This window comes from Flavobacterium taihuense, from assembly GCF_019351435.1.
In the GTDB taxonomy this organism is placed as follows: Bacteria; Bacteroidota; Bacteroidia; order Flavobacteriales; family Flavobacteriaceae; genus Flavobacterium; species Flavobacterium taihuense.
This window is the reverse complement of the sequence record NZ_JAHWYN010000006.1, coordinates 1-115343: the sequence shown is the minus strand read 5'-3', so window position 1 is coordinate 115343 and position 115343 is coordinate 1. Positions and strand designations below refer to the sequence as shown.

Sequence of the window (115343 nt, the reverse complement as noted above, 5' to 3'; positions counted from 1 at the left end):
AACAGGAAGAAATGGATAATAACCAGTAATTGGAAATAAGATGAAAAATAAAATTAAAAATATATTCAAAAAAGAAAACGATCCACTATCTCCTGAAGATAAGTTGAAGCTTATAGAAAGCTCTTCAAAATTAGTTGGTCCAGGTGTTTTCTACTCAACAATAATTGTAATTACATCCTTTTTGCCTGTATTTCTTCTCACAGGAATGGAAGGCAAATTATTCGGACCATTAGCTTGGACGAAATCGTTTATACTGATAGTTGATGCCTTTTTAGCCATTACACTTGTACCAGTGCTAATTAGTTTTTTACTAAAAGGAAAACTTCGCCCAGAAGACAAAAACCCAATTAACAAAAAAATAGAAAGCATTTATACACCCATTTTGATTTTTTGTTTAAAATGGAGGAAAACGGTATTGGGCATCAACATCATTGCATTGCTGATTGGCGTATTGATGTTTACAAGGCTTGGTTCCGAATTTATGCCCCCTTTAGATGAAGGATCTGTATTGTTTATGCCAGTCACTTTGCCTGATGTATCCAACTCCGAAGTAAAAAGAATTCTTCAAGTTCAGGACAAATTGATAAAATCAATTCCCGAAGTGGCTCACGTGCTTGGAAAAGCAGGCAGGGCAAATACGGCAACGGATAACAGTCCAATAAGTATGGTGGAAACAATTATTTTGTTAAAACCTCAAGCAGAATGGCGAGAAGACAAAACCAAAAATGATATTATCACCGAAATAAACAACAAACTGCAAATCCCTGGCGTGACCAATGGTTTTACGCAACCTATCATCAACCGCATCAATATGCTTTCGACAGGAATTAGAACCGATGTGGGAATAAAAATCTACGGAGCAAGTTTAGATACTATCAATGTTTTGGCTCAAAAAATTAAAAAAACATTGGAAGGAACTTCTGGTGTAAAAGATTTGTATGCCGAACCGATTACGGGCGGAAAATATATTGATATTGAAGCAAAAAGAGACGTTATTGGCAGATACGGACTAACCATAGATGATATAAATAACGTAGTTGAAGCTTCAATTGGAGGTATGAAACTCACCACGACTATCGAAGGAAGACAGCGTTTTTCAGTCAATGCACGATATGCACAAGAATACAGAAATAGCATTGAAGCCTTAAAAAAACTACAAGTGCAAACAATGGATTTTGGTCCAATACCATTAGAAACTGTAGCTAATGTAAAAATAAGTGATGGCCCTCCAATGATAAACAGCGAAAATGCAATGCTTCGTGGCACTGTGTTGTTCAACGTTCGGGAACGTGATTTAGGAAGTACGGTAAAAGAAGCGCAGAAGAAACTCAATGCAATGATGACTAAAATGCCAAAAGGATATTATGTGGAATGGAGCGGACAATGGGAAAATCAAATTCGAGCCAACAAAACATTAAGTTTAATACTGCCTATTGTTGTGGTCATTATATTTCTAGTTTTATATTTTACTTACCATTCTATGAAAGAGGCGTTAATCACAATGATTACAGTACCCTTTGCTCTAATTGGAGGAATATTTATGGTTTATTTTTATGGAATCAATTTATCCGTTGCTGTTGCCGTCGGATTTATTGCTCTGTTTGGAATGGCTATCGAAACGGCGATGTTAATGACCATCTATTTGAATGAAGCAATGAATAAAATGGTAGAAAAGTACGGAAATAGTAAGGAAACCATAACTGAAGAAATATTGAAACAATATATTATTGATGGTTCTGCCAAAAGGTTAAGACCAAAATTGATGACTGTTTCGGTTTCCATATTTGGATTAATTCCCATTCTTTGGGCAACAGGAACAGGATCCGATATAATGCTTCCCATTACTGTCCCACTAATTGGAGGTACCATTACTTCCACGATTTATGTATTATTAGTAACACCAATTGTTTTCGAGATTGTAAAGCTTCGTGAATTGAAAACAAAAGGTAAAATAGATCTTATAGATGTTAAAGAATAAATTTTATATAGCCATCATAAGTTGTTTGATTTTAAGCGCCACTAATCTGGCAGCCCAAACACTTTCTTTGGATAATATCTTGAGTACAATCAAGACAAACAATCCTCAACTAAAAATGTATGATGCCGATATTCAAAGTATGGATGCAGCGGCAAAAGGAGCTAAAAGCTGGATGCCTCCTCAGGTGGAAACCGGTTTTTTTATGACACCCTACAATACCAAAATGTGGAAAGCAGATGAAATGAACCCTGGTATGGGAAGTTATATGTTGGGAGTTACGCAAATGATACCGAATGCTTCCAAGTTAAAAGCGGATTCTAATCTTATGAATGCAATGTCTTCTGTTGAAAAAGAAAACAAAAACTATACAATTAATCAATTGAAAGCATTGGCAAAAACAAATTATTATCAATGGTTGGTTTTAAATAAAAAAATAAAAATAGCCAATGATAATTTGTCACTTTTAGAGTATATGATTAAAAGTATGGAGATACGCTATCAGTATAATATGGACAAATTGCCAACCTATTACAAAGCAAAATCACAATACAGCGCATTAGAAAGTATGATTCTGATGTTGCAAAATGATATTTCCCAAAAGCGAATTATGCTAAACACCTTGATGGCAAGAGATAAAAACACCGCATTTGAAATTGATGAAACATACGAAATAAAAGATTTCAATTCGGCAGTATCAGATACAACTTCCCTTTCTAAAAACAGAAGCGATGTGAAAGCCATAGAAAAAACGATGGAAATAAATCAACTCAAAATTGTAGCCGAAAAAACAAAATTATTGCCCGAGTTTGGGATAAAATACGACCATATGTTTGCTTTTGGAACACAACCTCAACAGTTCTCCTTATTGGGTATGATTACCATTCCTATGCCTTGGTCAACTAAAATGAATAAAGCAAATATCAATAGTTTTCAAATTAAAAATGAAAGTCTAAGTTGGCAAAAACAAATGATTTTGAATGAAGCCACAGGAATGATTTCGGGAATGAATACAGAACTGACTTCCTTAAAAAAACAGTACGAAATCACCCAAAAAAGTATCATACCTGCTTTACGAAAAAATTATGAAACCGCAATCTTGGCTTGGCAAAATAATACGGGTGATTTATTTGTCACTCTCGATGCTTGGGAAGCGTTAAATATGGCTCAAATTGATGCGTTAGATAAATTACAAAATATTTTGGCAGCACAAGTAGAAATTGAAAAACAATTAGAAACCAAATAATTATGAACAAGTATATAAAATATGGTTTGGCTCTTATTGTAATTTCCATTATCGGAATTGCAATCTATTTCTTTGCCAAAAAATCAGACAATCATTCAGAAATGGAACATCAAAACGAGGTTTACACTTGTTCGATGCACCCTGAAATCATTAGAGATAAACCCGGAAATTGTCCCATTTGCGGAATGACTTTGGTAAAAAAAGTAACAGAAAACAATTCCGTTGACGACAATTCCATCGACAATCTTATAAAACCTACCGACAATTTTATAGTAGGTAATTATCAAACGACAACGGCAATAGACACCACCTTAAGCAGTGAAATAAATCTACCGGGAATTGTGGGATATGATCCCAATTCATCTGTAAACATTGCAGCTCGAATGAGCGGAAGAATCGAACGAATGTATGTCAATTATAAATACCAAAAAGTTAATAAAGGACAAAAGCTATTTGATTTATACAGCCCGGAATTACTGACAGAGCAACAAAACTTCATTTATATGATTACTGATGATGTTGAAAATCCTTCGATTATTAATGCATCCAAACAAAAATTGTTGCTTTATGGAATGACCCAGAATCAAATAAATGCTTTGACCACTTCCAAAAAAGTAAATCCTAAAATTTCAATTTACAGTCCCGCTTACGGAATTATTGAAGGAACAGAAACGATGGATAACACAACTAATGATGTTATGCAAAGTACAAGTAACAACACTGAAGTTTTGAATGTTAAGGAAGGAGATTATATAAAAAAGGGAGAAGTCATTTTTAAACTATTAAATACGGATAAAGTCTGGGGAATATTCAATGTTATCCAAGGGTATAATAGTGTAATTAAAAAAAATCAATCTATCAAAATTACTACCGAACTAGACAAAGATGAATTCATAGATGCAAAAATAAATTTTGTCGAAACACAATTAAATGCTGCTGATAAAACCAATAGAATTCGAGTTTATTTAAATAACAATAAATTGAAATTACCCATTGGTTTGCGATTGCAAGGCGTTGTGAAAACAAATCCAGTAAAAGGAATTTGGATTCAAAAACAGTCAATGGTAAGCATTGGAAACAAGAAAATAGTTTTCTTGAAAATGGAAAATGGCTTTAGGGCATCCTCCATAAAAACAGGAATTGAAATGGATGATTTTATTCAAATTATTGAAGGTATTTCCGTAAAAGACACCATTGCCAAAAATGCACAATATTTAATTGACAGCGAAAGCTTTATTAAAACCGAATAATGATGAAGACAATAAAAAAAATAAGTTTAGTATCCATACTATTTATGGTAATGATAGCTTGTAATACTAAAGAAAAAGAAGACCATAGCAAACACAATAAGAGTGCAGCAACAACATTTTACACTTGTTCTATGGATCCACAAGTTAAGGAAGACAAACCAGGTAAATGCCCTATTTGCCATATGGAGTTAACCCCGATAAAACAAGATGACACAGAGGCTAACGAAATAAGTTTGAGTAAACAGCAAATACAGCTGGGAAATATCACTACCCAAACCATTTCAGAAACTCAAAGCAGTTTAGAGCAAAATTATACGGGAGTCTTGACCATTAATCAAGAGAAAATCAAAACCATTTCTGCAAGAGCAATGGGACGAATTGAAAAGTTATATTTCAAAACCGTTGGTGATTATGTGGCTAAAAACCAAGCCGTATATCAATTGTATAGTGAAGATATTGCCATTGCCAAACAGGATTATTTCACGGCACACAAACAACTGGCAATGCCTGGCGATTTTGGAAAGAATGCCCGAAATATGCTCAATGCAGCAAAACAAAAACTGTTGTTCTTTGGTCTATCCAATGCCCAAATTGAAAGTTTAAAAACCCTCAAAGATGTTTCTCCATATACAATTTTTCACAGTACAGTCAGTGGAACAATATCGGAAATAAGTACCACAGAAGGCAGTTATGCAATGGAAGGTTCTAGCATCATTAAATTGGCTGATTTAAACAGTCTTTGGTTAGAAACACAGGTCAACGTAAACTATGCTAAAAATCTAAAAATAGGACAAAAAGCCAAAATTACATTTACCGATTTTCCTGATAAAACCATAAATGCACAAGTCTCTTTTATCAATCCAGAAATAAATCCAGATACTCGTCTGCTTTTAATTCGATTAGAAATACCAAATCCAAATTTGCAATTAAAACCTGGGATGCAAGCGATGGCAAAATTAACACAATCTAATCTGAAAGGATTGTATATCCCTGTTGATGCAGTTATCAGGGAAGAAAACGCTTCCTATATTTGGGTTGAAAAAAGACCGGGAGTATTTGAAAACGTAATGGTTGAAACAGGAATAGAAACCAATGGAATGATAGAAATCAAATCTGAAATAGACAGTACAAAAAAAGTCGTGATTACGGGTGCCTATGCCATAAACAGTGAATATAAATTCCGAAAAGGCAGTGACCCAATGGAAGGAATGAAAATGTAATATTTAAAAACTAAAAAATTATGACACATACCTATACCATTACCGGAATGACTTGCAATGGCTGTCGTTCTAAAGTCGAAAAAACATTGAATGCTATTGATGGCGTTGAAGCAAAAGTTTCCTTAAACCCATCCATAGCTACTATAACAATGGAAAAACACATTCCAATAACACAGTTGCAAGAAGCATTATCTGCCGTTGGAAAATACACCATAGAAATAGCCAATGATAAAATGTTACAACAAGCAACCTCAAATGAAAATACTGTAAAATCTTGTTGCTCTACGCATTCCCACAGCGATAAAAAAGAAATCAAAATCGCTGTTAATGCTAATGGCAAATATTATTGTCCAATGCATTGTGAAGGCGAAAAAGTGTATGACAAAGCAGGCGACTGTCCTGTATGCGGAATGGATTTAGTCAAAGCTCCGGATTTAACTCTTAGCAAATCCCTATATACTTGTCCAATGCATCCAGAAGTAATTAGTGAAACACCAGGTTCTTGTCCTATTTGCGGAATGGATTTAGTGCCTATGAATCCAACTGACACAGAAGATCAAAAGACCTATAAAGATTTGGTCAAAAAAATGAAAATAGCGGTCGTATTTACAGTTCCCATTTTTGCAATCGCAATGATAGAAATGATGCCAAACAATCCGTTACTTAAAATAATGGATGCTACAAAATGGAATTGGGTACAATTTATACTTACACTTCCTGTTGTTTTTTATGCCTGTTGGATGTTCTTTGTTCGTGCCTTCAAATCTATTATTACTTGGAATTTGAATATGTTTACCCTTATCGGTATAGGAACCGGAGTTGCCTTTTTGTTTAGTTTAGTGGGTATGTTTTTTCCAAACATTTTTCCAAACGAATTCAAAACAGAACACGGAACAGTCTTGCTTTATTTTGAAGCCACAACAGTAATTCTAACATTGGTTCTATTAGGACAATTAATGGAAGCCAAAGCACACAGCCAAACTAGTGGAGCAATTAAGGAATTACTAAAACTCGCTCCTACCGAAGCTATTTTAGTAATTGATGGAAGTGATAAAGTAATTTCGATTCACGACATCAAAAAAGGAGATTTATTACGGGTAAAACCCGGAGACAAAATTCCTGTTGATGGGAAAATTACCGATGGTGAAAGCAGTATCGATGAAGCCATGATTACAGGCGAACCAATACCCGTTGACAAAAAGAAAGGCGACAATGTAATTGCCGGAACAATCAATGGGAACAAGTCATTTATAATGGTTGCAGAAAAAGTGGGTTCAGAAACACTACTCTCTCAAATCGTTCAAATGGTCAACGATGCTTCCCGTTCGAGAGCGCCAATCCAAAAATTAGCCGATAGCATTTCCAAATATTTTGTTCCTATTGTAGTAATTATATCAGCAATTACATTTATCATTTGGGCAAAGTTTGGTCCCGAACCGGCATTAGTATATGGTTTTATAAATGCTATTGCCGTTTTAATTATTGCTTGTCCGTGTGCGTTAGGATTAGCAACACCCATGTCAGTAATGGTAGGTGTTGGTAAAGGTGCACAATCCGGCGTTTTGATAAAAAATGCCGAAGCTCTGGAAAACATGAATAAAGTAAATGTGCTTATAACGGATAAAACAGGAACAATAACCGAAGGAAAACCATCAGTCGAAAAAATTTATGCGACCAATAACAACGATTACGATTTATTGCAAAGCATAGCTTCATTAAACCAATATAGTGAGCATCCATTAGCACAAGCAGTAGTCAATTATGCTAAATCAAAAACAGTTTCATTAATCGAGGTAAAGGATTTTGAAGCCGTTGCAGGAAAAGGAGTTACAGGAACAGTTACCAATAAAAAAGTAGCATTGGGCAACAAAAAACTAATGGAACAAGTCAAAGCAACTATTGCTGACGATTTAGAAAGCAGAATTATTGCCGAGCAGAAACTAGGAAAAACCGTTTCATATATTGCTGTTGATGGCGTTGCAGTTGGTTTTGTATCAATTACCGATGCTATAAAAACTTCAAGTGCAGCAGCTATAAAAGAATTAATGCGTCAAGGAGTTGAAGTAATTATGCTTACTGGCGACAATATAAATACAGCCAAAGCAGTTGCCGATGAATTAAACTTATCATCCTACAAAGCAAGTTGTTTACCCGAAGACAAATTGAACGAAATAAAACGCTTACAATCCGAAGGGAAAATTGTAGCAATGGCAGGCGATGGTATAAATGATGCACCCGCACTAGCACAAGCAGACATTGGAATTGCGATGGGAACAGGAACTGATGTAGCTATTGAAAGTGCAAAAATCACTCTCGTAAAAGGCGATTTACAAGGCATCGTAAAAGCCAAGAATTTGAGCCACGCTGTAATGCGAAACATCAAGCAAAACTTATTCTTTGCTTTCTTCTACAATGTTTTAGGAGTTCCAATTGCAGCAGGAGTTTTATATCCATATTTCGGAATTTTGCTCTCGCCAATGATTGCGGCTTTGGCAATGAGTTTTAGTTCGGTTTCTGTAATTGTAAATGCGTTACGATTGCGACGTTTGAAACTATAAATAAAATAAATCGGGCAACAGCGAGACTGAAGACCGGGCAACAGCGGAACTGACGAATAATTAAATACAATTCATTACGAAAATTAAAAGGTTAATTTCGACAAAAAGAGTTACATTATTGACAATGTTTTTAATGGTAATCTCGTTAAGTGTCAATGCCCAAACTAAAGCAAAGACTAGTTCTAATGAAGAAATTCATATCAATAAGAAAGGCGAAATCGACGATCACGGTTGGAACAAATTAGGATTTATTACCAAAGAGGACATTGTGAAAAATAATGAAGGTAAGACAATCTATTTTATTGATGCAAACGGTAATGTTATTGATTCTAATGGAAAAAAGATGGGTACGGCTAAAAAGAATGGTTCGTACTACAACATAAAAGGTGAAAACGTGGTTAATATTGGAAAAACACAAGAAGAAAAATGGGAAATACTGGATGCAAAAGGTCATAATGTAGGTAGCGTACATAAAAATTACAAACTTCACGCGTGTGCCGCCCATTGCTTATTGTTGGAGCAAAAGATGAATGAGGAAAAATCAAAAAAATAATTTTTTAATAAATGGTTCGTCCTAAAACGAACCATTTATTTTATTACTATAATAATGACTATCAGTTAATTGTAAAAATGAAAAAAAATAAGTTATAGCTGTATTAAAAATGAACAACCTTACTCAAATAATCCAACAATATAAAGCTGATACCGAAAGTGTGTACAACACTTGGTTTGTAGATAACGATGAATATTTAGGCGATGAAGAACGCAATAAATTTAAAAAGAACATCTTAAAACGTCAAAAAGAAATCCAAGAAGAAAAATTGGCAGAGAATCTTCTTAACTAAATGCAATACAATTTATTGAAAATTGGGATTTTATTAGGTTTTGATGTAACACCAGCAAGCAATGATAAAAGTAAATCGTTTGGTAATCAAAGTTTTTCATTTACTAAACTCCCAGAACTTCCAACAGATAAAGACACACAAAACACCATAATCAATGTGTTATGGTTTCAAAAAGGAACTAACAACATTATTAAGTTAATTAACACTTTTTAATACATTTTATAAATAAAATTCATTTTAGTACAACAAATTATAATATTAAAACTTGAAAGGACTTCGTAGGCTTTTAAAATTCAGTTGTTGATTTTTTTTTTAAATTATAATTAATTAATATTATTTAGCTAATTTTGGCCAATTATGCAGAGCAAATGAAAAAGTTTCACATTTTATTAATTGTTGTCCTTGGTTTCTTTTTGATACCAACGGGGGCTTTTGCGTGTGAAAATGATTCAGGAAATCACTCTTGTAAAAAAGAAATCTCTTCTAAAACTGAAAAAAAAGATTGTTGTGATAAAAATGATAATTCAAAAAAAGAATGTGCCAGTAAGTGTGGACATTCTAAATGTGGTTGTCCATCATCAAGTATTAGCTTTACAGTAATTTCGGAGGTAAATTTTATAAATAATACTTTTGATTTTTCTTCAGAAAAACAAAAATTTTCTAATTCAGAAACCTTTATATCTTCTGGTTTCTATTCTATTTGGCTTATACCAAAAATAAGCTAAATCTACTTTTGACAGCCATAAGTGTTTCAAATCGAAAGCAATTTTTGCTTTAAATCATTCATTTCAGTTTATTTCAATTTCAAAAAGATAGCTTGTGTTGCTGTTATTTTGTTATTGGTTTACTAAATCAATTCAAAAATATTATACAATGAAATTATTAAAAAAAACAATGATGGCAATACTTCTATTGTTATCAATCGTGGTATCCAACGCACAAATAAAAAATGCTAAAACAGAAACCGTTAAAATATTTGGTAACTGTGGAATGTGCAAAGCCACAATAGAAAAAGCAGGAAATCTTAAAAATAGCGCAAGCGTTGATTGGAATGCAGACACAAAAATGGCTGTCCTTACTTATGACTCTAAAATAACCAACCAAGACGAAATACTCAAACGTATTGCATTGTCAGGCTATGACAGTGATAAATTTCTTGCTCCAGAGGCAGTTTATTCAAAATTATCAGGTTGTTGTCAATATGACAGAATTGCAAAAGTTCCCGTAAAAGTGGATGCAATATCTGGAGCGGATAAATCAGAACATTCAGAAATGAATATGTCTAATCATTCTAAAACAACTGAAAGTCAGTTGAAATCAGTTTTCGATAATTATTTTTTATTGAAAGATGCTTTGGTAAAAACAGATGGAAACACTGCTTCATTAAAAGCAAATGATTTGCTTTCAGCAATTAATGCTGTAAAAATGGAAACACTAAATGTAGACGAACATTTGGTTTGGATGAAAGTTTTGAAAGATTTAACCGCTGATGCAAAAAATATTTCTGAAACACAAGACATCAAAAAGCAAAGAGAACTTTTCAAATCATTATCTAAAAATACGTATGAGCTGATAAAAGCTTCAAAACTTTCTGAAGCCATTTATTATCAATATTGTCCTATGCAAGATGCTAATTGGTTAAGCAAAGAAAACGCAGTCAAAAACCCTTACTATGGCTCACAAATGTTAAGTTGTGGCAAGATAGTAGAAACAATAAAACAATAAAATTAAAACTTTAAAAAGGAAGAATATATTTTTTACCGCTTCAATCATTGGAGTAATACTTTTATCATCTTGCAATAAAGACGACAATATGGATATGACAAATCCACAATTAAACGGTAATTATATAAAATAATCTAATAACTCAAAATTAAAATAAAATGAAAAATGTAATTCTTTCTGCCGTAGCAATGGTATTCGTACTAGTTTCTTGTAACCAAAAAAACAAACAAGGAGAAACTTCGGCTACCGAAACAGCAGAAACGACATCACAATTGTATGCGTGTTCAATGCACCCAGAAGTAACAGGTAAAAAAGGTGATGAATGTTCTAAATGTGGTATGGAATTAAGCGAGCCAGTAGTTTCAAAAAAAGAAAACCACGAACACGAAGCAGAAGTAATTAATAGAACTAATGCCTTTTCGCTTACTGAAATTCAAAATGAATTTTCAAATGTAAAAAATGCTTTGGAAAAAGATGATACAAAAGCTGCTGCAACTGCTGGTAAATCTTTGTATGTAATTTTCAATGAAATTGACATCAATTCTATTGATGCCAAAACAAAAAAAGACTATTTGGATATTACCGAAAGTGCCAAAGAAAATGCAGAACATATTGGTGATAATGAGGGTAAGTTAGATCATCAAAAAGAACATTTTGAAATATTAAGCAAGGATATAAAAGATTTAACTCAACTATTTAACTCTGCTAAAAAATAACATATTCCAACTCATTAAAATCAATAAATAATTTAAACTTAAATAAAATGAAAAATATAATTCTTTCAATTCTATTAGTAACATTTACAATAGGATTTACTAATGCTCAAAGCAAAAAAGTTCAAACCAAATTTTCAATCGATAAAATCGTAACCAATTATTTAGCTTTAAAAAATGCTTTGACCAAAGATGAAACAAAAGCAGTGGCGAGTGCAGGAAAAACTTTGTATGCTACATTCAATGCTGTAAAAACGAATGCGATAGATGCTAAACTAAAAAAAGACTATCTTGATATTGCCGAAAGTGCCAAAGAAAATGCCGAACATATAGGCGATAATGCGGGGAAATTAGACCACCAAAGAGAGCATTTTGTTTTATTAAGTAAAGATATTAACGATTTGATTAAACTTTTTGGAACGAAACAAAAACTCTATCAAGACTATTGCCCAATGGCCGATGAGGGAAAAGGTGCTATTTGGATTAGTGAAGTAAAAGAAATCAAAAACCCTTATTATGGGTCTAATATGCTTACCTGTGGTTCAATAAAAAAGACCTTATAAAATGAAAATTATCATCAAAAAATAGCCGTCATAGGTTTAATTCTTTTTTTGCTGATGCAGTTATATCAGCCTGCTCGTAACGTTGCGTTGGAGCAGGATATAACCGCTAATTTTACAAAAGTATATAACGTGCCTAAAAATGTAGCCACAATTTTAAAAACCTCTTGTTATGATTGCCATAGCAATAATACCAATTACCCTTGGTATTCAAACATTCAACCCACTCGGTTTTTAATGGAGAACCATATCAAAGAAGGTAAAGAAAATTTGAATTTTAGCGAATGGAGAAATTATAGTAGCCGTAAGCAAAATAATAAATTAGATAGAATTGTAAAAGAAATAAAATCTAACGAAATGCCTTTGAAGTCCTATACTTTAATTCATAAAAATGCAATACTAACACCTACTCAAAAAGAGGAAGTTATTAATTGGATAAACACACTTAATGAAGATGAGTAACCTAACGCAAATCATTCAGCAATACAAAAATGACAACGAAAGTGTTTATAATACTTGGTTTGTTGACAATGACCAACGATTAAAAGCATTTCGCACTATTCGCAGAGGCGTTTTACAAGTTATTGACGATATTAAAAACAAATCTTTTCCTAACGATTTTAAAGGCAGTAGTTTAGAATTTGTGTTGAGTTGTATAGCAGAGCAAAAACAAGTCTTTGTAGGCGTAGCACATCCTTTTTATTGGAAACCAAAATTAAGAATTCCAGATATTTACGAAAACCAAAACAATAAAATTGCTTTTGGTCAATTTCTTGAAAACTGCATTAATGCCAAAACAGAAGAACAAGTAGTAAAAGAAATTGTAAAACTAGACGAACTCAAAGTAAAAGGTCTTGGACCAGCAGTCGCCAGTATTTTATATTTCTTGCATCCAACTTGGTTTCCACCATTCAATACAGCAATTCTTAACGGATTTAATTTTCTGTTCAAGGACAAAAAGAGACTAGGAAGTTGGACAGAATATTTAAAAATAAGAGAAACTTTAATCGAAACTAACAATAAACATAAATCGGAATTATCAAATGATTTAGGAGCGATTGCGGGATTATGTTTTGAAATTGGAACACAAAAAATGCTCATTGGTAATGATGAATATTTAAGCGAAGAAGAACGCAACAAATTTGAAAAAAACATCTTAAAACGCCAAAACGAAATCCAAGAAGAAAAATTAGCAGAAAACCTCCATAACGAAATGCAATACCATTTATTAAAAATTGGAGTTTCATTAGGTTTTGATGTAACACCGGCAAGCAACGATAAAAGCAAATCGTTTGGCGGTCAAAGTTTTTCATTTATTTCACTTACTAAATTTCCAGAACTTCCAACAGATAAAGACACACAAAACACCATAAAATTAATCGATGTGCTATGGTTTCAAAAAGGAACTGACAAGATCATTGGAGCATTTGAAGTTGAAAAAAGTACCAGTATCTATTCAGGAATATTACGATTATCCGATTTGTATTTTAGTATTTCTAATGGCGAAGAAGTCTTTTATATAATCATTCCAGACAGTCGGGAGAAAGACGTTATTCAACAACTCAACCGACCCGTTATAAAAAACTCAAAAATGAATATCAAATACATACTATTTTCAGAATTAAGAGCCAATTGCGATGCGATTTGCAAATTTGGAACAGACCATTCTATTATGGAAAGAATCTCAAAATCAATTTAAATCTAAAAAAATGAAAAAAACACTCTTAACATTGTTAATTATTTTGCAATCCTTATTAATATCTGCACAGAATAAAATTCAGATAAGAGCTACATCAGCCAGTCCTTCAGCATCTTTTGAGCAAGAAGTCGGTAGTGCAAAAATTAAAATGGCATACAGCAGACCACTAGTAAGAGGTAGAAAAATATTCGGTGAGCTTGTCCCTTTTGATAAACTTTGGCGAACTGGTGCAAGTGATTGTACTGTCATATCCACTTCCGAAGATATTTCATTTGGTAACAATGTATTAAAAGCAGGTAGTTATTCAATATTTTCAATTCCTTCAGTAAATAATTGGACAATAATTGTTAACTCTGACACTACCTTACATGGCGAAACAGGCTATGATGAGAAAAAAGATATTATGCGCTTCAAAGTACCTTCAGAAAGAAACACTAGTTTTTATGAAACATTTACAATTGAATTAAATGACATCAATAGTAAAGGAGGAGCATTTCTAAAAATAATTTGGGAAAATACAATGGTCAAAATACCTATAAAGAGTAAAGAGGACGATACTATATTAGCATTGATCGATAAACATCTCATTACCGCCAAAACTCAAGATCCCGCTTTGTTATTTCAGGCAGCTAATTATTATTACAGCACAAATAGAGATTATAGACAAGCGATAATGTGGCTTGAAGAGGCTGAAAAATTAAATCCTGAAAATTTCTACTATCCTAATTTGCGACAAAAAATAGCTTCAGAATCAAAAGATTATATAAATGCAATTGATGCTGCGAAGAAAGCACTTGCCCTGGCCGAAAAGGAAAAAATGAAGAGTACAATTGAGATGCTAAAAGAAAAAATAAATAATTGGGAAACCTTACTAAAAAAATAAAACAATGAAAATAAAATTATCAATTTTAGTCTTATTTGTCGCTTTGAGTGCATCAGCTCAAAAAGTAGTACGTTACGATTTATATGTTCGAGATACAATTGTAAACTTCACAGGCAAGCCCAAAAGAGCTATTGCCGTAAACGGACAAATACCAATGCCAACACTAACATTTACCGAAGGCGACATTGCTGAAATTTATGTACATAATGAGTTAAAAGAAGAAACATCTTTACATTGGCACGGTTTGTTTTTGCCTAATAAAGAAGACGGTGTTCCTAATTTGACACAAATGCCAATCAAGCCCGGTACAACTCACAAATACAGCTTTCCAATTATACAAAACGGTACACATTGGTATCATAGTCATTCAGGTCTACAAGAACAAATCGGAATGTATGGAAATTTTGTTATGCTCAAAAAAACAACCGATCCAACTTTTAGAAAAGGAATTGACGATTTGCCAACTGTTCCAATGGTTTTAAGCGAATGGACAGATATAAAACCCGAAAATATACACCGAATGTTGCATAACGCAAATGATTATCCGGCAATCAAAAAAGGGACAACTCAAAGTTATACAGAAGCTATAAAACAAGGGTATTTTGGTATAAAAGTAAAAAACGAGTGGAAGCGGATGAACGCAATGGATGTAAGCGATGTATTTTACGACAAAATTCTCATGAATGGTAAGCCAAGTACAGATGTTAAAAGTATTGATGGCAAACCTTTAAAAGGAGGAGATAAAGTTCGTTTGCGTATTGCCAACGGTGGGGCTTCTTCCTATTTTTGGCTTACCTATGCAGGTGGTAAAATTACTGTTGTTGCCAACGATGGTAACGATGTTGAACCAGTAGAAGTCGATAGATTAATTGTTGGAGTTTCTGAAACTTACGATGTTGTTGTTACTATTCCTGCTGATAAAACTGCTTATGAATTTTTGGCGACCACCGAAGATAGATTATATTCAGCCTCTTATTTTATTGGCGATGGTATCAAACAACTTATTGAACCCCTTCCCAAGCTTAAATATTTTGAAGGAATGAAAATGATGAACGATATGATGAAAATGAACGGTGACCTTGACGATATGGGAATGCAAATGAGTCTCAATCAAATGGATATGAACGTAGTAATGTATCCAGAAATTACAGGCGAACAAAAAAAGAAAGCCGATAAAAAAATGAAGGATATGAAAATGACCGAAGCCGATTATAACAGTAATGCCCTTTCGGACATTACAACCTTAAATTATGCAATGCTGAAATCACCAACTAAAACCACACTCCCAAAAGATGTACCTGTAAAAGAATTAAAATTTGAACTAACAGGAAATATGAATCGTTACGTTTGGAGTCTTGATAATAAAGTAGTTTCAGAAGCCGACAAAATTTTAATTAAAGAAGGTGAAAATGTACGTATTACTATTCACAACAATTCTATGATGCGTCATCCAATGCACTTACACGGGCACGATTTCAGATTATTGAATGGTCAAGGCGATCATGCACCATTAAAAAATATTGTGGACATTATGCCAATGGAAACCGATACCTTGGAATTTAATGCAAATGTAAAAGGTGATTGGTTTTTTCATTGTCATATCTTGTACCATATGATGAGCGGAATGGGCAGAGTTTTCAGCTATGAGAACCAAACGCCAAATCCCGAAATCCCAAACCCAAAACTCGCACAACGTAAATTGTTTGCCGATGATAGAAAATTTCATTTTATGGCAGAAAATGATTTTGCAACCAACGGTAACGATGGAGAAGCAATGTACCAAAGTACTCGTTGGAGCATTGGAACAGAATGGCGTTTAGGTTACAAGGAACACCACGGTTATGAAACCGAAACCCATATTGGAAGATACATTGGGAAAATGCAATGGCTAATGCCGTTTATAGGTTTTGATTGGAGATATAGAAAAATGGGAATAGACGTGCAAGAACATAATCTTTTTGGACAAACTAATACTAAAGACAATCGAGCTGTTTTTAGTGCAGGGGTTAATTATACTTTGCCAATGCTTATAATGGCACAAGTCGAAGTATTCACCGATGGAAATGTTCGTTTACAGTTTGAACGAAAAGATATTCCAGTTTCTAAAAGACTACGAATGAGTTTAATGGGGAATACCGACAAAGAGTATATGGCAGGTTTACGTTATATTATCAAAAGAAACTTTGGAATAACTACGCACTATGATAGTGATATGGGATTTGGATTTGGTGCTACTTTGAATTATTAATTCAAAAGAGGCTGACCTAATTTTCGGAAGGCCTCTTTTTTTATTATCCCTTTTTAATAAGGTATTCTAAATCAGGATCATTTTTAATACGCTCCAATTCAGTTTGAATAACCTGGATAATATCCAGTTTTATCTGTCTGTAATTAGCTTCGATTTCCTGCTTCATCATATCTTCTCCAGCCTTGTTTACGAAAGATAGTATTTCCGGTATTTTTTGATAAGCTTTGGTTTCGGTTGCTATTTTTCCATTATCAACTACAATTTCTGCGTGGAATATTTTCTGTTCGATACGTTCGTCAAAATTATCCGAAACTGCTCCCACAAACATACCTTGCGTGAGGGTGGAAATTTTGGAAGCGGGGATAAGACTGTCCAGCTGTGTAGATATAGAAGTAGATTTGTCGTTTCTGTTAATAGTTAGGCTTTGACGTTTCTGCAACACTTTTCCAAAGCGTTCAGATAAACTTTTTGCTGTTTCGCCAACCACTTGGCCACTGAATATATTACCTACAGTATTTTGTATAACCTTACTTTCTTTGTCTCCGTAATCGCGGGTTAACTGCGAATAATCCTGAAAGCCCAAACATACTGCCACTTTATTACTTCTGGCTGTTGCAATGAGATTGTCCAGTCCTCTAAAGTAGATTGTGGGCAGCTCATCTATAATAACCGAACTTTTCAACTGACCTTTCTTATTAATGAGTTTTACAATACGTGAATTGTACAATCCCAGCGCAGCAGAGTAAATATTTTGTCGATCTGGATTGTTTCCTACGCATAATATCTTTGGTTCTTTGGGATTATTGATGTCTAATGAAAAATCATCTCCTGTCATAACCCAATAAAGCTGAGGTGAAATCATTCTTGACAAGGGGATTTTAGCCGATGCAATCTGTCCCTGCAACTGGTCTTGTGCACCGCCTTGCCATGCATCCATAAAGGGTGATAGATAATTTTCCAGATCAGAGTAGGAAGTCAGAATAGTAAATACGTCCGAATACTTTTTGTTCAATAATTCAATGGCGTGAGGGAACGTACAGTATTTTCCGTTTTCATAGATTTTCAGATACCAAATAATAGCAGCCAATAAAATAATTGGAGACTCGACGAAGAAATCCCCCTGCTTCTGTATCCAAGAACGGTTCAGATTCAGCATAATGGTATATGCTGACTCATAGGCGTCGGATATATCGGTCATAAAATCTGGATTTATGGGGTTGCACCGGTGGCTTTTTCTTGGGTCATCAAAGTTAATGACGTAGAATTTCGGTTTTACTTTGTACTTATCCGTGTGTTTTAACAAATGGTTGTAAGCAATTGTAGATAGGTCGTCGAATTTAAAATCATAGATATACATTGAAAAACCTTTTTCAATATGCTGCTTGATATAGTTGTTTACTACAGCATACGATTTACCCGAACCGGGTGTGCCTAATACAATGGTTGCCCTAAAAGGGTTTACAATATTGATCCAACCATTATGCTGTTTTTTGTTGTACCAGAATTTGGTTGGTAAGTTCACGGAAAACTCATTTTCCATCAGCTTGGTTTCCTGCATAAAACTTTCATTCTCGTTGTTGAAAACATCGTCCATCAGGTTGGTACGGAGCAAACGGCTAATCCAAACTCCTGCAACCATAAGGGAGATATAGCCCAAACCTGTGGTAAGAATATAAAGAAATGTAGCGATGTTTAATGACAGTTTTAACAATGATGTGTTCAGAAAGAACAGTACAAAGCCAATTCCCAAAGCCACATAAATTTTTGTCCAGGTTATCTTTTCATTCTTTACGCCTTTTGTTCCAAGACAGCTCAAAGCCAGCAATATTAATGCAAATACTTTGGTATATAAGGTATGCGAAAACAGCCCGGCGGTATGTTGAAAATTGCCTAATATTTTGTTGATTACTTCTAAAGTCCAGCCACGTTCAATAAAGAAACCGTAGCAAAACCAATAAAGGTGGATTAGTACCAAAAGGATGCTTACTGCCCTCATAAATGCCATGATTTTGGCAAGCCCTCTTAAATCGTCTTCTCCCTGCATTTTAAAATGTTTTATGTTAGGGTATGAATTTAAATGCTGTGTAACATGGCTATAAAAATGAGGCAGGCATTGGCGGTATGTGGCAGTCTTTGGCGTTAGGAGGTTACAATAAGAATCAGGTTTTACATCCTTTTTTTTTATTAAATTTATAATCCTGAAAATTATTTTGGGTATCTAATCAATTTACATATCAACATTAAAGAAAAATAATATGAATTACTATAATCCTGATATTGATCCAGATGAAAGTGAACAAGAATATGAAGCCCGGAAAAATGAAGAAAGTAAATCTGCAATAGAATTAATGTTTGGTATCGTTGAGGTTTTAATTTTCTTCTTAAAAATAGCAGCTATTTTCGGTATGTTTTTTTATGCCGGATTTTTATTGTCTCAAAAGTTCTGGGGAGAAGAAACAGACAAATTTAAAATTTGGAGTCTCTCTCTATTCTTTACCTACCTTATTTTCTGCATTATTTATTTCTTTAAAGGAACTATCATTGGTTTGCAGGCAAAGAATAGGAAGTTATGGATATTACCTTGGGTAATATGTGTGTTAATATGCTGTATTATTCCCGCACTCATAGTAAAATCATTCGTTGCAGGTATGTTCAATCTGACAGAACGACAAAGTATATTGTGTATTGGACTGAGTTGGGGAGCATTTATACTTTTTTCATTATATGTCTATGGTATTTATCAGTTCAAAACGCCAACTGTTCCGAAGATTTTGTACTGGAGCTATGCATTGGGATTGAAAGTGTCTTTATAATCAGGAGTTCATAATAAGCAACAAAGTCTACTTACCTCTTTTACGGTTTCTTTTTTTCTTCATTTTGTTAGCAAAATCTTGTTCCTCGTAATCTTCGCCCTGTGCTTCGGGCAGTAATCCACCCAAACCTTCTATGATTCCAGTCTCATCTGTATGGTAAGTCTGAACTTCTTTATTTAAAAAGTTAAATAATTCGTGTGGTTTTTCAGCAGGCAGATCTTCGTAGGTGGTTGATTGCATCACCTTGGGTTCACGTTCTTCATGCTCTTTTATCTCTGGTTTAATAGTATGGTTCCAATAGTCGTTAAACGTATTAGCTGCAAATTCTTTTCCCAATTGGGAACCGTTCCAAATTGTTTTGGAATTATGGTCAATAAAAGTGATACCGTAAATACGTCCTGTATCATTTCTACGCACTACTAAGTTAATGCCCTGTTCGGCTAATTGTTTTTTAAAGTTCTTTTCATCATTTGTCGATTGGAAGGCAATCTCAATAGAAGCTTTGATTGTTAGTTTAGCTGTATGGTTTTTTAAGACTTTTTTGGATTTTTCAAAATGTAATTCCAAAGCAGGAAGCCCTGCATTTTTGCCAAATAGAGATGCCTTGAATGGATGCCCAACTCTTTCTCCTTTTTCATTTAAAGGAATGTATAATAAACCTTGACGCATTTTTCCCTGCAGTTCACTCTCTACTTTTTCAGTAGTAATATTGAACAGGGAAAGTAACGCATTGTATTCCCCCAAAGTTTGGTATTGATAATAGTTTGGCAGATGTCGTATTACTGAAGCTATCTGACTTTTAACATCGCCAGACCGATAATTTACCGGACGGAAAATCTTGTCACTTTGCGAATGCCCTTTTTCCATTGCAAGTGTTAATCCATACTTTCTTTCCATTTCCCGGCATACATTCATTGACCTTCTTTTCTCGAACTTATCCGAAATTTTTTTGCCTTCTTCATCCACGCAAACAGATACAATATGGATATGGGTTCGGTCAATATCTGTGTGTTTGAACACTACAAAAGGCTGTTCTCCGTAACCCATTTCTTGCATATACTTTTGAGCCATCAATTTGAATTTTTCATTACTAACATTATCCTTCGGATCGGGATTGAGCGAAATATGCAAAGTTGACTTTTCGGTATTGCGGTTGACTATCAAATAAGGTTCAAAAGATCGAGCTAGTTGAGCAACGGAATACTGCCCATTAGGTGTCTCTATGATTCTATTGGTAAAAAGAATCTGTCCGTTTTCCTTCTCCACTTTGAGCTGATTGTATGCTAAAGCTCCGTATAAATTGCTTCCTCTTCCGATTTTCGCTATCATTTCAATACTATTTTTTCAAATGATTTGCTTCAAATTCTTCTGTGATCTGAATGATTTTTTGACACAGTACAGCCAATTCAGCCGTTTGCTTTTCCAATTTGTAGAGATAAGCAGCTGCTTTTTTCTCTGAAAAATGGCTGTATAATAGCTTTACGACCTGATTATAATTAACGCCAATTGAGCGAAACTGACTGTGAAAAGTGGTTAATCTCATATAAAAATCTACCTCAGATTTGTCTATTTTAACTGTTTTAATTTCTCTTCCAAAGAATACGGAAATGATAAATTTAGCTTTATTAATCATTCCAGATGCTTCAAAAAGAGCTAATAATTTAGCATTTTCTTCGTCCGTAAGGCGAAAAACGTGGCGGTGAATACTCGGATCGTTCTTCGGAGTTCGTCCGCCTTTATTCTGTTTTCTGTTACTGTTTTCGTTCATCACTTATCCATTTTTAACTTAAGCAAAAAAGTCTGACTTCGGAAGGTTTTTTCAGCTCCCGGCAGGGCAAGTTGTTTTGAGGCACGAACTCGGTTTCGAGTGCCTCAAAACACAACTTGCCGTGTTCTGTCGAACACAAAAATCCGCCCTGCGGGACGGATTAAATAAAGCAGGGAAAAACGGCTTCGGGCCGTTCACTTTATAATCTGATTTATCGAAGTTCTTTTGCATAAAGCCATTAATAAAAATCACATTACAAAGTAAACTCGTCTTCATAAGAGCATTACACTATGGCGCAGTGCCAAATAGTGCCAATAAGCGCCAATGTATTCCTCCTTTGGGTAAGGACGTTTATATCTGCATTTCTTTGTACCTGCAAGCGGATGTAAACATGTAATTATGTTGGTACGTAGTTCGTCAATTATGTATTTAGGTGCTTTTGTATATACAAGCGTAAGGGGGTGGATAGATATAGATTAGAATATAAAATCACATAGTTGCATATGTGCAGATTTAGAGACTTGGGTTTATAGGTCTGAAGATACAAACCTATTTGTATAACTACCTAAAGACAGATGTATCTATGTCAGTATTCAAGCAGAGCAATATCTACTTAAATGACTATACAGCTTTCTACAAAATTACATCCGTATGGGCGATAGTAGATAAGTATCTATCTGTGCAGCGATATAAGTAAATAATTAAATACAGTAAAAATGAAAACAGAACACAAAACAGTATTCATTGCTTTTTCTTCCCAAAAGGGAGGTGTAGGCAAAACCACCTTTACGGCACTTGCGGCCAGTACGCTGCATTATCGCTTGGGCTACAATGTAGCTGTATTTGATGCCGATTTTCCACAGCATAGTTTAGTGAAAATGAAGACCCGTGATTTGGCTATGGTGATGGAAAATGAGTTTCTAAAAAGATTGGCATTCAAACAATTTACAACCATTAACAAAAAAGCTTATCCGATCATCCAACATAAAGCTGAAGGTGTATTGGAGGCTGCACATGATTTTTTAGAATCCGCTTCCGTTCCGGTTGATTTTATCTTTTTTGATCTTCCAGGAACAGTAAATACTCCCGGCATTTTGAAAGCTCTCGCAGGGATGCATCATATTTTTACGCCTATCACAGCAGATCGTGTGGTTATGGAAAGTACACTCATTTTCACCCAGCTGATGAAGGATGTTATTATGAAAAAAGGAAAAACCTCCATTGAAACTATTAACCTGTTTTGGAATCAGGTAGATGGCCGTGAACGCTCACCCTTGTACAATGTTTATAATAAACTTATTGATGAGTTAGGATTGAGCCTCATGCAATGCCAGATCATGAACAGCACACGTTTCCGCAAGGAGAGTGAAGCGGGTGCCAAGACGGTTTTTCGGTCAACTTTAATGCCGCCTGATGAGCGTTTGATGAAAGCTTGCCGCTTAGATCAGTTTATGATGGAGTTTTTAAGAATCGTTCAATTGTAATAGTATGGAAAAAGGCAATAACAAAAAAAACATTCCTGAAATTAACGAAGAGTTGATGATGAATTTGATGGTAGATGGAATAAAGAAAGAGGGATTGCAACTTCCGCAGGAAGAACCCGAAACTCCGATAAAACCATTACAAGAAAAGCCTTTAGGGAAGGAACGGAACAAAGGCAAAAAAGTAAATGATCAAGATTATGAAAGTATTTTTTTTAAGAAGCCAGGTACCAATGCCCGTGATGGCAAAACGGTATATATCCGACCGGATTTTCATGAGAAACTGTCCCGTATAGTACATGTTATTGGCGAAGATAAGATAACCATTTATGCCTACTTAGACAATCTTCTCGAATATCATTTTCAGGAGTTTGGTGAGCAGATTACCATAAGTTTCAACGATAAATACAAACCTATTTTATGATCATGGAAACAGTAATCGTTATATGCCTGCTTATTGTTATTGCGCTGTTAGTGGAGGATAAGATCGTTATCAGGAAAAAGACGGAGCAAAACCTAACCCAGGAAAAACCCAGTCCGAATCTAGCCGATATTATGGGGCAGCCTAAACCGATGAGAAGTCTTTCAGTGCCAAAGAGTGCCACTGAAAGGCAAAATAAAGAGCAGGAACAGGAAAATGATAATTTTGATTTTGAAATCGACGATGAAGATGGTGATATACAAATTCCGCAGGAAGAACTGGATGAAGTTTTTGGAAATGTACCTGATTTTGAGGAAGAGGAAGAAGAATGGAACAGGTATGGAATATCTGGTAGGGATAACGGTTTTGCCCAAGGGGTTACCTTTGAAGAACTAAGCACGGTGGGGATGCTGCTGCAAAAAGAAAAATTGGAGCCATCTCAAAAGGAAACAGCAGTTGCTATAGTTCAGAAAATACAAGGAACCGAATTATTCAGCCTACTGGAAAATTCTATGGAAAGTGCTTCCCGTAAAATAGCTGAGCTGTTGGACGGAAGTCTTTCTTCAGAATCGGATGCCGGTTCTTCTTCTTTGCGGAAAAATGATTTGGAGGAGTTTGATATTGGGGAGTTTGTCTGAAAAGGCAGCTTCCCTTTGTTATTTAAAAACAGAATATTATGGAAAGAGAATTACCGACAGTAAACATCGAAGGAACGGATTTTTTTGTAGATGTTATAAAAAATGAATTAAAGGAAAAAGGCAACGCTCAAAACAGGATGAGCATTAAAAATATGCTGTATGTTGGTGATGGTTATCGTTTTCAGTATGATATGACCATCAATAACTTTCTTCCTTTTGGAGCATCGATGGCTCTGTGCAATAGCAATCATTCAAAGGAAATAAAAATTCCCAATCTTGTAGAGCTCGATCCTATAGGGATGGCAAAAAAACACAACCTAACAATAGCAGAAATTACAGGAAAGACAGATTTTGAATTGACGATAAAACCGGGAAGTCCGCTTGATTTGCGATGGAACAAAAAAATATTGCCAACATTGGATATTGCAGGACACACCTTTTATGTTGATTTAGTAATGTACAAGCTTCGACCAAAAGATGACTTTAAGTCCAAAGGGATAGATTTATTGGAAATAAACGAATATTATGATCGTTATTATCAGGCATATATTATTCCATATAATCCAAAAACTCGTGAATTTCAGGAAGTCGGTATTCGTACTATTACCGAACTTCCTAAGGAAATTATAGTGATAAAGTTTCCACATCTCAGAGATTTGGATCATGTTGGCTGGAACATAAAATATGGTTTTGGACCAGGATACCTTATAAAAGAAAATACTCTTCAACTACACTTTAAAGCCAGGACGCTGCCATGGAAGGAAACTAATATTCCAAAAAATATTAAGTTAAACATTGAAGAGCAAAAACTGGAACAAAAAGAGAAAATAGAAGCCAAGAAATTATCAGATATATTCCCTGAACAAAAAAAAGGTAGAAAAATGTAAAACATTCATTTTATGGGATAAAAAAAAGAAGCGTCAGAGCCAAAAGCTCTGGCGTTTTTTTATGCCCAAACATTAATCATAATGCCATTCACTACCAAGTAATTCCACAAACTGCCGCTTTGTTATAGCTCTTCGTTTTCCATGAGATATTTGTCTGGAAAACCTGCAAGGAGCAGGAAAAACATAACAATTTAAAGTGTTAAAATCATGGAAAAACAAAGTAAAAAAATCCTGCTGGCAACAATGGCAATACTGTCAGGCTTCAGTGTGTTGGCACAGGGAGACGGTTCAGCTGGTATCACCGAGGCCACTCAAATGGTTACGTCCTATTTCGATCCAGCCACACAGCTCATCTATGCTATTGGAGCCGTGGTAGGCCTCATCGGAGGTGTTAAAGTGTACGGCAAGTTTAGCAGCGGAGACCCCGACACGAGCAAGACTGCAGCAAGCTGGTTTGGTGCGTGTATCTTCTTAATTGTTGCGGCTACCATTCTACGTTCATTCTTTCTTTAATCCCTTGCCTTATGAATTACAATATCAACAAAGGCATCGGAAGAACAGTAGAATTTAAGGGACTCAAAGCACAATATCTGTTCATTTTCGCAGGCGGACTGCTTGGTACGCTTATCCTAGTGATGATAATGTATATGGCTGGCGTAAATTCTTATATCTGCCTGCTGATTGGAGCCTGCGGTGCTTCGCTGATTGTATGGCAGACTTTTTCATTGAACAGAAAGTATGGAGAACACGGGCTGATGAAAATTGGTGCAGGAAAGCGGCATCCCCAATACATTATCTGCCGCAAGCCCGTACACCGCTATTTAAAGTTCACCTTTAAATCGAATGCCCTATGAGAAATGTAGCTAAGATCACTACGCTGGAAAATAAGTTTCCCTTACTGGCAGTGGAAAACAATTGTATTATCTCAAAGGATGCAGACATTACCGCCTGTTTTGAAGTGCGTTTGCCAGAACTGTTTACGGTGGCTTCTGCGGAATATGAAGCCATTCATTCCGCCTGGCACAAAGCCATCAAGACGTTGCCCGATTATACGGTTATTCATAAACAGGACTGGTACATCAAGGAAAATTATGCGCCTGATATTGCGGATGATGATTTGAGCTTTTTAGGTAAATCCTACCAGCAGCATTTTAACGAACGTCCTTTTCTCAACCATTACTGCTATCTGTTCCTGACCAAGACCACTAAGGAAAGAATGCGTATGCAGAGCAATTTTTCATCGCTTTGCAAAGGTGCTCTTATACCAAAAGAAATCAGGGACAAGGAAGTGATCCATCGTTTCATGGAAGCAGTTGGACAATTTGAGCGTATTGCAAATGACAGCGGATTTATCGGGTTGCGACGTCTAATGGAAGAAGAGATCATTGGTACGGATGAAAAACAGGGACTACTGGAACAGTATCTAACACTGTCAAGGGAAGCTGGAACACCAATGCAGGACATCGCAATCGGAGCAGAAGAAGTCCGTATTGGCAACAAGAGATTGTGCCTGCACACGTTATCCGATACCGATGACCTGCCTTCGGCAGTATCAGCAGATACCCGTTATGAAAAACTTTCTACCGACCGCAGCGACTGCCGTTTGTCGTTCGCTGCTCCAGTGGGCTTGCTGCTAAACTGCAATCACATCTACAACCAATATCTGTTTTTGGATAACAGTGAAGACAACCTGCAAAAGTTTGAGAAGTCCGCAAGGAATATGCACTCATTGGCTCGTTACAGCCGTGCCAATCAAATCAATAAAGAATGGATAGAACGCTATCTGAACGAAGCGCACAGTTTCGGACTGTCGTCCATCAGGGCACACTTTAACATTATGGCTTGGTCGGATGACCCTGGTGAGCTTAAACAGCTAAAGAACGACAGCGGTAGTGCTTTGGCACTGATGGAATGCAAACCCCGTCATAATACCACCGATGCAGCTACGCTCTACTGGGCGGGTATGCCGGGAAATTCCGGCGATTTTCCAAGTGAAGAAAGCTTTTATACGTTCATTGAACCGGCTTTGTGCTTCTTTACTGAAGAAACGAACTATCATAATTCGCCATCGCCGTTCGGTATCAAGATGGCTGACCGTCTGACCGGAAAACCAATCCATCTGGATATATCGGATTTGCCGATGAAACGTGGTATCATCACGAACCGGAACAAGTTTATATTGGGTCCTTCGGGAAGTGGTAAATCTTTCTTTACTAACCATATGGTCAGGCAATACTATGAGCAAGGTGCACACGTCCTGCTTGTGGATACGGGTAATTCGTATCAGGGGTTGTGTGAACTCATTAAGGGAAAGACTAAAGGTGAAGACGGAGTGTACTTCACTTACACAGAAGACAATCCCATTGCCTTTAATCCTTTCTATACCGATGATGGCGTGTTCGACATAGAGAAAAGAGAAAGTGTCAAAACCCTGATACTTACGCTTTGGAAACGTGATGATGAACCGCCGACCCGTTCCGAAGAAGTAGCATTATCCAATGCGGTAAGTGGCTATATCGAACGTATCAAACAGGATGATGTATATCCTTCTTTCAATGGTTTCTATGAGTATGTGCAGGGGGATTATTGTAAGGTACTAAAAGAAAAACAGGTCAGGGAAAAAGATTTTGACATCGCCAATTTCCTTAACGTACTGGAACCTTACTACAAAGGTGGTGAATACGATTACCTGCTCAATTCCGATAAACAGTTAGACCTGCTTTCCAAACGCTTCATAGTGTTTGAAATTGATGCAATCAAAGACCACAAAATCCTCTTTCCAATCGTGACCATCATTATCATGGAGGTATTCATCAACAAGATGCGGCGATTGAAAGGTATCCGCAAGCTTATCCTAATTGAAGAGGCTTGGAAAGCTATCGCCAAAGAGGGAATGGCAGAATATATAAAGTATCTCTTCAAAACAGTTAGGAAGTTTTTCGGGGAAGCTATCGTGGTAACACAGGAAGTCGATGACATCATTCAATCACCCATCGTCAAGGAAAGTATCATCAATAACTCCGATTGTAAAATCCTGCTCGACCAGCGCAAGTACATGAACAAGTTTGATGACATACAGGCTATGCTAGGACTTACAGACAAGGAGAAGGGACAGGTACTTTCCATCAACATGAACAATGATCCGTCACGGCTCTATAAGGAAGTATGGATTGGTTTGGGTGGAACCCATTCGGCTGTATATGCTACAGAAGTGTCGGCTGAAGAATATCTGGCCTATACGACCGAAGAAACGGAGAAAATGGAAGTGATGCGGCTTGCCGGTGAACTGGGCGGAAATGTAGAGCAGGCCATCAAGCGGATAGCCCTGCAAAGAAGAGAAAAGTAAAACAATTATTAATCATTTAAAAATCTAAGAACAATGAAAAAACTATTTATGGTGTGTACAGTACTGATGTTGGCTGTAGCACCCTCCGTAAAAGCCCAATGGGTGGTTACAGACCCCACAAATCTGGCTTCAGGTATTCTTAACAGTGCCAATGAAATTGTACAGACTTCATCCACGGTATCCAATGTTATTAAAAATTTCAAGGAAGTGGAAAAAGTATATAAGCAGGGCAAAGAATACTATGATAAGCTGCAGGCTGTCAATAATCTTGTAAAAGATGCCCGCAAGGTACAGCAGACAGTACTGCTGGTTGGCGATGTGTCAGAAATGTATGTGCAGAATTTTGGCAAAATGATGAACGACCCCAACTTTTCTGCTCAGGAATTAACAGCCATCGCCAATGGTTATGCAGCACTGCTTAACGAAAGTACCGAACTTGTAAAAGAACTCAAACAGATCGTAAGTTCTTCCAGCTTGTCATTGAATGACAAAGAACGTATGGATATTATTGACCGTGTGTACAAAGAAGTGAAGGAATATCACAGCCTTGTACGCTATTACACGAATAAAAATATTTCTGTAAGCTTTCTTAGGGCAAAAAAGCAGAACAATACCAAAAGAGTACTTGAACTCTACGGAACCGCTAACCAAAAATACTGGTAAGCTATGGAATTTGATAATCTTCATGAGGTTCTGCGCTCCTTGTATGATGAGATGCTGCCATTGTCTGCCGATATGGCGGCAGTGGCTAAAGGAGTGGCGGGTTTAGGAGCCTTATTCTATGTAGCTATTAAAGTATGGCAGGCACTAAGCCGGGCAGAGCCGATTGACATGTACCCTTTACTGCGTCCTTTTGCCTTGGGCCTTTGCATCATGTTTTTTCCGACAATGGTTTTGGGAACCATAAATGCTGTGTTAAGCCCAGTGGTACAAGGGACACATGCCATCCTCGAAAATCAGGTGCTTGATCTGAACGACCTTCAGACAAAAAAAGACCTATTGGAACGGGAAGCAATGCTTCGAAATCCTGAAAACGCTTATTTGGTATCGGACGAAGAGTTCGATAAAAAACTGGAAGAACTGGGCTGGACGCCAACTGATCTAGCCACGATGTCGGGGATGTATATGGAAAGGGGGATGTACAGCATTGAGCAGTCGGTAAAAAACTGGTTCAGGGAATTACTGGAAATTTTATTTCAGGCAGCTGCTCTGGTGATTGACACTATACGTACTTTCTTCCTGATTGTATTGTCTATACTCGGACCAATTGCCTTTGCCATATCGGTTTGGGATGGTTTTCAGTCCACGCTTACGCAATGGCTTACCCGGTACGTTAGTGTATATCTATGGTTACCCGTAGCAGATCTGTTCAGCTCCATGCTTGCCAAGATACAATCCCTGATTATAGAAAGGGATATCGAAATGCTTGCGGATCCAACTTTCATTCCAGACACCTCAAACACCGTGTATGTGATTTTTATGATTATCGGCATTGTGGGTTATTTCACCATTCCAACGGTAGCAGGCTGGATCATTCAATCTGGCGGCGCAGGACACTTTCCGCGTAATATCCACCAAACAGCCATGAAAGCAGGAAATATTGCTGGAGCCGGAGCCGGTTCGGCAGCAGGGAATATCGGCGGACAGTTACTCAAATAATGTAAAACTATTAATCAGTAAAAAATGGAATTTAAAACGCTAAGAAATATCGAAAACAGCTTTCGCCAAATAAGACTCTACGCCCTTGCATTTGCCGTTCTCTGCATAAGCGTTGCGGGATATGCCGTATGGCAATCCTACCGCTTTGCAGAAGAACAACGCCAAAAAATCTATGTACTGGACAATGGGAAATCACTAATGCTGGCACTTGCACAGGATGCATCCATCAACCGTCCGGTCGAAGGGAGGGAACACGTAAGACATTTTCATGAATTGTTCTTTACGCTGGCTCCCGATAAGAATGCTATCGAAAGTAATATGAGCCGAGCGTTTAATCTTGCCGATAAAAGTGCCTTTGATTATTACAAAGACCTATCGGAAAAGGGATATTACAACCGTATTATATCAGGTAATGTGCAGCAGCGTATCGAAGTGGATAGTGTGGTCTGCAATTTTGACACTTATCCTTATGCGGTCCGCACCTATGCCAAACAATTCATCATCCGTTCCAGCAATGTAACCAAACGTAATCTGGTTACTTCCTGCTATCTGGTCAATTCCGTCCGTTCTGACAATAACCCGCAGGGCTTCAATATAGAAAAATTTTCGGTGGTCGAAAACAAGGACATTGAAGTTATTGAACGCTAAAAATAAGCGTATGAAAACATTTTCAGATTTAAACACCTTCGCTATAACCCTTACCGAAAAAGGATATAGCGGTTATTTCCACACTCAGGGCGCGTATCCCGGAAAGCTGAAAGACAGTATCTGTGAATACCTCGAAAGCTGCCAAAAGGGTGCCGACAATTTGCCTAAACAGGAATTGTTGCTGACAAGCTATCTGCAATGGTCGGGAGAAGACAAGCCTCGTATAGAATGCAGTATGTGGGTAAAATACCTGAACGGCAAATTCTCTCTCAACACAATGGAGGTAGCAAAAAAAGACGGCTTCGGACAACTGCTGAAAAAAACAGCTTTGACAGATCTTTCTATAATATCCGTACCCAAAGCAATTGCTTCAATCGCTTTGGTTAGTGAAGAGCCAAAGCAAGAGGCAGAAAAAAGTTCAAAGCGTTTCAAACTATAACAAAAGAAATTAGAAGGCTATGAAAAAATTAAGAGTAACTATGGACAGGTACTTTGACAAGCTGGATGAACGTTGGCGGGTATTGCCAATACAAAAACAGCATCAATGTATGCTGTACTTCTTTGTGGGGTATCTGCTGCTTACTGCGGGGGTCATTGGTAAAGTATGGTATGAAACTTCAAGGTCCCGTAATGATATAGCCATAGAGCACATCAAGAACCCCATCCACAAAAAAAATGAAAGTCCTACAAAATTGCAGGATACAGTAACAACAATTTATAAAAATAAGATTTATGAAAGAAATTGAGAACAAAAAGACGGTTGTTCGGGTAACGGAAGGTAACACGAAAGAAACCGATGATGTACTGCAAGACAGCACCCAGAGCAAATTTCAAAAGCTTAAAAAGCCGCTCATCTTTGGTTTGATGGGGGTTGTGTTCCTCGGCTGTATATACCTGATTTTTAAACCGTCTTCCGAGAAAAAAGGAATCGAGAAAATTGGACTAAACGAGGTTGTACCTCAGGCTACGGGTGAAGGAATGCCTGCAGATAAGGGTAAGGCATACGAGGAGGAAATGCTCGAACGTAAGAACGAGGAAAAACGGAAAGACCTGCTATCACTTTCGGATTACTGGAATACAGACGAAAAAAGAGAACTGGAAGAAGAGCTGCCTGAAGAGGAAGAAAGCTACAGTAGTGCCAACGGATCTGGAAAACACAGTAATCCCGCTTTGAACAGCTATCGCAACGTGCAGAGTACATTAGGCTCTTTCTATAAGGACGATAATTCTGAAACGCAGAAACTCCGCAAGCAAGTGGAGGAATTAAAGGAAAAGCTGGCTGAGAAAGATGTTCCTGCGGGAGTAACGGTAGATAACCAATTGGCATTGATGGAGAAATCCTATCAGATGGCTGCCAAATATCTTCCTTTAGGCACAAATAGGGGAGAAGCTGCACCTGCCAATGGTACTGTTCCCACGTCTTCTTCCTCTACACAAAAAGAGCAGTTTGCAGGATTCACTTCTACTAGAAAGAACACTGTATCCGCCTTGTATCGTGAGCCCAGTGACAGCATCTTTTTAGCAGATTGGAGTCAAGAAAAGAACAGCCGTTTTTATACAGCCGGTGTTTTAGAGCGAGTGGTACAACCCAAGAACAGTATCAAAGCCTGTGTACAGGAAACGCAGACCATTATAGGGGAAAGCGTTGTACGCTTACGGTTACTGGAACCTGCCCAAACCCCTAATCGTACCATTCCCAAAGGAACAATTTTAACGGCTAATGCCAAACTTGAGGGAGGACGTTTACAGCTCAAAGTTACTTCCATAGAACTGGAAGGAAACATCATCCCGGTTGATATTACGATTTATGATCTGGATGGCCAGCAGGGTTTGTACGTGCCATATTCGCCCGAAATGAATGCCCTTTCCGAGATGGCTGGTAATATGAGCCAGCAATCCGGTACGAGTCTGATGCTTACCCAATCAGCAGGACAACAGGTTGCCGCTGATTTGAGTCGTGGCGTGGTTCAGGGAATTTCGGGCTATTTCTCCAAAAAAGTAAAGACACCGAAAGTTACCTTAAAGGGAGGGCATCAACTGTTCCTTGTTTCCAAAAAATAATGTTAAACACAAATAGAATTAAACAATGAAAAATCATTTTAGAACCTATTGGGCATTTGCCCTGATGATCGGCTTTGCCGTATCCTCATTTGCACAAGACAGTGCAAAAACGCCTCTTGCTTTAGGCAAGATAGAGCCCTACGTTATGGAAGTTACTTATGACAAGACTTCGCATCTGATTTTCCCAACCGCTATCCGCTATGTGGATTTGGGCAGTGAATACCTGATGGCAGGAAAAGCAGAAGATGCCGAAAATGTACTTCGTGTAAAAGCGTCAGTAAAAACGTTTGAACCGGAAACCAATTTTTCGGTGATTACCAATGACGGCCGCTTTTACAGCTTCAATGTGCATTACAGTTCATGCCCGCAGGTGTTGAGTTATGACCTAATGACGATGCAAAAGGCAGTGGATAAAGCAGGCGGAAACGATGTGCTTTTTGAAGAGCTGGGAAACAACTCACCGTCTTTGGCAGGTTTGTTACTGGAAACCATTTACAAAAACGATAACCGTATTGTAAAGCATATCGGGGCGAAAAGTTTCGGCATACAGTTTATTCTGAAGGGAATTTATATCCATAATGGTAAATACTATTTCCATACGGAACTCGCAAACCGTACCAATGTTCCTTTCCAGACTGATTTTATCAATTTCAAAGTAGTAGACAAAAAAATTGCAAAGCGAACCGCGGTACAGGAAAGACCAATGATACCTCTACGCACTTACAAGCCACTGGGCGAGATTGGCGGAAAGACAACCGAGCAGAATGTGTTCCTGTTGGATCAGTTTACCATTGCCGATGACAAGATGTTGCTAATTGAGATTTTTGAGAAGAACGGTGGCAGACATCAAACGCTGCAGGTAGAAAATTCCGATTTGATTAAGGCTCGTTTGATTAACGATATGCATCTGAAATTTTAATAATCCATTAAAAGTAATAATAGAAAAATGAAAAAGTATATCTATATGATGGTGCTTGCACTTTTGGGCATCACTATTGCGCAGGCACAACGCATGCTGCCTAAACAGAAAGGACTAGAAATAAATGCAGGAACCTTATCCGATGACCATTCCGGGAGAAACTACTATCTTAATATTGGTATGACCATAAACGGTAAGAATGGCAATTATCAGCTTTGGGCTTTGGAATATACACATCAGTATGATAAGTATAAAGATATCCGCTTACCACAGGAAACCTACACAGCTGAAAGCGGTTACAGTTTCTTTCTGATGGGGGATGCCTGTAAGAACATCACCTTGAATGCAGCAATAACTGGTGTACTGGGTTATGAAAGCATTAACCGCGGTGAAACTTTGCTGTATGACGGTGCAAAAATATTGAGTGAGGATAATTTCATTTACGGAACACGAGGACGACTGTCTTTTGAAATATACTTGTCCGACCGTTTTGTACTGATTCTTCAAGGGGGGACAAAAGTTTTGTGGGGTACGGATCTGGAACAGTTCCGACCTTCAGCGGGTGTGGGATTGAGGTTTAACTTTTAAAATATAAAAAATGATAGCATTTTTCAATAAATTCAGAATAAGATTACTGCCAATATTTGTATTACTGGCGATCCTGATAAGTTCCGTTACGTCCTGCAGTAAAGACGAACTTGAAATACAAAATGATTTCCCTTTTGAAGTGAAGGTGATGCCCATTCCTAAAGAAATTTCTAATGGCAATACATTGGAGATCAGGATGAAGATAGAGACAACCTATAGTTATACTAACACGAAATACTATCTTCGCTACTTTCAGTTTGATGGACAAGGAACTTTGCAGTATTATGATGAGCTACCGTATCTGCCCAACGATTTGTACCAATTACCAACGAAACAATTCAGGCTGTATTATACTTCGAACTCCACCGTCTCCCAATCCTTTGAAGTATGGATTTCAGATAATTTCGGGAACGAAAAGCAACTAAGTTTTCAGTTAAACAGCAGTGATTAATATAAATTAAATTGGCCTGCTGAAATACTGCAGGTCAATTTTTTACGATTAGTTTTTAAATCATTACTTTAATTTTTCTCAATACAATAATATTAATTTAAAAATAGCATTATTAAAATTCTAATAAATGTGCAGTGTACAACTTACAACAGTAGACGAGAAATTAATAATAAAATTATAATTGATATATTTTAAGAATTTAGATTCATAAATTTGAAAGAAATTTAATTATGACTTTGCTTTTTCAATACTTTAGTAAATACAATCCACTTTCAAAAGAAGCTGAAAATGCTATTACTGAAATATGTTCAATTGTAAAAATCAAAAAAAATCAAGAATTACAAACCTTTGGACATACTTGCAAGACTATTTATTATATAAACAAAGGAACTGCAAGAATTTATTATTACAAAGATGGAATTGACATTACAGAAAGCTTCGCTTTTGAAAACAATATTATAGCAAGAGTGGAGAGTTTATTTACAGGAAATCCATCCCGAAAAGCAATCCAAATTCTAGAAGACAGTGAAATAGTAGCTATAAATGCCACTCAACTTTTTAAATTGTATGACACCTATCCTGAAATTGAACGATTATTTCGAAAAATATTTGAAGTTGCTTATGTAGATACTGTAAATAGAATCGAAGGAATTCAATTTCATTCAGCCGAAGAAAGATATAATGCTTTAATATCTGAAGAACCAAATATTTTAAAAAAAGTTCCTCTAAAACATATTGCATCTTATTTAGGAATTACCCAAGTTAGTTTGAGTAGAATAAGAGCGATTAAGTAATTATTTATCATATGTTAAAGGATTAGTGTTTTTAAGTGTTGAATTTTGTAAAATAAAATAAATCAAAATGACACATATAAAAACAATTAATACAGAAACACTTCGGGATTGGTTAGAAACAGAAAAAGAGGTTTCTATAATTGATATTCGCCCCATCCAAGAACGAGCAGAATGGTATATTCCACAAAGCATCCATATTAATGCTTACGATAAATTAAAAGCAAATGATAAATCAGCTTTTCAAGGACTACATCTTCAAAAAAACATTCCTGTAGTTGTAATTTGTGCAGGGGGTAAAACTAGTTTAATTGGAGCTGAAATATTGCAAAACCAAGGTTTTGATGCCTATTCTTTAGAAGGTGGAATGAAAGCTTGGAGTTTATCCTGGAATACTGCTAAAATTACTTTTCCTAATTTTAAAATCATACAATTAAGACGAACAGGAAAAGGATGTCTTTCTTATATCATAGTTTCCAATAATGAAGCAATTATTGTTGATGCTTCGCTATCAGTTGAAGTTTACCAGCAAATTTTAGAACAACAAAATCTTACTCTAAAATACGTTATTGAAACGCATATCCACGCAGATCATATTTCAAGATCAAAACAATTAGCAGAAAATAATACAGTTCCCTTATTTCTTCCATATCCAAATAAGGTAACTTTTGAGTTTGAACCAATAACCAATAATACAATTTTCGAATTAGGAGACATCAAAATCAAAGCGATAAAAACTCCCGGACACACCTTGGAAAGCACTGTATTTCTAATTGATGAAAAAGTGTTATTGTCCGGCGACACTCTATTTACAAATGGTGTAGGAAGACCCGATTTAAAAGCCAATAACGACGAAGCATTAGAAAAAGCAAAAAAGCTTTATCAATCATTGCAAACCCTTTTATCGCTTGAAGATAGTGTTATTGTTTTGCCATCTCATACCAGTCAACCCGTTGATTTTGATAATCAACCCATTCAAACCACTATTGGTTTTGTGAAAAACAATGTAGCGATGTTACAATTGGATGAAAAGGATTTTACTGATACCATTTTGCAACGTATTCCGCCAACGCCAACCAATTATTTATCAATTGTTGAATTGAATCTAAAAGGAGACTTTAGCGATGTTAATTCTATTGATTTAGAAGCAGGAGCAAATAGATGTGCCATTTCTTAACTATAAAACATTTATAAAGATGAAAATTCTAATAATACTAAATGAAGGCCCATATTCAAACGAAAAGTCATATAATGGATTGCGTACAGGGATTCAATTACTGAATCAAGTAAAAGATGTTCAGGTAAGTTATTTTCTATTTGCTGATGCAATTGGTTCAATAATTCAAAATCAAAAACCTTCAGCCACAAAATACAATGCAGGAGAACTTATAGAAGAATTAATTAATAAAAAAGCATCTATAAAAGTTTGCAAAAGCTGTATGGAAGCAAGAGGAAACATAAGTCATATTGAAGGTGTTGAGATTAGCAATATGGCGGAATATGCAGACTTAATTATTAATGCAGATAAAATTATCACTTTTTAAGAATGAGAAAAATATTTACGTTTATATTGATGGCGCTATTTGCCTTCAATAGCTATTCACAATGTACAGAAAATACGGCTAAAGCCTATACTCCCACAACTATTGGAATTGTTATTTATTCTAATGATGTTGAAACAGTTTGGAATGCAATTCGTTTTGCAAATTTTTCTAAAAACCAAGGAGATACAGTAAGTGTTTTTCTCTTGGGTAAAGGAGTTGAATTAGATAATCTAATAAAGACAGAAAAAGATTTAAAAGAACAGGCTAATACTTTTTTAGACAATGGTGGTATTATCTTGGGGTGTGGCACTTGTTTAGAAAGCAGAAATAATAAAGACCCAAAAGTATGCAAGTTTTCTTCAATGGGAGACCTATATGAACTAGTTAGAAAAAATAAAATAGTGATGACGTTTTAAAGCGTTCTTTTAAAAATAACCTATGTACACAGAAAACATTAAATTAGGATTAAAAGAAAATTGGAAACAGTTTTGGTTATTGGTTATCATCAATGCACTTGTTGGAGGAATGATAGGTTTAGAAAGAACATTATTACCTGAAATTGCAGAAAAAGAGTTTAATCTTTCTTCAACTTCTATCATTTTATCATTCATCATATTATTTGGATTATTTAAAGCAATAACCAATTATTTTGCAGGAGCATTAGCCAATAAATTTAGCAGAAAAAAACTGCTTTTGTATGGTTGGATAATTGGAATTCCTGTCCCTTTTATTCTTATTTATGCCAATAATTGGAACTGGATTTTATTTGCAAATATTTTATTAGGTATCAATCAAGGATTAACGTGGTCTAGTACAGTGGTAATGAAAATGGATTTAGTTGGCGAAAAACAGCGTGGTTTTGCAATGGGATTGAATGAATTTGCAGGCTACGGAACTTTAGGACTTGTTGCCTTCACGACAAGTATAATAGCTGATAATTATGGAGTAAGACCATATCCTTTTTATTTAGGAATTATAATTGTAATCCTAGGAACGTTATTAACGTGGTTTTTTGTAAAAGATACTGCCGGACACGTTAAAAAAGAAACAGAAATAAACAATACAATTCCTCTATTAAAAAACACTTTTACAGAAACAAGTTGGTTAAACAAAAATTTGGGCTCTGTAACTCAAGCAGGATTAATAAATAATTTAAATGATGCAATGATTTGGGGTATAATTCCAATTTTATTAGCACAACGAGGATTTGGTATTGCTAATATTGGAATAATTACAGCCACTTATCCAATTGTTTGGGGTTTAGGACAACTAATAACAGGAAAACTTTCGGATATCTATTGCAAAAGGGATTTGCTGTTTTGGGGAATGTTGTTACAAGGTTTAGCCATAGTATGTTTGGTTTTCTCAACATCAATTTTTCATTTTGTAACTATTTCAGTCTTATTAGGAATTGGAACAGCAATTTTATATCCAACATTTTTATCGAGTATTGCCGAAAACACAAATCCAGAACAAAGAGCAAAAAGTATTGGCGTATTTCGCTTTTGGAGAGATTTCGGTTATGTTATTGGTGCTATATTGACTGGTGTTTTAACAAACATATTCAACATTGAGTTTTCAATTGGTTTTATTGGTGTATTAACTATTATTTCTGCAACAATTATTATTTATAGAATGTCTTGTAAAATAACTTCTAAAAGACTTTTAAAAAAATATTTCTAAACTCACATCTTTGTTTACTTCATATCAATTGGGATAATGTGTCATTGAGATTTAATGATACATTAAAAATGATCAGATAGTATTACAAATTACAGAAGGTTTATTTGCTGCTTTATTTTCTTGTGAACTCATGAAAGAAAGCAGTAAGGATGAGTAAGTCCAAAGCGGCGTTCTTTTGCTTCTTTTCTTTGGCCGCTTATGTGGAAAGAAAAGAAGTTCCCTAAAACAACGAAAGGGATAATGAATATCCCTTAGAAATCTGATTACAGCCTGTTTGATAAAATGTGAAGTGAGGACGTTTGCGTGGGGGCATTTTGGCAAACTGGCTGTACCGATTTGACGCAAAAAGACTGTCCCGACCATAGGAGGGAATGTCTTTTTGCCGCCCGATTTGGGCTATAAGGCGACTTTTATGGGATGGGTACGAAAGTCCTTCAGATTGTGAAAAAATCCCCTGTACGGTGTCATACCATGTCGAAACAAGCTCCATAAAAGCGAACATCCCATCTGGGTTAAAGAGGAATTGATAAACAAATCCTGTTTCTCCAATGCTTCCGCTAAACTACAACTTGGTGTGTCATCCTCTTGTTCGGACTGCTTCAATAATTCTCCAAATTCTTCCGTAATCATTGGCAGGTTTGCCACCGTTTCGTATTTCTCCGAATTGGGCTGGTGAATGTTTCCTATGGTGGATAGTAACACTTGTCCTGTATGCTGGCTGTTGCCAAAATCCAACCAATATTTTGGTTCGTCCCTGTGGTGTCTGCGGTTGCTTACTTCTTTCAATATTTCGGCGACGCCAAACCTCGCCTGTACATTGTCAACGCAGGTAATGTAAATAGTTGCCTGTGCTTCTTCGGGTATTCTGCCCAAACTGTCCTTTTCAAACTTTGCGGTTTCGGCTTTCCAATTTGTCCCTGAAAAGCGGTTTGCACGGTTGATGAGTGCAACGGATTTGTATAACCCTGTTTCACTTTCAGCAAAACGCTGTCTCCCTAAATTCGCATTGGTCACAATATCATCATCCCATAGACGGACACGTAGCCCTGCGTGTTCCAATTCGATTAAGCTATGGTTTATTTCCATTAAAGCGGTCAAAACTTTTGAGCCTGTGCCACCTGCACCGATTAAGTTTACCGCAATGGGATTGGTTGGGCTTATCAGATAGTTATCTGTAAAATGTACTTTTAGTTTCTCGGTATTCATCACAAAAGGTTTTTAAGGGTTTTGTTATTCTTTTTTAACGTCTCTTTAGGAAATATTTCGCGTGTTTCAATCAGTTTTTTCCAAAGGTTTACGCAATTCCCTTTTATGGGATTTTGTTTTCCTAATAAATGGCTGAAATAGCTGTTAAAAAAGTAGTTTTCCCAAGCTGTTGTAAATTCCTCTACGGAAGCGGAATTTTTAATATCTATACTTACAGTTCCCATACATACTTTACCGTCTTCATAAATATTGAAGAAAGGAGCATAATACAATAATGTCTTTTCTGTTGGTCTTCTGTCAGTTGCAAGAGCAAATACCGCAAGGCTATTTTTACTGGCATACCAAAGCATTGGCGGTACATACGCTTTGCCGTTGGGTATGCCCAAACCGTTTACAAAATATAATTGCTGTTCCTGTGCTTTGGTGTACCAAAGCACCGTGCCTTTTTCGCTCGGATTAATGTGCAGTATATTGGTCAGCAAAATTCCTTTTGGCTTTAAAAAGGTTTTGTCCTTTTCTTTATCGGTGTGTAAAGCCTTTGCCAATACTTTAGCTTCATTTACGCTTAATGGATGTGCATTGATAGGATTTCCATTTTTGTCCATATCAAAATGCTCCACGTACATATTGGTATTCGTTCCTTTGGTTTGGTAAAAAACCAATGCCGATTTTGGGTGGTAAAGCGTTCCAAAATTCTCGGTTATGTCGTTTATATTGTTCATTTTCTTGTCGTTTTATAATCATACAGTAATGTGCAGAGTTCGTCCAAAAGGGCAAACAGGCGGTTCTCAAAATCAAGATTGGTTTGTGTAATGTTGCTTCCGTCAAAGCGTTTGCAAATGGTCGGTTCTTCCATTGCTCCATACTCGTTAAACTCATTGTTAATACTGTCTGCAAGTCTCTCATACAACCAGCCTGTAGTATCAGCTATAAAGGAGATGTATTTTTCCATTCCAACGGTTTCGGAGTCGTTTTCATCATTGTAGGGGTCTTCTTCGGGTCTTGGTGCGTTTCGGAAAATGCTCTCGTGCGGATATTGGGCATAAAGGGCAAAGGCATTGCAAGCCACTTTTTGGCATTCTTGGTCGAATGTGTCACGGGTTTTGAAGTTGTTTAAACGCTGTTCAAATACCTGTAAATTAATGCGGTTGAAAAGTTTTTGTTCTATTCGTTCGCCTATCCATTCGGCTTTTACAATCTCAGCAATATAGCTTTCCGTTTCTTCGGTATAATCATCCTGTTCAACCCAATCGTTCATCATTTCGTACAGCCAATATAAATAGCTGTTTTCCTGTCTGTAATACGGTATATCGGCAATATGGTACAGATAACTGCAAACTGAAACAAGCAATTGAGCCGTCTTTTTACGCTTTGGGTCATTGAGCATTTGAAAGAGTGGCGCAATTGGAATATAGTACAGGGTTGTACCTGTGCTGTATCGTTCTTCGCTCGTAAAAAATGTTTTCTTACTATTCTGTACCAAACGTAAATTATCCCAATTGACATTGTTTATTTTTAACTTGGTTTCAGCATCCCACATAGCCAAAGTCATATTATAGGGATAGCCATAACCTTTCGTTTGTAACGGTTCAATGCCGTAATGTTCTGCAAGTTGGGAAAGGGACTTGTAAAAATCCCTCTCCGTTTTTGCTGTTTTCTTACAAGCCTGTGCGGATTGCACTGTTTTCAGTTTAGGCAGAAACACACACTTTAAAAAACCATCGGAAGCATTGCTATCGGTACAGATTTCTGTTTGTCTTTCCGTACCTCGTCTGCATCTTTGGCTCTTTGCATCCATTGTGCGAACTCGCCTAATTGTTGGTGCAGTTGCCGTTGTGTTTTCTGCTGGGGTATGCTGATAGTTCCCGATACTATATTGCGTTGCATAGTTCATCATTTTTGATTTTTAGTTTAACCTTTCGTTCCCATTACGCTCTCCAATTTGTATTCTATCCTATCATCACGGATAATGGGGGCAGATATTTTTGCGGTGGTTAGTATGGGATACGTATTGGCATAAAAATTCAATACCGTTTCCACACTCCAACGTGGTTCGGGGTCGGTGAGTATGATGTCCTGTCCTTTATCTTTCAGTATAAATACTCGTTCTAACTGTGTTGCTAATAACATAACTCTTGGATTTTGTGTTAAACGGTAGATTGTTCAGTCGCAAACAGACCTGTTGAAGAAAATTGGTTTGATAGTTGCGATTTACGTTTGCGTATCTCATCTGCCTTTTCGGGGTAATCGGTAATTTCGGGTACTTTCATCCATGCTTCACGGAACTTACCCTCTTTTTCCAATTCGTCCGCTTTTGCCATTCCCTCTTTAAATTTCTTGTCTTTGGCTTCCTGTTCCTTTTTCTCTTTTTCTCCTTTTTCCTTTTCCATTGCCGATTGCTTTTTAGCTTCTTCCAATTGTTTCATAAAGGCTTCCATATTTACCATTAAACCTGAAGCGGTTTGCAAAGGAGCTGTTATCTGCTGAAAAAATCCCTCGTCCAATTCTTCTGCCGTTCCCCTTAGATTAAGTGGTGGTATCAGTTGTTTTGCGTCATCGCCACATTGCTCATTTTGAAGCATAATGGAAACAATAAGATTGTTTTCTATGCCCTTTGAAATAGTGAGTTGTAAATCTCCTGTAATGCCCATTTGCGCTATCTGATTGAAAAAATTTGTGTTCATCGTTCTAAAAATTTAATTGTTGTTTAATGGTTCTTTTTTAAGACTATCTACGGTCAACGAACGACTCAATTTTCAAAGTTGCCCTTCTGTTTGCCCAATAAACATACTCAAGGGCTCCTTTCTTCGTTCTGAACCTTCTACCGTTTACGTTCCAACGTACTTTTATCCTGCGGATAGTTGATGGTGTTCTGAATGCATCATACGTAATTCCTGTAATTTCTTTCTCTTTTTTAATATTGACAATTTCGATATATACCCCCTTTTGTTCAACATTAGGATAGTATGTTGACAGTAATAGGATATTATTTCTGTCATAGATTTCAAAGCGGACAAAATCTTTGTCATTCAATATAATATTGAACAGTTCTGATAAGTTGAAATTCCAATTTAGCAGTATTCTTTCATCGTATCTCCTATAGGTTATAATTCCGATATTCATAGTTGTTGCTTTTAGAGGCTATCACCATTCAAGGCGATAGCCCATGGTTATTTAATTAAAATTTAAGATTTCCGCTCCGTCTGTTGCAAAAGAGGTGCATAGTTCAAAAGCCTTTTGAGACTTTAGCTGTGCCGTTCCCCCCATTACAATACTTTGTAACTTGGCTTCATCATCTTTGTAACTGCGAACATTTTGGTAGTAGCCAGTCACAGCATTGTACGCCCCGAACAATGTGCCTTTGGTGGTGTCCATTTGTTGAGTGTCGCTTGTCATAGCGTAAGCAAAGGCATCCTGCACCACATTTTTGAACACGGTGGAAACTTCATCTTCCGCACCCTTTTTAAGCAAATCCAATGTTTCCTTATTCGGACAAAGAGCTAATTGGATTAGTTTTTTTACTTCTTGGTCAGTAACTTTTACTTTAGCCCAATGGTTGAATATTCCCTCTAACTGTGTGCTTAAGGTATCTGCCAAGCCCATAAGTTTGTGGGCATTTTCCAAATGCTGTTTTGCTCCCGAAGTATGTTTGATGCGTACCACGTTGCTCATATTACGAAGCGAGGCGTTAAGGGTATTTTGACAGACAATACGGATAGGAGTGAAGGCTGCTGTGATGCTTCCACTGCCATCGTGCGAAGTAGTTAGAAAAATGTATTTTTCTGTAACATCATCGCCATTGCCCACTCGGATATAGTCGGGCAGTTTGGCGGTGATAAATATGCGTTCGCCTTGTCCCAATGCCCCTGCGGTTTCATACAATATTCCCTCGCCACCGCCTACAATAGCATCAAAGAAATTGAATGCCTCACGGTTTTGTACGATGTGATAGTCTTTGCCCACCACACCCAATACGGCATTGTTATCAGTGCGGATATTGGCAAAATAGTTAGGTACTTCCAATTCGTTGTTGCCTATCTCTATACCATTTGAAGTTTCGATAATGCCCGAGCCTTTGGTATATAAAGGTGTTTTAATGACTTCATAGTCTAACCCTGCGTGTTTTATGGCTTCCGAACTTGTTGGATAGTCCTCTACAATTTGACCTAAATTATGCCACGCTTTTTGCTGAACGCTGAAAAATGAATAACGCCCTGTACTCTCATTGAAATTGATATTATGTGCCATGATAAAATGATTTAAAAAGTTTAAAAATTGTTTAAAAACCTACAGTTAAAATGGGAGGTCGTTCTCCGCTTTGTTATTATTGATTTCCGTGGCAGTTTGTACCGTTTCGGATTTTTTACCTCCTGCGTGCAATTTAATTTGCGAGGTATTGAAGTTCAGACCTGCATACACTTCTCCGTTATTGCCTGTCCACGCTCTTGCGCTTACTCTGCCTGTGAGTTCCACAAGAGTGCCTTTCGCGAGTATATTTACTACTTTTGAGCTAAGCCAGTAAGCACAATCAAAGTAGGTTGTCTGCTCTATACGTTCGCCCGCTTTATTTCGGTAGCTGTCGTTGATGGCTACTGAAAAATTTACTACCTGTTTGCTGTTTGACAATGTGCGTACCTGCGCATCTTTTGTCACTCTTCCAATGATGTTCATGATTTCTACTTTTTTAATGAATTATTTTTTTTGAAAATTTATTTATTTGGCAATGAGTGGAGGTGCTGTTTTGTTTCATCATTACCATTGTTAATATTTTATTTCTCATTGCTGACATTTTTTTTATTCGTTTAAAGAGCCGGAGTATGCTATGTTTTGTTTCATGAGCATAAAAAGGTGAGCGTTTAGCAATAGCAAGGCTTTGATAAAAAATACAACCCGCATGGGTGGAGATTTTTTATCAAATCTGAAGGACTAGGCCTTGCTATTGCGTTAAGAACACGGAGTTACCTTTGCTCGTGAAATAAGACAAAAGCATACTGGTTTTTGAATACAAAAAAGGATAGGGAAGCACTATGATTATACGGTACAAATGCAATAGAGATCAAATAATGTACTGAGCTATAAGAGTAAAGAACTACCATGATATAAAACTAACGCCGCTGCCAAATACTATTTACAAATCGTCTTTTGAGACTTTTGATTCACTTTTATTAAAAAAATTAAATCGTTATTCTTGTTAAAAAACATATTTTACTTACATTCACCAAAGCGGAAATTAATTTTAAATTGAAGGTTTATGTACAAAGAATTTGTTGATACTATACATGAAGAAAAAGCCAAAAATGACAGCAATTCAAGGGATCTCGCCCGTACACTAAATGTATTATCCAAAACAGTTTTTGGTGAAGTAAATCGGTTCATTTTTGAACTCCTGCAAAATGCTGATGATTCTTCCTCAGACGAAAGCCCAATTAGTGTTCGCTTTCAACTGCTGGATAATTACCTTGTGTTTTCGCACAACGGTAAACATTTCACTAAAGAAGATGTTCAAGGTATATCAGGTATTGGTAACCGTGCAAGCGATAAGGATAAAAATGTAGAAAAAACAGGTTATAAGGGTATTGGTTTTAAATCTGTCTTTGGTTCATCGGACTATGCGCACATAGTCTCGGGAGGCTTCTCATTTCGTTTTGATAAAAATTTTGAGGGTTATGCTAACCCTGAAGAATATCCATGGCAGGTTGTGCCAATCTGGACGGATCAGGTTGCCAGTGAAGTTGCCGGCTTTTATGACGAAGACTGGGTAAATACAATCATTGGTATCAGTGACCGTGAAAATATCAAACGAGAAATTATTAAAGTTTTTGAAGACTGTCAAATTATACTTTTTCTACGGAAGGTTAAAACTGTTACACTCTTTGACAGGGATAAAAAAATATTTGAAGTAACCAAAGAAGCCTCGCAGGATGTTGTAGATCTTTACAATAATGGTAAGTTACAGAGTTCTTGGATATTTAAAATAATGGATCTGCCAATTAGTGAGGAACTGTCAGTAAAACTTAATCAGCTTTCCGATACAGAATGCCCTCAGAAATTAAAAGAAGCCAAGGCGACCAAACTAACATTTGCAGCACAGGTTAAAGATCAGCATTTGATACCAATTAAGAGGGCCGTAATTTATTCGTACCTGCCGACGAAAGCAAATAAGGAATTCCCATTTCTGATCAATGGAGATTTCCTCACTAATGCAGAGCGTACTGAATTGATGCCAAATATTTGGAATGAATTTCTGTTTATCGAAATTGCAAGACGGCAGTTAGAATGGTTTAGCGATTTACAAGAAACTCAATATCGTTTCGATGTTCTTAAATTATTTAATGGCAAGTATCCGGCATATTCAGATTTAAAAGTCGATATCGCATATAACAAAAGCCTTGAGGCAGCAGCTGGGGATATTGATTTCTTGCCGGAGCAGTCTGGTAAGGATACCATTGTAATCTCACAAAGTGTAGTGGACAATACCGGCTTTTCGGAGTACTTCCCTCCAGCCTTAATAACAGATTATCTCGGCATAACCGATTCGCATGGAATAGTAGATCTGCGGATGGAAAGTCAATCCTGCTTAATACCGTTAGGAGCTAGGCAGTTTGCTTTTTCGCAGGTGCTGAAACTTGTAGAATCTGAAGCTATTGATGATGCCAATGGAGCAATTAATTTGATACGGTTTTTTTATAACAAGACAATCAACGGTAATAATCCAACCTGGCTGCCGCAATTGGAATCGGCACCTTTTATTATGGATGAGTCTGGTCAATACAAAAGTCCTCAGGAAATTTTCATGCCGGCAGAGACAGTAACTCCGGACATCAATTTTGAAAACCTCAATTATGTTCATGAGGATATTTTAGCTTTTTACGGCGATAAAAAACATGTAATTAAATGGCTCCAGGTATTGGGGGTGCGGGAACCCACTGATCTGGAAGTTGTGCGAAAAGCTATCCTTCCGATGATTAAGAACGATGATATCAATGAGCAAAACAGATTAGTCATCACTCGCTTTATTTTTAAAGTATATCAGGCAAAATTACTCTCTGATAGTGATTATCTGGATTTGAAGTTGTTGAAGGTTTTAACTACCAATGGTCTAAAGATGCCAAGTCATTGTTATCTTTCAGATCAGTACAACCCTGAAAAGAAACTCTCAACGATTTTGCCAAACGCAAATTTTTTGACACAAGACTATATAGAAACTGAAGAAGATTCCACAGACTGGAAAGTTTTTTTCAAAAAGATTGGTATAAGAGAAAATATTTCTATTGATCTTATCGATGAGAAAATAGAAAGACAAAAATTTGCAAGAACCTATCCTGAGGCAACTGATTATCTAAACTGGCTGGATAGTACAGAAGCTTATCCTTCGTTGTATCGTCCATATCGAAAAAGTGGACAACATTACATACAGAATTATACTGCAATTGAATTCAGATCAAGTCTATTGGAAGCATCTTTTTCTAAGTTCTTTTGGACAAAAATGCTTGATAGTTGGGATCTGTTCAAATATAAATGCGACACTACACACTACTATTATTATGGAGGCAGTAATATTGTTCCGAGCTATATTGAATATTACGTTAAAAATTTTGAATGTATTCCCTGCACAGATGGTAAATGTTATAAGTCGACTGATGTTTTTGCACCGTCTTTAAAATCAATTATCGGTCAGCATCTTCCCGTTGCAGATTTACCCGCATCGATGACTGTAGGACAAATAGATTTTTTTAAATTCAAGAAAATTTTTAGTCCAGAAGAGTGCCTGCATCTACTTAATCTGATCGGCTCCCAGCCACTTGACAGTGATACTAACAAACAGTTATTTTCGATTTATGACCAGCTTATCGGTCAGCCTACAGATGTAGTACGTTCTTTAAGACCGAAAATTGAGCAGTGGAAGGCCAGTAGTTATATGCTTACTATCGACAACACTTTCGAACCAGCAGCGGACCTGTATATATTTGCTGTACATAACGCTCAGGCGCCAATGGGAAGCAATAGATTTCTTAAAGTGCCACCAAGGTCAAAAGGCGAAATAAAAGCGTTGTCCGAGTTTTTAGATATTCCAATGATCACTTATGATTTGCTGGAATTTGTTCCTTCGAATGTAAGGGAGGATGTTGAACTTCAACAAGCGCTTATGAAACGCGCGTCATTTCTTGCATTCATTTATTCCAAAAAAAGTACTGATAACTATCAGAAAACGCTTTCTAAGATTACATCAACTTTTGGGAATACAAAATTTATAAATGCAGAATCACTAAGCTTGGTTTACAAAGATCAGGAGCAAGTGATTGTAGATTCTAAGATCGACTGCTGGCCAGGACAATACGGCGAGTTTTATTTTACAGGCAAATGGAATTCGCCTGTAACTTTATACAGTCTTAGCAACAGTCTGTGCGATCTTTTAAAATTGGAAGGTATGGAACGGGAATTCGGATTAGCGATGCAGCTTCAGCCTGAAGACATCTATTTATGGCTTCAAGAACAGGGTTATCCTGTGGGTGAAATCCCTGAAGATGACGGCTTTTATCCAGGTACCAGCTCTGAATATTCGGAGGAAACAGGAGATCCAGAAAGCCCTTATACAGGTGTAGATATCGATTTTGAAAATGTTTTTGTACCCGAGGTACAAGTCGAAGATATTAATTTTGAAAGCGTTACTGCTGTGGTAAATAACCTGTCCCAAGTGACAGTTACTACTTCCAAAATTTACAAACCAATTGAAAATTCGCAAGTTAAAGTTGATATAGGACGATGGTCTGAGGAATATGTCAATAAATATCTTCAGGAGAACAAGGATAGCTTTACTGAAATCATCTGGCATAACGAGACGGCTGAAAGTTACCTCCCTTATGATTTTACGGTTATGGAAAACGGGATTGAAAAATGTATTGAGGTAAAAGGCACACCATCGGCGACAAAGGAGATGATCAAATTGTCTTTGGAAGAATGGAAACAAATGTTCGCCTATGGTGATAATTATTCAATATTCAGGGTCTATTGTGCTGGTACCACTAAAAGCAGATTGGAAAGAAATGATAATATTAGGAGTGAAATAGAAACTGGAAAGCTATTAGATTTTCCTGTGGAGATTTTTCTTCCATAGTATAATTGGGGGTAGGCTTTGAAGAATTAAGCTATGCCTCAAAAAAAAAAGAAGCCGTCACATACCTTATTGTGAGACGGCCTCTTAAATAGTAGCAATTCATTTCCATACAATCTATGGTGTTTTAAATTTTGAATAGTTTGCAATCTTGTGTTTCTCAACGAAAGCATAAAGTTCTTTTCTTAACTGAGTTTCTGTTGTCATCCTCTTATGTTCTTTTTCAATCGTAAAATTAAGCGAAATCTGTAGCTCTGCATCACTTGATCTTTTTGCAATATAGTCAGGGAATGCGATAACAAGATTAGCGCTACCTTTAACACCCCTGATATCAAAACTAAACTTAAACGAGATTGATGCAACGATCAGTTTGTCATGATATAAGTTGTTTTTCAGTAATGGGTTATTCTGGAGGCCACGTCCGTTTATCTTTAATGAATCTATTTCGTCAACCAAGGCTTTAATATCTGCATGTGACTCCTGTTCTTCATCAAGATAGAGATCGATATCGGTGATGGATTGAAATTTTAAATAGATGCAGAAATCTTTTGTAAAGGAGTAGAAAAACTGAATCCTTTGTGCGTTCGTAAAATCCTTAAATTTAATGCGGATAAAATCATCCCCCGGTTTGATGAAGCTTTGGTCTTTAAGAAGTTTTTTTACCTCGCCAACAATTAGCTCGTTTATCAAAATAGTTTCTTTTGAAGTTGAATTCTGTTCGACTGACAATTCGAGATTTCCGTCCTTTGACTTTTTGACGAAAACCTTCCCTGAATGTTCTGTCTTATTGCTGGTCCAGTTTTCAAGAAAATTATCACGTTCGATCTTGTAGTCAAAAATGGCCGTCTCGTCCTCGATGTAGAATGTCGGTGTCCCCAGAAGCTTAAAATTTGGCTCATACTTGTGTGCCTCTTTGATTTTTCCAGCAAGATCCATTGGGGCAGAAAAAACATTTGTTAAATCGACATCAGAAGTACATTTAATAGTTGCAGTCCTAAATTTAATAGTATCCTCCTTCTTTTTTTGTGCCTCATGTAAATCGTGAAAATCTGCAGGACTTACAAGAGTTTTCATCAATAGTGGGATTGAATTATTCTTCTCTATGTGACCTAGAAAAACTCCTTTGTCCCGGAGCAATCCGTTAATATTGGTCGTTGAAATGCTCGCGTTAACTAGGAGCTGTCTTATATGGTCACCTTGTGGTAAAAAATCTTTTTCCATTTTTAACTATTTCTAAAATCTGATGGATACTTGCGAACTAAAAGGTTTTGATTAAAGCTGTATTTAGGAAATTTAGATAATTCCCCTTCAATAGCACCTTTGTGGTGTAATTCATTGTAATCTGGGAAAGATAAAATTGTTTTCTTCGCCGAGGCTAAATGATCAAAACTTTTTGCAAAAGAAAGAAGTTTAGAAAGATTATCTTTTGAAAAACTGTCTTTACAGAAAATAAGAAATTCCACATCGCTTCCTTTTTCGATTCTCAGTGGAATAATATCTGAGAAAATGTATTGTACTGGCATGATGTCGCCATAGCTTATAGAGTTTAAGCCGATGATATTCAAGCTAGTATTGTGATATACAAATTTAACATTGTCGACGCCATATACTTCCTTTGCTCTAAAAACCGTTTGATACAGAAAATTCATACGATTATTATCTAGGACAATAATCTTGTCAAAAATAAGGTCCGCATCAATTTGCATATTGGCAATTTTAGGAATAAGTTCATAGTCTTCGGGGCTCTTGTCCGATAGCCATACTAGGATACCTGCAATTTCTGTTCTGGTTATTCCGCTGAATTTATAATTCGTTTCGGAATACAGTTTAGAATTCTTGAAGCATTCAAGTGTAAAGGCCAAATCTTCAAAATGGTCTTTGAACTTTGCCTTTGGGTTTTTAGGGTATTCGTCTGCAGTATATTTTGAAGATATAACTATAATATCTAATAATTGATCTTCAAGAGGGCTTTTGCTGCTAATTAAAGCATCAATACCATGTGTCGTTTTATCACCTTTTGCTGACTTAGATTTATGTTTCGTACCCTTAATACAGTTTATTGTTTCATTGGAAGTAACGGAATTATATCCGAGTATTTCCTTAAAGAAAAAGTCGACTACCTTTTCGCCTTTTTCGCCGACTGTTTTAGACCATTCACCCATACTTTTTTGTTTTTATCTTGCTAAGATAAAGAGATTAGTGTAGTATTCTTCCTTGAAATGTTTTTTAAACAGGAAAGTTATCAACCGAATTGCTAAGGTTGGTTTTTAGTTTATTTAATCCCAAATTGTTCTTTTAGTTTTTGTAATTCTTTTTCCAGTTTCAATATCATTGACATTGTTTCATCAGGAATGTTAGAGTTGGCTTTGCTCAGCTCGCTGCCCAAGTTCTTCATCTCCCTGCCAATTGTTTGTTCTGTAGTGCTACCAAAAGTACATCTGATTTAATGTATTTTCAATTCGCAAGTAACCCACATAGATCGGCTATTTCCTTAAAGATCTCTTTGAATTGAATGCATCAAAAATAAAATCCACTTTCAACTTTAAAGTGGCTGAGAAAGTTACCTTAAAGCAAAAGTCAAGTACTATTTTTTCTTTTATAACAAATTAAAAAAAAACTTTATTTAAATGAAATTTTATTAGTTGTTTCCCTTTTTTTCTCGTCGATGATTTTTGTATATATCTGCGTTGTCTTTATGTTTTTGTGACCTAACATTTTCGATACCGTAAAAATGTCGGTACCTGCCGCCATTTGCAATGTTGCATATGTATGACGAAAGCAGTGAAACGTAATATGTTTTTCAATTGATGCGTCTTTAACCCAAATAGGCAACAAACGGTCTACGTCCCATTTTTTTAAATTATAAAAGACTCTCTTATATTGTTCCACTTTTTCTCCTAAACACTCGAACGCTTCCTGAGAAATAGGAAGAGTTACCGGTCTGTCAGTTTTTTGTTGTTTAAATCTAATGTAATATCCTTCACTTTTACTATGCTGCACTTCGTCCCATGTAAGTTTTGCAATGTCAGAATAGCGTATTCCTGTTAGCAGAGAAAACATGGAGACACGTTTGACAATTTCTTTTTTGCAAGGTGTTCTAAACAGTCTGGAAGCTTCTTCCATAGTAAGGAAATTCCTTTGTGACTCTTTTTCCTTGATGCTTTCGACCGCAGCATTAACATCAGTTTGCAGTAATCCTTTTTTGTAAGCTTTTCGTAGGGTGGCCTTGATCTTGTTAAAATAGGATAGGGCAGTATTTTGAGCCAAAAACTGGTCTTTTTTCTTTAAACATTTTGCCTTCAAAATGAATTCCCTGAAATCCTCAATAATTGTTACATCAATTTCCTGCATTAATATGTCTTCGTTCTTAAGAAACTTTTCAAAGTGGATAATTGCATATTTCCAAATTTCCGCGTTAATGCCTGTTCTGGTTTCTGCTGTCTGTTTTAAATACTGTAGAAATGATTTTTCTCCTATTTCCTGTAGACGAAGCCGCTCTTGTTCAAATGGTGTATAGATTTGTAGCTTGTTCAGTTCATTAAGCCTATTTGCACAAATCATCTCGGCTTTGTGTAAATTTTCTGAATTCAGTGTTTTATCAATATTGTTTTTTGGTTTTGAAACCAGATATAAACCTAAATATTCTCTGCGCGAAAATTCACGAGTTTTAGCGTTATAGATTGGAGGAAAAAAATCAAGGTATAATGTAATCTTTCCACTTGGCAGCGTCCTTTTTCTTAGCGTAACATTTATATTTTTCATCTTCCCGCAGCATTAAAAATTATATCAATATCCTGTTTGGCTACACAGGTAAATTTTCCAACGGAATATTTTACTATACCCTGCCGTTGAATCAATAGATAGAGTGCTCCTGAAGAAATATTGTACTTCTGCTGAATTTGCGTGATAGTATAGCAATTGTCAAAACCAGGAAATTGCTGTCCAGTCTTCAAAGTAACATCCTGTATGGGAATAGCAAAAAAAGCTTCAAGGTCACATCTGCGGATAACAGTTCGTTTGCCAAACTTTGCAATGTCTAGCTGTCCATTGTTAACTAACCTGTAAAGCGTACTTCTGCTAATTCCAAAAAGCAGGGTTGCCTGAGTAATTTTTAAAAACTCAAGCGGCTTTATTTTTTCCAAATCTGTGTTTAAAAGCTGGAGAGTCTCGTTATTGCTTTTTTCTACTTTTCCGTTCCGTACCAATGCTTTATAACCCCGACTGTTGCAAATGGGTGAACAATATCGCGTTCGCGTTGTTCTGGCTGTGAACTGTTTTTTGCAGTGTTCACAAATTCTGATGACCTCAATGTTAGAACTCATAATGTGACTAATTTTGTGTCCCATTGTGTCTATGTGTCTCTCTATGTGTCATAATCTCACCAAAAAAAATCCACATCGGGATTTTTTTTTTCGTGGTACAATAATGGTACAAAAAAGAACAAACTATCTGTAAATAAAAATATTTAAACAGAAAGAAGAATCCCAGTTAAAATGCCGTTTTATGACATTTTAACTGGGATTCTTTGTTTTATTTTGTGATGTTTTGTGAAACCTATTTTCCGATGCAGAAATTAGCAAAGATATTACCCAGCAACTCGTCATTCGTGACTTGGCCAGTAATCATTCCAAATTGATACAATGCTTCTTTAATGTCAAGCGCCATAAGGTCACTGGAAAGATTGGTTTCCAATCCGAATTTCACTTTCTGAATTTCGTCCAGTGCTTTGAGTAGTGAATCGTAATGTCTGGTGTTGGTAACAATGGTTTCGTTGTTTCGTAAAGCGCCTGTATTTACAAAAGATAGGAGTTGATTTTTAAGTTCATCAACGCCTAGTTTTTCTTTGGCAGAAATAAGCAAAATTTCTGGAATTTCCGCTTTGATATTTTTAATTTCAATTTCAGTTAGTTTATCAGCTTTATTGCCAATAATGATTAATGGTTTCAGCGGAAACTGATTTTTTATTTTCTCTAATTCCACTTTAAGTTTCAGTCCTGAAACTTTAAACTCGGAACTATCAAAAAGAAAAACAACAACCTGAGCTTGTTCTATTTTTTCGAACGTTTTTTTAATCCCAATACTTTCAACCACATCAGCCGTTTCGCGTATTCCAGCTGTATCAATGAACCTAAAACCGATACCGCCTATTACCAATTCATCTTCAATCGTATCACGAGTTGTCCCTGCAATTTCAGAAACAATTGCACGCTCTTCATTTAGTAAAGCATTCAAGAGCGTTGATTTTCCAACATTAGGCTCGCCGACAATTGCTACAGGAATTCCGTTTTTAATAACATTACCAACAGCAAACGAATCGATTAAGCGCTTGAGGACAAACTCAATTCGGTTCAATAATTCGTGAAATTGGGTTCTGTCTGCAAATTCTACATCTTCTTCTGCAAAGTCTAGCTCGAGTTCAATTAGCGAGGCAAAATTCAAGAGTTCCTCACGCAGTTTGGCAATTTCATTGGAGAAACCACCACGCATTTGCTGCATCGCAATTTGGTGCGAAGCTTCATTATCGGAGGAAATCAAATCAGCTACGGCTTCGGCTTGTGATAAATCTAGTTTTCCGTTCAGGAAAGCTCTCAGGGTAAATTCTCCAGCATCCGCCATTCGGCAGCCTTTTCGCAACAATAACTGAATAATTTGCTGCTGAATATAAGTAGAGCCGTGACACGAAATCTCAATCGTATTTTCTCCTGTGTATGAATTTGGCCCTTTGAAAACAGAAACCAAAACCTCGTCCAGCGTTTTTTGTCCATCTATAATATGTCCCAAATGCAACGTATGCGTTTTTTGCAGTCTTAAATCTTTGTTTTTTATAGATCGAAAAACTGTATGCCCAATAGTTATGGCATCTTCGCCCGAAATTCGAATTATGGCAATGGCACCCGCTCCTGAAGGAGTCGCTAAGGCAACAATAGAATCGTTTTGAATCATAACAAAAAATTTATGCAAAAGTAAACAAAACTTACCACCTTGCAAGTCGTCGCGATCAATGCATTTTATGTTATTTTTTTATTAAAATGGAATCAAAATGACAATTGTCATACTTTATTTTAAGAAGTTTCGTAACTTTAGATAAAATATTGATTTACAATAAATTAAAACAGCTATGAAGAAAATATTGTTTCCAACTGATTTCTCAGATGTTTCAAAAAACGCTTTTATTTATGCTTTAAAGCTAGCCGATGCCATCGATGCCGAAATAATCACTTTGCATGTATATCAATTGGATTCGCCCGCTTATTTGGACGTTTCTATCTATTTGCAGGAGATTTATGAGTATGAAGAATTAACGAATTTTGAAAATTACAAAGATGAGGTGCCTGTTTTACGCAAGATGGCTGAAGCCAATAACCTTTCACATATCAAAATCAGTAATGTGCTCTTACAAGGTAATTTGGTGGATGAAGTTATTAAGATTTCCAAAAAAGAAAATATTGATTTCATTGTACTGGGAACCAAAGGAGTGACTCATTTACGAGAAATATTTTTGGGTACGATAGCGACCAAGATAATGAATGAATCTAAGGCCATCGTTCTTGCCATACCAGAAAAATGTGAATATAAACCTATCGAAAAAATCCTATTCACCACAAAATACAACATAATTGACATTGAAGCATTGCAAAAAGTGCAGGCTCTAGCCCGTGTTTTTCACTCCCATATTGATTGCCTGAACGTAAAACCACCACATACCGTTTATAAAGACGATTTTGTTGTCGATTTTAAAAATGTTTTCAAAGACCAAAATGTCGATTTTCATTCTATTTTGAGCAATGATGTCGAGGGAGTAATCTTGAATTTTATAGAACAAAACAACATTAATATGATTGCCATTCACGTTAAACACAGAAGTTTTTTTCAAAAACTATTTGATGTTAGTCTTTCGAAAAAACTCGCATTTCACAGCAATATTCCAATTTTATCAATACCGTAATCTGTATAATCGAAAATAGTTGGGCGTGACCCCGTTGAGCAAAGGGGGGGTACTTTTGAGACTTATATTTCGCCCCCTTTGCTCCACGCGGTCGGGCTATCCGCGCTACTTTGGTAGCTTGCTTCTATCCCTCACGCAAAACCGTAAAACAAGTTGTTTATTGCCTAAAAGATAGTTCACTACCAATTTAAAATTGTTACTAATACATTCTCATCAATTAAACCTTTAAATTTCAGAGTAATGAAAAAGATTTTATTTCCCACCGATTTTTCAGAAGTCGCCAACAATGCCTTCATCCATGCATTGCATTTTGCAAAAGTGGTGAATGCCGAACTAGTATTATTGCACACTTTTGAATTGCCTATTATTGACAATCAATTTATTCCAGATACGTATTATAATATTTTTGATTCTTTACAATTGGCACAATTTGATATGTTCAAAGAGGAAATTCCAAAACTTCGTGAGCTAGCCAAAGAAAATCATCTAGATGACATAAAATTAAGCCACAAACTGGTTGATGGTGACTTGATTTATGCTATAAAAAAAGCAGTCGAAGAGGAAAAAATTGACTTTATAGTTATGGGAACTTCAGGAGCCACAGGATGGGAATCTTTTTTCATAGGTTCCAATACTGGAGAAATAGTTACAACTGTGGGGGTTCCTGTACTTAGCGTACCAAAAGAGGCTAAATTTACTAAAATAGAAAACATTGGTTTTACAACTCGTTTTAGAGAAAAAGACAAAGCTCCATTAAGACAAATAATCAAAATAGCCAAAAAAACACATGCCACTGTAAAATGTTTGTATGTAAAAACTGGTAATTCTGATGTACCTGAAGCAACAATAGAGCAATGGAAAACTGAGTTCGAAAATGAACCTGTTCAATTTTCAACTATTAACAGCGATCTTGTCAAAGAAACTATTTTGGATTTTGTCTCTTACAAAAATATTGATATTTTAGCGATGATTACCCATAAACGTAATTTTTTCTCCGAACTATTCAACCCAAGCTTGACACAAAAATTATCCAATATTTCAATAGTTCCCGTCTTGGCAATGCACGAGGAATAGATTTCAGATTTTGGATTTCAGATTTCATTTGTTTGGATTTTTAACTTTTCAGTATTGTAATTGCCATTGAAATTGATATTGTATACATTTGTTCATCATTAAAACAAAAAATGGAAATATACAAAAGCAATAGCCAAAACTATTCACAGGAGTTAAAGGCAATCAATACAAAATATAATAGCATTAGTTTTCTGAGGTTTATTAGTATTTTACTTTTTTTAGGAAGTTTATTTTATTACATAAAAACTAGCGAATCAGTATTTGTCATAGCGGCAATTATACTCTTCGCTAGTTTTCTTTTTTTGATGCGAATCCATTCAAAATTATCATTTCAAAAAAAGATTAAAACCGCACTGGTTGAAATCAACGAAAATGAAATTAATTATTTGGACCGAAAATCAATCCCTTTTGAAAATGGTGCTGAATTCAATGATTTTCATCATCCGTATGCCTATGATTTAGATATTTTCGGAGCGCATTCGTTGTTCCAAAATCTAAATAGAACCGCCACTTTTATTGGAAAAAAAACCTTAGCCAAACAGTTATTAACACTTTTGCCAAATGAAGAGATTTTAAAAAATCATCAGGCGGTACAGGAATTAAAAGATAAATTAAATTGGCGTCAGGATTTTTTGGCTTGCGCCAAAGTTGGACAGGACAATGAAACATTTTATAAAATTTTGTTGCAATGGAGGTTATATAACAGTAAACCATTGTCTAAAGGAGCTGTTATAATTTCATATTTATTTCCAGCACTTTTTGCTAGTTGTCTTATAGCTTATTTGTTGACTTCAAACATGGTTTTCCTGAAGTACTCATCGTTTTTGTTTGTCGTTAATTTAGGAGTTTTGGGCAATTTCACAAAGCGAATTCAAATGGAAATTGCTCAATCCGAAAACATCAATACAATAATCAGTCAATACAGCTTATTAGTTCAAAAAATTGAAAACGTAAACTTTAAGTCAGAGAAACTAAAAGATTTACAACAGAAATTAAACTTTAAAAACCAAAAGGCTAGCGCACATCTTCAAAAATTAGCTGAGTTGTTTTCTAATATGGAAACAATTGGGAATTTTGTGACTGCTTTATTATTTAACGGAACTTTTCTTTTTAATGTGCATGTTTTGAAATCTATGATAGCTTGGAAAAAAGAACATGCTGGAGTTTTAGAAGAATGGTTAGAAGTTATAGGCGAATTTGAAATGCTCAACAGTTTAGCAAATTTCTCTTATAACAATCCCGAATTTGTATATCCAACATTGAATACAAATTTTGAAATTAATTTCTCTAATTTAAGTCATCCATTATTAAATCCCGCAACTAGAGTAGGGAATGAGGTGCAGTTTCATCCGCAATCGTTTATGATTTTGACTGGTTCGAATATGTCGGGGAAGAGTACTTTCTTGCGTAGTTTGGGAGTAAATATGGTACTTTCAGGGATGGGGGCTCCTGTTTGCGCGAGTCAGGCCAATGTACATCCACTACCAGTTTTGGTTTCTATGCGACTTTCCGACTCATTATCCGATAGTGAATCCTATTTCTTCGCCGAAATCAAGAGATTAAAGCAAATTATGGATGAATTGGAAGCGAATCCTGCTTTTGTGCTTTTGGATGAAATTCTGAGAGGTACCAACTCCGATGACAAACGAAACGGAACGATTGAAGTAGTCAAAAAAGTAATTGCTAAAAAAGCCATTGGTGCCATTGCTACTCATGATATTGAGGTTTGCTTAACGACCAATGAATATCCAGATATTCTAACCAACAAATGCTTTGAAGTTGAAATCAGTAACAACGAATTGCATTTTGATTACACACTTCGTGACGGTATTTGTAAAAACAAAAGCGCCACTTTCTTGATGAAGAAAATGGGTGTTATTTAATAGTGTTCAGTATAGGGGGGTAAATTCTGGAAAAGGCGCAAAGGAAGCTGTCCTAAAATTTGCGTCTTTGTGAGAAAAAAGTTGGTATGTATTCAAAAAAAAACCAAAACTCTGGTTAGGAATTTCGGTCTTTTAAATATAAAAAATGGTTTTGGTTAGTTTAGTATTTTGAGGTAACTAGCTGTTTAGCATTACTGGCATCACAAGCATGGTTACGGTTTCGCCTTCTTCTAAACCATCTATTGGAGTTAGAATCCCGGCTCTGTTGGGTAATGACATTTCAAGCATAATCATATCAGATTGCAAGTTGTTCAACATTTCTGTCAAGAAACGGGAGTTGAAACCTATTTGCATATCGTCTCCTTGGTAATCACAAGTCAATCTTTCTTCCGCCTTGTTGGAGTAGTCGATATCTTCAGCAGAAATGTTCAATTCGGCTCCGGCCACTTTCAAACGAATTTGGTGAGTTGTTTTGTTGGAGAAAATCGCAACACGACGCACTGAACTCAAGAATTGAGAACGATCCATCATCAATTTGTTTGGATTTTCTTTTGGAATAACCGCTTCGTAATTCGGGTATTTTCCATCAATTAAACGACATAATAAAATGTAGTTGTCAAAAGAGAAAGTAGCATTCGAATCGTTATATTCTATTTTTACTTCAGCATCTGAGGTATTTAGTATACTTTTCAAAATATTCAAAGGTTTCTTTGGCATGATAAATTCAGCCACTTGCGATGCTTTTACATCAGTGCGAGCATATTTTACCAATTTGTGGGCATCTGTTGCCACAAAAATTAAACCTTCTGGTGAAAACTGGAAGAAAACTCCAGACATTACGGGACGTAAATCATCGTTTCCTGCTGCGAAAATAGTTTTACTGATAGCAGTTGCCAAAACATCTGCTGGTACTAGAGTTACCGATGGCTCGTCTAAGTTTACTGATTTTGGAAATTCTTCTCCTGGAGCATATGCCAAAGCATATTTTCCTGAGTTGGAACTAATTTCTATAGTACTATTTTCTTCAACTGTAAAAGTTAGAGGTTGCTCTGGAAAGGTTTTAAGGATTTCCAACAATAATTTTGCAGGTACTGCAACACTTCCTTTACTTTTGGAGTCGATAGCCAATGTGGCAGACATTGTAGTCTCCAAATCGGATGCCGAAACAGTCAATTCGTTATTATTTAATTCAAACAAGAAGTTATCCAGAATTGGTAATGTATTGTTACTGTTGATAACGCTACCTAAAACTTGCAATTGTTTTAATAAGTACGAACTCGATACTATAAATTTCATCTCTATTATTTTGTTTTTAATGGTGTGCTTTTTCCGAATTAAAATTTAGAATACACTTTACAAATATATTGTAAACTATTCTAGAAAACCAACTTTTTTATTAACATCTATTTACTGTATTTTCTTTTTCGAAGGATTGTAAATCCGAGGCCAAACAAGAACAAAATTAGAATTGGAAGCCCGATAGTTAGGAACTGAGTAAAGGTATAGTTTTCATATACTTTTTCTTTATCCAACAGTGGTAAATCAAGATCCTTGCTTCGAATGTTAATAAGTCCGGTATCATCCAGCAGGTAATTGACGCAGTTCATCATAAAATCTTTGTTGTCATATAAATTGCCAGAACGTTGGTCGTAGCCCAATTCTACTGGCTGACCTGCTTTGTCTAACTGGTTTTTTATAATGTCCCCATCCGCAATCACAATCATTTTGCTCTCTTTTCCTTTGGTTGCAAATGATTTCTCCTCAAAAGGTAAAACACGATTTTCAAACACGGAATGAAAAGTACCTTCCAACAAAACGGCCATTGGAATATTTCCTTTATTGAGGTAATCATCAGGAGAAGTCTGCTCGGAAACCATATTCAAGTTGATTTCTACTGGAGTTCCTATTTTTTTGGAATAAGGAGAAGATTGTAATAATACTGTTTTCTTAATGCCGTTTTTCAAAGTGTCCATTGCATTGGCAAAATCAAATTTGATGCCGCCTAGATTTTTTACAATCGGATGTTTACTGATAGGATATACTTGAGGTGCAAATTTCCAGTTAAAATCCTGGTATTGTGTTCCACTTCCTTGTTCTCCACTGGCCAGTTTTATTGGGCTTCCTTGTTCGTCTTTGACCAAATCGGGATTGATACGTACCCCGTATTTGAAAAACATATCGTTTAGATTAAGGTCTTTTGGAAATGCTAATGTTGTACCTGAAGGATTGTACAGACTGTCCATTTCGGCATTGACTTGATCGATTAGCCACAGGGTCTTTCCTCCATGAATGATGAATTGATCCAGAACCAGTTTTTCATCATCAGTAAAAGCTTCGGTTGGTTTGGCAATGACAGCCAAATCATAATTTTGCAATGATTTTAAAGTTCCTTCCGGATTTTTGGCAACGGAATCTAAGGTAAAGGGTCCGATAAAATAGCTTTCGCGAACTTGCATCAGGAATTTGGCAATATGTCGTTCCTGAAGTTCTCCATTTCCTTTGATGATGGCAACTTTCTTTTGTTTGTCTTTGGAAATTTTATTGATTCCATCCGAAATGGAATATTCAAGATGCTGAACCGATCCAATTACTTTTTGGGTGGTAGAAGCTCCCATAATGTTTTTCAACAGCGGAATATTTACTTCTTTATTGTTGTAAACTGCAATTGCCCAAGGAAAAACCATCGATTGTGATTGTTTTCCTTTGTCGTCAACAGTGATGTTTATTGGTGTTAAGCCTTTTCGATACAACTCTTTGATTTTATCCATACTTTCGTCTTTGTTCTCCAATGGATCTACAAATTCGATGATAATATTAGAATTATAGGCTTGAAATTCTTCCAACAGCTGTTTGGATTCCAATTGCAGTCGTTTGAATTCTGCTGGTAATTCTCCTTGGAGGTACACTTTTATGGATAGTGGATTTTTAACGTCTTTAAGTATCTTTAAAGTAGTAGGGGATAGGGTATAGCGATGGTCTTGGGTTAAATCAAAACGATGAAAAAAGAAATTACTAATGATATTTAAAAGAAATACTATCGCAACAGTAATCAATAAGGATTTGGCGTTTTTTATATTGAATGCTTTCATTACGATTTAATAGATTTTAAATTAAAGACTGTGAAAGAGAGGAAAAGAACAGCAATGCTAACAAAATAGATTACGTCTCTTGTGTCTATAACGCCTCGGCTCATACTCTTGTAGTGATCTTGCATTCCGAAATAAGAAATAAAAGAAGAAAAACTAGGTAAAACAGATGCCAGTCCTTGAAATCCAAAATAGAAAAAGAAGCATAGAAAAACAGCAATAATAAAGGATACAATCTGATTTTCTGAAATAGATGAAGTAAAAATCCCAATTGCAGAATAAGCGGCTATTAAAAACAATAAACCGAAATACGAACCTAAAGTACTTCCTAAGTCAAGGTTTCCTTCGGGTGAACCCAGATTCCAAACCACTTCCACATAAATAAAAGTAGGAATGATAGCCATTACGATTAGCAGAAAGGCACCCAAGAATTTTCCGTTTACGATTTCCCAAAGACTAATGGGTTTTGTAAGCAATAATTCGAGTGTGCCTTGTTTCTTCTCATCTGAGAAACTGCGCATGGTCACAGCTGGAATCAAAAAGATTAAAATCCACGGAGCCAAAGTAAAAAAAGGAGTTAAATCGGCAAAACCGGTATTCAAAATATTATAATCACCTTCGAAAACCCAAAGGAATAAACCGTTTCCAATTAAAAAAAGGGCAATTACTAAATATCCGATTGGTGAACCAAAAAAGGATTTTATTTCGCGAAATACGATTGACTTCATTTATTTTTTTGTTTAATCGTTTATTTATTACAAAGGTGCAAATATACTAAGTTTTTTAGCTTGGAATTTGCGGTCTGAAAACTGCTTACTGTAAACTTACCAATTTATCGACACTCCAAGCCTCGGGTTTTGCATTGAATAATTGTTTGGTAAATGTCCAAACGGTATTAAAAAGCTCCGAATTTCGATAGTTTTCCAAATCTGCTTCGGTTTCCCAATAGCTATAGGTAAAGAAAATGCTTTTGTTGTCTTTATCCTGATACAGTTCCAAAAAACGATTTCCGGGAGCATTTCGTATTTTATCTTTCATTAATTCGAAGTTTTCAAGAAAAGCAGGAATATTTTCCTCATGAAATCTCAGTTTTACTATTCGTACAAACATTTTTATATTTTTTTTAACGTAAAAGCAATAATAAATTCAATTGCAATATCAATTTCAATGGCAAAAAAAACTTGTTTTCTAAAATCTATATTCTCTTCTCTACATAATTCTGCTATCTTAATTCTGCTATCTTAAATCTGCTATCTTAAATCTGCTATCTTAGTTCTTAAATCGTATCGTAATCACATCTCTGTAATTTAGTCCCAATAGTGTACTAGCTGAACCTACGGTTAAAGGATTACTTCTAAATAAGGCAATTTCCAGAAAACCTGCTTCGTTGAAAATCGCCAGTCTTTGACCTTCATAATATTTTATAGGATATTTATCCGAATTGGCTATGGCAGAATAATAAGGCAAAATGGTTTTAATAGATTGGTTTCTATACACAACTTCATAATCTCTGCCTTTGGCGCATTCCAAAAATTGCTTTTTAGAAATGTTGGTGACCACATTTCCAAAATGATCGATGTAAATCACGTTTCCTTTTAGCTGACTTCCATCGTCTGATAAAACTACTTGTAAGTCGGTTACTTGTTTTAGATTATTGATTTCTTTACCTATGACACTTAACACACCACCTTTGGCAATATGGCAAGCCACTTTTACGAAAACATCCAAATCGGTAGCGTCAGTATGCAGTCGGTCATGAATGGTTATCGCAACTATTTTTTGTGGAATAATTTTTTGAGAAAGCATGCTTAATATGCCATTATCGGCTGCAATAAAGAAATGATCGTTCCATTGCATAACAACATGTTGATTCTCTTTATTGGATTCTAAATCGACTCCAATGATATGAACGGTCCCTTTTGGAAAACTGTTGTAGGAAGCAGAAATGATGTAACTGGCTTCAACAGTGTTAAATGGGTCTATGTAATGAGAGATATCAATAATTGTAGCGTCAGAATACTCAGATAATAATTTCCCTTTTAACGCACCTACAAAGTGGTCTTTCAAGCCGTAATCAGTAGTAAGGGTAATTATTGACATAAAATTGTTTATAACTATTGAGTTTTGTAGCGACTGAAACTAATTTTTTATTAAATTTGAGAAATGCAAAGCTAAAGTATTTTATAATTTATTTGAACAGAATTTAATTAGAATTAAAAACAAAAATTTATGCCTAAGTTTATTGTTATTTTATTTCTTTTCTTTTGTAGCCTGCATTGTTTTAGCCAGAACGGTTTGTCAAATACCACAATAGATAAATCGAATTTTTCAGGTAAATCAGGCGAAATCGAAAAAGAAAAAATAGAAGCCGTAGTAGTAAGTGGTATAAAGGAAACTGACATTGATTTACTTTTTAAAGACAATCTTTGTGAAATTTTATCTATTAAAGTTTCTGATTTCTTGAATGAATCTATGTTGAAAAAATTAAAAGCTAACGTGTAATTTAGAACTAGAACGACCCAAATTCTAGAAAGATGTTTTTTAGTGTTATTTACCGATTTAGAAATTAAAAACTGTGATATATAGTGTTGCAGCGTAAATAGTAGATTGATTTAACTCAATTAATTAACTTAAAAACTTCTTATTTTGAACGAAAGAATCATCGAGCTCATCGACATTGCTCCAAAAGACTTTTGGGGTACTCAGGACTCACACCTAGAGTCAATCAAAAAATATTATCCAAAATTAAAAATTGTCGCAAGAGGAACAACTCTAAAAGCATTTGGAGATAAAGACGTTCTTGACGAATTTGAAAAGCGGTTTCAGCGGTTGATGTTGCATTTCACCCGATACAATACTATTGATGATAATGTAATTGAACGGGTGATTCTAAGCGATTCCAGAGAGGAGAACAAAGTTCTTGGTCATGACAAAATTTTGGTTCATGGTGTAGGCGGAAAAATCATTAAACCCATGACGCCCAATCAACAATTGTTGGTGGATACAATGGAAAAAAATGACATGGTCTTTGCTGTCGGACCAGCTGGGACAGGGAAAACCTATACAGGTGTTGCTATGGCTGTAAAAGCTTTGAAAGAAAAACAAGTTAAGCGAATTATTTTGACTCGTCCAGCCGTTGAGGCAGGTGAAAATTTAGGTTTTCTTCCTGGTGATATGAAAGAGAAACTAGACCCATACATGCAACCCTTGTATGATGCGCTACGAGATATGTTGCCCAATGAAAAATTAGAAGATTATATCTTAAAGGGAATTATCCAAATTGCACCTCTGGCTTTCATGCGTGGACGAACTTTAGATCATGCTTTTGTAATTTTGGATGAAGCTCAAAATACGACACATTCGCAAATGAAAATGTTTTTGACGCGTATGGGGAAAAGTGCCAAGTTCATGATTACTGGTGACCCTGGTCAAGTAGATTTGCCGCGAAGAACTATTTCTGGACTGAAAGAAGCGATATTAGTTTTAAAAGATGTTGAAGGAATTGGTATTATATATCTGGATGATAAAGACATTGTACGCCATCGATTGGTAAAAAAAGTGATTGATGCTTACAAACAAATTGAAAATAATGATTATTAATTGTAATAATTAAAAGTGATAAAAATTATAAAAGGAGAAAACGAGTTATGGCGTTTCTCCTTTTTTTATGTAAAAAAAAGAAAGATGATCAGCTCTGCAATTGATTTCCCAATTAAAGTTAACATATCGGTATAATTAAGTTAAAAGCGTCTTATAAGCGTTTAACTTTTTGGGTATCTTGTTTAAATGCAATAAATTTGAATATCTTAAAATTGAACCCACTTGCAATTTAATTGTTTTACTTAATTTATAAAACAAGGTGTTGTTGGAGATTAAATTTAAATAACTTTTCTGAAGAAATTGAAATACAAAATGTCGAAACAAAAAATTAAAGTAGTAATAAGCGATTTAGACGGTACATTGCTCAACTCAGACCACACCATTTCTGCCTATACTAAATCTGTTTTTCAAAAACTGCATGAACAAAACTATCTAATTATTGTGGCGACAGGTCGTCATCACATGGATGCTATGGCAATAATTAGCAGTTTGGAACTTCCAGTCTATTTAGTTACTTCCAACGGAGCAAGAATTCATTCGCCAGAAAAAGAACTTTTATATTCTTTTAATTTAGAAGGAGATGCTGTCAAATCTATTTTATCATTGGATATAGATCCAGAGATTACAACGGTTTTATTCAAGGAGAAAGTTTGGCAAACTTCAAAAACAAATAAAAAACTAAATGCTTTTCAAAAAGATTTAGCGTACCCACCCGAAGTGGTAGATTTTGCAGTATTGGATGATTATAGTGCTATAAAAATATTTTTTACTCATGATGACCACCAGAAATTAGTGGATTTGAGAGACAAAATTCTTGAAGACCATTCAGATGTATTTAGTCATGCTTTTAGTTTGCCTATTTGTTTAGAGTTTATGGATAAATCGGTGGATAAAAGTGTCGCGATTGCCAAGATTCTTGAAAAAGAAGGCTATTCTTTTGAGGAATCGATTTCTTTTGGTGATGGTTTTAATGATGAAAAGATGTTAGATGCAGCTGGAATTGGATTGATAATGGGCAATGCACCCGAAAATTTGAAAAGTAAATTGTCTCATCTAGAAGTAATTTCAACGAATAATGAAGATGGTGTAGCGAGATATTTAACTGAAATTTTAGAAGGATTTAGTGTTTCATTTTAATATATGTTGTTATGAACAGTTATTTAGAAAGAGTTAAGCAAAATTGTATCTCGGGAATATTGTTTTTATTACCTGTTTTTATCTTAATTAATTTTAATTAAAAAAGTATTTGGTTATTTTGCCAAGTTTGGAGGTGGAATTGCTAAAATGATTGGATTTGATAAAATAATGGGACCGAATGCGGTCAATTTTATTGGAGCTCTCATTTTGCTTGCATTTGTATATGTATGTGGCTATTTGTTACGATTGGCTTTTTTTCAAAGAATAAGCGATGGTATAGATGCCAAACTTAAAGAAGTAATTCCAGGTTATGAGAAGCATAAAGAAATAGCTAAAATCAATTAGTGGATGAACCCAAAATAGAGACTGACTTACCCGCTTTAATACAATTTGGGGATTATTGGCAACCCGGTTTTTTGATAGAACAGAATGATGATGAAAATGCGGTAGTAAACATACCCAATTCTGATGGGAGCGAGATTTATATTGTTCCGATTCAAAAGTTGAAAATATTAAAAGAGACTACAATAAGCGAACTAAGAGCTTCTATTAAAATATCAGGGAAAGGACTTTTGGCTTGTAAATAGAACTTTTGGTTTTCCTTGCGTTCTCTATTAATTAGTTTTAAATTTGCATCCATAAAAATAACAACAACACACTACTAATGAGCAATACAATTACCACAACCAATTTTAATTTTCCGAATCAAAAATCAGTGTATCGCGGAAAAGTAAGGGAAGTTTATAATATCAATGACGATTTACTTGTGATGATAGCTACTGACAGACTATCTGCATTTGATGTAGTTTTGCCAAAAGGAATTCCATACAAGGGACAAATTTTGAATCAAATTGCTACAAAATTTATGGAATTGACTCAGGATATTGTACCAAACTGGTTAATTGCTACTCCAGATCCAAGTGTTGCTGTTGGGCATTTGTGTGAGCCTTTTAAAGTGGAAATGGTGATTCGCGGTTACCTTTCGGGTCATGCTGCTCGTGAATATGCTCTTGGTAAAAGGCAAATTTGCGGAGTGACAATGGCTGAAGGTTTAAAAGAAAACGACAAATTCCCAGAACCAATTATTACGCCAACCACGAAAGCGGATAATGGAGAACATGATGCCGATATTTCAAGAGAAGCAATTCTTGAAAAAGGAATTGTAACCGAAGAAGATTATTTGGTGTTAGAAAAATATACTCGTGCATTGTTTCAAAGAGGAACTGAGATTGCTGCCAGCCGTGGTTTGATTTTGGTGGATACAAAATACGAATTTGGAAAAACCAAAGACGGTGTTATTGTATTGATTGATGAAATTCACACTCCAGATTCTTCTCGTTATTTCTATTCTGAAGGATATCAAGAAAGACAAGATAAAGGGGAAGAACAAAAACAATTGTCAAAAGAATTCGTAAGACGCTGGTTGATCCAGAATGGATTCCAAGGTTTGGAAGGACAACAAATTCCAAATATGACTGATGAATATATCGAAACTGTTTCTGATAGATATATTGAGTTGTATGAAAATATTCTTGGCGAAAAGTTTGTAAAAGCTGACATCACGAATATTAATGAAAGAATTGAGAAAAACGTTTTGGCATATTTGGCACAAAGATAATTAGAGTCAAATCGCTAAATAGCGATAAATATAAAACCATAATTCATTGATTTGAGTTATGGTTTTTTTTATGGATTATAGTTTTGTTGGAGTTATTCTCCAAAAAATCCCAATGACCGCTCTTTAGCCCTGATGGGAGTGCCATTCTATCCCGTTTTTACGGGATAGAATATAGCGGACAGAAGGAACGATGTTTCTTGATAAAGCCTATTGATTCGCTCCTGACTATTTTTTGGATAAAAAAAAACTCTTCGAAAGGAAGAGTTTGGTGTTCTTATTTTTTATTAATGTCTTCTAAGACTGCTTTGTTCTCGTAATTAATCACTTTGATTATGATTTGCTGATTTTTTCTTGTTTTGCCTTCAATAACATATAATTTTCCTTTTTTGTAGGGAACATTACTTTGGTCAAAATCGACGTCTCCCAGTTTAAGTGTATTTTTAATATCGGTAGTGTCTATCCATTTTTGGGATAAAATAAGGGAGGCTTTATCGGAATAAAAGAAAGGTTTAGTGCTTAAATCATTTAAAACTCGGGCATTTGGAAAATAATTACAACGGGTGTCTTTTCCGCTAAATATAGCTGCTACCACAAATAAACCCATTATCAAACCTACCAGATAGTAAGCAAAACGTTGTATAAAATTCATATCTTAATTTTTCGGCAAAGGTATGGGAAAGTTTAGTTAAAAAACAATTAAATTAATGTCGTTATCCGGTAAATCAAACCAATCACCAATGGCTTTGTTGGTAAGAATGCCATGATACAAATAAACACCGTTTTTTAGGCCTGCATTGCAGCGGATTGCACTTTCAATACCGCCATCTTCTGCGATTTGTAATAAATAGGGAGTGATTATATTACTTATAGAGAGGGATGCCGTTTTGGAATATCGGGAAGGAATATTAGGAACACAATAGTGCAAAACATTACTCTTGATAAAAGTTGGTTTTTCGTGAGTTGTAACTTCCGATGTTTCAAAGCATCCTCCAGTATCAATACTAATATCAACGATGACGGCGCCTTTTTTCATGTGCTCTACCATGGTTTCGCTTACTATAACAGGGCAACGTTCTATTCCTCGCATGGCACCAATGGCAACATCACAACGCCTTAGTGCTTTAAGTAATGATTTTTGTTGTATAGTTGAAGTGAAAATACGTTGGTTTAAATTGTTCTGTAAACGACGCAGTTTGGTAATTGAATTGTCAAAAACTTTCACACTGGCTCCAAGTCCAATAGCCGTTTTGGCTGCAAATTCTCCAGCAGTTCCAGCACCTAAAATTACTACTTCGGTTGGCGGAACTCCAGTAATATTGCCGAATAAGAGGCCTTTTCCAAATTCATTAGTAATCATCAATTCGGCTGCGATCAATATGGAAGCTGTCCCTGCAATTTCACTCAATGATTTTACAGCAGGGTAGGAGCCGTCCTCATCTTTCAAATATTCGAAGGCAAGTGCTGTTATTTTTTTTCGAGATAAGGCTTCAAAATAGGATTTTTTTCTAGTCTTTAATTGAATTGCCGATAATACAATTGTTTTTGTATGCATCATTTCTATTTCGGCAACAGTTGGCGGTTCCACTTTTAAAAGCATTGGACAACTAAAAACTTTCTTGGTATCTTGAGTGATTTCGGCACCTGCTTCACTATATTCTTTATCGGTATAACTGGAACTCACTCCAGCTCCAGCTTCAATCATTACTCTATGTCCTTGATAGGTAAGCGAATTCACTGCATCTGGTGTAAGACAAATGCGTCGTTCTTGAAAACTAGTCTCTTTTGGAATCCCTATAAAGAGTTGGCTTTTATGTCTAGCTATTTCTAGTTTTTCTTCTTGAGGCAGTAATTGTTCTTTTGTGAATGGACTTATAGACATTGATTTCATGAAATTAGTGGTACAATTTACAAAAAAGATTTAAAGTATTTTTATTTAAATGGTTCCGAATGGGATTGACTAAATTATTTGGATTGGGATAGTATTTTTTCCATTTTGATATCAGCTCTTTCATAAACGCCTTCTTCGACAGGAATTTCAATAAAACCAAAACTCTGATAAAGATGGATAGCAGGCAATAATTTTCTGTTGGAATACAATATTAATTTTTTAATCCCTTTGTTTTTTGCCTGATTAAAGCAATGTTCCATTAGTTTTTTGCCAATGCCTAATCCCTGATTTCCATCAGATACTGCCATTTTTGTTAATTCAAATGTAGTATCGTCAATTTTTTGTAAAGAGACCGTGCCTACAATTTGATCGTTGTATCGAGCATAAAAAATCAATCCTCCTTTGTCTATTATTTCGCCCTGAGGGTCGGATAAGACCCTTTCATCTTTGGGTTCTACCTTAAAATATTTATGAAGCCATTCTAAATTTAAAATTTTGATAGATTCCTTTAATTCGATTGAAAAAGGAATGATTTCGACTTTATTGGTATCTAAGTTCATAATTTTAATTACTTTAATTCCAATAAACGATCACCGTTTGGCAGTAATTCGATTGTAATTATGGTATGTTGTTCAGGAATCAAATTTTCAATTTTTTCAGACCATTCTATAAAACACCAATTTTCAGAATACAAATAATCATCGATACCCATATCAAGGGCTTCCGTTTCTTTGTTTAATCGATAAAAATCAAAATGATACACAATTTGATTCGTGTCGGTTTGATATTCATTCACCAATGAAAATGTAGGGCTGCTAGTAGCATCTCTTACACCCAATGTTTTACAAAGTTGTTTGATTAATGTTGTTTTTCCAACACCCATTTCCCCATTAAAAAGGATTACTTTCTTAGGGTTTTGGTCTAGAATTTGTTGAGCAACATCTGCGAGTTGCTCGATCGAAAATGTAATCGTCATTTTTTATTCAGTTATGCGTTTTTAGTTATGCGTTTACAGTTATCAGTTTTTAAATAGTTATTATAAGCTTGCAAATTTAACTTTTTACTAAAAACTGATTACTGTCTACTTTTTTTTATTTTGGGTTAAAAACCAGAAAAGGAATAATCATTTCTTCTAATGAGATTCCACCGTGTTGATAGGTGTTTTTATAATAACTAACATAATGATTGTAGTTGTTTACATAAGCCAAGAACAAATCATTTTTAGCAAAAATGTAGGAACTACTCATATTTATGGCAGGTAAACCAATGTTTTTAGGTTCTTTTACCGCATATACATCCTTATGCTCATAAGTCAAGCTGCGTCCCGTTTTGTAACGTAAATTCAAACTGGTATTTTTGTCACCTACTACTTTTGATGGGTTTTTAACATTAATGGTTCCATGATCTGTAGTCAAAATTAATTTGAATCCTAATTTTTGTGCTTGTTGAATGATTTCTAATAATGGAGAATTTTTGAACCAACTCAAAGTCAACGAACGATACGCTTTATCGTCAGAAGCCAGTTCTTTTACCACATCCATTTCGGTTTTGGCATGCGAAAGCATATCGACAAAATTATATACGACAGTTACAAGATCATTGTCTTTTAATGATTTAAAACTTTCTGCTAGTTTTTTTCCTCCGGCTAGATTGGTGATTTTGAAGTAATCTTCTTTTAAATCTAGTCGTAAGCGCTTGATTTGAGCTGTTAGAAACTCGGCTTCAAATAAATTTTTACCGCCTTCTTCTGGGTCATTTTTCCAATATTGTGGAAATTGTTTTTCCATTTCAAGTGGTGTTAATCCAGAGAAAATGGCATTTCTTGCATATTGTGTTGCCGTGGGAAGTATAGAGAAATAAGGGACTTCTTTTTCGAGTTTGTAATAGTTGCCTACAACACTTTCAAATGCTTTCCATTGATCATAACGTAAATTGTCAATTACGACAAAAAGTACGGGTTTGTCTTTCTTTAGAATCTCCGGAACAACCAATTCTTTGAATAAATCATGCGATTGTACTGGTTTGTCCGCTTTTGGCGCAAACCAATCTTCATAATTTCGCTCGATAAATTTACCAAATTGGGAATTGGCTTCCACTTTTTGGGATTCCAGAATTTCAATCATCCCTTGGTCGTCAATATTCTCCAATTCTAATTCCCAAAAAATCAGTTTTTTATACAATTCCACCCAATCTTCATAGGAGTTAACCATTGCCATTTCCATCGTAATTTTTCGAAACTCTTTTTGGTAATCCAAAGTTGTTTTCTGGGAAATCAATCGGGAATGATCCAAGTTTTTCTTCAAACTCAATAATATCTGATTTGGATTTACAGGTTTGATAAGATAATCGGCGATTTTAGAACCAATCGCTTCTTCCATTATATACTCTTCCTCGCTTTTGGTAATCATAATCATCGGAATCGAAGATTTTTTCTCTTTCATCTCTGATAATGTTTCCAAGCCACTCATTCCGGGCATATTTTCATCCAGAAATACAATATCAAAATTGTTTTCGTCAAAAATATCGATAGCGTCTCGACCATTGTTACAAGTGGTAACACTGTAATTTTTTTTCTCCAGAAATAATATATGTGGTTTGAGCAAATCGATTTCGTCATCGACCCAAAGTATTTTTATTTTGTCCATATTCAATTTATTTTAGTGCAATTTAGTTGTATAGAACTTAAATAATATTAAAAATAGTATAAAATTGATTAAAAATAAAAAGTGCAAAATTTATTTGTAATTGCGGTTTGTATATTTCTGCTGTAAAATCTAGGTTTAAATAGTATTTTTGCGGGATAAATATAGAACTATGTTATTTCTTATTCTAAGTGTTATTTGCAGTGTAACTGTTGGCGTGATTTTTAAAATTTCGCGGAGGTATCAAGCGTCTGCTACACAAATTGTGGCGTGTAATTATGTATTTGCCTTGGCGTTGTGTTATTTGTTCTTTAGCCCTGATTTAACAGTTTTGGACACTTCTTCACCTTGGGGAATTCTTATTCCACTAGGGATTTTATTGCCCGTTGTTTTTCTTTTTCTGGCGACTTCCATTAAATATATGGGAATTGTTAAAACCGATGCCGCTCAACGATTATCACTCATTATTTCTGTTTTAGGAGCTTGGTTTTTTTTTGCGGAGCAATTTAATACACTTAAGTTAACCGCTCTTTTGTTAGCATTTCCAGCCATACTGCTTATTCTGAACAAACCTACTGAAAATAAGGAAAACAAATGGATTTATCCTGCTCTGGTATTGATTGGTTTTGGTGTTATAGATATACTTTTTAAGCAAATTGCACTGATATCAGGCCTGCCTTTTACGACTTCGTTATTTGTACTATTTACTATTTCACTGATAATAATGATCCTTTTTAATAGTTATGAGCTGCTTTTAAAGAAAGTCAAAATGGATTATAAAAGTATGATTTTTGGAGGTTTGGTTGGAGTCTTTAATTTCGGGAATATACTTTTTTACCTCAAAGCACATCAGGCATTTGCCAAGAATCCTTCTACTGTTTTTGCTGGGATGAATATGGGCGTTATCGTTATTGGTAGCCTTGTTGGAATTTATATTTTCAAAGAAAAAGTGAATAAGTATAATGTAATAGGTCTCTGTTTGGCTTTGGTTGCAATCGTTTTTATTGTAGCTTCACAGTAAACCAGAGGTAAAAATGCAATTGAATTTGTAATTTTTTTGTATCCGTATTTTATTATTATATTTGACCTTTGTAAACTAGCCCTGATAGCAGTGAAAATCCTTTTGTGTTTTTTTTCAAACACAAAAGATTGTAACGGATAGCAGGAATAGCTCCTAATAAAAAATAAACTAATTTTAGAACATGAAATTACTAGAAGGAAAAGTTGCCATCATTACTGGCGCAAGTCGTGGAATTGGAAAAGGTATAGCCGAAATTTTTGCAAAAAACGGAGCAAATGTTGCTTTTACGTATAGCTCATCTGTTGAGTCTGCACTGGCTTTAGAAAATGAATTGAACGCTTTGGGAATAAAAGCTAAAGGTTACCAATCTAATGCAGCCGATTTTAATGAAGCACAAAAATTTGTAGATGCTGTTTTGGCTGATTTTGGTACAGTTGATATCTTGATAAATAATGCAGGAATTACCAAAGATAATTTATTGATGCGTATGTCTGAGGCTGATTTTGATCAAGTTATTGATGTAAATTTGAAGTCCGTTTTTAATATGACAAAAGCAATTCAAAAAACATTTTTGAAACAACGTTCGGGTTCAATTATCAATATGAGTTCTGTGGTTGGAGTAAAAGGAAATGCTGGTCAAACGAATTATGCGGCTTCCAAAGCGGGGGTGATTGGTTTTTCAAAATCAGTAGCTTTAGAATTGGGTTCTCGTAACATTCGTTGTAATGTTATTGCGCCTGGTTTTATTGAAACTGAAATGACAGCCAAATTAAGTGATGATGTTGTAAAAGGTTGGAGAGAAGGAATTCCGTTGAAACGTGGTGGTTCTACCGAAGATGTTGCCAATGCTTGTTTATTCTTCGCATCGGATATGAGTGCGTATGTAACAGGTCAAGTGTTGAATGTTTGTGGAGGAATGCTTACCTAAAATAATTATAAATTATAAATGATGAATGAGAAATAATTCAAAATTCATCATTTAAAATAAAAAATAATGACAATAAACACGATTCTATTACTACTACTTTCTTTATTAATAGCAGGTGGTTTGTCGTTTTTTCAATATTTATATAAAGTCAAGAACAAATCGAAAGTAGGTTTGTTTTTGACTTTTTTGCGTTTTCTAAGCCTATTTTTGATATTGCTGCTTTTGATAAACCCTATTATCACGACGAGTAAGCTGGAAATTATAAAAACGCCATTGCCTATTGTCGTTGATAATTCAAGCTCAATATCTTTTTTGAATTCTAAAGAAAAAACTTTGGAATTGGCTCAAAAATTAACTTCGAATAAAGCTCTTCAAGAAAAATTTGATGTGCAATCGTATCTTTTTGATGCTGATTTTCAACAATCGGATAGTTTGACTTTTACGGGAACTCAGACCAATTTGGATTTGGTTGCTAAAAATTTGAAGAGTATTTATAAAAATGCATTTTATCCAACGGTACTAATAACCGACGGAAATCAAACTTCGGGGAATGATTATGTGTATAGTTTTGATGAAAACAATAAAGTCTATCCTTTGGTTTTAGGCGATACCACCAAAGTGTTGGATCTGAAGATCAATCAGCTGAATGTTAATAAATACGCATTTCTAAAAAATAAGTTCCCAGTTGAAGTGTTTTTACAATATTCTGGAGATAAAATTGTAACGACCAATTTTAGTATTGTACAAGGAAATGATGTGTTGCATAAAGAAAGCATTTCTTTTTCACCATCAAAGAAAACGGCTGTTGTAAATGTGCTTTTGCCTGCCAATAAAGTGGGATTGCAGATTTATAAAGCTAAAATTGAATCGAAAGAAAGCGAAAAAAACACCTTCAACAATATCAAGAATTTTGCTGTTGAAGTTATTGATCAAAAAACAACGGTTGCTATCATTTCGGCTATAAATCATCCCGATATTGCTGTTTTAAAAAGAGCAATTGAGTCCAATTTGCAACATAAAGTGATATTGTTGAAACCGAATGAAGTGAAATCATTGCAGGATTACAATGTGCTTATTTTGTATCAACCAACAACTGCTTTCAAATCAGTTTTTGAAGCGAACCAAAAAGCCAATCTGAATACGTTTATCATAACGGGAACGAGTACTGATTTTTCATTTTTGAATCAACAACAAAATAATTTCATTTTTAAAATGAGTGGTCAGGAAGAAGATTATTTAGCTGATTTTGATTCGCAGTTTAATCTTTTTGCAGTGGATAATTTAGGATTTGAAAAATTACCGCCTTTGCAAAATAGTTTTGGAACAATTACTACTAATGGTGAAGTGAATGTGTTACTTTCTTCCAAAATTAGAAATATTGATACCAAGGCACCTTTATTGTCTTTTACGGAGAATCAAGGGAAAAGAGCGGCTTATTTGTTTGGGGAAAACAGTTGGAAATGGAGTCTGCAAAGTCATATCAACAATCAATCCTTTGAGAAATATGATATTTTCATCAATAAGATTATACAATATTTAGCTTCCAATAATGCCAAAAAATCATTGGTTGTTAATCACGAAAGCTTTTACAACTCTGGGGAAGCTATAGAAATTACCGCTCAATATTTCAATAAGAATTATGATTTTGACGAAAAAGCACGTTTGACAATTGCTGTGACCAACGTCAAAACAAAACAAACCAAAAACTTCGATCTTTTAAAGGGAAATAATACCTATAAAGTAAATCTTGACGGACTTGTAGCGGGAAGCTATAATTTCTCGGTAAAAGAATTGAATTCTAAAACATCCTATTCTGGTCATTTTGAAATTCTGGATTTTGATATTGAAAAACAGTTTGTAAATTCAGATGTTCAAAAATTGAAAGAATTGGCAGCACAAACTAAAGGGACAGCTTTTTACCCAAATGAAATCGATGCGCTGATAAAAACATTGTTGGATAACGATGAATACAAAGCCGTTCAAAAAAAGGTTGTGACCAAATCTCCTTTGATTGATTGGAAATGGTTGCTGGTTTTGATCGCTGTTTTTCTTTCTACCGAATGGTTTGTTCGGAAGTATAATGGTATGTTGTAATTATTAATTTTGACAAAAATACGATTATGGATTTTAGACTAAAAGTATTTTACACCGTCGCTACGCGATTGAGCTTTACAAAAGCCGCTGCCGAATTATTCATTACACAACCCGCAATTTCTAAGCACATTCAGGAATTGGAAGAAGAATATAAAATAAAACTTTTTGAAAGAAACGGTTCGAAAATAGCACTCACTAACGCAGGGGAAGTGTTATTGAAACATACCAAAGGCATCTTTGAGATTTATAGGGAAATCGACTTTGATATGAGCACGTTTATCAATGAACGGAAAGGTTTGTTGCGATTGGGAGCGAGTACTACGATTTCTCAGTATATTATTCCGCCACTTTTGGCTCGTTTTCATCAAAAACTGGAATCTGTTAAAGTGAATTTGCTTAACGGAAATACAGAGCAAATCGAAAATGCTCTATTAAACAAAGAAATTGAAATTGGAATTGTCGAAGGACAATCCAAAAATCAATCTATAAAATACACTCAATTTATTAGAGATGAACTGGTTTTGGTTTGTAATTCCAATAATCCATTGGTCAAAAAAAAAGAAATCGATCCAGTCGATCTTAAATCGTTGCGATTTCTTGTGCGGGAACAAGGTTCTGGAACACTTGAAGTTATTGAATATGCTTTAAAACCTTTCCATATTAAAATAGACCAATTGCAGATTGAAATGCAATTGGGAAGCACCGAAAGTATCAAGTCGTATTTGATGAATTCGAATTGCGTAGCATTTATGTCGATACATGCAGTTGGTAAGGAGTTGAAAAATAAAGAATTACAAATTATTGATGTCGATAATTTGAAAATTGAGCGTTATTTTTATATCATTACTTTGCAAGGAAAATCAGATTCTCTTTCCGAATTATTCATAAAAAACATTTCGAGTTATTATAATCTAAAGTTATAGTAGATTATTATTTTCGATTGGCAATGCTGTAGATTTATGGTGACCTTTGTAGTGTTATAAATGAACAATACAAATGAAAACGGCTATAGTTAATATCCAACACTTATTGAGAATGAATGCTGTAGTACAGCAAGTCATTTTCATTTTAATACTGCTTCTTTGTTTATTTCCTATTATTTCTGCGCCTGTTGCTTTAGTATTAGGTTTGGTTATAGCCAATGTATCTGGGCATCCATTTTTACATTTAAATCATAAAGCAACCAATATATTGCTGCAGGTTTCAGTTGTGGGATTGGGGTTTGGTATGAATGTCAATAGTGCTGTTGCTGCAGGAAAGGAAGGTTTTGTTTTTACGATTGGTTCCATTATAGCAACCATAACTTTGGGTACTTTATTCGGGAAATGGTTTAAAATTCAAAGGAAAACATCCCATCTTATTTCTTGCGGAACTGCTATTTGTGGAGGAAGTGCCATTGCTGCAATTGCTCCTGTGATACAATCGGATGAAAAGCAGACTTCTATTGCATTGGGAGTTATATTTATTCTTAATTCAATTGCTCTGTTTGCATTTCCTTTGATTGGACACTGGTTGAATATGTCGCAAAACGATTTTGGTTTGTGGTGTGCTATTGCAATTCACGATACTAGTTCAGTGGTTGGAGCTGCCAATAAATATGGTACAGAAGCCTTGCAAGTAGCCACAACGGTAAAATTAGCCAGAGCTTTGTGGATTATTCCTGTTGCTTTGATTACAGCAGTGGTTTTTAAGAATAAAACTAGCAAACTGAAGATTCCTTATTTTATTGGATTGTTTATTTTGGCTATGATTTGCAATACTTATTTTTCTCCTGTTGCCAGTGTAGCTCCTCATTTGGTTTCTTTCGCGAAAACGGGGCTTACGGTTACTTTATTTTTGATAGGAGCAGGGCTGAACCGTTCTGTTTTGAAATCGGTGGGGTTAATGCCTTTATTGCAAGGGGTATTGCTTTGGGTAACAATTGCGATTGGTAGTTTAGTGGCAATTTTATATTTTTAAAAAGGTTTTTTCTTGCGTTTAATGGCAATAAAATGCAATCGGATGTAATCATAGTAAAGTGCAATCAATAGAAAAGAAGCGGCAACAAATAATGTTTTTAAATCCAAATACCCGTACATCAATCCACCAACAAAACAACCCAGAAAGAAGAAAGATATGATGGAAAGTCTCAGGTAAATACTGGTTTTTAAGGCTTTTCGTTCCTCGGGTTTTTTATAGAAAAACAATTGGGACAATTCAATTCCTAAATCGGTAAAGAGTCCTGTTAAGTGTGTTGTTCGAACGGTTGATTGAGAAATTTTGGTTACCAATGCGTTTTGGATTCCCATGGCAAAAAGTAGACCAAAGGCAATCCATTTTCCATCCAATAAATTGAAATCGCCTTGCATACCGAAAAGACCCAGAGTAATCAAAATTAGAAATTCTATTGCTATTGCCGGCAGATGAGAAAGGTCTTGTTTCCTTTCGGAAACCAATTCTGCTAAAAAATTAGATGTAAAAGCTCCAGCCAAAAAGAATAGGGTGTAGATTAAAAAAATAATGGCGGCTTGATAATCGTGTTTGGTTACCTCTTCGGCAAAAAAAGCAAAATGACCTGTAACATTTGTAGTCAATGTCTTTACCGACAAAACGCCTGTTATATTTACGATACCTGCCACAAATGATAATAATGTAGCAAGACGTAGATTATGTTTAGAAGTTCTGCTTTTGCCTTGATGTCTAAACATTTTAATTTATTTTCTTTGGATTAACATAAATTTAAACTCAAATCTGGTAAATTATCTTTAAAAAAAATACTTTTGTACTTCAATTAAATAAATATAATGAAAAATTTTAAATTTAAACCTACATTCATTACTTTTTCGGTAATTAGTATTGCTTTCGTTACTTTGTCTTGGGGGATTTTTGGTCACGAGCACATTAATAATGCTGCTGTGATGGCATTGCCAAAGCCTTTGCAAACTTTCTTTTACAATCATGTTGATTTTATAACCCAAGAATCAACGGTTCCTGATTTACGGAAATATACTTTACGTGATAAAGCAGAAAATCCTCGTCATTTTATGGATATGGAGAATTTTGGGGAGGTAGAATCTATTCCTTTGCCTTTTGATGAGGTAAAGAAAAAGTACGATGAGAAATTTTTATCTGATAATGGAATTTTGCCTTGGTATATTCAGGAAGTAATGGCTAAATTGACAAAAGCTTTCAAAGATAAAAGAAAAACCGAAATTTTGTTTCTAGCGGCCGATTTGGCACATTATATAGGTGATGCAAACATGCCTTTGCATACCGCTGTCAATCATGACGGACAGCTTACCAATCAAAAAGGGATTCATTCTTTGTGGGAATCTCGTCTTCCTGAAATGTTTGGTAAAACCTATAGTTTTTATACCGGAGAAGCTAAATATGTTGACAATGTTGAAAAAGCGACTTGGGCTATGATCAAAGACACACATAGTCAAGTTGAGCCACTTTTATTAATTGATAGAAAATTGCGTGAAACTTTTACTGCAGAGACTATGTATGAAAAGGATGAGAAAGGAAATATTGCCAAAAACAAGTTCGGTGATTTGATTTATTCCAAAGAATATGCAACCCAACTTCACGCTGCCTTGAACGGAATGGTGGAAAGCCAAATGCGAAAAGCAATTGTTGCGACCACTAATTTTTGGTATACTGCTTGGGTAAATGCAGGAAAACCAAATTTGGATAATATGGATTCCAAAGAGTTGACCAATCGCAATAAGAAGAATTTAAAAAACGATTTGAAACTTTGGAAAACGGGAAAGCTTTTTGGTTTGGAAAGTGAAAATGATTTTAATTAGTCTGCAATTTAGAATAAATAGTAAAGCCTGTAAATTAAGTTTTACAGGCTTTTTTTGTGTTTCTAAGAATTGAAAATTGAACTATGAAATTTATTTCAGTAGCTGGTAGTTTTTCTTCTTCAATATATCGGAGGCTGTTTGATAAAACGCAATGGTTTCATTAACAAGATCAGTTCTTTCTTTGATTAAAGGAACTTGATCATAATAGATTTGAAAATCCGACATCGGTTTTTGATCCGGTTTTAAAGACAATTGAAACTGTTTTACAGTTTGTTTTGGCGAAAGGATAGTCAAGACATTGTCTTTTATTAATCCCAAATCCTGATAAGTTGCAATTAATGCTCTTGGTTTGTAATCCGGTTTCAAAACATCCTGCCCGTAAAATTTACTTTTATAATCAAAATGCAACAATCCAAAAAGCGTTGGCATAACATCTATTTGAGACATTACATTCGTATACTTTTGAGGCTGAATAAACCCGGGGCTATAAATCATAGCAGGAATTCTGTATTTGTCTACAGGAAGTTCAGTTTTACCAGCGCTCGAAGCACAATGGTCAGCAAGAATAACAAATACAGTGTTTTTGTACCAAGGCTGTTTACTGGCCATTTCAAAGAATTTTCTCAAAGCATAATCTGTATATTTTACACCACCATCACGAGATTTTACATCACCTGGAATATCGATTTTATTGTTTGGATAAGTAAAAGGTCTGTGATTACTTACGGTCATCCAATGATTAAAAAAGGGCTTGCCTGATTTTGCTTCATCATTCATCACTTTTATGGCTTTATTGGCCATGTCTTCATCGCAAACACCCCAAATATTGGCAAATGTAACTTCTTCGGGAGTGAAAGATTTTTTATCGACTATATCATACCCATTTCCTGTAAAAAAGTCTTCCATATTGTCAAAAAAAGCATCTCCACCGTAAAGGAATTTAACATTGTATCCCCTTTGTTTAAAAAGTGCTCCTGTAGAAAATTTGTTTTTATTGTCTTTTCGTTTTACGACACTTTCTCCAGCTGTAGGAGGGAAGCACAAAGTTACCGCTTCAAGACCGCGAACAGTTCTGTTTCCTACGGCGTACAAATTGGTAAATAATAAACTTTTTTGGGCAAGATTGTCTAAAAATGGAGTGATGTTTTGATCATTTCCATACATTTTCATGAAATCGGCGCTGTAACTTTCTATAGTAATTAATACCACATTTTTTGGAGTTTCGGCAGTATTACTTGTAATTGACCTTAAACTTGATACCCCAGAAATAGAAGGAATCTCTTTTCCTAACAAAGCAAAAGCTTCTTTTTCGGGTAGCGTTTTATAAAACTTAAAATAATCCAATTCACTGTTCATAAAAGCCAAATAGAAACGATACATTCCGTTAGCCTGCAATTCATTGGTGAAAACATTTTGAGAGTTTTCTTTTTTAGCTAAAGAAGGAATAGCCAAAAAGGAAAGCCCAAATAATGAAAGATATACTCCGGACAGTTTTAATTTATCGCCAAAAGTTGGAATTACATCAATATAGTGTCTTGTTTTTTTAATAATGAAATAAGTCACTGTCCCTGCAATTAAAAACAATCCTGAAAATAAGGGAATTACAGGGTAAGACTCCATAATGTTTCCAATTACCTCATTGGTGTAAACCAAATAATTTACAGCTATAAAATTGTATTTAACACCAAATTCGTTCCAAAAGAAGTATTCGCTAATTCCGTTTTGCAATATTAAGACAACATATATAAACATCACAAAAGTGAATAACCAAAATCTGATTTGGCTTCTATATTTGGGTAAAAAAAGCAAAAGACCGAAAAGCAAAGTTTTAATACCGACGAAAATCATTCCGATTTTGGGTAAGGCTCCACCGTATTCGTTCAGAACGGTTTTCCCAGAGGCAATATAGAGGAAAAATGCTACCAAAAATCCAAAAATAATGTAGCCATATGGTTTGTAATATTTGGAATTGGATATAAAAATTAGATACAACCACAAGAAACCAGTTGCTATTATAAATACAAAGGCATCCGAAAGCAGTCCTAACAGAAAAATTTTTAAACTATCGACAAAAGAAAAAGAGGTTTGTGTAATGGGATGGAAAACCAAAACGATTCTTAAAACAAAGCTTACAAGGATATAAAAAAGAGCGAGGTTATAAAAAGGAGAAAACTTTTTTAAAAAATTCATAAAGTATTATTTTTTTTGCAAAAGTAAAGAAATGAATCTAAAATGATATTTATTTAACAATTCTTTGATTCTCAAATTTGACTTAAGGTCGATGTCTATTCTATTTTTTTGGATTTCTAAGCGTATTAAAAAACTATGCAGAGTGTTTTTTGGTTATATTCTTAATTAATTAGTATTAATAAAGCATAAAGTTTAAAATTTTAACCATAAAAAAACATAATCATTTTTTTTAATTCATATCATTATAAAATAGTATTATATATTGATGATTTATTGTTATATATTTTCTTATAAAATATTAAAATTTGTAGTGAAAGTCTCTTGATATTCAAGAAATTAAAAAAAACAAATCTATAGCATTATGAAAAAAATGAATTTAAATTTTAAAAAGGCAAAAGTAAGCATTGCATTTTTAGTGTTAATTGGATTATTATTTATGACAGGTTGTGAAAAAACGGACACAAATGAAGGAGCAGTAGCTGCAACAGAAGTTTCAACGGCTACTAAAGGTTTAACAGCAAAAACAGCTTCTACCGCTGGAGATATTGGGAATGGAGTAAACTTGCAACCTTCCTATTATAATAGTGGGAATTGTGATTTAGGATGGACTTTGATGAAACAAAATACAAAGATTAAATCGGTGCGTATTGAAGTAGAGCCAGGACAAGAAACAAATGCAAAACGTTGGATTTCCGAAGCAAAATCAAATGGATTTCAAGTTATTGTGACATATCATAAATCATCAGTTTTGGGATCAGACAGTGCTTCAGAATTATTAGCAGCAGGAACTTGGTGGAAAAATAACTACAGTTCACTTGGTGGAGGTTTTATCGTTAATCTGATGAATGAATGGGGTAGTCATAACATAACGCCATCTGCTTATGCGTCTGCTTATAATGCTGCAATTGCTCAAGTTCGTGCAGTATATAGTGGTAGCATTATAATTGATATTCCAGGTTGGGGGCAAGAAACAGCCACTGCAGCTTGTGCTGTAAAAGGATGTTCTTCTGGACAAACTAAAATAACAGATACGAAAATTATTCTTTCTGCACACATTTACCCTGGCGCTTATAATCAAGCTAAAGGGAGATATATGAACACATCTGATATAGATGATTTGGCTTCATCGGGAAGAGCTTGTATTTTGGGTGAGTTTGGTAGTATTGGCGGCTCAGGTGCTGACTGGTCTGGTATTGTTGATTATGCAAAAAACAAAGGTTGGACTATTATTGGTTGGGCATGGGCAGGAGATGGTATTGGCATGAATATGATTACACCTCAGTTCCAGTCCTATGTTAGCGGAAGTCCTAAAACATATACAAAAACTAGTTACTTTAATACGATTTACAATAAGTTGTAACAGTCAATACTTTTTTTTTATTAATTAGAACGGTCCAAAGTTTTTAAAAACTTTAGACTGTTTTTTTTTTTTTTTTTGAAATAGTACATCCAACCTTAAGATTACATTCTTAAATTTGACTTAAGACCCATTTGTTCATACAATTAAACAGTTTTTTTTGAGTTAAATTTGTGGAATATTAATTGTATTTTTAAAAAAATAAAATATTGATATATGAATAGAAAAGAATTCTTTTCAAGAGTAGGCTTTGGAGCAGCGGCAGTACTTATGCCTGCATGTATTGCTGGAGTAGCAACAAGCTGTAGCAGTGATGGTTCTCCTGATTCTGGCGGGTCAACATCGGTAGTGCCTCCTCCCACTGGAGTTGATTTTAATATGGATATAAGCACGGGAGCATTGGCTGCCAATGGCGGTTATTTAGTTACCAAAGGTATTGTAATTGCAAGGACTCTTGCAGGAGATTTTCTGGCAGTATCGGCTTCTTGCACACACGAAGGTACTAATGTGAAATACAGTTCATCTGGAAATAATTTTGTTTGCCCTAATCATAATTCGCAATTCACAAATAAAGGAATTGTAACGCAAGGGCCAGCAACGGCAAATTTAAAAGAATATAATACTACATTAAACGGAAATACGCTTAGAGTTTTTTCTTAGTCAAAAATTATAAATTACTATAAATATGAAATATTTAATTTCCATCTTGTTTTTACTGACAGCAACCTTTGGATATTCTCAAAACTGGAATACCAACTTTGAAGATGTAAAAGTAAAAGCCGAAAAAGAAAATAAAAACATTTTATTGGTTTTTTCCGGCTCAGATTGGTGTGGGCCTTGTATCAAATTGGATAATGTAGTTTGGAAATCACCGGAGTTTCAAGCCGAAGCCGATAAAAGTTGGGTGATTTATAAAGCAGATTTTCCCAAGAAAAAAGCCAATAAGCTTTCAGCAGAATTGACAGAAAGCAATAATAAGTTAGCTGAAAAATACAATAAGAATGGTAGTTTTCCATTAGTCCTGCTTTTAGATAAAAAAGGAAAGATAATTGGAGTCACAGGTTTCAAAAACGTGTCAGCACAAGACTATATTAAACTTATTCATTCATTCGAAAAATAATGAAAAAAATTGTGTCCATAGGGGTTCTATTCTTTGCATTCTCATCCTTTGCGCAGATAATGCATAAGCGAAAATTATACATGTTGGGTAGTCCTTTTGAAATGACCGTTGTTGCCAAAGATACTACTGAAGCTGATATTTACATTGATATGGCAGTGGGAGAAGTAAAGAGAATCGAAAATGAAATTTCTGACTGGATTCCGACTACACCTATTTCTGAAGTGAGCAGAAATGCTGGAATAAAACCAGTAAAAGTCCCTGTTGAAGTGTTTGAATTGGTTGAAAGAGCGATTAAAGTTTCGGAAATTACTTCTGGAGCATTTGATATATCGTATGCGTCCATGGATAAAATTTGGAAGTTTGATGGCTCTATGAAAGAAATGCCAACTCCGGAAGCCATAAAAAAATCGGTTGAAAAAATTGGCTACAAGAATATTATTTTAGACAAAAAAGAACATACCATTTTTCTTAAAATGGAGGGAATGAAATTGGGGCTTGGAGGAATAGGTCAAGGTTATATTGCCGATAAAATTCACGCTTTGTTGTTGTCTAAAGGATGCAACTCAGGATTAGTAAATGTATCGGGTGATATTTTTGCATGGGGTAATCAGCCTAATGGGAAACCCTGGACTGTGGGAATTGTAAATCCGATGAATAAAAATAAAGTTTTTGCCACTTTTCCTTTAGAAAACAGCGCAGTAGAAACATCTGGAAGCTATGAGAAGTTTGTTATTTTTGATGGAAAAAGGTATTCGCATATTATAGATCCAAGAACGGGGTATCCTGCTATGGGCGTAGTAAGTGTCTCCGTATTTGCGAAACAAACGGAAATTGCAGACGCTTTGGCAACCGGAATTTTTGTTTTAGGGGTAGAAGTTGGTTTGGATTTAGTCAATCAGCTCAAAGGAGTTGAGTGCATTATTGTTGATGATAAAGGGAAAATCTTCACGTCAAAAGGTATAGATATAAAGAAATACAGTAAATAGTAACAGTATGAAAAAAGTTGCATTAGTAGTAATCGTAATTGTTTTACAGTCCTGTAATTCGGTAAAAGAATATCAAAAAGTGAATATCAATGATCCAGAAATGAAATTGGGAGCCAAAACTACAGAACGGTATGAAACTACTTTTCAAGTATATAGAGAAGCGGCGGCTGGAGCCAATGGAGGTAAGTCGGGTGGAGGTTGCGGTTGTAATTAGTTTTGTTACAACTGGAAAGAGGCTGACATGCTAAGAATCGAGTATCTAATTAGAGAGAAAATAAAATAAAATAAAAGTCATAGTTATTAACTCAGAGTCTGATTAACTCAGAATCTTAGTAACTTTTTTACCAAATAAAAGACCCAAAATGAAAATTATAAAAACATTATTTCTTTTTTTCTTTTTATTAAGTATGATTTCGTATGGTCAAGAGAAGGACACAACCGTTGTATTTAAAAAGAGAGTTTTAGAAAGTACAGAAGTTGATTTTATGGCCAGTTATTATGATCAGGACGGAACACATTCTGCTGTTTCGGGAGGAATAGGATCTGAAAAATTAAATGATTTTGCAACCAATATCATCGTGGCTATGCCATTAAATGATGATGATGTATTGACTGTAGATTTAGGTTTGTCAGCCTATTCATCCGCTTCATCAAGTAATATCAATCCTTTCAATTCTGCATCTGGTGCATCGGGAGGCGGAGGCGGTGATGATGATGATGATGATGATGATGGAAACGCTGCCGCAAATAATGCTGGGCCTACGCCTTGGCAAGCTTCATCTGGAGCTTCTGGAAATGATGAATTATTGTCGGCAGTAGCTACTTATGCACACAGTAGTGACGACAGAAATTTTATTTGGAATGCAGATGTTTCCTTTTCTAATGAATACGATTATACATCAGTGGGTTTTGGTGGTGGAGTTGCCAAGCTTTTTAATGAAAAAAATACAGAGGTTAGTATAAAAGCCAATGCTTATATCGATCAATGGAGACCGATTTATCCAACAGAACTTCACGAATATTCCATTTATGGTTCTAATTTTCAAAACCAAGGATATTTTAGTGGGATAACAATTCTGGATCAAAATGGAGTGGCTTCTACTGATTATTTGCCATCCAAATTTGCACCTGTGACTTCAGTTAATAGAAATTCGTATTCGGCTTCATTTGCTTTTTCTCAAGTATTGACTAAAAACTTCCAATTTTCTGTATTTTTTGATGTTTTGCAACAGCAAGGATTATTATCATCACCTTATCACCGAACGTATTTTGCGGATAAACCGCATTATTACATTGGACAGCCACAATATATTGATAACTATACAAGCTCAAGTAATATTGGGGTTTACGAACTCGCTGATGATATTGAAAGACTTCCCGACAATCGTTTTAAGCTGCCTATTGGAGCTCGTTTCAATTATTATATTAACGAACATTTTATTGTAAGAACTTATTACAGATATTACACCGATGATTGGGATTTAAAAGCCCATACGTTCAACATAGAAGTTCCGGTAAAACTTTCGGACAAATTAACGGCTTATCCTATGTATCGCTATTATTCTCAAACGCAAGCTAAATATTTTGCACCATATCAAACGCATTTGTCAACAGAGCAATTCTATACTTCGGATTTTGATTTATCGACTTTTTCTGCCAATCAGTATGGTTTTGGAGTTTCTTATACCGATCTTTTTACAAAAGCCCAAATTTTTTCTTTTGGGATGAAAAATATTGATTTTAGGTATAATCATTACGTCAGAAGTGATGGTTTGACAGCAAATATTGGTACTATTGGTTTTAAATTTGTATTTCAATAAAATGTGAAATGGCATGGCCGTAAATAGGTTTCAAGCACCATTGAACATATGCGAATTATATATTCCAATAAAAAAAAGTATTGTCTACATATGAAAATTCTAATTATTGAAGACGAAGTAGGGATTGCCAATTTTCTAAAACAAGGTTTAGAAGAAGAAGGCTATGATGTTGTGGTTGCCAATGATGGTAAAACAGGGCTCGAAAAGGCCCAAAGTCAAAAAATGGATATTATTTTGCTGGATTGGATTTTGCCTAAAATGTTAGGAATCGATGTATGTAGGGAAATTCGAAAAACAGATTCAAAAACGCCTATTTTGTTCTTAACTGCCAAAGATACTATTCAGGAAACGATTGAAGGTTTGAAGGCTGGTGCAAATGATTATATCAAAAAGCCGTTTAGCTTTGATGAATTGGTAGAGCGTATCAAAATCCATTTTAGAAATGAAAACCAAAATGATGTGCTTACACTTGGTAAAATTAAAATTGTTCCTTCCAAACATCAAGTGACAACTAATAATCAAGAGGTTTCACTTACGCAAAGGGAATACGAGTTGCTTAATTATTTAATAAAAAATAAAGGGAAAGTTTGTTCAAGAAACCAAATCATTACCGATGTTTGGGATATTCATTTTGAATATGATACTGGTGTTATTGATGTTTTTATGAATGCTATCCGAAAAAAACTCAATTTGAATAAAGAAGAAGATTTGATAAAAACCATTCGTGGCGTTGGATATATTGCAAACGATATAAATTAGATTAATGCTTTTATTCTCTTATAAAAACAGAATTGCCTTTAATTACATTCTCAGCACGGGACTATTGATTTCGGTAGTGTTTTGTACTATTTATGCAATCACTTTGTATAGTATCAACAAACATATCAATGATGATATACTGGAAGAATCTAGTGAATATTTGGAACAGATTAAAATCGATAGTAATAATGCCTATCTGATTCAAGTTGATCAATGGAGAGAGAGTGACAATAATAGAGTAAATGTAAATCCTGTTTTTGTTCAGTTTTTGGATAATAACAATAAATTAATTGATAAATCTCCTAATCTTAAAGGATTGCAACTTCAATTGTACAAAGACCAAAAAGACAATCTATTCGTGGATTCCTATTTGAATAAAAAACCAATCCGGCAAATCCAAATTCCACTTTTTGATAAAGACAAAAAAGTAGGTTATCTTTTTGTGGCGATGTCATTGGATGAAGCCACATTAATATTGACCAATCTTAGAAATACACTTTTTATAGCTTTCCCCTTAATTTTAGTGCTCTTGTTTTTTATAGCCAGGCTCATAGCTGGACGAAGTATTAAACCAGTAACTCTAATTACTGAAACATCAAGCAGAATTACTAAAGATAATCTGAAAGACAGAATTATTTTACCTCAAAATAAAGATGAATTATTTGTACTTTCCAAAACAATAAATGATTTACTGGATCGAATAGAAAATGCAGTCGAAAGAGAAAAACAATTCACTTCCGACGCTTCCCATGAATTAAGGACTCCTTTGACTGTTTTAAAAGGAACTTTGGAAGTTTTGGTACGAAAACCAAGAAGCCAAGCCGAATATGAAGAGAAAATTAATTTCAGTATTTCTGAAGTTAATAGGTTGAATAATTTAGTAGACCAATTGCTTTTGTTGGCCAGATTTGAAAACCAGAAACAAAGTTTGCGAATAGAGAAGATTTATTTGAATGCTATAATTCTTGATGCACTTACTTTATATTCGAGCAAAATAAAAGAAAAAAACTTAGAAATTGTCAATAATTTTGCTAAAGATTATTACATTAATTCCGATAATTATTTAGTCAGTACAATTATTAGTAATGTGATTTCAAATGCGATAAAATATTCCAACCAAAACGGCAAAATTTCTATAAATCTCTCCAAAAAAAGTGCGAAGACTATTTGTTTCATATCCGATAATGGAATTGGAATCCCAGCAACCGATTTGGATAAAATTCAAAACCCTTTTTACAGATCAAATCCTACGCTTCATCCTGAAATTAAAGGTTCTGGCTTGGGGCTTTCTATTGTGGAGCGAATCACACAATTACTTGATATTGAATTTAAAATTAAAAGTAAATTAAATAAAGGCACAGAAGTCTTTTTTGTTTTTTAAACTACAAAACGTTTCCAAAGAGATAATTAAGCGAATTTTAATTGTTTATTTTTTTTAAGTGCCTATAGATTAAGTATCTTTACTTTAGTGGAGAAATTAATAAATTATTCTATTTTAATTAAGAATTATGGATTTAAAAAAACTCAAAGAGCAATTGCAAGTTGAAGTTGATACCGCTTTTTTATATGAAAGTATTGCGTTTATTCAGGAAGATGAAAATTTAACTAAAGTGCTACAAAGTTTGGCTTCTATTGAAAAAGGACACGCCAAGCATATGTTGGATAAAGTTTTAACTTTTGATTCAACTTACAAAATGCCATTGCCTTCTTCCAAAGCAAAGTTCCAACTAAAATTGGGTAAACTGTTTGGATATAGTTCGATTATCAGTAGTTTATCAAATATTGAAAAACAATTTGCAATCAATACCTTAAAAAATAAAATTGAGAGAGGGGAGAAGTTAACCGGTTTTGAACACAACCATCTTAACATCATAGAAGCAGTAAACAATAATTCGGCATTGAATGTGTCGGGAGGTTTATTGTCCAAATTTGAAAGCCGACATAAATCGGTTGGAGGAAATGCATTGAGAGCTGCAGTTTTGGGTTCAAATGATGGATTAGTTTCCAATATGAGTTTGGTGATGGGAGTTGCTGGTGCTGCAGTTTCGAATAATACGATTTTATTAACAGGTATTGCAGGTTTATTGGCGGGAGCAATTTCGATGGCTTTGGGCGAATGGTTGTCTGTTCAAAGTTCAAGAGAATTGAATCAGCGTCAGATAGAATTGGAAACCGAAGAACTGGAAGCTTCTCCCGAAGAAGAAAAAAAAGAACTTGTTTTGCTGTATCAAGCCAAAGGAATGAATGCATTAGAAGCTCAAAAATTAGCCGATAAAGCATTCGAAAATCCTCAAACTGCCATTGATGCAATTATTACCGAAGAGTTAGGGATTGACAAAGAAGAATTGGGAGGTTCTGCTTGGGAAGCGGCGATTGCATCCTTTATTTTGTTTGCTATTGGAGCAATTATTCCTCTTTATCCGTTTATGATTTTGGATGGGAATAATGCTATTTTACTGAGCATTGCCAGTAGTGTTATTGGTCTTTTTGGAATTGGTGCAGCCATTACATTGCTAACAGGAAAGAGTATACTGTTCTCAGGTACTCGACAAGTGGCTTTTGGATTGGTAGCAGCAGCAATCACCTATGGAATAGGCTCTTTAATTGGTGTTTCTTTGGCAGGTTAACATCAGGTGTCAATGATGTAACTCGAAAGGCAAATAACTGTTGTATTTTTAACTGATGAAATTAATTAAAAACTTTAAATATTAGTATTATGAATGATGCTCACTTACACATGGTAGTAAACCATTTTCCAATTATTGGAACCATTTTTGGATTTGGAATTTTGATTGCGGGTTTAGTTTTAAAAAATAAAACACTGCAAAATACTTCATATATCCTATTTATAGTTGCCGCTATTTTTGCTGCATTTAGTATGGGAACTGGAGAAGGTGCTGAGGAATTGGTTGAGGATATGCCAAATATTGGAAAGCAAATTATTCATGAACACGAAGAATTGGCCGAAAAACTAGCTATACTACTTTATGTTTTGGGTGCTTTATCCCTAGTAGGTTTGTATTTGAATTTTAAAAATTATGCTAAAGCAAAACTACTTTCTTTCTTGATACTTGGTATTGCAACAGCTGGATTGTTTTTAGTGCAAAAAGTGGGTACTTCTGGTGGAGAAATTCGTCATACCGAAATTAGAGCGAATGCTTCTACTCTAAACAGTAAAGGAGCTGAAAAAACAACTACAGTTGAAGAAGATAAAGAAGATAACGATTGATTTAATTTTTAAAACAATTATAAAAGCCCAAAATTAGATGTTATAATAAATATCAATTTTGGGTTTTTTTGTAAAAATTAACTGATTATGAGAAAGAGTGTCGTTTTAAGGGATATTATACCTTTTGTAATTTGGTTTTCAGCAATGATTTTTATTGCAATTCTAATTGATGTTATCCTTCACTATTTTGATATTGTTTTTATTGGCAGATATTTAGGATTTTTGGGCACTTTGACTATTTTGATTTCATTCTTATATTCATTAAAAAAAAGAAAAATTATACAGTTTAGCTCTCCAAAAGTGTTATTGGATTTACATGAATATCTTGCCATTTCTGGCTCAGTAATGATTCTCGTTCATGCCGGGATTCACATTCATTCTATTTTACCTTGGCTAGCGATATTGATGTTATTGATTAATGTCTCTAGTGGTTTGGTAGGGAAATATCTTTTGTCACAAGCAAACAAAACATTGAAAGAAAGAAAATTAAATTTCGAAAATTCAGGAAAGACAGAAGATGAAATTTCTAAAGCCATTTTTTGGGACGCCACAGCTGTGGACAGAATGAAAAAATGGAGAAAAACGCACTTGCCCATTACTTATTTCTTAGGTTTGTTATCCTTGATACATATTGTTTCTGTACTTCTTTTTAATTAGTTAAAACAAAAAATAGGGATATGAAACAAAGAATATTATTTGTAATTATAACATTAATTATTGTTGCATTTGTGATTATGTTTCCTCATGAAATGTTATCGCCTGGTAATTTATATCAAGCTCATTCGGATATAGAAAATAATTGTTTTGCTTGCCATAAAGTAATTTCTGGAACCCCAAATGAAAATTGTATTTCTTGCCATAAACCTTCTGAAATTGGATTAAAAAAAGATAAAAAAGGTAATTTTGTTAGAGAGAAAAATAAAAGTTTGTTTCATGAAAAGGTAGGACATCAATCTTGTATATCTTGTCATACAGATCATAAAGAGTCAGTAATGGGAAGATCATCAGTTAAATTCGAACATTCATTATTGCCTGAAATTTATAAAAATAATTGTATAAGTTGTCATTCTAAACCCAATAATAATCTTCATAGTAGTGTTTCTAATTCATGTGTTGGTTGCCATTCAACTATTAATTGGACATCAAAAATCGAGTTTAATCATAATTTGATTCAAAAAACTGCTAGAGGCAAATGTATAAACTGTCATAAAATTCCAATGGATAATTTTCATAGTAGCACTACCAGTAATTGTGCTTTATGTCATGGTTTTAATAAATGGAATCCTTCGACTTTTAGCCATGATTTGTCTTTCCAATTAGATGAAAACCACAAAATAGATTGTAAAGTGTGTCATACAACCAATAATTTTAGGGAATATACTTGTTTTGGATGTCATGAACATTCTATTGGTAATATACGTGAAGAACATTCGGAAGAAGGGATAACTAATTTTACTAATTGTGTAAAATGCCATAAAAATGGTAGTGGAGATGAAGTTGAATCTAATGAGGGTAAAGTTAGGAGCTATATTAGCAAGGAATTAAATAATGAAAATGAAGAAAATGACGATTGATTTTTTTAATATTTGAAGTGTTGAGAAGAACAATCATTTTATTATGAAGCGGTCAATTGGGTCGCTTTTTTTATGTAATAATTTTGAATTGAATAAATAATTCACTTTGTCATATTATTAGGCGTTTATTTTTGGCTAAATGTTAAAAATGAAAAAGTTATGCATACTATTACGTTGTCGTAAAGAAGTGAGTTTTCTGTTTGTGATTTTATTGCATAAAAATGCATAATTTAGGTCGCTGTACTTAATAATAAATTAATTTAATTGCATTTAAAATGATTTTTGATTAAAATTTAACTGTTTTATTGCATTTACTAATTTCTTAAATTATTTCATTGATAATTAACAACCCCAAATTATGAATAAAAGATTACTTTTTAGAAAAGCACTTTTTATGTGCTTGTTTGTGTTTTCAATTCTAGGAGCTAATGCTCAAACTTTCAAAGATGATATTATGTTGCAGGCATTCAGTTGGGATGTTCACAATCAAGCATCAGTGATTGCGGAAGGTGGATTATATAATTTTCTTAATAACAGAGCAGGTAGTTATGCAGCAGCAGGTATTACAGTGCTATGGATGCCACCACCAAGTAAATCTTCTGGTGGGGTGGGTTATATTCCAACGGAATTATATAATTTTTCGCAAACAGTATACGGTAAAGAAAGCCAATTGACTACATTATTAACCAACTTAAATTCGAGTAGCCCAAAGATACACGCAATGGCGGATGTGGTTGTGAATCATAGAGGCGGATCTACAAATTGGACGGATTTTACTAATCCAGCATGGGATTGTAAATCCATAACAAGTACAGATGAAGCCAATACAGGTGTAATTACAGGAGTTAGACCTTGCGGTACTGCAGATACAGGAGATGATTTTGGTGGTGCTAGAGATTTGGATCACCGCGACATTCAAGTTCAAAATGGAGTTAAAGAATATTTAACTAGACTAAAAGCATTAGGTTTTGATAGTTGGAGATGGGATATGGTAAAAGGTTTTTCAGCTAGTTACGTTGGAACATACAATACCGATTCTGCACCACATGGTTCAGTAGGTGAATATTGGGATGGAAATGTTACTAATGTGAAAAATTGGGTTGATGGCACAACTAAAAAATCGACTGCTTTTGATTTTCCATTGTACTATAATTTGAGTAGTGCACTTTTAGGTAATTATTCAAAACTTGCGGGCACACCGGGTTTGTCAAGCCAAACAGGATATAAGGATTTAGCTGTAACTTTTATTGATAATCATGATACTTTTGTTAAAACAGAGTGGATTGCAGAAGCAAATGTTATGAAAGGATATGCATATATCTTGACACACCCAGGAATTCCTTGCGTATTTTTTTCGCATTATTATGGAGGAACTTATACCAAAGATGGTGTGACTAGAACGTATACCTCCCATCAAAATGATATAAATGTTTTAATGGCTGTTCGAAAAGCTAATGCAATAAATGCTTTAAGTACGGTAAGTATTCAAACGGCTACAACGACTGAATATCTAGCAATTATAGATGGTAAAGTGGCAGTAAGACTTGGTAGTACAACTACATTGCCGACAGGTACCGGTTGGATTGAAAACGCATCAGGGACAGGGTATAAGGTTTGGTCAAAAGTTGCTGTTAATGTAGCTCCAACAGTAGCTATTTCTCCAGTAGGAGGTTCGTTTGTGGCAGGAACAACTCAATCAGTTACGATTGCTGCTACAGACGATAAAGTTGGGTCAATTATTTATTATACAACAGATGGAACAACTCCAACGGCAACTTCTTCGGTCTATTCGACTCCGATCAATGTATCAGTAAATACAACGATAAAAGCTATCGCAAAAGATGTTGATGGATTGTTCTCTGGTGTTACTTCACAAACATATACGTTTACAGCTGTTGGGAACATTACTGTGCGTTTTTTACCGCCTTCATCTTGGGCAAAACCAATCAATGTGCATCACTGGAGTGCTACCCCATTGGCAAATTTAGCAGATTCTTCTTGGCCTGGAAAAGCAATGACGGGTCCGGATACTGGTGGATATTATTCTTATACCTTTAGCAATATAGCAAGTACAAATTTACTTTTCGATAGTGGTAAGGGCTCTCCTCAGACAGCTGATATCAATGGAGTAAATAAAAATACTTGTTACAATATGTCTACTGGTACATTAGTTGAGGAAACATGTGGGAATTTAGGTTTGGACACACCATTGATTGGGGAAAATAAAATTAGTCTATATCCAAATCCAGTGATAGATTCATTTAAAATAAATGGTATGGTTTCAAACCTTTATATTTATGATTTAAATGGGAGAATTGTAAAACAACAATCGAAATCATTAGAATCAAATACCGCAATTGATATAAGCGAACTAGGTAAAGGAATCTATTTTATAACAGCAAAGGATGAAAATGGTTCGAATTTTACTTTGAAAATAATTAAAAAATAAAAAATAGTTAGTTAGTTAAAGAAAGAAAGGCTGTTTGAATTCTTCAAACAGCCTTTCTTATTTGTTTTAATTAGTTAAATGATTACCTATTAATCAACTTTGCTTTTTCTTTAATAATATCACTTATTTTTCGATTCTCAATTTTACTTTCTAGCCAAGAAATGATATCAAGATATAGAAAAGCCCTTTTTTCATATGTGTTTTTCTCTAATTCAATAAAGCGTTCTCTCATTTTGATGAACTCTTTCTTAATATCACTAGGATACAAATTACTTAAGTTTTTAAGGAAACGAATAATCTCTTTTTGTACCTCGTGAAGATCATTCATCTTAAGTAAAAACTTGTATGTATTTTTAAGTTGGTTTTCAAGATAGTAATCTTTGCCTAGTTCATAATGTGCAATCAAACATAAAATTCTCGCAAAACACATTAAATCTTCACGCATGGTGAGATTCTTGTTGTTGATGATTTTTTCTAAATAAACAATACACTCTTGATACTTCTCATTCCCAAAATAAATACAGGCAATTTTGTAATAGAACATCATTTCGTGGTGCTCATCTAAGTGCTCACTGTGAATTTTCATTTTATTCAAAATAACTGGTACCAAATATTCGCTTTCCGCAAAAGTGCCTTCTAGTATATGATAGTTCAATTTATTGTTATACAAATAAAGGAATGACAGTGAAGCAATATTGTCGTTTACCGGAAAACGGGGATCATTAATCGTTTCTTCCAACAATTCTAAATACTTTTTGAAATTCGATTTGTATTTGAGCATGAATAATGACTCTAATAAATAATGATTTCCTTTTAGGAAGAAAACAGGATTTAAGAAAATCATATTTTTATTGTCATAAAATAAGTTTACCCATTTATAAGCATATTTATAACACGAAAGAAAGTCTTGTACCAAGAAGCTTCGCCACAAATTGGCATTATAAAACCAATATTTCTCTCTAAACTCAAATTTGGATTGATCTAAATGAGCAATGTGTTTATTAAAATAATCATCAATGTATTTGTATTCCTCATCGCTTTTTACAAATCCGGTTTTCAGCATGATACCATACAATTGAAGCGATAAATTAGATAATTTGCTCGAAATGGTATTGCGATAATTCAATTCTTTGGCTTGAATGACTAGTTCATCAGCCCGTCCTTGAATACTTCTGGTGATGTATTGTGACTCAATTAGTTTTTCAAATTCAACAATTTCAAATGCCATGTATTTCTCATCATTTTCGATGGCTTGTTGTTTTGTTTTATCCAATATTTTTAAACTTTGTTTGTAAAGCCCTTTATTATAAAGGATTGCGGCAAAGTCAATTTGTTCCCTCAATTGATATCGAATGTTCTGACTCGGAATATTCAAGCGAATACTCACCAGAATCTGTTTATACAAGTATGATTTAAGATTCGATAATTGTACTTTTTTAATTAAGCCATTCTTTAATATTAGTTTTTCATCATATACTTCGGATTTATCCAAAATATTAAATAACTCGATAAACTTGGTATTAGAACTCGTCTCTAATCGACTTGCAAATATCTTAAATTGTCTTTTTTCAGATTTGGAAAGGGATTTTATTAATACAAATAAAAAATCTTTTTGATGGTTAGCCATTGTATTATAAAAGTATTTAATATATTGATTTATAGATATTTATGCTGTTATTTTTTACTTTATAAGTAGTATATTTATTTAAAAGCAGGTTTAGTTCTAAGTAAATGAAAACTATTTTTGTTTTAAGATGTGAAATTACATTAAATATATTAAAATGAATAGAGAGAAAGTCCAAATTTTTGATACCACTTTAAGAGACGGAGAACAAGTCCCAGGATGTAAATTAGACACCAACCAAAAACTCGTTATTGCAAATCGTCTTGACGAAATGGGTGTAGATATTATTGAAGCTGGTTTCCCTGTTTCTAGTCCCGGTGATTTTTTATCTGTTTCAGAGATTTGTAAAATTGTTAAAAATGCTACAGTTTGTGGTCTTACAAGAGCAGTGGAGAATGATATTGATGTAGCTGCAGCTGCTTTGAAACATGCAGTTAAACCTAGAATACATACAGGAATCGGAACTTCTGATTCACACATTATCCACAAATTACAAACTACTCGTGATGATGTCATTGCAAGAGCAAAGCATGCAGTTGCTCACGCAAAGAAATATGTAGAGGATGTTGAGTTTTATGCAGAAGATGCCGGTAGAACCGAAAATGCTTTCTTGGCAAAAGTTTGTGAAGAAGTAATCAAATCGGGTGCCACAGTTCTAAATATACCTGATACAACTGGATATTGTTTGCCAGAAGAATACGGTGCAAAAATTAAATACCTTAGAGAAAATGTAAAAGGTATTGAAAATGTAATCCTTTCTTGTCACTGTCATAATGATTTAGGAATGGCAACTGCCAATTCAATTGCTGGTGCAGTTAATGGCGCACGTCAAATAGAATGTACGATTAATGGAATAGGGGAGAGAGCTGGAAATACAGCACTTGAAGAAGTGGTTATGATTTTTAAACAACATCCTTATTTGAATTTATATACTGATATTGATAGTAAGCAATTGAACGAAATGAGCCGATTGGTTTCTGAAAGTATGGGAATGATAGTACAGCCAAATAAAGCAATTGTTGGAGCTAATGCTTTTGCACACAGTTCTGGAATTCACCAAGACGGTGTGATTAAGAATAGAGCTACTTATGAGATTATGGATCCTTTAGATGTTGGTGTCAATGAGTCGTCTATTATTCTTACAGCAAGAAGCGGTAGAGCAGCTTTGGCTTACAGAGCCAAAAAAGTAGGTTACGAACTTACTAAAGTGCAATTGGATATAGTGTATATTGAGTTTTTAAAATTTGCCGATATCAAGAAAGAAGTTTTGGATCATGATATTCATCAAATTATTGAAGTTAGTAAGATATACGTAAATAACTATTAATAGTAAAAATTACTTCTAAAAAATAAATATTATGAACTTAAAAATAGCTGTACTTGCAGGAGATGGAATTGGACCGGAGGTTATTTTGCAGGCTAAAAAAGCATTGTATGCTATTAGTGTTGCCTATGATCATGAATTTATTTTTGAGGATGCTTTAATAGGAGCAACTGCCATTGAAAAAACAAGAAGTCCATTGCCAGAACAAACATTAAATCTTTGTTTAAATACAGATGCTGTTTTGTTTGGAGCTATTGGAAATCCAAAATACGATAACAATCCCGACGCTAAAATTCGTCCAGAACAAGGATTGTTAAGACTTAGAAAAGAATTAGGACTTTATGCAAATATTAGACCTATAAAACCTTTTAAAAATCTATTGGATGCTTCTCCTATTAAAAAAGAAGTTATTGAAAATGTGGATTTTGTTATTTTCAGAGAATTGACGGGAGGATCCTATTATGGTGAAAAAGTAATTAATGAAGAAGGGACTTTCGCATCAGATATATGTGAGTATTCTGAAAATGAAATCAATCGTATTACGCACCAAGCCTTCAAAGCGGCACAAAGCAGAAGAAAAAAAGTAACATTAGTGGATAAAGCGAATGTACTGGAGACTTCTAGATTGTGGAGAAAAATTGTCAAAAAAATTGCAACACAATATCCAGATGTGAAATTGGAATGCCAATATATTGACAATGTGGCGATGCAAATAATCACAGATCCGAAACAATATGACGTCATATTAACCGAAAATTTATTTGGTGATATTCTGTCGGATGAAGCTTGTGCAATTATGGGATCTATTGGTTTAATGGCATCAGCTTCAATTGGCGATAAAAATGCCCTTTTTGAACCTATTCATGGGTCGTATCCTCAAGCTAAAGGGAAGAATATAGCCAACCCTATTGCTTCTATTTTATCGGCTGCTATGTTATTGCAACATTTTGGTTTAGAAAAAGAAGCGAAAAAAGTTTATGAAGCTGTAGAAAAAGCTATTGAATATAAAGTGGTTACTATTGATTTAAACCCAGGTTCAAGATTTGGAACTAATGATGTTGGAGATTTTATTTCAAACGTCATATTAAGTAAAGATGATTTGTATTTTAAAAACGATAATGTTCAAATTGGGCAATCAACTATTGTTTAGTTAATAAAAATCATAAAACATTGCATTATATCACTAAAGACTCGTAGTTTGTTGATAAAATGTTTTTTTATTGAATTTGTTTTTAATACTTTTGCAGAGTTAAAAATAAAAAAATGAAACGCATTACCAACATCCTTGTAGTTCTAAGTGTCATTGTGATTATCACATATGAAAAGGGATTGGTATAAATATAAGTGAAAACATATTTAAAACCTCCCATAATTTTGGGAGGTTTTTTTTTAGATAAAAATTTAAATACACAAATTAACATAGAATGGAATTAAATAAATACAGCAAGACGATTACACAAGATGTTACACAACCAGCAGCACAAGCGATGTTGTACGGAATTGGTTTGACAGAGGAAGATCTAAAAAAAGCTCAGGTTGGTATTGTAAGTATGGGGTATGAAGGAAATACTTGTAATATGCACTTGAACGATCTAGCCAAAGATGTCAAGCAAGGTGTCTGGGATGCCGATCTTGTTGGGCTGATATTTAATACTATTGGTGTTAGTGATGGAATTTCAAACGGTACTGACGGTATGCGTTTTTCATTGGTTTCCCGTGATGTAATTGCCGATTCTATTGAAACGGTTATGGGAGCGCAATGGTATGATAGTTTGATTGCTATTCCGGGTTGTGATAAAAATATGCCGGGTGCCTTAATTGCTATGGGAAGAGTAAATCGCCCAGCTCTTATGGTTTACGGTGGTACGATTCATTCTGGAAAATGGAAAGGCGAAAGTCTCAATATCGTTTCGGCTTTTGAAGCATTAGGCAAAAAGTTCCAAAACACAATTTCTGATGAAGACTTTAAAGGAGTGATTCAAAATTCTTGTCCTGGTCCTGGGGCTTGTGGTGGTATGTACACTGCTAATACTATGTCTTCTGCTATTGAAGCTTTAGGGATGAGTTTGCCATACAGTTCGTCAAATCCAGCTTTAAGCGATGAAAAAAAACAAGAATGTCTTGATGCGGGAAAAGCTATCAGAATATTGTTGGAGAAAGATATTAAGCCTAGGGACATTATGACTCGTAAAGCTTTTGAAAACGCAATCACCATTGTTGCTGTTTTGGGAGGTTCAACAAATGCGGTAATGCACTTAATAGCTATGGCACATTCGGTAGATATCGAAATTACTTTAGCAGATTTTCAAGCAATCAGTGATAAAACACCGGTACTTGCAGATTTGAAGCCAAGCGGAAAATACATGATGGAAGATTTACATGCTGTTGGAGGTATTCCTGCAGTAATGAAATATTTATTGAAAGAAGGATTTATTCACGGTGATTGTTTGACAGTAACGGGGAAAACAGTAGCTGAAAATTTAGCAAGTATTCCTGATTTACAAGATGGTCAAGAAGTTATTTTTGAGATTCAAAAAGCTTTAAAATCGACAGGAAACATCCAAATATTATACGGGAACTTGGCATCAGAAGGTTGCGTTGCTAAAATAAGCGGAAAAGAAGGAGAATATTTTGAAGGTACTGCAGTTGTTTTTGAGAGTGAATTTACGGTTATTCCAGGTATTCAAAATGGGAAGGTAAAACCAGGCGATGTAGTCGTCATAAGATATTGTGGGCCAAAAGGTGGTCCAGGGATGCCTGAAATGCTAAAGCCAACATCCGCCATTATGGGAGCTGGATTAGGAAGCAGTGTTGCTTTGATTACTGATGGTAGATTCTCTGGAGGTTCACATGGATTTGTGGTCGGTCACATAACACCAGAGGCATATGATGGTGGAGGTATTGCATTAGTTAAGGATGGTGATTTAATCGCTATTGATGCTGTAAAAAATACCATAAACTTGAAAATAAGTGAAGAAGAATTTGCAAGAAGACGTGCCAATTGGGTACAACCGCCTTTAAAAGCAACAAAAGGGGTTCTTTTGAAATACGCAAGATCTGTGTCAAGCGCATCGACAGGATGTGTTACCGATAAATAGTCTAAACCTATAAGTAGGTCATAAAAAAGTTATAAAGCTATGGCAAAATAGAAATTTGCAAAAAGCTAAAAAAATAAAAAATGGAAAATAATAGAATATCAGGAGCAGAAGCCGTTATCAGATGCTTATTGGCTGAAGGAGTTGACCTCGTTTATGGTTATCCCGGAGGAGCGATAATGCCTGTTTATGACGAATTATATAAATTTCAAGATCAATTGCATCACGTTTTGGTTCGTCACGAACAAGGTGCTACTCATGCCGCACAAGGGTATGCAAGAGCGACAGGAAAAGTTGGAGTTGCAATAGCTACTTCGGGACCAGGTGCCACTAATTTGGTCACTGGGATAGCAGATGCTCAAATTGATTCCACTCCTATAGTATGTATCACTGGTCAAGTAGGAAAACATTTATTGGGATCGGACGCTTTTCAAGAAACAGATATTATAGGAATATCGACACCAGTTACCAAATGGAACTATCAAGTGACTGAAGCACGTGAAATTCCTGAGATTATTGCAAAAGCTTTTTTTATAGCGCGCTCAGGACGTCCTGGGCCAGTATTAATAGATATTACCAAAAATGCTCAATTTGACGAACTTGATTTTAGTTATGAAAAATGTACCAGCATCAGAAGTTATACTCCGAAACCAACTTTAAATCTTGAAAAAGTAAAGGAAGCGGCGGATTTAATAAATAATGCCAAAAAGCCTTATATCGTTTTTGGTCAAGGAATTATTCTTGGCGAAGCCGAAGAGCAATTAAAAGAATTGGTTGAAAAATCAGGTATTCCCGCTGCTTGGACAATTTTAGGACTTTCAGCTTTACCGACAGATCATCCGTTGAATGTTGGAATGTTAGGAATGCATGGAAACTATGGTCCAAACATCTTAACGAATGAATGCGACGTATTGATTGCATTGGGAATGCGTTTTGATGACCGTGTGACAGGAAATTTGGCAACATATGCGAAGCAAGCCAAAGTGATACACTTTGAAATTGATCCTGCCGAAGTCGATAAAAACGTTAAAACCACAGTTGCGGTGTTAGCAGATGTTAAAGAAGCATTAACCGCTTTGATTCCATTAATCGATAAAAAATCGCATGAATCATGGCACAACGAGTTCAAAGAAAAGTATAAAATCGAATTGGAAGCTGTTATCAATGAAGAGTTAGCTCCAACCAACGATCGCGGAATTTCTATGGGAGAAACTATAGAAATGATCAATAAACACTCTAATGGTGATGCTATCATGGTGTCGGATGTGGGACAACACCAAATGTTTACTTGTCGCTATTCTAAATTCAATAAATCCAAAAGTAATATTACTTCTGGAGGTTTAGGAACAATGGGATTTGCTTTGCCGGCTGCTATTGGTGCCAAAATGGGAATGCCAGAAAGAGAAGTGGTAGCTATTATTGGTGACGGTGGTTTTCAAATGACAATTCAAGAATTGGGCACTATTTTTCAAACTCAAGTTCCAGTTAAAATAGTGGTATTGAACAATGAATTTTTGGGAATGGTACGTCAATGGCAGGAGCTTTTTTTCGACAATAGATATGCTTCAACGAAAATGATAAACCCTAATTTTATTGCAATTGCTGAAGGGTATTATATCAAATCAAAAAAAGTAACGAAACGTGAAGATCTAGATGCTGCCGTTGCCGAAATGATGGCTTCTAAAGATTCTTACTTCCTGGAAGTAATGGTAGAGAAAGAGAATAACGTATTCCCGATGATACCAACAGGAGCTTCGGTTTCAGATATAAGATTGAATTAAAACGTTATTGAGGTTAAGCGTTAATCGATTAGCCCACTAAACATAAAATAGTATGGAAAATAAAATGTTCACCATTTCTGTTTATTCAGAAAATAACGTTGGCTTATTAAACAGAATATCAGGTATATTCTTGAAACGCCACATCAACATATTGAGTCTAAATGTTTCGGAATCTGAAATTGAAAATGTTTCACGATTTGTAATTGTTGTAAACACCACTGAAAAATGGGTTCAAAACATAGTTGGCCAGATAGAAAAACAAATTGAAGTTATTAAAGCATTTTACCACATCGATGAAGAGACTATCTTTTTGGAAAGTGCAATTTTCAAAATTGAATCAAGCTTGCTTTTTGACGAAAGACAAATTCAGAACATCATTAAAGACAGTAAATCTGAAATTGTTACGGTATCAAGAGAGTTTTTTGTGATTTCAAAATCAGGTAAACGTTCTGAAATTGAAGAATTATACGCAAAACTTAAGCCTTTTGGAATTATGCAGTTTGTTCGTTCGGGAAGAATATCGATTTCGAAAGAAAAAATGGAAATATCAACATTATTGGAAGCACTTTAGTAAAAAAAAGCAGCTTTCGATTTTATAAATTAATTATTAAAATTTTACATTCATTAAATATTAAAAAAAATGGCAAATTATTTCAATTCATTACCACTTAGATTACAATTAGAACAATTAGGAGTTTGCGAATTCATGGATCAATCAGAATTTGCAAATGGAATAACTGCATTGGCAGGAAAAAAAGTAGTCATTGTAGGTTGTGGAGCTCAAGGTTTGAACCAAGGTTTGAACATGAGAGATTCAGGTTTGGATATTTCTTATGCTTTACGCGCTGACGCTATCGCTGAAAAAAGAGCTTCTTTTAAAAATGCTACTGATAATGGTTTCAAAGTGGGAACTTATGAAGAATTAATCCCAACAGCTGATTTGGTTTGTAATCTTACGCCAGATAAACAACACACCGCTGTAGTTACTGCAATTATGCCATTGATGAAACAAGGAGCTACTTTGGCTTATTCTCATGGATTTAATATCGTTGAAGAAGGAATGCAAATTCGTAAAGACTTAACTGTTATTATGTGCGCTCCAAAATGTCCTGGCTCTGAAGTACGTGAAGAATACAAAAGAGGTTTTGGTGTACCAACTCTTATCGCTGTTCACCCTGAAAATGATCCAAATGGAGAAGGATTAGAGCAAGCAAAAGCGTATGCAGTTGCTACTGGAGGTAATAGAGCAGGTGTTTTACGTTCTTCATTTGTAGCTGAAGTAAAATCAGATTTAATGGGTGAGCAAACTATCCTTTGTGGATTATTGCAAACTGGATCTATTTTATGTTTTGATAAAATGGTTGAAAAAGGAATTGAATCGGGTTATGCTTCAAAATTAATTCAATACGGATGGGAAACTATCACGGAAGCTTTGAAACATGGAGGAATCACTAATATGATGGATCGTCTTTCTAATCCTTCAAAAATTGAAGCTTATGAATTAGCAGATGAATTAAAAGACATTATGCGTCCTTTATTTCAAAAACATCAGGATGATATTATGTCTGGAGAGTTTTCTAGAAACATGATGATTGACTGGGCAAATGATGATGTTAATTTATTAACATGGAGAGCAGCAACTGGAGAGACTAATTTTGAAAAAACGGCTCCAACAACTGCTGCAATTTCAGAGCAAGAATATTTTGATAATGGAGTTTTAATGATTGCCATGGTAAAAGCAGGTGTAGAATTGGCTTTTGAAACGATGACAGAAGCTGGTATTATTGAAGAATCAGCGTATTATGAATCATTACACGAATTACCTTTGATTGCAAACACAATTGCAAGAAAAAAATTGTTTGAAATGAACCGTGTTATTTCGGATACAGCAGAGTACGGTTGTTATTTATTTGATCATGCTTGTAAACCATTATTGACTGAATTCATGAAAACGGTTGAAACCAATATTATCGGGAAACCTTTTTCTACTTCGAATGGTGTAGACAATGCAGTACTTATCGCTGTGAATAAAAGTATTCGTCAACATCCAATTGAAGAAGTTGGTGCTTGGTTGAGAGAATCAATGACTGCAATGAAGAAAATAGGATAATAAAAATAATTTTAGGATTACCACACATGAGGGTGTGCTGGGATTTGCATAATATCAAATAGGTTTAAATATTTTGAATTAGTAAGCACTTATAGGATAATTGAAAGATATTTATGCATATTACATTCACTTAACTTCAAACGAGCTGTAAGTTAAGTGAAGTAATCCCTAGTTATTCTGAAATTTCAAAAGAAGAATAAAATTGTTGTTAAATATTGTTAATAAAAGGGCATTTTAGTTTTCTATTATGCCTTTTTTCTTGTTTTAAATACCCTAAAAAATATAAAAGGTTATTAAAAAATCAATAAATTTTGAAGAAGTGCCATTTTTTATTATTTAATCTAAATATTTTATAAATTAATAGTTTTGAAAACCGCAGAGATTTAATACTTTTATAAAAAATTAAAAAAGATGAGTTATTTTAAAATTGATAGTTTAGAACAATACTTTAAACATTATAATAAATCGATACGTGAACCTCGAAAATTTTGGGGAAAAATTGCAGAGGAGAACTTCACATGGTATCAATACTGGGACAAAGTTGTCGATTTTAATATGGCTGATGCCGAAGTTAAATGGTTTGTTGATGCAAAAGTTAATATTACTAAGAACTGTATTGATAGACATTTGGCTAAAAAAGGAGAAAAAACAGCAATCATTTTTGAACCTAATGATCCTTCTGAAGAAGCATTGCATATAAGTTATAACGAATTATACGAGCGTGTTTCAAAAATGGCAAATGTTTTGCGCGAGCAAGGTATAACAAAAGGGGATCGTGTTTGTATTTACCTGCCAATGATACCTGAATTGGCTGTGTCAGTTTTGGCTTGTGCCCGAATTGGAGCGATACATTCTGTTATATTTGCAGGGTTTTCAGCAACGGCAGTAGCTTCAAGAATTAATGACAGTGAATGTAAAATGGTAATTACATCTGATGGTGGATTTCGTGGAAATAAAACTATTGATTTAAAAGGAATTATTGATGATGCTTTAGAAAATTGCCCATCTGTTACTTCTGTTTTGGTAACCAAAAGAACAAATGCTGCAATCAGTATGAAAGCGGGTCGTGACCAATGGTTGGCACCACTTCTTGACAAAGCAATCAACAATAGTGTTGCCGAGATTATGGATGCCGAAGATCCGTTGTTTATATTATATACTTCAGGTTCGACGGGTAAGCCTAAAGGTATGGTTCATACAACGGCTGGTTATATGGTTTATACAGCCTATACTTTTAAAAATGTATTTAATTATGAAGAGAATGACGTTTTTTGGTGTACTGCTGATATCGGCTGGATTACAGGTCACTCTTATATTCTTTATGGGCCATTATTAAATGGAGCTACTACTGTAATATTTGAAGGAATTCCTTCCTATCCTGATTTTAGCCGTTTTTGGGAAACAATCGAGAAGCATAAAGTTACTCAATTCTATACAGCACCTACAGCCATTCGTGCTTTGGCTAAAGAAAATTTATCTTACGTTCAAAAATTTCCATTAAAATCATTGAAAGTTATTGGTTCAGTTGGTGAGCCTATCAATGAAGAAGCTTGGCACTGGTACAATGACCACGTAGGGGGGAAGAGGTGCCCAGTTGTAGATACTTGGTGGCAAACGGAAACGGGTGGTATTATGATTGCACCTATGGCCTTTATTACACCAACAAAACCGACATATGCTACATTGCCATTGCCTGGAATTCAACCTGTTTTAATGGATGATAAGCGCAATGAGATAGAAGGAAATCAAGTAGATGGAAGTTTGTGTATCAAATTTCCTTGGCCAGGTATAGCAAGGACTATTTGGGGAGATCATCAAAGATATAAAGACACATATTTCTCTGCTTTTCCTGGTAAATATTTTACGGGTGATGGAGCTTTGCGTGACGAAGTTGGTTATTATAGAATTACAGGACGTGTAGATGATGTGGTGATTGTTTCTGGACATAATCTTGGAACAGCTCCTATTGAAGATGCTATTAATGAGCATCCAGCTGTTGCAGAGTCTGCAATTGTTGGTTTTCCTCATGATGTCAAAGGAAATGCTTTGTATGGTTATGTTATATTAAAAGAGTCGGGAGAGTACAGAGATAGAGAAAACTTAACCAAAGAGATTAATCAACATGTGTCAGATCACATTGGACCAATAGCCAAACTAGACAAAATCCAATACGTTACTGGTTTACCAAAAACAAGATCTGGAAAAATTATGCGTCGAATTTTGCGCAAGATTGCCGAAGGTGATTATTCAAACTTTGGGGATATTACAACTTTATTAAATCCTGAAATTGTTGAGGAAATTGTTAAAGGAAAGATAGTGTAACATTAATTTCCTCTTAAATGCTATATAAACTGCTTCAAATTTTGAAGCAGTTTTTTTTATGCCAAATTCAAAACTAAATTTTTAGCATGAAATGTTAATTCTTTACTAATAGGAGTAACATTGCTTTTGATATTAAGTCTATTGAATAGTAACTTTTTAGAATTGATATGTTTCATGTTCAAATGTATGGAGCAAATAGATAGTGTACTTTAATTTCTCTAGTAAATCCATCTAAAACGTTAAAAAAATGCTAAATTTAAGTACTGTGTGATGCATAATACCTTTTTTAAGACATATATTTGCATAGGATATTATTATATGTTTCTAGTTTAATTAATCAATCATCAATCAAAAATCAATTATTATGAAAAAATCAATCGTTTATTTAGGAGTAGCTTTAGTCGCTTTTGCAAATGTTTCTTTAGCTTCAAATGGAAATTCATTTTCTAAAGTTACGCACAAAGTAGTATTCAATGAAACAATAACACCTTTGAGTGTTGCTATTAGCAAAGGAGATATAGAGTCCGTAAAAAAGTTTATTGAATATGGTGCTGATATAAATGAGAAATCAAATGGTATGAGTCCATTAATGATTGCTGCTCGTTATAACAAAACTGAGATAATTAAATTTTTGCTTTCAAAAGGAGCTCGTTTAAATGAAAAAGACGAAAATGGATTTACTGCTTTAAAATATGCTGAGTTATCAAATGCAAATGAAGCTATTCAACTTTTGAAACAAAACTAAAAAAAAGTACAATGGGACATTATCAAATGTGATGTCCCATTTTAAAAAAAAAAAAATCAATCAATCAAACAATCAATCAAATCAAAATAATCATGAAAAATTCACTTTTTATTTTAGGAATAACATTAGTGTCATTAACTAATTTTTGTAATGCAACAAATAGTGTTGGCAGACCAGTTAGTTCACTTAAAGACGGGATATTTGCTGATGATAATGGAGGGGTATTTTTAACTGAGAAAGTAAAAATAGTTAAGCCTTCTTTAAGCACTGATGCAGAAGTGTTCAATCCAGAAAAAGTTATTGCATATAATCGCAAAACAGTTAAAGAAACTATAGCTGAAGGAGACAAAATCATTGAGAATGCAACTTCAGATGATTTGGAATTCATGGCTTATGAAGAATCAATGAAAGAAATAATCGCTCAATCTGATTTAATTATTGAGAATACTGTTTCAAATGAAACTTGTCCTCTTTATGGAGAAAAAACATTAGAAGATGAAATAACAGAACTTGAATTGATCATTGAAAGTTCTGAAAGTAACGAAGTAAGACCATTGAATTTCAAAAAAATAAATAGTAATTCTTTGTTGAATAATACATTTAATTCTAAAAGATTTATTGGAATGAATTAAGTAAAAACTTGGTGAAATAAGCAAGAGCTTATTTAGGGACTTTAAAAAAGCACCATTATAAAGAGTATAATGATGCTTTTTTTATGCGCTATAAATATGTTATATTTTTATAAGTTGCTTGTCTTGCATTTTTGAAAATAGTAATAAAGCGACGATAGCTCCAATAGTAGCGAACAGCATATCCGATTGTGTGTCCCAAACATATCCTTGTGTTCCTAAAAAAGCATCTCCACCACCTCCTGTAGCAATAGAAACAAACCATTCAATCCACTCGTAAGCAGCACTAATTGCCAAGCAAATGCAAACAATTATAAAGTTGAAAAAGCTTTGGTTGGCAACTACCTTTTTTCGAATAAATAATTCTCGAATAATCATTGCAGGTACAAAACCTTGTGCAAAATGACCAACCTTGTCATAATTATTCCGACTTTGATGAAAGATCTCTTTGATGTAATCAAAAAAGGGAACTTCGGCATAGGTGTAATGTCCACCGATAAAGAGAATCATACAATGAATTAAAATCAAAGTATAAGTAAAATTGCTGAATCGAAATTTTTTGAAGGTCAAAACCAAAATCACTAATCCAATTATTGCTGGAATAATTTCTAAGAAACAGGTAAAATTTTCTTTCGGATTGATAATTGACCAAAGTAAAGTAACTCCAAATATGGTTAGTAGTAGGTAGATGTATTTCATTTGTTGATTTTTAAAAACTGGTTAATTTAGTAACTTGTATCATCAAGTTTTACTTTTCCATTGAACGTTCTGTACAAAAAGAAAAAATAAGCGGCTAATAAAGGAGCACCAATGGCAACAATAGTCAACATAATTCCCAATGATTTTTGAGAAGAAGCCGCATTGTAAATTGTTACGCTAAATTTTGGGTCAATTGTAGAGATTAGTAAGGTTGGATATAATTGCAAGGCAACAAGAATCAGCAAAAAAGCCATTGTTAATGACGAAAATATCAATGCCAGCATGTATTGTTTTTTTGAAACCAATCTAGGAACATTGGCCACAGCCAAAAATGAAATAACAGGAACAATGAAATAAACCGGATTAGCCCTAAAATTGGCAGTAACTTCCGGAATAAAAACTAATGTATAAAGTGTTGTAATTCCAAAGCTGATGATAAAGAATATCATTCCTTTTTTGAGTAAAAATGTGAGTCTGGCGTGTAATCTTCCTTCTGTTTTTAATAAAAGATAGATTGCACCTTGTGTCATGAAAATTGAAAGAGTAGTAAATCCAACCATTATGGCATAAGGATTTAAAAAAGAGAAAAACACACCACCTTGATAACTAAAATTGGGACCTAAAGCGAAACCTTGCAAAATATTACCTAAAACAACTCCCAACAAAAATGCAATCAGGATGCTTGAAACACTATAAATGATGTCCCAACTGTTTCTCCACCATTTCATTTCTTCGACACTTCTAAATTTAATAGCAGCGGCACGAAGTACATTTAGCATTAAAAAGAGCATAAACGGGACGTACATTGCCGATAACATGGTAGCATACATAACAGGGAATCCTGCAAATAATGCCCCACCGCCAATAATTAGCCATACCTGATTGGCATCCCAAACGGGAGCAATTGCGTTTATTGCAATTCTTCGACTTAAATCTTTTCTAAAAAATAAATGCCAAGCACCTGCTCCAAAATCAAAACCTTCTAATATTGCATAACCCGAAAACAATAATCCGATTACTAAATACCACAATGTAGGATAATCAATTCCTAAAAAAGTTTCCATACTATAAAGATTAAAAGGATTTGAACGTTACAGGGGTTTTTGATTCGTCATAGGGGCCATGTTTGATTTTTTTGTTGACGGTATATAAAAACAAGGCTAATAATAGAGAATACACCACTGTAAACATAACCAATGAGAATACGATTTGGTTGGAGGTAACCTCTTGAGAGAATGCATGACTAGTACGCAATTGCCCATAAACTACCCATGGCTGTCTACCCATTTCAGCTGTAAACCATCCAACCTGATTGGCTATTTGGGGTAAAATTACAGCAAAGGAAAAAATCCATAAAAGCCATTTTGTTTCAAATAATCTTCCTCGCCACCATAAAAAACTGGCATATAATGTAAGCCCTATTAATGCCATTCCAATGGCAACCATGATGTGGTAAAATTGAAAAACGGCATTTATTTGACTAGGTCTGTCTTCAACCGGAAAATTATTTAATCCTTTTATGGGTGCATTAAAATCCTGATGTACCAAGAATGATAATCCGCCTGGAATTCCAATACCAGTTACTTTTTGATTTTCTTTATCGACCCAGCCCAGAAGATATAAATCGGCAGGTTTGTCTTTTTCGAAATGGCCTTCCATTGTGGCCAGTTTTGCAGGTTGATTAACAGCAACTCCATCTGCGGTACTGTGACCGGAAATCAATTGGGTAAGTGAAAAAACAGTAGCAACTACTAAGCCTATTTTGAACGCTTTTTTAGATATTTCAACATAACGCCCTTTTCTAATGTAGTAAGCATGTACGCTTAAAACCAAAAAGGCTCCTGCTAAAATTGCACCTTGCCAAGTGTGAATGATTCTGTCTACACTTGAAGGATTGAAAACCATTGCCCAAAAATCGGTCACTTCTGCACGGGCATGTAATCCTGTGCCAACGATATGATAACCGGCAGGAGTTTGTTGCCAAGAATTTGCAACAACAATCCAAACAGCAGAGAACATAGAACCTAAAAAAACACCTAAAGTAGATACAAAATGCACCCAAGGTTTTACACGATTCCATCCAAAAAGCAATACTCCAAGAAAAGTACTCTCTAAACCAAATGCAAATAATCCTTCAGCTGCTAATGCACTACCAAATATATCACCAACATATCTTGAATACACAGCCCAATTGGTTCCAAATTCAAATTCCATTATAATTCCTGTGGCTACACCAATACCAAAGGTTAGTGCAAATATTTTAATCCAAAAGCGGGTCAGAATTTCGTAATCTTTATTTCCTGTTTTAAGGTAAAGCCCTTCCATAATTACCATTATCAATCCAATACCAATGCTTAATGGGGGATAGATATAATGAAAGGCAATTGTGAAGGCAAATTGTATGCGGGCTAGTATTTCAACATCCATGATAGAAGTATTTATTTGAAAGTATCTGTAAATTTATGGTTTGTCTAAGCTAAATCTATTTGATTTAAAACTGAAGAGAATTTTATAAAAAAAGCACCATTAAATAATGATGCTTTAATTTTTTTTATTTAAAATAAGAGAAGGTTTCGTTATTCTCAATCTTCAGTAATGTTTCATATATCAATTTGATTACGTTTTCAACATCCTCACGGTGGACCATTTCGACGGTAGTATGCATGTATCGCAACGGTAGTGAAATCAAAGCCGAAGCCACACCGCCATTACTATAGGCAAATGCATCGGTATCCGTACCTGTGACTCTTGAAGAAGCCAAACGCTGAAATGGAATATTTTTCTCTACTGCTGTATCCAGAATTAATTCTCTCAAATTATTTTGAACAGCAGGCGCATACGTAACCACAGGTCCTTTGCCTATTTTAGTATCTCCTTCAATTTTTTTGTCAATCATTGGGGTAGTAGAATCATGGCAAACATCTGTAATAATAGCCACATTTGGTTTGATGGTTTGGGTAATCATTTCCGCACCTCTTAAACCAACTTCCTCTTGAACGGCATTGGTAATATATAAACCAAAAGGTAGTTTGATGTTGTTCTCGTGCAATAAACGGGCTACTTCGGCAATCATAAATCCTCCCATTCGATTATCTATGGCACGACAAACAAATTTGTTTTCGTTCATAATCATAAATTCATCAGGATAGGTAATCACACAGCCTACATGAACTCCCCTTTTTTCAACTTCCTCTTTGGTTTCACAACCCAAATCGATAAAAATGTTACTGATTTTAGGATTCTCCTCCTTATCTCTGTTTCGGGTGTGAATTGCTGGCCATCCAAAAACTCCCTTAACAATACCATTTTTAGTGTGAATATTTACTCGTTTCGATGGTGCAATTTGATGATCAGAACCTCCGTTTCGAATTACATAAACCATTCCTTCATCTGTAATGTAATTCACATACCAAGCAATTTCATCGGCATGACCTTCAATAACAACTTTGTAGGGAGCATCAGGGTTAATAACACCAACCGCAGTTCCGTAGGTGTCGGTAATAAAAGTATCTACGTATGGTTTTAAATAATCCATCCATATTTTTTGTCCTTCACTTTCAAAGCCCGTAGGAGAGGCGTTATTCAAATATTTCTCTAAAAAAGCTATTGATGATGCTTTCAATATTGATTCAGTACTCATAATAAATTATTTTTTCGCTAAATTAGAAATTTGTCTTTATAGTTCTATATTTAATGTATAATTTTGTGTTAAAAATATCCCTTCATGAATCTTTATAAAATTTTAGTTTTCGCTTTTTTTGTATCACTCTCAGGTTATGCACAAGACACCAAAAATAATAATACTCCGATGGGTTATGTATTGTCTGAAGCAGATAGCATTTTTGGAGACACCATTGTGTTGCCGGAAATAGTAATCGAAAGGCATAAAATGAGCGATGATGACCGAAAACAATTTTTGTTACTTCAAAAAAGAGTTTACGCAACTTACCCTTATGCTAGAATTGCTGCCGAAAGGTTAACGGCATTAAATAGAGGAATGGGGAAGTTTACCAATAACAAGGACAAAAAAAGATATTTCAAAATCGTTGAAGATTATTTAACCAATGAGTTTGAAGCTAGATTAAAAAAGCTTTCCAAAAAGCAAGGCCAAATCTTAGTCAAATTAATTGATAGACAAACAGGAACGACAACCTATGACTTGATAAGGAATCTCAAAAGTGGTTGGAAAGCATTTTGGTCCAATACTGCGGCCAGTATGTTTAATATTGATTTAAAATTAAAGTACCAGCCTTTCGAAGTCAACGAGGATTATTTAATAGAGACTATATTGGTAAGAGGGTTTGAGTCGGGTCGTTTAAGAAAACAAGCGCCAGCACAACCAATAGATTTTGATAAATTGGTAGATACATGGAGTGAAAAAGCAAATTAATAAACTTTCGCATTCTACATCATAACAAAAAAGAGGTAATTACTAAGGTGGTTACCTCTTTTTTTTTTTTCAAGCTAATGACAATACTCAGGAGCTTTTCCTGCTATCTGCTACAATCTTGTTAGCCGAACGCCGGCTCACAAGGATTTCCGCTTCTATCAGGGCTAGGGCTTGAGTTTCCATAAGAAGCGGGACAATAAAACCACACCTTAATATATAGGTGAGAAATCACCAAAAGAAAAATCCGCTTAAATCGGTCGTACCCGTGAGATCTGTGGGTGATGTGGGCGCAGTAAAACGCCAAGCCAAACCTCAAAACTGAGCAAAACCGATCAGATTCCCAAATTCACCCTGCTTAAATTTATAAATCTGCAAAAAGCATGCCTCGTAAATTTCAATATATCAATGTTTTAAAAAATAAGTGTAAAATTAAAGTAAAATAAATGTAAAAAGTCATTGTTTACACGAATAAAGGCGCTACTTTTGCACCCGCAACA

Annotated in this window: 111 protein-coding genes (1 of these 111 running past the window's edge); 78 read left to right on the top strand and 33 right to left on the bottom strand. The window is 34.8% G+C overall.

The genetic code is table 11. The features are described from left to right. The 17 genes from KZH69_RS08555 to KZH69_RS08480 form a co-directional block, all read left to right on the top strand. On the top strand, positions 1-29 hold the 3' portion of the coding sequence (locus KZH69_RS08555; RefSeq protein WP_219317020.1) for an efflux RND transporter permease subunit. 1252 nt of this gene lie to the left of the window's left edge; 29 of the gene's 1281 nt are visible here — the last part of the coding sequence; its start codon lies beyond the left edge, outside the window; it ends in the stop codon at positions 27-29. An 11-nt stretch (positions 30-40) separates the two neighbouring features. Continuing rightward, the gene (locus KZH69_RS08550; protein ID WP_219317019.1) at positions 41-1978 is read left to right on the top strand and encodes an efflux RND transporter permease subunit; all 1938 of its coding nucleotides are present in this window, start codon (positions 41-43) and stop codon (positions 1976-1978) included. Beyond that, positions 1965-3221, top strand: a complete 1257-nt coding sequence (locus KZH69_RS08545; RefSeq protein ID WP_219317018.1) for a TolC family protein — start codon at positions 1965-1967, stop codon at positions 3219-3221. Before KZH69_RS08550 ends, KZH69_RS08545 begins: the two co-directional genes overlap by 14 nt. A gap of 2 nt (positions 3222-3223) precedes the next feature. Beyond that, positions 3224-4471, top strand: coding sequence for a heavy metal-binding domain-containing protein (locus KZH69_RS08540; protein WP_219317017.1), 1248 nt, complete (start codon positions 3224-3226; stop codon positions 4469-4471). Positions 4472-4473: 2 nt separating this feature from the next. Continuing rightward, positions 4474-5691, top strand: coding sequence for an efflux RND transporter periplasmic adaptor subunit (locus tag KZH69_RS08535; protein WP_219317016.1), 1218 nt, complete (start codon positions 4474-4476; stop codon positions 5689-5691). 20 nt (positions 5692-5711) lie between these two features. After that, positions 5712-8249, top strand: coding sequence for a heavy metal translocating P-type ATPase (locus tag KZH69_RS08530; RefSeq protein ID WP_219317015.1), 2538 nt, complete (start codon positions 5712-5714; stop codon positions 8247-8249). A gap of 118 nt (positions 8250-8367) precedes the next feature. After that, positions 8368-8802: a 5-fold beta-flower protein gene (locus KZH69_RS08525; RefSeq protein ID WP_219317014.1), complete on the top strand. Its 435-nt coding sequence runs from the start codon at positions 8368-8370 to the stop codon at positions 8800-8802. A gap of 109 nt (positions 8803-8911) precedes the next feature. Continuing rightward, positions 8912-9094, top strand: coding sequence for a hypothetical protein (locus tag KZH69_RS20465; protein WP_255557700.1), 183 nt, complete (start codon positions 8912-8914; stop codon positions 9092-9094). Next, a complete protein-coding gene (locus KZH69_RS20460) occupies positions 9095-9307 on the top strand; it encodes a hypothetical protein (protein WP_255557699.1) in 213 nt (70 codons plus the stop codon). A gap of 155 nt (positions 9308-9462) precedes the next feature. After that, positions 9463-9819 (top strand): hypothetical protein, encoded by a 357-nt coding sequence (locus KZH69_RS08515; RefSeq protein WP_219317013.1) that lies wholly within the window; start codon positions 9463-9465, stop codon positions 9817-9819. 148 nt (positions 9820-9967) lie between these two features. Further along, on the top strand, positions 9968-10819 hold the full coding sequence (locus KZH69_RS08510) for a DUF3347 domain-containing protein (protein ID WP_219317012.1): 852 nt from the start codon (positions 9968-9970) through the stop codon (positions 10817-10819). Positions 10820-10977: 158 nt separating this feature from the next. Further along, positions 10978-11535, top strand: coding sequence for a DUF3347 domain-containing protein (locus KZH69_RS08505; RefSeq protein ID WP_219317011.1), 558 nt, complete (start codon positions 10978-10980; stop codon positions 11533-11535). A gap of 47 nt (positions 11536-11582) precedes the next feature. Beyond that, the gene (locus tag KZH69_RS08500; protein WP_219317010.1) at positions 11583-12095 is read left to right on the top strand and encodes a DUF3347 domain-containing protein; all 513 of its coding nucleotides are present in this window, start codon (positions 11583-11585) and stop codon (positions 12093-12095) included. 54 nt (positions 12096-12149) lie between these two features. Then, a complete protein-coding gene (locus KZH69_RS08495; RefSeq protein ID WP_219317009.1) occupies positions 12150-12554 on the top strand; it encodes a heme-binding domain-containing protein in 405 nt (134 codons plus the stop codon). Next, complete coding sequence (locus KZH69_RS08490; protein WP_219317008.1) at positions 12547-13791, top strand: type II restriction enzyme NmeDI-related protein; 1245 nt, start codon at positions 12547-12549, stop codon at positions 13789-13791. Before KZH69_RS08495 ends, KZH69_RS08490 begins: the two co-directional genes overlap by 8 nt. 10 nt (positions 13792-13801) lie before the next feature. Then, entirely contained in the window at positions 13802-14674 is an 873-nt protein-coding gene (locus KZH69_RS08485) for a DUF2911 domain-containing protein (protein ID WP_219317007.1), read from the top strand. A 4-nt stretch (positions 14675-14678) separates the two neighbouring features. Then, positions 14679-16922 (top strand): multicopper oxidase domain-containing protein, encoded by a 2244-nt coding sequence (locus tag KZH69_RS08480; RefSeq protein WP_219317006.1) that lies wholly within the window; start codon positions 14679-14681, stop codon positions 16920-16922. Between the two features lie 43 nt (positions 16923-16965). On the opposite strand, the gene mobC is transcribed toward KZH69_RS08480, so the two are convergent. Further along, a complete protein-coding gene (gene mobC / locus KZH69_RS08475) occupies positions 16966-18966 on the bottom strand; it encodes a conjugal transfer protein MobC (protein ID WP_219317005.1) in 2001 nt (666 codons plus the stop codon). Between the two features lie 211 nt (positions 18967-19177). Between mobC and KZH69_RS08470 the strand changes: the two genes are divergently transcribed. Then, positions 19178-19735: a hypothetical protein gene (locus KZH69_RS08470; RefSeq protein WP_219317004.1), complete on the top strand. Its 558-nt coding sequence runs from the start codon at positions 19178-19180 to the stop codon at positions 19733-19735. Between the two features lie 27 nt (positions 19736-19762). Here the strand turns inward: KZH69_RS08470 and mobB are convergent, their stop codons facing one another. Then, positions 19763-21064, bottom strand: coding sequence for a conjugal transfer protein MobB (mobB, locus tag KZH69_RS08465; protein ID WP_219317003.1), 1302 nt, complete (start codon positions 21062-21064; stop codon positions 19763-19765). 7 nt (positions 21065-21071) lie between these two features. Further along, positions 21072-21503: a conjugal transfer protein MobA gene (mobA, locus tag KZH69_RS08460; RefSeq protein ID WP_219317002.1), complete on the bottom strand. Its 432-nt coding sequence runs from the start codon at positions 21501-21503 to the stop codon at positions 21072-21074. Between the two features lie 716 nt (positions 21504-22219). Between mobA and KZH69_RS08455 the strand changes: the two genes are divergently transcribed. From KZH69_RS08455 to KZH69_RS08355, 21 genes are all read left to right on the top strand, one after another. Continuing rightward, the gene (locus KZH69_RS08455; RefSeq protein ID WP_219317001.1) at positions 22220-22987 is read left to right on the top strand and encodes a ParA family protein; all 768 of its coding nucleotides are present in this window, start codon (positions 22220-22222) and stop codon (positions 22985-22987) included. Positions 22988-22991: 4 nt separating this feature from the next. After that, on the top strand, positions 22992-23408 hold the full coding sequence (locus KZH69_RS08450; RefSeq protein ID WP_219317000.1) for a DUF3408 domain-containing protein: 417 nt from the start codon (positions 22992-22994) through the stop codon (positions 23406-23408). A 149-nt stretch (positions 23409-23557) separates the two neighbouring features. Further along, on the top strand, positions 23558-24043 hold the full coding sequence (locus tag KZH69_RS08445; protein WP_439649434.1) for a conjugal transfer protein TraD: 486 nt from the start codon (positions 23558-23560) through the stop codon (positions 24041-24043). Between the two features lie 38 nt (positions 24044-24081). Further along, positions 24082-24930 (top strand): hypothetical protein, encoded by an 849-nt coding sequence (locus tag KZH69_RS08440; protein ID WP_219316998.1) that lies wholly within the window; start codon positions 24082-24084, stop codon positions 24928-24930. Between the two features lie 207 nt (positions 24931-25137). Beyond that, positions 25138-25443, top strand: coding sequence for a DUF4134 domain-containing protein (locus tag KZH69_RS08435; RefSeq protein ID WP_219316997.1), 306 nt, complete (start codon positions 25138-25140; stop codon positions 25441-25443). A gap of 11 nt (positions 25444-25454) precedes the next feature. Beyond that, positions 25455-25784: a DUF4133 domain-containing protein gene (locus tag KZH69_RS08430; RefSeq protein ID WP_219316996.1), complete on the top strand. Its 330-nt coding sequence runs from the start codon at positions 25455-25457 to the stop codon at positions 25782-25784. After that, positions 25781-28276 carry a TraG family conjugative transposon ATPase gene (locus KZH69_RS08425; RefSeq protein WP_219316995.1) on the top strand — a complete coding sequence of 832 codons (2496 nt, stop codon included), beginning with the start codon at positions 25781-25783 and terminating at the stop codon, positions 28274-28276. Before KZH69_RS08430 ends, KZH69_RS08425 begins: the two co-directional genes overlap by 4 nt. 33 nt (positions 28277-28309) lie before the next feature. Then, positions 28310-28939 (top strand): DUF4141 domain-containing protein, encoded by a 630-nt coding sequence (locus KZH69_RS08420; protein WP_219316994.1) that lies wholly within the window; start codon positions 28310-28312, stop codon positions 28937-28939. Between the two features lie 3 nt (positions 28940-28942). Next, positions 28943-29935: a conjugative transposon protein TraJ gene (gene traJ / locus KZH69_RS08415; RefSeq protein WP_219316993.1), complete on the top strand. Its 993-nt coding sequence runs from the start codon at positions 28943-28945 to the stop codon at positions 29933-29935. Positions 29936-29959: 24 nt separating this feature from the next. Beyond that, positions 29960-30583 (top strand): conjugative transposon protein TraK, encoded by a 624-nt coding sequence (gene traK, locus KZH69_RS08410; protein WP_219316992.1) that lies wholly within the window; start codon positions 29960-29962, stop codon positions 30581-30583. Next, entirely contained in the window at positions 30564-31022 is a 459-nt protein-coding gene (locus KZH69_RS08405) for a hypothetical protein (protein WP_255557694.1), read from the top strand. Before traK ends, KZH69_RS08405 begins: the two co-directional genes overlap by 20 nt. A gap of 19 nt (positions 31023-31041) precedes the next feature. Then, positions 31042-31329: a nitrogen regulatory IIA protein gene (locus KZH69_RS08400; protein WP_219316990.1), complete on the top strand. Its 288-nt coding sequence runs from the start codon at positions 31042-31044 to the stop codon at positions 31327-31329. Further along, positions 31316-32644 carry a conjugative transposon protein TraM gene (traM, locus tag KZH69_RS08395; protein WP_219316989.1) on the top strand — a complete coding sequence of 443 codons (1329 nt, stop codon included), beginning with the start codon at positions 31316-31318 and terminating at the stop codon, positions 32642-32644. Before KZH69_RS08400 ends, traM begins: the two co-directional genes overlap by 14 nt. A 25-nt stretch (positions 32645-32669) precedes the next feature. Beyond that, the gene (gene traN, locus KZH69_RS08390) at positions 32670-33563 is read left to right on the top strand and encodes a conjugative transposon protein TraN (RefSeq protein ID WP_219316988.1); all 894 of its coding nucleotides are present in this window, start codon (positions 32670-32672) and stop codon (positions 33561-33563) included. 27 nt (positions 33564-33590) lie between these two features. After that, a complete protein-coding gene (locus KZH69_RS08385; protein WP_219316987.1) occupies positions 33591-34151 on the top strand; it encodes a conjugal transfer protein TraO in 561 nt (186 codons plus the stop codon). Between the two features lie 10 nt (positions 34152-34161). Further along, on the top strand, positions 34162-34602 hold the full coding sequence (locus KZH69_RS08380; RefSeq protein ID WP_219316986.1) for a DUF3872 domain-containing protein: 441 nt from the start codon (positions 34162-34164) through the stop codon (positions 34600-34602). A 230-nt stretch (positions 34603-34832) separates the two neighbouring features. Then, a complete protein-coding gene (locus tag KZH69_RS08375; protein WP_219316985.1) occupies positions 34833-35396 on the top strand; it encodes a Crp/Fnr family transcriptional regulator in 564 nt (187 codons plus the stop codon). A 67-nt stretch (positions 35397-35463) separates the two neighbouring features. Continuing rightward, positions 35464-36570 (top strand): MBL fold metallo-hydrolase, encoded by a 1107-nt coding sequence (locus KZH69_RS08370; protein ID WP_219316984.1) that lies wholly within the window; start codon positions 35464-35466, stop codon positions 36568-36570. A gap of 19 nt (positions 36571-36589) precedes the next feature. Next, complete coding sequence (locus KZH69_RS08365) at positions 36590-36937, top strand: DsrE/DsrF/TusD sulfur relay family protein (RefSeq protein ID WP_219316983.1); 348 nt, start codon at positions 36590-36592, stop codon at positions 36935-36937. Positions 36938-36939: 2 nt separating this feature from the next. Further along, positions 36940-37353: a DsrE family protein gene (locus KZH69_RS08360; protein ID WP_219316982.1), complete on the top strand. Its 414-nt coding sequence runs from the start codon at positions 36940-36942 to the stop codon at positions 37351-37353. 22 nt (positions 37354-37375) lie between these two features. Continuing rightward, the gene (locus KZH69_RS08355; RefSeq protein WP_219316981.1) at positions 37376-38620 is read left to right on the top strand and encodes an MFS transporter; all 1245 of its coding nucleotides are present in this window, start codon (positions 37376-37378) and stop codon (positions 38618-38620) included. 396 nt (positions 38621-39016) lie between these two features. Here KZH69_RS08355 and KZH69_RS08350 read toward each other — a convergent pair whose 3' ends face one another. From KZH69_RS08350 to KZH69_RS08315, 8 genes are read right to left on the bottom strand one after another with little or no spacing between them, the layout of a single operon-like run. After that, positions 39017-39826, bottom strand: a complete 810-nt coding sequence (locus tag KZH69_RS08350; protein WP_219316980.1) for a PRTRC system ThiF family protein — start codon at positions 39824-39826, stop codon at positions 39017-39019. Further along, positions 39826-40548 carry a PRTRC system protein B gene (locus KZH69_RS08345; protein ID WP_219316979.1) on the bottom strand — a complete coding sequence of 241 codons (723 nt, stop codon included), beginning with the start codon at positions 40546-40548 and terminating at the stop codon, positions 39826-39828. The genes KZH69_RS08350 and KZH69_RS08345 overlap by 1 nt, the downstream gene beginning before the upstream one ends. After that, on the bottom strand, positions 40545-41723 hold the full coding sequence (locus KZH69_RS08340; RefSeq protein WP_439649432.1) for a hypothetical protein: 1179 nt from the start codon (positions 41721-41723) through the stop codon (positions 40545-40547). Before KZH69_RS08340 ends, KZH69_RS08345 begins: the two co-directional genes overlap by 4 nt. Positions 41724-41737: 14 nt before the next feature. Then, positions 41738-41956, bottom strand: a complete 219-nt coding sequence (locus KZH69_RS08335; RefSeq protein WP_219316978.1) for a PRTRC system protein C — start codon at positions 41954-41956, stop codon at positions 41738-41740. Positions 41957-41973: 17 nt separating this feature from the next. Further along, positions 41974-42510, bottom strand: coding sequence for a PRTRC system protein E (locus KZH69_RS08330; protein ID WP_219316977.1), 537 nt, complete (start codon positions 42508-42510; stop codon positions 41974-41976). A 43-nt stretch (positions 42511-42553) separates the two neighbouring features. Continuing rightward, a complete protein-coding gene (locus KZH69_RS08325) occupies positions 42554-42949 on the bottom strand; it encodes a hypothetical protein (protein WP_219316976.1) in 396 nt (131 codons plus the stop codon). A gap of 51 nt (positions 42950-43000) precedes the next feature. Continuing rightward, a complete protein-coding gene (locus KZH69_RS08320) occupies positions 43001-44074 on the bottom strand; it encodes a DUF932 domain-containing protein (protein WP_219316975.1) in 1074 nt (357 codons plus the stop codon). Positions 44075-44119: 45 nt separating this feature from the next. Next, positions 44120-44497, bottom strand: coding sequence for a single-stranded DNA-binding protein (locus tag KZH69_RS08315; RefSeq protein ID WP_219316974.1), 378 nt, complete (start codon positions 44495-44497; stop codon positions 44120-44122). A gap of 580 nt (positions 44498-45077) precedes the next feature. Between KZH69_RS08315 and KZH69_RS08310 the strand changes: the two genes are divergently transcribed. Continuing rightward, positions 45078-48941, top strand: a complete 3864-nt coding sequence (locus KZH69_RS08310) for a sacsin N-terminal ATP-binding-like domain-containing protein (protein WP_219316973.1) — start codon at positions 45078-45080, stop codon at positions 48939-48941. Positions 48942-49055: 114 nt separating this feature from the next. On the opposite strand, the gene gapS4b is transcribed toward KZH69_RS08310, so the two are convergent. The 5 genes from gapS4b to mnmE all read right to left on the bottom strand — a co-directional run bounded on the left by gapS4b (position 49056) and on the right by mnmE (position 54881). Beyond that, a complete protein-coding gene (gene gapS4b / locus KZH69_RS08305; protein ID WP_219316972.1) occupies positions 49056-50159 on the bottom strand; it encodes a GapS4b family protein in 1104 nt (367 codons plus the stop codon). A 2-nt stretch (positions 50160-50161) separates the two neighbouring features. Beyond that, positions 50162-51100 (bottom strand): GapS4a family protein, encoded by a 939-nt coding sequence (gapS4a, locus tag KZH69_RS08300; protein ID WP_219316971.1) that lies wholly within the window; start codon positions 51098-51100, stop codon positions 50162-50164. Positions 51101-51557: 457 nt separating this feature from the next. Next, positions 51558-52700: a tyrosine-type recombinase/integrase gene (locus KZH69_RS08295; protein ID WP_219316970.1), complete on the bottom strand. Its 1143-nt coding sequence runs from the start codon at positions 52698-52700 to the stop codon at positions 51558-51560. Beyond that, positions 52697-53260, bottom strand: a complete 564-nt coding sequence (locus KZH69_RS08290) for a helix-turn-helix domain-containing protein (protein WP_255557692.1) — start codon at positions 53258-53260, stop codon at positions 52697-52699. The genes KZH69_RS08295 and KZH69_RS08290 overlap by 4 nt, the downstream gene beginning before the upstream one ends. A 232-nt stretch (positions 53261-53492) precedes the next feature. Beyond that, positions 53493-54881, bottom strand: a complete 1389-nt coding sequence (gene mnmE / locus KZH69_RS08285; protein ID WP_219316968.1) for a tRNA uridine-5-carboxymethylaminomethyl(34) synthesis GTPase MnmE — start codon at positions 54879-54881, stop codon at positions 53493-53495. A gap of 175 nt (positions 54882-55056) precedes the next feature. Here mnmE and KZH69_RS08280 point away from each other — a divergent pair, with 175 nt between their 5' ends. The 3 genes from KZH69_RS08280 (at position 55057) to KZH69_RS08270 (ending at position 58841) form a co-directional block, all read left to right on the top strand. Beyond that, complete coding sequence (locus tag KZH69_RS08280; protein WP_219316967.1) at positions 55057-55884, top strand: universal stress protein; 828 nt, start codon at positions 55057-55059, stop codon at positions 55882-55884. 240 nt (positions 55885-56124) lie between these two features. Next, complete coding sequence (locus KZH69_RS08275; RefSeq protein WP_219316966.1) at positions 56125-56958, top strand: universal stress protein; 834 nt, start codon at positions 56125-56127, stop codon at positions 56956-56958. Between the two features lie 110 nt (positions 56959-57068). Then, a complete protein-coding gene (locus tag KZH69_RS08270; protein ID WP_219316965.1) occupies positions 57069-58841 on the top strand; it encodes a MutS-related protein in 1773 nt (590 codons plus the stop codon). Positions 58842-59018: 177 nt separating this feature from the next. On the opposite strand, the gene dnaN is transcribed toward KZH69_RS08270, so the two are convergent. The 5 genes from dnaN to KZH69_RS08245 form a co-directional block, all read right to left on the bottom strand. Further along, entirely contained in the window at positions 59019-60137 is a 1119-nt protein-coding gene (dnaN, locus tag KZH69_RS08265) for a DNA polymerase III subunit beta (protein WP_219316964.1), read from the bottom strand. Positions 60138-60244: 107 nt separating this feature from the next. Beyond that, positions 60245-61930 (bottom strand): gliding motility-associated ABC transporter substrate-binding protein GldG, encoded by a 1686-nt coding sequence (gldG, locus tag KZH69_RS08260; RefSeq protein ID WP_219316963.1) that lies wholly within the window; start codon positions 61928-61930, stop codon positions 60245-60247. After that, complete coding sequence (gldF, locus tag KZH69_RS08255) at positions 61930-62655, bottom strand: gliding motility-associated ABC transporter permease subunit GldF (RefSeq protein ID WP_219316962.1); 726 nt, start codon at positions 62653-62655, stop codon at positions 61930-61932. The genes gldG and gldF overlap by 1 nt, the downstream gene beginning before the upstream one ends. 85 nt (positions 62656-62740) lie before the next feature. Beyond that, entirely contained in the window at positions 62741-63037 is a 297-nt protein-coding gene (locus tag KZH69_RS08250) for a putative quinol monooxygenase (RefSeq protein ID WP_219316961.1), read from the bottom strand. A 159-nt stretch (positions 63038-63196) separates the two neighbouring features. Continuing rightward, a complete protein-coding gene (locus KZH69_RS08245) occupies positions 63197-64027 on the bottom strand; it encodes an SAM hydrolase/SAM-dependent halogenase family protein (protein WP_219316960.1) in 831 nt (276 codons plus the stop codon). A 129-nt stretch (positions 64028-64156) separates the two neighbouring features. On the opposite strand from KZH69_RS08245, the gene KZH69_RS08240 reads away from it, so the two are divergent. The 6 genes from KZH69_RS08240 to KZH69_RS08215 all read left to right on the top strand — a co-directional run bounded on the left by KZH69_RS08240 (position 64157) and on the right by KZH69_RS08215 (position 68282). Continuing rightward, positions 64157-64429 carry a hypothetical protein gene (locus KZH69_RS08240; RefSeq protein WP_219316959.1) on the top strand — a complete coding sequence of 91 codons (273 nt, stop codon included), beginning with the start codon at positions 64157-64159 and terminating at the stop codon, positions 64427-64429. A gap of 144 nt (positions 64430-64573) precedes the next feature. Continuing rightward, positions 64574-65527 carry a PhoH family protein gene (locus KZH69_RS08235; protein WP_219316958.1) on the top strand — a complete coding sequence of 318 codons (954 nt, stop codon included), beginning with the start codon at positions 64574-64576 and terminating at the stop codon, positions 65525-65527. Between the two features lie 312 nt (positions 65528-65839). Continuing rightward, a complete protein-coding gene (locus tag KZH69_RS08230) occupies positions 65840-66664 on the top strand; it encodes a Cof-type HAD-IIB family hydrolase (RefSeq protein ID WP_219316957.1) in 825 nt (274 codons plus the stop codon). Between the two features lie 168 nt (positions 66665-66832). Continuing rightward, positions 66833-67009 carry a hypothetical protein gene (locus tag KZH69_RS08225; RefSeq protein ID WP_219316956.1) on the top strand — a complete coding sequence of 59 codons (177 nt, stop codon included), beginning with the start codon at positions 66833-66835 and terminating at the stop codon, positions 67007-67009. Beyond that, the gene (locus KZH69_RS08220) at positions 67009-67251 is read left to right on the top strand and encodes a hypothetical protein (protein WP_219316955.1); all 243 of its coding nucleotides are present in this window, start codon (positions 67009-67011) and stop codon (positions 67249-67251) included. The genes KZH69_RS08225 and KZH69_RS08220 overlap by 1 nt, the downstream gene beginning before the upstream one ends. A gap of 77 nt (positions 67252-67328) precedes the next feature. Continuing rightward, the gene (locus KZH69_RS08215; protein WP_219316954.1) at positions 67329-68282 is read left to right on the top strand and encodes a phosphoribosylaminoimidazolesuccinocarboxamide synthase; all 954 of its coding nucleotides are present in this window, start codon (positions 67329-67331) and stop codon (positions 68280-68282) included. A 274-nt stretch (positions 68283-68556) separates the two neighbouring features. Here the strand turns inward: KZH69_RS08215 and KZH69_RS08210 are convergent, their stop codons facing one another. From KZH69_RS08210 to porX, 5 genes are all read right to left on the bottom strand, one after another. Then, positions 68557-68931: a DUF4258 domain-containing protein gene (locus KZH69_RS08210; RefSeq protein WP_219316953.1), complete on the bottom strand. Its 375-nt coding sequence runs from the start codon at positions 68929-68931 to the stop codon at positions 68557-68559. A gap of 36 nt (positions 68932-68967) precedes the next feature. Further along, positions 68968-70161 (bottom strand): alanine dehydrogenase, encoded by a 1194-nt coding sequence (locus tag KZH69_RS08205; RefSeq protein ID WP_219317166.1) that lies wholly within the window; start codon positions 70159-70161, stop codon positions 68968-68970. 83 nt (positions 70162-70244) lie between these two features. Next, the gene (locus KZH69_RS08200; protein ID WP_219316952.1) at positions 70245-70730 is read right to left on the bottom strand and encodes a GNAT family N-acetyltransferase; all 486 of its coding nucleotides are present in this window, start codon (positions 70728-70730) and stop codon (positions 70245-70247) included. Between the two features lie 8 nt (positions 70731-70738). Continuing rightward, on the bottom strand, positions 70739-71146 hold the full coding sequence (gene tsaE, locus KZH69_RS08195; RefSeq protein ID WP_219316951.1) for a tRNA (adenosine(37)-N6)-threonylcarbamoyltransferase complex ATPase subunit type 1 TsaE: 408 nt from the start codon (positions 71144-71146) through the stop codon (positions 70739-70741). A 115-nt stretch (positions 71147-71261) separates the two neighbouring features. Then, positions 71262-72815 carry a T9SS response regulator signal transducer PorX gene (gene porX, locus KZH69_RS08190; protein ID WP_219316950.1) on the bottom strand — a complete coding sequence of 518 codons (1554 nt, stop codon included), beginning with the start codon at positions 72813-72815 and terminating at the stop codon, positions 71262-71264. Between the two features lie 169 nt (positions 72816-72984). Between porX and KZH69_RS08185 the strand changes: the two genes are divergently transcribed. From KZH69_RS08185 to KZH69_RS08165, 5 genes are all read left to right on the top strand, one after another. Further along, the gene (locus KZH69_RS08185) at positions 72985-73833 is read left to right on the top strand and encodes an EamA family transporter (RefSeq protein WP_219316949.1); all 849 of its coding nucleotides are present in this window, start codon (positions 72985-72987) and stop codon (positions 73831-73833) included. Between the two features lie 181 nt (positions 73834-74014). After that, complete coding sequence (fabG, locus tag KZH69_RS08180; RefSeq protein WP_219316948.1) at positions 74015-74761, top strand: 3-oxoacyl-[acyl-carrier-protein] reductase; 747 nt, start codon at positions 74015-74017, stop codon at positions 74759-74761. 66 nt (positions 74762-74827) lie between these two features. Next, positions 74828-76855 carry a hypothetical protein gene (locus KZH69_RS08175; protein WP_219316947.1) on the top strand — a complete coding sequence of 676 codons (2028 nt, stop codon included), beginning with the start codon at positions 74828-74830 and terminating at the stop codon, positions 76853-76855. Between the two features lie 26 nt (positions 76856-76881). Beyond that, entirely contained in the window at positions 76882-77778 is an 897-nt protein-coding gene (locus KZH69_RS08170; RefSeq protein ID WP_219316946.1) for a LysR family transcriptional regulator, read from the top strand. 73 nt (positions 77779-77851) lie between these two features. Next, complete coding sequence (locus KZH69_RS08165) at positions 77852-78814, top strand: YeiH family protein (RefSeq protein WP_219316945.1); 963 nt, start codon at positions 77852-77854, stop codon at positions 78812-78814. Here KZH69_RS08165 and KZH69_RS08160 read toward each other — a convergent pair. Then, positions 78811-79542 carry a YoaK family protein gene (locus tag KZH69_RS08160; protein WP_219316944.1) on the bottom strand — a complete coding sequence of 244 codons (732 nt, stop codon included), beginning with the start codon at positions 79540-79542 and terminating at the stop codon, positions 78811-78813. The genes KZH69_RS08165 and KZH69_RS08160 overlap by 4 nt on opposite strands. 96 nt (positions 79543-79638) lie before the next feature. Between KZH69_RS08160 and KZH69_RS08155 the strand changes: the two genes are divergently transcribed. Then, positions 79639-80643: a zinc dependent phospholipase C family protein gene (locus KZH69_RS08155; protein WP_219316943.1), complete on the top strand. Its 1005-nt coding sequence runs from the start codon at positions 79639-79641 to the stop codon at positions 80641-80643. Positions 80644-80733: 90 nt separating this feature from the next. Here KZH69_RS08155 and KZH69_RS08150 read toward each other — a convergent pair whose 3' ends face one another. Then, positions 80734-82833, bottom strand: a complete 2100-nt coding sequence (locus KZH69_RS08150) for an LTA synthase family protein (protein WP_219316942.1) — start codon at positions 82831-82833, stop codon at positions 80734-80736. 361 nt (positions 82834-83194) lie between these two features. Here KZH69_RS08150 and KZH69_RS08145 point away from each other — a divergent pair, with 361 nt between their 5' ends. The 13 genes from KZH69_RS08145 (at position 83195) to KZH69_RS08085 (ending at position 96127) form a co-directional block, all read left to right on the top strand. Continuing rightward, entirely contained in the window at positions 83195-84193 is a 999-nt protein-coding gene (locus KZH69_RS08145) for a cellulase family glycosylhydrolase (RefSeq protein ID WP_219316941.1), read from the top strand. A 213-nt stretch (positions 84194-84406) separates the two neighbouring features. Next, on the top strand, positions 84407-84850 hold the full coding sequence (locus KZH69_RS08140; RefSeq protein WP_219316940.1) for a QcrA and Rieske domain-containing protein: 444 nt from the start codon (positions 84407-84409) through the stop codon (positions 84848-84850). A gap of 25 nt (positions 84851-84875) precedes the next feature. Continuing rightward, entirely contained in the window at positions 84876-85310 is a 435-nt protein-coding gene (locus KZH69_RS08135; RefSeq protein ID WP_219316939.1) for a thioredoxin family protein, read from the top strand. Then, entirely contained in the window at positions 85310-86296 is a 987-nt protein-coding gene (locus KZH69_RS08130) for an FAD:protein FMN transferase (RefSeq protein ID WP_219316938.1), read from the top strand. The genes KZH69_RS08135 and KZH69_RS08130 overlap by 1 nt, the downstream gene beginning before the upstream one ends. Before the next feature lie 7 nt (positions 86297-86303). Continuing rightward, positions 86304-86510 (top strand): DUF4266 domain-containing protein, encoded by a 207-nt coding sequence (locus KZH69_RS08125; protein WP_219316937.1) that lies wholly within the window; start codon positions 86304-86306, stop codon positions 86508-86510. Positions 86511-86658: 148 nt separating this feature from the next. Beyond that, positions 86659-88116, top strand: coding sequence for a DUF3570 domain-containing protein (locus tag KZH69_RS08120; protein ID WP_219316936.1), 1458 nt, complete (start codon positions 86659-86661; stop codon positions 88114-88116). A gap of 90 nt (positions 88117-88206) precedes the next feature. Continuing rightward, positions 88207-88875, top strand: coding sequence for a response regulator transcription factor (locus tag KZH69_RS08115; protein WP_219316935.1), 669 nt, complete (start codon positions 88207-88209; stop codon positions 88873-88875). Between the two features lie 4 nt (positions 88876-88879). Further along, entirely contained in the window at positions 88880-90256 is a 1377-nt protein-coding gene (locus tag KZH69_RS08110) for a sensor histidine kinase (protein ID WP_219316934.1), read from the top strand. Positions 90257-90383: 127 nt separating this feature from the next. Further along, positions 90384-91502, top strand: coding sequence for a VIT1/CCC1 transporter family protein (locus tag KZH69_RS08105; protein ID WP_219316933.1), 1119 nt, complete (start codon positions 90384-90386; stop codon positions 91500-91502). An 89-nt stretch (positions 91503-91591) separates the two neighbouring features. Then, the gene (locus tag KZH69_RS08100; RefSeq protein WP_219316932.1) at positions 91592-92104 is read left to right on the top strand and encodes a DUF2231 domain-containing protein; all 513 of its coding nucleotides are present in this window, start codon (positions 91592-91594) and stop codon (positions 92102-92104) included. Between the two features lie 87 nt (positions 92105-92191). Then, on the top strand, positions 92192-92761 hold the full coding sequence (locus KZH69_RS08095; protein WP_219316931.1) for a hypothetical protein: 570 nt from the start codon (positions 92192-92194) through the stop codon (positions 92759-92761). A gap of 20 nt (positions 92762-92781) precedes the next feature. Beyond that, a complete protein-coding gene (locus KZH69_RS08090; protein WP_219316930.1) occupies positions 92782-93678 on the top strand; it encodes a cytochrome c3 family protein in 897 nt (298 codons plus the stop codon). Positions 93679-94036: 358 nt separating this feature from the next. Further along, positions 94037-96127, top strand: a complete 2091-nt coding sequence (locus tag KZH69_RS08085) for a chitobiase/beta-hexosaminidase C-terminal domain-containing protein (protein ID WP_219316929.1) — start codon at positions 94037-94039, stop codon at positions 96125-96127. Between the two features lie 82 nt (positions 96128-96209). Here the strand turns inward: KZH69_RS08085 and KZH69_RS08080 are convergent, their stop codons facing one another. Then, positions 96210-97754: a hypothetical protein gene (locus KZH69_RS08080; RefSeq protein WP_219316928.1), complete on the bottom strand. Its 1545-nt coding sequence runs from the start codon at positions 97752-97754 to the stop codon at positions 96210-96212. A 154-nt stretch (positions 97755-97908) separates the two neighbouring features. On the opposite strand from KZH69_RS08080, the gene KZH69_RS08075 reads away from it, so the two are divergent. The 9 genes from KZH69_RS08075 to KZH69_RS08035 all read left to right on the top strand — a co-directional run bounded on the left by KZH69_RS08075 (position 97909) and on the right by KZH69_RS08035 (position 109760). Beyond that, positions 97909-99078, top strand: a complete 1170-nt coding sequence (locus tag KZH69_RS08075) for a 2-isopropylmalate synthase (RefSeq protein ID WP_219316927.1) — start codon at positions 97909-97911, stop codon at positions 99076-99078. Positions 99079-99109: 31 nt separating this feature from the next. Beyond that, a complete protein-coding gene (gene leuB / locus KZH69_RS08070; protein WP_219316926.1) occupies positions 99110-100225 on the top strand; it encodes a 3-isopropylmalate dehydrogenase in 1116 nt (371 codons plus the stop codon). A gap of 274 nt (positions 100226-100499) precedes the next feature. Further along, positions 100500-102173, top strand: coding sequence for a dihydroxy-acid dehydratase (gene ilvD / locus KZH69_RS08065; RefSeq protein WP_219316925.1), 1674 nt, complete (start codon positions 100500-100502; stop codon positions 102171-102173). A gap of 80 nt (positions 102174-102253) precedes the next feature. Then, positions 102254-103951, top strand: a complete 1698-nt coding sequence (gene ilvB / locus KZH69_RS08060; RefSeq protein ID WP_219316924.1) for a biosynthetic-type acetolactate synthase large subunit — start codon at positions 102254-102256, stop codon at positions 103949-103951. Positions 103952-104003: 52 nt separating this feature from the next. After that, positions 104004-104522, top strand: coding sequence for an acetolactate synthase small subunit (gene ilvN / locus KZH69_RS08055; protein WP_219316923.1), 519 nt, complete (start codon positions 104004-104006; stop codon positions 104520-104522). 69 nt (positions 104523-104591) lie between these two features. After that, positions 104592-106061 carry a ketol-acid reductoisomerase gene (gene ilvC / locus KZH69_RS08050; protein WP_219316922.1) on the top strand — a complete coding sequence of 490 codons (1470 nt, stop codon included), beginning with the start codon at positions 104592-104594 and terminating at the stop codon, positions 106059-106061. Between the two features lie 411 nt (positions 106062-106472). Continuing rightward, entirely contained in the window at positions 106473-108383 is a 1911-nt protein-coding gene (gene acs, locus KZH69_RS08045) for an acetate--CoA ligase (RefSeq protein WP_219316921.1), read from the top strand. Between the two features lie 364 nt (positions 108384-108747). Beyond that, positions 108748-109128 (top strand): ankyrin repeat domain-containing protein, encoded by a 381-nt coding sequence (locus KZH69_RS08040; RefSeq protein ID WP_219316920.1) that lies wholly within the window; start codon positions 108748-108750, stop codon positions 109126-109128. Positions 109129-109220: 92 nt separating this feature from the next. Further along, positions 109221-109760, top strand: coding sequence for a hypothetical protein (locus tag KZH69_RS08035; protein ID WP_219316919.1), 540 nt, complete (start codon positions 109221-109223; stop codon positions 109758-109760). Positions 109761-109859: 99 nt separating this feature from the next. On the opposite strand, the gene KZH69_RS08030 is transcribed toward KZH69_RS08035, so the two are convergent. The 4 genes from KZH69_RS08030 to KZH69_RS08015 form a co-directional block, all read right to left on the bottom strand. After that, positions 109860-110456 (bottom strand): DUF2238 domain-containing protein, encoded by a 597-nt coding sequence (locus tag KZH69_RS08030; protein WP_219316918.1) that lies wholly within the window; start codon positions 110454-110456, stop codon positions 109860-109862. A 26-nt stretch (positions 110457-110482) separates the two neighbouring features. Beyond that, on the bottom strand, positions 110483-111520 hold the full coding sequence (gene cydB, locus KZH69_RS08025; RefSeq protein ID WP_219316917.1) for a cytochrome d ubiquinol oxidase subunit II: 1038 nt from the start codon (positions 111518-111520) through the stop codon (positions 110483-110485). Between the two features lie 10 nt (positions 111521-111530). After that, the gene (locus KZH69_RS08020; protein ID WP_219316916.1) at positions 111531-112883 is read right to left on the bottom strand and encodes a cytochrome ubiquinol oxidase subunit I; all 1353 of its coding nucleotides are present in this window, start codon (positions 112881-112883) and stop codon (positions 111531-111533) included. A gap of 124 nt (positions 112884-113007) precedes the next feature. Continuing rightward, the gene (locus KZH69_RS08015) at positions 113008-114096 is read right to left on the bottom strand and encodes a M42 family metallopeptidase (RefSeq protein WP_219316915.1); all 1089 of its coding nucleotides are present in this window, start codon (positions 114094-114096) and stop codon (positions 113008-113010) included. An 84-nt stretch (positions 114097-114180) separates the two neighbouring features. On the opposite strand from KZH69_RS08015, the gene KZH69_RS08010 reads away from it, so the two are divergent. Then, the gene (locus tag KZH69_RS08010) at positions 114181-114846 is read left to right on the top strand and encodes a DUF4294 domain-containing protein (RefSeq protein ID WP_255557688.1); all 666 of its coding nucleotides are present in this window, start codon (positions 114181-114183) and stop codon (positions 114844-114846) included. Positions 114847-115343 lie beyond the last annotated feature (497 nt).

Bases quoted from the DNA above. Each gene is read 5' to 3' on its own strand.
- KZH69_RS08550 (WP_219317019.1), top strand. From the start codon at position 41: ATGAAAAATAAAATTAAAAATATATTCAAAAAAGAAAACGATCCACTA.
- KZH69_RS08545 (WP_219317018.1), top strand. From the start codon at position 1,965: ATGTTAAAGAATAAATTTTATATAGCCATCATAAGTTGTTTGATTTTA.
- KZH69_RS08540 (WP_219317017.1), top strand. From the start codon at position 3,224: ATGAACAAGTATATAAAATATGGTTTGGCTCTTATTGTAATTTCCATT.
- KZH69_RS08535 (WP_219317016.1), top strand. From the start codon at position 4,474: ATGAAGACAATAAAAAAAATAAGTTTAGTATCCATACTATTTATGGTA.
- KZH69_RS08530 (WP_219317015.1), top strand. From the start codon at position 5,712: ATGACACATACCTATACCATTACCGGAATGACTTGCAATGGCTGTCGT.
- KZH69_RS20465 (WP_255557700.1), top strand. From the start codon at position 8,912: ATGAACAACCTTACTCAAATAATCCAACAATATAAAGCTGATACCGAA.
- KZH69_RS20460 (WP_255557699.1), top strand. From the start codon at position 9,095: ATGCAATACAATTTATTGAAAATTGGGATTTTATTAGGTTTTGATGTA.
- KZH69_RS08515 (WP_219317013.1), top strand. From the start codon at position 9,463: ATGAAAAAGTTTCACATTTTATTAATTGTTGTCCTTGGTTTCTTTTTG.
- KZH69_RS08510 (WP_219317012.1), top strand. From the start codon at position 9,968: ATGAAATTATTAAAAAAAACAATGATGGCAATACTTCTATTGTTATCA.
- KZH69_RS08505 (WP_219317011.1), top strand. From the start codon at position 10,978: ATGAAAAATGTAATTCTTTCTGCCGTAGCAATGGTATTCGTACTAGTT.
- KZH69_RS08500 (WP_219317010.1), top strand. From the start codon at position 11,583: ATGAAAAATATAATTCTTTCAATTCTATTAGTAACATTTACAATAGGA.
- KZH69_RS08495 (WP_219317009.1), top strand. From the start codon at position 12,150: ATGCAGTTATATCAGCCTGCTCGTAACGTTGCGTTGGAGCAGGATATA.
- KZH69_RS08490 (WP_219317008.1), top strand. From the start codon at position 12,547: ATGAGTAACCTAACGCAAATCATTCAGCAATACAAAAATGACAACGAA.
- KZH69_RS08485 (WP_219317007.1), top strand. From the start codon at position 13,802: ATGAAAAAAACACTCTTAACATTGTTAATTATTTTGCAATCCTTATTA.
- KZH69_RS08480 (WP_219317006.1), top strand. From the start codon at position 14,679: ATGAAAATAAAATTATCAATTTTAGTCTTATTTGTCGCTTTGAGTGCA.
- mobC (WP_219317005.1), bottom strand. From the start codon at position 18,966: ATGCAGGGAGAAGACGATTTAAGAGGGCTTGCCAAAATCATGGCATTT.
- KZH69_RS08470 (WP_219317004.1), top strand. From the start codon at position 19,178: ATGAATTACTATAATCCTGATATTGATCCAGATGAAAGTGAACAAGAA.
- mobB (WP_219317003.1), bottom strand. From the start codon at position 21,064: ATGATAGCGAAAATCGGAAGAGGAAGCAATTTATACGGAGCTTTAGCA.
- mobA (WP_219317002.1), bottom strand. From the start codon at position 21,503: ATGAACGAAAACAGTAACAGAAAACAGAATAAAGGCGGACGAACTCCG.
- KZH69_RS08455 (WP_219317001.1), top strand. From the start codon at position 22,220: ATGAAAACAGAACACAAAACAGTATTCATTGCTTTTTCTTCCCAAAAG.
- KZH69_RS08450 (WP_219317000.1), top strand. From the start codon at position 22,992: ATGGAAAAAGGCAATAACAAAAAAAACATTCCTGAAATTAACGAAGAG.
- KZH69_RS08445 (WP_439649434.1), top strand. From the start codon at position 23,558: ATGAGAAGTCTTTCAGTGCCAAAGAGTGCCACTGAAAGGCAAAATAAA.
- KZH69_RS08440 (WP_219316998.1), top strand. From the start codon at position 24,082: ATGGAAAGAGAATTACCGACAGTAAACATCGAAGGAACGGATTTTTTT.
- KZH69_RS08435 (WP_219316997.1), top strand. From the start codon at position 25,138: ATGGAAAAACAAAGTAAAAAAATCCTGCTGGCAACAATGGCAATACTG.
- KZH69_RS08430 (WP_219316996.1), top strand. From the start codon at position 25,455: ATGAATTACAATATCAACAAAGGCATCGGAAGAACAGTAGAATTTAAG.
- KZH69_RS08425 (WP_219316995.1), top strand. From the start codon at position 25,781: ATGAGAAATGTAGCTAAGATCACTACGCTGGAAAATAAGTTTCCCTTA.
- KZH69_RS08420 (WP_219316994.1), top strand. From the start codon at position 28,310: ATGAAAAAACTATTTATGGTGTGTACAGTACTGATGTTGGCTGTAGCA.
- traJ (WP_219316993.1), top strand. From the start codon at position 28,943: ATGGAATTTGATAATCTTCATGAGGTTCTGCGCTCCTTGTATGATGAG.
- traK (WP_219316992.1), top strand. From the start codon at position 29,960: ATGGAATTTAAAACGCTAAGAAATATCGAAAACAGCTTTCGCCAAATA.
- KZH69_RS08400 (WP_219316990.1), top strand. From the start codon at position 31,042: ATGAAAAAATTAAGAGTAACTATGGACAGGTACTTTGACAAGCTGGAT.
- traM (WP_219316989.1), top strand. From the start codon at position 31,316: ATGAAAGAAATTGAGAACAAAAAGACGGTTGTTCGGGTAACGGAAGGT.
- traN (WP_219316988.1), top strand. From the start codon at position 32,670: ATGAAAAATCATTTTAGAACCTATTGGGCATTTGCCCTGATGATCGGC.
- KZH69_RS08385 (WP_219316987.1), top strand. From the start codon at position 33,591: ATGAAAAAGTATATCTATATGATGGTGCTTGCACTTTTGGGCATCACT.
- KZH69_RS08380 (WP_219316986.1), top strand. From the start codon at position 34,162: ATGATAGCATTTTTCAATAAATTCAGAATAAGATTACTGCCAATATTT.
- KZH69_RS08375 (WP_219316985.1), top strand. From the start codon at position 34,833: ATGACTTTGCTTTTTCAATACTTTAGTAAATACAATCCACTTTCAAAA.
- KZH69_RS08370 (WP_219316984.1), top strand. From the start codon at position 35,464: ATGACACATATAAAAACAATTAATACAGAAACACTTCGGGATTGGTTA.
- KZH69_RS08365 (WP_219316983.1), top strand. From the start codon at position 36,590: ATGAAAATTCTAATAATACTAAATGAAGGCCCATATTCAAACGAAAAG.
- KZH69_RS08360 (WP_219316982.1), top strand. From the start codon at position 36,940: ATGAGAAAAATATTTACGTTTATATTGATGGCGCTATTTGCCTTCAAT.
- KZH69_RS08355 (WP_219316981.1), top strand. From the start codon at position 37,376: ATGTACACAGAAAACATTAAATTAGGATTAAAAGAAAATTGGAAACAG.
- KZH69_RS08350 (WP_219316980.1), bottom strand. From the start codon at position 39,826: ATGAATACCGAGAAACTAAAAGTACATTTTACAGATAACTATCTGATA.
- KZH69_RS08345 (WP_219316979.1), bottom strand. From the start codon at position 40,548: ATGAACAATATAAACGACATAACCGAGAATTTTGGAACGCTTTACCAC.
- KZH69_RS08340 (WP_439649432.1), bottom strand. From the start codon at position 41,723: ATGATGAACTATGCAACGCAATATAGTATCGGGAACTATCAGCATACC.
- KZH69_RS08335 (WP_219316978.1), bottom strand. From the start codon at position 41,956: ATGTTATTAGCAACACAGTTAGAACGAGTATTTATACTGAAAGATAAA.
- KZH69_RS08330 (WP_219316977.1), bottom strand. From the start codon at position 42,510: ATGAACACAAATTTTTTCAATCAGATAGCGCAAATGGGCATTACAGGA.
- KZH69_RS08325 (WP_219316976.1), bottom strand. From the start codon at position 42,949: ATGAATATCGGAATTATAACCTATAGGAGATACGATGAAAGAATACTG.
- KZH69_RS08320 (WP_219316975.1), bottom strand. From the start codon at position 44,074: ATGGCACATAATATCAATTTCAATGAGAGTACAGGGCGTTATTCATTT.
- KZH69_RS08315 (WP_219316974.1), bottom strand. From the start codon at position 44,497: ATGAACATCATTGGAAGAGTGACAAAAGATGCGCAGGTACGCACATTG.
- KZH69_RS08310 (WP_219316973.1), top strand. From the start codon at position 45,078: ATGTACAAAGAATTTGTTGATACTATACATGAAGAAAAAGCCAAAAAT.
- gapS4b (WP_219316972.1), bottom strand. From the start codon at position 50,159: ATGGAAAAAGATTTTTTACCACAAGGTGACCATATAAGACAGCTCCTA.
- gapS4a (WP_219316971.1), bottom strand. From the start codon at position 51,100: ATGGGTGAATGGTCTAAAACAGTCGGCGAAAAAGGCGAAAAGGTAGTC.
- KZH69_RS08295 (WP_219316970.1), bottom strand. From the start codon at position 52,700: ATGAAAAATATAAATGTTACGCTAAGAAAAAGGACGCTGCCAAGTGGA.
- KZH69_RS08290 (WP_255557692.1), bottom strand. From the start codon at position 53,260: ATGAGTTCTAACATTGAGGTCATCAGAATTTGTGAACACTGCAAAAAA.
- mnmE (WP_219316968.1), bottom strand. From the start codon at position 54,881: ATGATTCAAAACGATTCTATTGTTGCCTTAGCGACTCCTTCAGGAGCG.
- KZH69_RS08280 (WP_219316967.1), top strand. From the start codon at position 55,057: ATGAAGAAAATATTGTTTCCAACTGATTTCTCAGATGTTTCAAAAAAC.
- KZH69_RS08275 (WP_219316966.1), top strand. From the start codon at position 56,125: ATGAAAAAGATTTTATTTCCCACCGATTTTTCAGAAGTCGCCAACAAT.
- KZH69_RS08270 (WP_219316965.1), top strand. From the start codon at position 57,069: ATGGAAATATACAAAAGCAATAGCCAAAACTATTCACAGGAGTTAAAG.
- dnaN (WP_219316964.1), bottom strand. From the start codon at position 60,137: ATGAAATTTATAGTATCGAGTTCGTACTTATTAAAACAATTGCAAGTT.
- gldG (WP_219316963.1), bottom strand. From the start codon at position 61,930: ATGAAAGCATTCAATATAAAAAACGCCAAATCCTTATTGATTACTGTT.
- gldF (WP_219316962.1), bottom strand. From the start codon at position 62,655: ATGAAGTCAATCGTATTTCGCGAAATAAAATCCTTTTTTGGTTCACCA.
- KZH69_RS08250 (WP_219316961.1), bottom strand. From the start codon at position 63,037: ATGTTTGTACGAATAGTAAAACTGAGATTTCATGAGGAAAATATTCCT.
- KZH69_RS08245 (WP_219316960.1), bottom strand. From the start codon at position 64,027: ATGTCAATAATTACCCTTACTACTGATTACGGCTTGAAAGACCACTTT.
- KZH69_RS08240 (WP_219316959.1), top strand. From the start codon at position 64,157: ATGCCTAAGTTTATTGTTATTTTATTTCTTTTCTTTTGTAGCCTGCAT.
- KZH69_RS08230 (WP_219316957.1), top strand. From the start codon at position 65,840: ATGTCGAAACAAAAAATTAAAGTAGTAATAAGCGATTTAGACGGTACA.
- KZH69_RS08225 (WP_219316956.1), top strand. From the start codon at position 66,833: ATGGGACCGAATGCGGTCAATTTTATTGGAGCTCTCATTTTGCTTGCA.
- KZH69_RS08215 (WP_219316954.1), top strand. From the start codon at position 67,329: ATGAGCAATACAATTACCACAACCAATTTTAATTTTCCGAATCAAAAA.
- KZH69_RS08210 (WP_219316953.1), bottom strand. From the start codon at position 68,931: ATGAATTTTATACAACGTTTTGCTTACTATCTGGTAGGTTTGATAATG.
- KZH69_RS08205 (WP_219317166.1), bottom strand. From the start codon at position 70,161: ATGTCTATAAGTCCATTCACAAAAGAACAATTACTGCCTCAAGAAGAA.
- KZH69_RS08200 (WP_219316952.1), bottom strand. From the start codon at position 70,730: ATGAACTTAGATACCAATAAAGTCGAAATCATTCCTTTTTCAATCGAA.
- tsaE (WP_219316951.1), bottom strand. From the start codon at position 71,146: ATGACGATTACATTTTCGATCGAGCAACTCGCAGATGTTGCTCAACAA.
- porX (WP_219316950.1), bottom strand. From the start codon at position 72,815: ATGGACAAAATAAAAATACTTTGGGTCGATGACGAAATCGATTTGCTC.
- KZH69_RS08185 (WP_219316949.1), top strand. From the start codon at position 72,985: ATGTTATTTCTTATTCTAAGTGTTATTTGCAGTGTAACTGTTGGCGTG.
- fabG (WP_219316948.1), top strand. From the start codon at position 74,015: ATGAAATTACTAGAAGGAAAAGTTGCCATCATTACTGGCGCAAGTCGT.
- KZH69_RS08175 (WP_219316947.1), top strand. From the start codon at position 74,828: ATGACAATAAACACGATTCTATTACTACTACTTTCTTTATTAATAGCA.
- KZH69_RS08170 (WP_219316946.1), top strand. From the start codon at position 76,882: ATGGATTTTAGACTAAAAGTATTTTACACCGTCGCTACGCGATTGAGC.
- KZH69_RS08165 (WP_219316945.1), top strand. From the start codon at position 77,852: ATGAAAACGGCTATAGTTAATATCCAACACTTATTGAGAATGAATGCT.
- KZH69_RS08160 (WP_219316944.1), bottom strand. From the start codon at position 79,542: ATGTTTAGACATCAAGGCAAAAGCAGAACTTCTAAACATAATCTACGT.
- KZH69_RS08155 (WP_219316943.1), top strand. From the start codon at position 79,639: ATGAAAAATTTTAAATTTAAACCTACATTCATTACTTTTTCGGTAATT.
- KZH69_RS08150 (WP_219316942.1), bottom strand. From the start codon at position 82,833: ATGAATTTTTTAAAAAAGTTTTCTCCTTTTTATAACCTCGCTCTTTTT.
- KZH69_RS08145 (WP_219316941.1), top strand. From the start codon at position 83,195: ATGAAAAAAATGAATTTAAATTTTAAAAAGGCAAAAGTAAGCATTGCA.
- KZH69_RS08140 (WP_219316940.1), top strand. From the start codon at position 84,407: ATGAATAGAAAAGAATTCTTTTCAAGAGTAGGCTTTGGAGCAGCGGCA.
- KZH69_RS08135 (WP_219316939.1), top strand. From the start codon at position 84,876: ATGAAATATTTAATTTCCATCTTGTTTTTACTGACAGCAACCTTTGGA.
- KZH69_RS08130 (WP_219316938.1), top strand. From the start codon at position 85,310: ATGAAAAAAATTGTGTCCATAGGGGTTCTATTCTTTGCATTCTCATCC.
- KZH69_RS08125 (WP_219316937.1), top strand. From the start codon at position 86,304: ATGAAAAAAGTTGCATTAGTAGTAATCGTAATTGTTTTACAGTCCTGT.
- KZH69_RS08120 (WP_219316936.1), top strand. From the start codon at position 86,659: ATGAAAATTATAAAAACATTATTTCTTTTTTTCTTTTTATTAAGTATG.
- KZH69_RS08115 (WP_219316935.1), top strand. From the start codon at position 88,207: ATGAAAATTCTAATTATTGAAGACGAAGTAGGGATTGCCAATTTTCTA.
- KZH69_RS08110 (WP_219316934.1), top strand. From the start codon at position 88,880: ATGCTTTTATTCTCTTATAAAAACAGAATTGCCTTTAATTACATTCTC.
- KZH69_RS08105 (WP_219316933.1), top strand. From the start codon at position 90,384: ATGGATTTAAAAAAACTCAAAGAGCAATTGCAAGTTGAAGTTGATACC.
- KZH69_RS08100 (WP_219316932.1), top strand. From the start codon at position 91,592: ATGAATGATGCTCACTTACACATGGTAGTAAACCATTTTCCAATTATT.
- KZH69_RS08095 (WP_219316931.1), top strand. From the start codon at position 92,192: ATGAGAAAGAGTGTCGTTTTAAGGGATATTATACCTTTTGTAATTTGG.
- KZH69_RS08090 (WP_219316930.1), top strand. From the start codon at position 92,782: ATGAAACAAAGAATATTATTTGTAATTATAACATTAATTATTGTTGCA.
- KZH69_RS08085 (WP_219316929.1), top strand. From the start codon at position 94,037: ATGAATAAAAGATTACTTTTTAGAAAAGCACTTTTTATGTGCTTGTTT.
- KZH69_RS08080 (WP_219316928.1), bottom strand. From the start codon at position 97,754: ATGGCTAACCATCAAAAAGATTTTTTATTTGTATTAATAAAATCCCTT.
- KZH69_RS08075 (WP_219316927.1), top strand. From the start codon at position 97,909: ATGAATAGAGAGAAAGTCCAAATTTTTGATACCACTTTAAGAGACGGA.
- leuB (WP_219316926.1), top strand. From the start codon at position 99,110: ATGAACTTAAAAATAGCTGTACTTGCAGGAGATGGAATTGGACCGGAG.
- ilvD (WP_219316925.1), top strand. From the start codon at position 100,500: ATGGAATTAAATAAATACAGCAAGACGATTACACAAGATGTTACACAA.
- ilvB (WP_219316924.1), top strand. From the start codon at position 102,254: ATGGAAAATAATAGAATATCAGGAGCAGAAGCCGTTATCAGATGCTTA.
- ilvN (WP_219316923.1), top strand. From the start codon at position 104,004: ATGGAAAATAAAATGTTCACCATTTCTGTTTATTCAGAAAATAACGTT.
- ilvC (WP_219316922.1), top strand. From the start codon at position 104,592: ATGGCAAATTATTTCAATTCATTACCACTTAGATTACAATTAGAACAA.
- acs (WP_219316921.1), top strand. From the start codon at position 106,473: ATGAGTTATTTTAAAATTGATAGTTTAGAACAATACTTTAAACATTAT.
- KZH69_RS08040 (WP_219316920.1), top strand. From the start codon at position 108,748: ATGAAAAAATCAATCGTTTATTTAGGAGTAGCTTTAGTCGCTTTTGCA.
- KZH69_RS08035 (WP_219316919.1), top strand. From the start codon at position 109,221: ATGAAAAATTCACTTTTTATTTTAGGAATAACATTAGTGTCATTAACT.
- KZH69_RS08030 (WP_219316918.1), bottom strand. From the start codon at position 110,456: ATGAAATACATCTACCTACTACTAACCATATTTGGAGTTACTTTACTT.
- cydB (WP_219316917.1), bottom strand. From the start codon at position 111,520: ATGGAAACTTTTTTAGGAATTGATTATCCTACATTGTGGTATTTAGTA.
- KZH69_RS08020 (WP_219316916.1), bottom strand. From the start codon at position 112,883: ATGGATGTTGAAATACTAGCCCGCATACAATTTGCCTTCACAATTGCC.
- KZH69_RS08015 (WP_219316915.1), bottom strand. From the start codon at position 114,096: ATGAGTACTGAATCAATATTGAAAGCATCATCAATAGCTTTTTTAGAG.
- KZH69_RS08010 (WP_255557688.1), top strand. From the start codon at position 114,181: ATGAATCTTTATAAAATTTTAGTTTTCGCTTTTTTTGTATCACTCTCA.